The organism is Catalinimonas locisalis, assembly GCF_038039535.1.
GTDB lineage: Bacteria > Bacteroidota > Bacteroidia > Cytophagales > Cyclobacteriaceae > Catalinimonas.
Genome location: NZ_JBBPHP010000001.1, coordinates 700425 through 815767 on the forward strand (window position 1 = coordinate 700425; position 115343 = coordinate 815767).

The following is a 115343-nucleotide window of genomic DNA, read 5'->3' on the forward strand; positions in this document are numbered from 1 at the left end:
CAGGAGAGTAGCGCATAGAATTAAGCAAAGATTTTTTATCTTAGGCAGCTAAGAGCAATCCTGCTCATTTGTAAAACCAATACTTTACCTGACCTAAGCATGATGCACAAACTGCTGCTGACCTTATTTTTTACCTTTTTTACTTTTTCCTCTTTTGCCAACGATACTTTAAAGCTGGAAGGCCTGCAGTCCCCGGTAGAAGTCTACCGCGATCCCTGGGGTATCAACCATATCTATGCAGAAAATGAGCATGACCTCTTCTTTGCCCAGGGATACTGCGCCGCCCGCGATCGTCTCTTCCAGTTTGAGGTCTGGCGTAGACAAACCGAAGGCACAGTAGCCGAAATACTGGGCGAGCGAGAGCTTAAGCGTGACATAGGTACTCGTCTGTTTAAGTTCAGAGGCAATATGCGGCAGGAACTGAACCATTATCACCCGCGTGGTGAGGCGATTATCAAAGCTTTTGTAGAAGGGGTGAATGCCTATATCGGAGAGACCGAGAAGAACGCTGATCTGCTACCGATGGAGTTTGAACTGCTGGGCATCAAGCCCGGCTACTGGACACTGGAGAATGTAATCTCCCGCCATCAGGGCTTATTGGGCAATATCGGAGAAGAAATGGAAGTAGGCAGAGCAGTAGCCTTGCTGGGACCGGATAAAGTGAACCAACTGATGAACTTTCATCCCGGCACACCCGATCTGGCACTGGATACCGCCATCAATACGGAGCTGCTGTTTGATGATATACTTGAATTGTACAACGCTTATCGCAAGTCGGTACAGTTTCGCCCCGAGGATATTGTCAATGCCAAATGGAGAGCCGAGGCTGATATATCAGAGCAGATTATGGAAGAACGGCAACTGGCTTTGGCAGATCTGGAAGAAGAAAAAGCAAGCATTGGCAGCAACAATTGGGTAGTGACCGGCGAGCATACGCAAAGCGGCTTTCCCATGATGGCCAATGATCCGCATCGTACGCAGGCGGTGCCTTCATTACGTTACTGGGTACACCTCAATGCGCCCGGCTGGAACGTGATTGGAGGAGGTGAACCGGAGATTCCCGGCGTTTCCATTGGTCATAATGAGTATGGTGCCTGGGGCTTAACTGTATTTCGTACCGATGGTGAGGATTTATATGTGTACGATACCAACCCTGACGATCCTTCACAGTACCGCTACCAGGATCGCTGGGAAGATATGCGGGTGATACAGGAAAGTATTGCAGTAAAAGGACAGGAAGATGTAAGTGTGGACCTAAAATATACCCGTCATGGTCCGGTAGTGTATGAAGATACAGTAAACCATAAAGCCTATGCCATTCGCTGCGCCTGGCTGGAAGAGGGAGGCTCTCCTTACCTGGCCAGCCTGCGCATGGATCAGGCCAAAAGCTGGGAAGAGTTTAGAGAAGCCTGTAGTTATAGCCATATCCCCGGAGAAAACATGGTGTGGGCGGATAAAGCAGGCAATATCGGCTGGCAGGCGGTGGGTATCGCTCCCATTCGTCCGCACTGGAGTGGCCTGGTGCCCGTTCCCGGAGATGGACGTTATGAGTGGGATGGCTATCTGCCCATCAAAGCCAAGCCTCATGTGTATAATCCTGAAAGCGGCATCAAAGCGACTGCCAATGAGAAGCAGGTGCCCGATGGCTATCCCTATCGCAACGCCATGAGCTATAGCTGGTCCGACTCTTACCGTGCCGACCGTCTTGCGGAAGTGCTGCACACCGGCAAAAAACACAGTCTGATGGACATGGCGCAGTTGCAGACCGATTATCTGTCTGTTCCTGCCCGTAATCTGGTGCCTCTGCTCAAAGGTTTGGAGATCAGTGACCGGCAAACCGCCCAGGCCAGAGATCTTCTGCTAGAATGGGATTACAAACTGGAGGCAAACTCGGTGGCAGCTGCTATCTACGATCGCTGGGAAGATCAGCTTAAGGATAATATGCATGCTTTGATGGTTCCTGAAAAAGCACAGGAGATTATTATATCCCTTCCCATGACCAATGTGGTCAACTGGCTGGTCAGTCCGCTGCCCGAAATGGGTGATAATCCGGTCTGGAGAGACCCCGTAGCAGTGCGTGATCGCTTATTGGTAAGTAGTCTGGAAGAAGCAGTCAATGCATTAAGTGATCGTTTAGGCAATGATATGGACGACTGGCAGTACGGACAGGAAGATTATAAGCATATTTTACTTCGTCATCCGCTGAGTGCAGCAGTCAATGCACAGACCAGAGCTAAACTGGATGTAGGACCATATCCCCGGGGAGGTAACAGTTATACCGTAGGCAGTACCGGCGGCAATGACAACCAGTCATCTGGCGCTTCTTTCCGTCTCATAGTAGATACCGGCGACTGGGACAGGGCTCTGGGTAGCAATACCCCTGGTCAGTCGGGTAATCCTGACAGTCCTTACTACCGCAATCTGTTTGAGCAGTGGGCACAGGATCGTTATTTCCCGGTATATTACAGTAAAGAGAAAGTAGAGCAGGCCGCGGAGGAGGTACTGAGGTTACAGCCCTGATGGCTATGTTCTTCTTAACCTTTACTGCTATAGGCTATAGATCATGAAGTGGAAAACTCTGGACCAATTAACAAATATAAGCTTTACAGGTTTTTCTGGTGTAAGCAACTTACCTCATGCCAAATAAATCTACCAGAATCTCTACCAACAAGCTGAGCAAGTTCTATTTAGGAGTGATCTCGAGTGTGGCTTTCTATCCCACCATGATTGCTTTGGGGCTGCTCATGCTATCCATAGTCGCTCTTTACATTGACGAACGTACGCCGAGCACTATATTTGGCAATGAAATACCCATAAAGAATGTTCTTGCGCCAGATAGTGTAAGGTCATTGCTGGGAGCTATCGGTGGAGGAATGATCTCCCTGATGGTATTTAGCTTTTCTATGGTGATGGTAATTCTGAACCAGGCAGCGTCCAACTATTCGCCTCGTTTGCTGCCTAACATGATAGAAAGAAAACATCATCAGGTGGTACTGGGCTTTTACCTGGGGACTATTGCTTACACTTTTGTAGTACTTTCCAGCATTCAGTCCAGAATGTATACTTTCGGGGTACCAACTTTATCAGTAGCCATCAATGCGCTGCTCTGCCTGGTTTGCCTTGGTTTGTTCATCTCTTTCATCAATAATATTTCTCAGATCATACAAATAGGCAATATCATCGGTAGCTTGCACACGAGTACACTTAAAGGTATAACCCATGAAATCAACGAAGAAGTGTACATTCCTCCTCATCAATTGCCTGACGTGAAGGGCTGGCATCTTACCATCAGTCCGATTTCAGGCTACCTAGACAGCATTGACCATGCATCCCTTCTTAAATTAGCCTCTAAACTGGGCGTTATGTTGAAAATATGTGTCCCCTTAGGGCGGTTTGTCAACCAGGGCGATCCGATATTGCTGAGCAGTAGCCCTATTCATGAAAAGGAACGTGCCCAGGTATTTCGCAAAATGGTATTCAGGCATCAGGAAAATGTGAGTCAGAATTACATTTATGGATTTAAGCAGCTTACTGAAGTGGCGGTCAAAGCATTGAGCCCGGGTATCAACGATCCTGGGACGGCCATACAGGCACTGGATCGGCTGACGGACTTATTTGTAGTGAGAATGAGCGTATCAGGACTTAAAATTAAAACGGATAAGCAGGGAAATCTTCGTGTAATTTATGAGCCGGTATATTTTCAGGATCTGTTATACTTCAGTATTGGTACAATCATCAACTACGCGGACAATGACCTACCGGTAAACCACAAACTGATCCAAGTGCTGGGTGCGATTGCGCGTAATGACGATGAGAGGCAGCACACTGACATTATTTTATCTATGCTGGACGATCTGGTGACTCATTTTATGGGTAAGTTTACCACTACTTCAGACAGGTATTCACTAAGCCTACAAACGCAACAAATCATTAAGCAGTATCCTAAGCATCCAACAACTTTGTTGATACAAAACAGAATAGCCGAAGTAATACCATTGGTGATAGCGAAGTAAGTGTGTTCTCTTTTCTACAGTCTAAAGACAACAGGCATTTGTAAGCTACAAATCTGGAAAGAGTGCTAGCCTGAGTTCAGAATTTATGATTTGGGAAGGTGTGCTAAATGGTTTCAGCAACAAAGCTTTTATTTTTCCTTCCAGCCTTATATCTTTTATAGAAATCAATATCCACTAAAACAAACCGAACATGAAATCTATTTTTTTCCATTTTGTAGTTATTTTTTCTGTGTTCCTCTTTGCCTGCGGAGGCAGCAGCGAACAAGAAACTAGTCAGGACACGGCCAGTGCCGATACTACAGCACAAATGTCTACTGTCTCTCTTGAGCAGGCATGGGCTACTGATACCGTTATGATGACGCCTGAATCTGTCATTTACGATGAAGCCAATGATGCTATCTACGTGGCCAATATTGGTACGGTGAATGCCGAAGGATCTGATGGTGATGGTTTTATTTCTAAGATGAGTCCCAGCGGGGAGGTTACCGAACTAAATTGGGTGACGGGACTAAACGATCCCAAAGGTATGGGCATACATGATGGTATGCTCTATGTAGCTGATATCCGCGAAATAGCTGTAATCAACCTGGAAACCGGCGAGATTACTGAAACCCACTCCGTTGAAGGCGCAGGATTTTTAAATGATATCACAGTAGATGAAAACGGAGGCGTATATGTGACCGATTCAAATACTGATAAGATACATATGTTGGCAGATGGTCAGGTGAGTGTCTGGATGAGCGACTCAACCTTACAGCGTCCGAATGGATTATATGCTGAAAACAATCAGATACTTTTAGCATCCGCTAACGGAGGTTTCCTTGCACCTATCAGCAAGGACAATAAAGAAATCGGAGAACATTGGGTAGATAATATTCCCTCTGCTGATGGTATCATTAAGACCAGTGATGGAAACTATATTGTATCTACCTGGTCGGGAGAAGTACATTATGTAAATTCAGAGAATAATGAATCTTACAAGCTCCTGGACACCAAAGCCCAGGAAATCAACTCGGCAGACATCGGCTATATTCCTGAGCAGGAACTAGTCCTTGTGCCCACCTTCTTTGACAATCGGGTAGTGGCTTATAAGATCAATAAGGGAAACTCTTAATTTTAGCAAATGCTTAGGTTTTTAGTGATCATAATAATAGCCGGGATGTGCATTCCCGGCTATTCTCAGGAAAGTGAAAAGATCTTCGGTAGTTATCTTTATGAAGATGATAAGATTACACTAACGCTCAGTCCTCCCAATAACTACACCTTCTTTGCGATGGAATACTCCCGCCGTACCCGATCGGTGAGCAGTAAGGAAATTTCACGAGGCACTTTTGAAGTAAAGGATGACCAGCTCGTATTGGAAGAGTTTCCTACACGCAACAAAATGACTTTAAGTATAGACTCTGAACTGAAGCTGGAAGCAATGGATGTGAAAGAAATCAATAAAGGAGAAATGCTCTACGCCCGGAGAATGAGCTACGAAAATGGCAACCCTCGTATGGAGGGAGAGTGGAAAAGAGGTAAAAAGCATGGCACCTGGGTATATTATGATGAAGAAGGAAATGTAGTGAAGACAGAAAGATACCGCCGGGGAAAGCTGCTGGATTAAGCGGATACCGGAATCCGAAAACCGGAGGCAGGTTTTTTGGTTTCCAGTCTACAGCCTCCGGGTTCCATATTTTACCATGTAAGTTTAAATGTAGATAAGCCCATAATATTGCTTGTTTAAAAACTTGTGAATGAGTAGGTTGCGGGAGTTTCAAACCACAAGTTTAAGCGTCATGCGTTGGCTTTTTGTAGTGCTGGGTTTTGTCTTCCTGGGAGAAGATGTATATGCACAGCTCAATACCCCCAAATATAGTAACGAATTTCTGGCTATAGGTGCCGGAGCCCGTGCCCTGGGCATGGCTGCGACCCAAACGGCTGTAGCCAATGATGTTACTGCCGGTTTCTGGAATCCTGCCAGCCTTACAGATTTGTCCCATCAGTATGAAGTTTCTCTTATGCATGCGGAGTATTTTGCAGGCATCGCCAATTACGATTACGGAAGCTTTGCCACTCCCCTGGATTCATTAAGCGCCTTAGCAATCTCTGTAGTGCGCTTTGCAGTGGATGACATTCCCGACACACGTTTCTTATACGATGCCAACGGCCGCATCAATTATGATAATATCCGCTTTTTCTCGGCTGCCGATTATGCTTTTCTGTTTTCCTATGCCCGCCAGATTCCTAGAGTAAAAGGTTTAAGTATAGGGGCAAATTTTAAAGTGATTCATCGCAATGTAGGAAGCTTTGCCAATGCTTGGGGTTTTGGGCTGGATGCTGCTGCTACTTACCGGATGAATGCCTGGCGCTTTGGCCTGATGCTGCATGACATCAGCGGAACTTTCAATGCCTGGACGCATAATTCAGAATTGGTGACTGATGTGTATACCCAAACCGGCAATGTAATCCCTGCCAATACGCTGGAAGTGACTTTGCCTAAAGCCTCACTGGGAATAGCCAGGAACTGGCGGTTTTTGGATAGCAAATTTGGACTTTTAGCCGCGGCAGACCTGCATTTTACTTTTGATGGTCAGAGAAATGTTTTGCTCAAATCTGAGTTTACTTCCATTGATCCTTCAGTAGGTTTGGAGCTTGATTATAAAAACCTGGCTTTCGTCCGTTTCGGAGCGGGTAATGTACAGCAGATCAAAGATTTTGATGGCAGTACGTATCGTACTTTTCAGCCTGACTTTGGTGCTGGTTTTAAAGCAGGTAGCATTAGTGTAGATTATGCCCTAACCGATATAGGTGACCGTTCAGAGTCGCTTTATTCTCACGTTTTTTCTCTCAAATTCAGTATTGATCGCAAGCAGGAGGATGAATAGAACTTTCAATTTTGTCAAAGGTACTTTTGTGCGAGCGCTGTTTTGCTTAGGATTGATGATCAGCTTGCCTACTTTGTTGCATGGGCAGCGTTTCGGCAATGAATGGATTAATAATACACAGTCGTATTATAAAATTTCAGTAGCAGAAGATGGCATTTATCAAGTTAATTATCAGGATCTAGTAGATGCAGGCTTTCCGGTAAACAATGTAGATCCGCGGAGGATGCAGCTTTTCTTCCGGGGACAGGAGCAGGCCATATTCATTCAGGGACAGCAGGATGCCAGCTTTGACCCTGTTGATTTTATGATATTTTATGGTCAGCGTAATGATGGTACGCAAGACAGAGAATTATACGTACCTAATGAAGCCCAGCCTAATCCCTATCGCAATCTGTATTCGGACTCCACGGCCTACTTTCTAACCTGGTCACTTGCTGCTGTCAACGGGAAGCGGATGAACAGCTTTGCAGAAAACAACATCAGTGGTATACCTACAGAAGCATATCATTGGGAGGAAAAATTGTCATTTTATACGGGTGAGTATTCAATGGGTAGGCAATACCCTATTGGCTCACTTTCGGGAGTAATTGCTCATTTGAGCACTTTTGATTATGGCGAAGGCTGGACCAGCTCCCGGATTGCAAGAGGGCAAAGTAGAGACTTTACTATAGAAGCATCAGCCCAGTATACTGCTGGACCAGTACCTCAACTGGAAATTCTTCTGACAGGAAGAAATAATCGCCAGCATGATGTGACAGTACAGGTAGGTAGTACAGCGGCCTCCTTACGTACGCTAAGCACGGTAAATTTTGATTACTATGATCATACATTAGTAACAGAAAATTTACAGTGGAGTGATCTTGCGGGTGGTAATCTGGTGGTGAGAGTAGCTGTAAACGGTGTGAATGGAGAAGCAGATAATATTTCGGTTTCTTATATCAGGCTGAGATACCCTCAGCAAACTACAGCGGAAAGCCTGCCTGCTAAAGATCTGGAATTGATTGCAAATCCATCGGGTAAAAGTTATGTGGAGATTGCCAATGCTCTTGCTTCCCCTTATTTACTTGATATCACCGACGAAAATAATGTGCTGAGAATTGGTTTTAATCAGATTGGAGAAAATACTACGGCAGTTATTCCCAACACTCAAATAGCTCGGCGCTTACTGATTGGCAGTACACAAAATATCCCTTCTATTCAGAAAGTGAATTTTCAAAACATTAGTACCGCTGCCAATTATCTGATGATCTCGCATGAATTGTTGCGCCAGCCTGCTGGCAATTACAGCGATCCGGTACGTGCTTATCAGGAGTATCGTGCTTCGGCCGAAGGCGGGGGCTTTAACACTTTACTGATTGATATTAAGCAGGTGTATAATCAGTTTGGCTACGGTGAAGTAACTCCTTTAGCAATACGTCGGCTGGCAGATTTTATGTTGAGCAACGGTAATCCTGAATATTTACTACTTATCGGAAAAGGGCTGACTGTTAATTACAACTATCACAGGAAAGACCCAACAACTACAACTTTGCGTGACCTGATACCTACCGGAGGCATGCCAGGTTCAGATGAAGTACTTACTGTCGGTTTGGCAGGCAGTGATGGTTACAACGCTGCTATTCCAACCGGACGCATCAATGCGCAGAGTGCCACGGATGTAGCGGCTTATCTGGACAAAGTGAAAGAAAGCGAAAGCAGAGGACTATCTGCAGATTATCAGGAGGCAAATAGCCGAGAAGCATTGTGGAAAAAACATCTGGTGCACCTGAGTGGAGGAGTAAGTCTGGCCGAACTCACCTTATTCTCTCGTTATGTAGATGATTTTCAAACTGTAGCCGAAGGAGATTATCTCGGCGGTCAAGTCTCTGTACAGTCCAAGAAATCAAATAATGCTACCGAGTTGATTAACATAGCGGATGAAGTAAATAAAGGTCTGTCAATGATCACTTTTTTTGGCCACTCAGCCACCACCAGAACTGATATTGAAATTGGCTATGTCTCTAATGATGAACTTGGATACAACAATAAGGGGAAGTATCCTGCGATATTGATTAATGGCTGTAATGCGGGAAATATATTCAGTGATGCGCTTACTTTTGGAGAAGACTGGATTAATACGCCAGACAGAGGTGCCTTACATGTGATCGCACACAGTGCCGAAGGGATTTCCAGTGTACTCAAACGCTATTCTGATGCTATCTATAATACAGGCTTTGCGGATTCCACCTACATAGGAAGCTCCATGGGAAAAATCAAAAAAGAGGCGAGTCGGCGTTTTATGGAGGCATTAGGAGAGAGCATCTGGGAAGTTCATATAGCACAGGTGCGGCAGGCAGTAATGCAGGGTGACCCTGCGGTGAGTTTGTTCGGAAGAGAACAGCCTGATCTGGAAGTAAACGATAACAGTATATCCATAGAACCTTTGCAGGATGGTCCGGTAACCGTTTTTTCTGACTCCTTTGCAGTGAATCTGGTAGTGCGAAATTTTGGCAGAACCACTCAGGATTCTATCTCAGTATCTGTAAACCGTACTTTAAGCAATGGTAATATAATTTCCTACGGACCTGTAAGCTATCCTCCTGTGCTTTATCAGGATACACTGCATTTTGTTATCAACTCAGAAGATTCTACAGTTGCTGCCAGTGATGAAGTAGGTAATAATCGCTTTGAAGTAATTATTGATAGCCAGGATTCTATCCCCGAACTGAATGAAGGAAATAACCGGGCTAGTTTTGAATATTTCGTTCCTCTGGGAGGAACCGTTCATCTCACTCCCCATGATTACTCAATAATAACACAAGATACGGTAAGATTACAAATACAGGCAGGAGACTATCAGAGAGCTTTAAGAGAAAATGATGTGCGGCAATACTTGATTGAGGTAGACACATCATATGCTTTTAATAGTAGTATAAAACAGCAGTTCACCCTTTCTGCAAAGGGTTTGGCCGTGCAGCAATTTGTACTGCCTATAAAAAAAGATAGTACCGTTTACTATTGGCGTAGCAAGTATGCCGAAGCCAGAGAAGGAGAAATAGACCAGTGGACACAAAGTTCATTTACCTATATCGCAGAAAGCTTAGGGCAATGGGGGCAACTGAGCTTTGAGCAACTCAATGAAAATAAAGTTACCAATCTTGAAAGCAGCAATAAGATGTGGGAATTCCCTGATACTGAGTTGGAAATAGAAGTTTCAACTTTTGGGTCTGCTTACAACAGTTCTGCGAATGAACAGATTTATGTAAATGGCAACCCTTTTATTCTTCCTGATGCAGGCTATACTTGTAAAGATAATTCTATAAATATAGTGGTGTTTGATAGATATACCCTCAGTACCTACCTGCCTCTTAATCCAAATATTCCTGACCTTAATAATGGTAATACTTGTGGAAGAAGACCCCAAATGATTAATACTTTCACCAATGCACAAGTTGTAAATGGAGCTTTAGATAACCTGATCAATGCAGTTGATGATGGTGACCCGCTTGTATTATTCAATATTGGTACCCTAAACTTTGCCTCATGGCCAGCAGGTACACTCGCCAGACTAGAAGAGATCGGAATCTCCTCATCAGATATTACTTCTATGCAGAGTGGTGAGCCTTTTGTTTTTATCGGAAGGAAAAATACAGCAGCAGGTAGTGCAACAGTAATGAAAGCAGATACTGAAAGTGAGACGCCAGTTACAGAGCAGCTAATTACTTTGTCTGAAACTATCAATGGAAAACTAAGCAGCGGTAGTGTATTAAGTAAAAGAATAGGTCCGTCAAGTAAGTGGAATAGTTTGCGCTTGAAGATAAGTAATATTGAAGCTTCTGATGTGGTGAATTTAACCGTGATAGGCGAGACTGCCGAAGGCGTACAAAATACATTGATCAGTAATGCCGACTTTTCAGAGCAGATTGATTTATCCTCTATTAATGCTAGTCAGTATCCTTTCTTAAGATTACAGATAAACTTTGAAGACGTGATCAATCAGACGCCTGCCCAACTGGATTATTGGCTGATTGATAATGAAGGAGTACCCGAAGGAGTGCTGCTTTCTGCAAATAATTTTACCGAAAAGGTAAACAAGCAAGAAGGTGAGACACATACCATACCTTTTCAGTTCTATAATTTATCTGATAATAACTTTTCCGATTCATTACAAGTAGCTTACAGTTTATTCAATCAGGATAGCAGGCAGATATTGAGAGATACCTTAAAAATAGAGGCAGTAAACCCAGGAGATACCGTGAGCTTTGAGGTGCCAGTGAATACTTTGAATAATGTGGGAACCAGCAATCTTTCAGTAAATGTCAATCCACAGATTCAGTCAGAACAGTCATATAATAATAATGTACTGAGCATTCCTTCTTATATCGAAGTAACGGGCGATGAGCTGAATCCAATTATCGACGTGGCTTTTGATGGCTCCTATATTCTGGATGGTGATATCGTATCACCCAATCCTATGATCACCATAGAAATACGTGATGAGAATGCTTACCTACAGAAACAGGATACTACCGGGATAGATATTTTCTTAGGCAAAAACGAGGCTCCAGAAGCAACTGCCAGCGTCAGCAATGCGCGTACGACAGACACCCACATGAAGCGTATTCCGTTAAGCAGTGAAGAAGTAAGCTGGTCGCCAGCTGAGGGGGAGGAGCCTTTTAAGGTGAGTTTTCAACCCAGACAGCTGAAAGACGGATTATATACCCTTCGGGTACAGGCTGAGGATGCCAGCGGGAATACTTCAGGAACACAGCCCTACGAAATAAACTTTGAAATCATCAATGAATCTACCATCACTAATTTTTACCCTTATCCTAATCCTTTCTCTACCAGTACTCGCTTTGTATTTACGCTAACTGGTCAGGAAATACCCGATCAGGTCAAGGTGCAGATTATGACAGTGAGCGGAAAAGTAGTACGGGAGATTACGCAGGATGAGCTAGGGCCCATACGCATAGGTAATAATATTACAGATTATGCCTGGGATGGCAGGGACGAGTTTGGCGATGAGCTGGCCAATGGTGTTTATCTGTACAGGGTTATCGTAAGAAGCAATGGAAAAGCCATAGACCTAAGAGAAACTGCCGGGGATAAGGGCTTTAAAAATGGCTTTGGTAAAATGTATATTCTTAGGTAAGACAAGTCTATTGCATAGAAATGGCAGGGGCTTCAGCACTCTGGGAAACTTCAACATTTTCCAGGTCTATCCTAGATAGTTCTTCCACCTTTCCCTCTTCAAAAAGTGTTTCGTAGTCCTCAAGGTTAAACTCTTCCACCGTGCTTTCATAATTGATATAGTCTGCAAAGCGAATTCCTTCAATTTCCCTGACATTATAGGCTTCGCGGAAGCGGGTGCCGCCTTCATTTACATGAAAGGAATAAGCCAGGTAGTCCATCGTCTTGTCTTCCTGATGAATCCAGTAGATGTAAACGTCCTCGTGGTCAGTGCCTCCTCCCTCCTGGTCAAAAGTAACCCGGATTTCATCATAAGGCTCACTTTTAATCATTGTTTCTCCCAGAAGCTTTTTGTTAACGGCAGGGTCGTTCAGGAAATATGGTAAAAGGGCAAAGTACACTACTGAGTTCAATGAGTTTTTGAAAGCGATACTATCTTTAGCCGAAAGGTTTATTTTTTCTCCGTTTACTTCTCTGGTAAATCTCTGGTTGTTTAATACATCATGAACGCTGCCGATAGAGTCTTCAAAGAAACTTTCATATTGGTATTTCCCCTGATGCATGTCTACTTCAAAGTGCCTTTTTCTGAAGTCAAAGCTGATATGCGTATTTTCTAACTGATCTCCTCCATGCACGTCTATCGCCTGATCTATAATACCTTGCGCCTCATTCTGTCGGGTACTATCATCCTGAGTATTTTCCTGCTGAGTTTGGCAGGCATAAGAAAACAGAGAAAGTATAAAGAAGGCATAGACACTTTTTTTCATAAGATAAGCCATTAAGCATAGTGAGTTCTTAATTGCTTACGAAAATGAGGCAAGGGAGTTTGTCTATTGCGCCTTTAAGCCAGATTAGGAATATTGAGAGTAAAAGTAGTGCCTACCCTGGTTTTGGATTCTACAGAAATACTTCCTTTCAGTACACTGATTGTTTCTTTTACAATATAAAGCCCTATTCCGGAGCCATGCTTTTCGTTACTGGCCTTAAAGAACATGTCAAAAATCTTGGTCTGATGCTCAGGGGCGATACCAATGCCATTATCCTCAACTACTATGGTGGCGGCTTCAGGGCTTACGCTCACCTTTACGTGGATATAAGGTTGATCCACACTGGAACTTCTGTAGCGAATAGCATTTCCAATCAGGTTACTAAGGATAACAGAGAGACGACGGTAATCAGAGACAAAGGGTAGTGGAATATCGAAAGAGGAACTGAAATTAATAATATCCAAGCCCTCCATATAATTAAGGTTACTGATCGTCTCATCTACTAATTTTTCAAAATCAATAGCGTCGTGGGCCACTTCCATCCTGGAGTTGCGCGAATAATTGATAATATCCTGGATAAAACGGTCAAGGCGATTGATGCTGGTCTCCATCAGCTTAATGTAGATATCTTTTTCCTCAGGAGTATTCTCAAGCAAGGCAATGTTGATAAGGCCCAGTACAGAGGCAAGTGGGGCCCTAAGGTCATGAGAGGAACTATAAACAAAGCGGTCAAGTTCGGCGTTAGTCTTTTTCAGTTCTTCGTTTTGCTTTTCCAGCTGCTGCTCGTATTGTATTCTATGTGTAATGTCCTGAGCGGTGCCTACAGTTTGGATCACATTACCATGATCATCCCTTTTGAAAGGTTTGTCACGACTGGATAGCCATACCCAATGCCCGTCTTTATGCTGTACCCTGTATTCTGTTTCTACTACTTCCTCATCACTAACTTGCTTGATTTTTTCCTGGAAATTGTAGGCTACTTTCTGAAAGTCTTCAGGGTGTAGCTTTGTAAAAAGCTTTTCTGCTCCGTTCAATACATCTTCTACCTCATAGCCAAGCATATCCTTGATGTGATTGCTAAAATAAATGTAGTCACCTTTAGAAAAGTCAAACACATACAAGAGCTCTGGAGAAGTGTCAGCAATACTTTCTATGAAACGTTTACTTTCTATGATTTCTGTAGCGTAATTTTTCTCTTTGGTGATGTCTGTCGCGATAGCTACTATTACAGATTTTCCCATATAGTCTGAAGTATGCAGCTGGAGTCTCACAGGGTAGGTGGTGCCATCTTTTCTGTAATGAGAGGCCTCCAGAGTTATTTCCTGAATGTCTTGTGATACTAAAGGAGCAATAAGTTGGGGAAAAGACTTTTTAGAAAATTTCGGAGTGATGTCAATAGGGGTGTATTTTAATAACATATCCTTGGAATAACCAAGGTGAGCAATGGCAGCTTGATTGACGTATAAATATTGGAAGGTGTGAGCATCAAAAATGTAAAACTCATTAATAGAGTGATCCAGTATTTTACCTAAAGCTTCTTGTTGCTGTTCGGTCATAATTCATCAGAGGGTCTAAATAATATTTTTTCGCTTTAGCGTACTTTCAGAAGGTAAATAATAGCTAATGAAAATTAATCTTAGGATTTGTAAATATCCGCATTAAATATTGATTTAAAGGTATTTATTAAAACTTTATCTTAAATATTAAGTACCAAAGTCTTTATTTATTGCTGAAAATGGCTGTGATTTATGCTTGCATATGTTTTTATGCAATGAAATGTAGGTTGGAGCAGGCTGATTTTATAGGCTATATTTTGCTGACGTACTTAAAAATAAGCTAACGAAATTGCTACCCTATTAGTTGTCAGGCTATTCTCCTTGGATATTGTATATCTATATGCTTATCAAAAGGTTATTCTGATAAAAGTCAAACATATAAGCTTAAACTTAGTATTACATTAGTGCCTCAGTAACCTAGATTTTAATACTTTACTCCCCTATGTTTGCAATTACTATTTCACAAAAAAAACGCAAATACTCCTCAGTCCTTTGCATTGGTACAATTAGGTGGTAATATTGTGCCCTTACCTATGAGTAGCATTATTCAGGAAATTCGTTCGCCCATTGAGAGTGAAATGGGTATTTTTGAAAATAAGTTTCGTGATTTTATGAAGAGCAAGGTTTTGCTGCTTGATAAGATCATGGGCTTTATTGTCAGGCGTAAAGGAAAGCAACTGCGTCCTATGTTTGTTTTTCTTTCTGCAGGGCTTACCGGGCAAATCAGCGAAGCTACTCATAGAGGCGCAGCTCTGATAGAGCTTTTGCATACCGCTACACTGGTACATGATGATGTGGTAGATGATTCTAACTATCGCCGCGGCTTTTTTTCCATCAATGCATTGTGGAAAAATAAGATAGCAGTACTGGTAGGAGACTATCTGCTTTCAAGAGGTTTGCTCTTATCCGTAGAGCATAAGGATTTTCACCTGCTGGAGATTGTATCTAATGCAGTAAGAGAAATGAGTGAAGGCGAACTTTTGCAAATTGAAAAAGCACGTAATCTGGATATTACAGAAGAAGTGTACTATGAAATTATTCGTCAGAAAACAGCTTCACTGATTAGCTCATGTTGTGGAGTAGGAGCAAGCTCTACCGGCTCGGACCCTGAAACTGTCCAAAAGATGCTGAACTTCGGAGAAAAGGTAGGGATTGCATTTCAGATCAAAGATGACCTTTTTGACTATGGCAGTGCTGAAATAGGTAAGCCGGTAGGCATAGATATCAAAGAGAAAAAGATGACCTTGCCCCTGATTTATGCCCTTCAAAAAGCCTCCTGGCTGGAGAAAAAAAGGATCATCTACATTATCAAAAACCAAAGTGAAAAGTCGCGCAAGGTACATGAGGTGATTGATTTTGTAAAAGCATCAGGTGGTATTGAATATGCTACCGAGGCAATGCATTCCTATCATCGTCAGGCACAGGAAATTCTTAGTACATTTCCTGACTCAGAGTACAAACAGTCATTGACCCGCTTGGTAGAATATACCATTGAGCGAAAAAAGTAAGTATTCTATATTTATTTTACTTTATCTTATCCAGTAAAAAATACGCTGCTCAAAATAGGGTCTTTATACCTATAAAAATACAGGAAAATAGGTATTGTTGAAGGATTAAATGCTTGATAAGTTTGGGCTGTGCTTACAAACGGCCCCATACAATCTCTAAAGAAATATATTTCGCACCTGCTTTTTATGGTGGGAGTATATCCCATAAGTACCTCTCGCTTTAGCCGTGGGAGGAAGTTAGCGCTACTTAAGCATAGGACAAGCAATGTGATGCGCCTTGCTATTTTTTTTGTGGCTGTGCTTGTCTTTGGAATATTGACCAGCTTCCCTAAATCACCCTATGAGCCTGGACCGCCACTTCTATCAAAATTACATGACAACTGGCAGGCTGAGCCCGAGCGCATGACTAAAGATTGTAAAAAGCTGCCCTATCTGAATGAGCTTAGCATCAATATCAGGCCACTTAGCGATGATAAAGTCATTATCTATGCCAAGCCTTCTTCGGAAATAATGCCATCTTCACTGGTACTGCAGCTGCAACAAGCCGAAAATTTAATGGAAGGTAGGGTCTTCCGGGCAGTCCGGCAATCGGATAGTGTGGATTTTAATATGATACTATCTGAACGGAGCAACAAATTGACCTTAGCTTTTGCACTGGAGGACGGCCCTACTACCGGGGAGTATGTGCTCTCTTTTCTCCGCCATGAAGATAAAAGCAGTGATTTATTCTCCTATTAACTACTCTTTCTGAAAGAAGTGTAAGCCTTTCCTCAACATTAGTGCTTATATTTGACATTTTTAAGGTTTTTAGGAGTGAACTCCTTTCTGGAAATTATGAGTTGAGTTTTTATGAGAAATACACACACAATCTTATTCGGAATTATAAGCTTACTGTTTGTAGGAAATATTCTACCGGTACAAGCGCAAAGCGGCTACTGGCAACAAGGCGTAGAATACACCATGGAAGTGGATATGGATGTAGAAACGCATCAGTTTACAGGTACTCAAAATCTGGTATACTATAATAACTCACCGGATACGCTCCATCAGGTGTTCTATCATTTATACTTTAACGCTTTCCAGCCCGGAAGTATGATGGATGTGCGCTCCCGCACTATTGAAGATCCTGACAGCAGGGTGAGAGACCGCATATTGTATCTGGGAGAGGATGAAATCGGCTATCAGCGTATAGAATCTCTTCAGCAGGATGGTGATGATGTGGAATATGAAATGGTAGGTACTATTCTGGAAGTTAAGCTTAATGAACCTATTATGCCCAATAGCGAGGCTACCTTTGACATGGTATTTGAAGGCCAGGTGCCACTACAGGTTCGTCGTACCGGACGGGATAATGAAGAAGGTATTGATTACTCTATGGCGCAGTGGTATCCCAAAATGGCTGAGTATGATTATGAAGGCTGGCACGCCAATCCTTACATCGGAAGAGAGTTTCATGGGGTATGGGGAAGCTATGACGTAAAGATTTCTATTGACTCCTCTTATGTGATGGCAGCTACCGGCTATCTACAGAATCCGCAGGAGATCGGTCATGGCTATCAGGAAGAAGGAAAACGTGTGAGACGTCCTAATAGTAACAAACTTACTTACCACTTTACTGCCGATAATGTACACGACTTTATGTGGGCGGCTGATCCGGACTACGTACATACCATTGCGCAAGTGCCTGATGGACCTACCGTACACTTCTTCTACCAGCAGGACTCACTTACCCAAAACTGGAATGTACTGCCTGAGTATACCGTGAAAGCATTTCAATACATGAATGAGCACTTTGGCAAATATCCTTATGATAAATACTCTGTGGTACAAGGAGGTGATGGAGGGATGGAATACCCTATGGCTACTTTGATTACCGGACATCGTTCATTGCGCAGCCTGGTGGGTGTAACCGTACATGAGATGATCCACAGCTGGTATCAGGGTGTACTGGGCACTAATGAGAGCCTTTACCCCTGGATGGACGAAGGTTTTACTTCCTATGCTTCCAGCCGTACTATGGCGAATATCTTTGGTGGTAATCCTGATGATCCTCAAGTACATGCCAACTCGTATGCGGGTTATTTTAATCTTGCAGAATCTGGCAGAGAAGAGCCCATGACTACTCATTCTGACCATTACAGCACCAACTTTGCTTACGGAAGAGCTGCTTACTCCAAAGGAGCGGTATTTCTTGCACAGTTGAGCTACATCATTGGTGATGAAGTCTTTGAAAGGGGAATGAAGCGTTATTTTGAGGAGTGGAAATTCAAACATCCCAATCCTACTAATCTGAAGAGAATCATGGAAAAAGAGTCCAGTATTGAACTGGATTGGTACTTTGAATACTTTGTCAATACTACGCATACCATTGACTATGGCGTAAAATCAGTGGAAGACAGAGGGGCAACCACCCATGTAACCTTGGAGAGAGTAGATAAGATGCCTATGCCTTTGGATGTGCTGGTAACTTATGAAGGTGGTGAGCAAGAGCTATTCTATATTCCACTCCGTATCATGCGGGGAGAAAAAGAAAATGACACTGACTATGAACGTACTGTGTTAAAAGACTGGCCCTGGGTATTTCCTACTTATTTACTGCAAATTCCTCGTCCTCTTGATGAAATCAGCCAGATACAGATAGACCCATCTTACAGAATGGCGGATATTGATCGGTCTAACAACACCTATCCGGACATGGGAAATACCCGCTTTGGGGAAGAAGCAGAATAAAACATTTTAGTTACACAAAACATTAATTGAAGGCTGTAGTATTGCAGCCTTTTTTTATCCATAAACCTTTGATTATGCCTGAGTTGCCCGAAGTAGCCATGTGTCAGAAATACTTTCATCATACTGCCTTGCATAAAAAAGTGATAGATGTAGAAGTAGAAGATGAAAGGGTAATCCTATTGTCTGTAGAAAAGTTGCAAGAAGCATTAAGAGGAAATACTTTTGAAAGTACTGATCGGAAAGGAAAGCACCTCTTCATTAAGCTAAGCAGTGACCAGTACCTCAACATGCATTTTGGCATGACAGGCCGTCTCAAGTATTTTAAAGATAAAGAAGATACGCCTCGTTTTACCAAGGTGCTTTTTTCTCTGGATGATGGCTTTTACCTGGCATTCGTTTGTCCTCGTATTTTAGGTAGGGTAGGGATTACTGAGGAGATTGAAGCTTACAGTAAAAAGAAAAAGTTAGGTGAAGATGCGCTGAAGATCAGCCAGGAAAGCTTTATGAAAAAGATAGTTGGAAAAAAAGGACTGATCAAACCTCTGCTGATGAATCAACGAACTGTAGCAGGGCTGGGAAACTGGATTGTAGATGATATGCTTTATCAGAGTGCTATCCATCCTGAAACGCCTGCCAATCAGCTAAGTGAGGAAGAAATCAAACTGTTGTATGAGAAAATGCAGTATATCATTAAAACAGCTATTGAGATGGAAGCCCGCTACGATGATTTTCCCGGGCACTTTCTGATTACGCATCGTGAAGAAGGGGCGAAAAGTAATTTGTACAAGGGTAAAATTGAGAGATTAGTAGTAGGAGGAAGAGGAACTTATATCTGTCGGGAAGGTCAGGTATTGAAGTAAAAAGTTTTTAAGGCTTAATTAGACTTATGTTAAATAAGTATTTTTCTCAACCAACAGTCTTACAGTAGGTTTATAAAGTAAATTAAGATGTTTAACTAAAATAAGAAAGCCATGAAGACGATTGAGAAACTAAACAATAAAGACGTAGCACATTGCCCAATTTGTGACGCAAATGCAGTAGAACCTTGCCACGAACCAAAAACAGATGACTGTCCTCGTGGAGAAGATAGAAAGGTAGAAAAATAACAATATTCAAAAATAACGAAAACATAAAGGACTTCTGAAAAGGAGTCCTTTTTTGCTTTGGGGAAAAATATTAGATTTAGAAGATAACCTAAACTACAAATCTTATGAAAACAACCACTCAACAAATGAAGCAAGCTGTATTCTTACTACTAACTCTAGCCTTTTTATCAGCATGTGCCTCTTCTCGGCAAGCGGCGAATAGCCCGGTAGGTACCTGGGATTATGTCGTGAAAAATACCCCTTACGGAGATGTAGAGGGACAAATGATCATTGAGCAGGATGGTGATGGCTATGTCGGTGAGATTCGCTCACAGCAAGGCAATATCAATTTGAATAACGTTCAAATCAACGAAGGGCAGCTTACTTCCACCTTTATGATGGATGGCAACAATCTGGCTCTGGAAGGCGCTTTTGAAAAAGACTCTTTTACCGGGAAGGTAGCTGCAGGAAGCTACGACTCATATCCCATCACCGCCAGCAGGGCTTCTACTGGAGGGAGGTAGATTATTGTATTGTTATTGTAAGAACGTGATTGATCACGTTCTTACTTACATACTTTACTGATTTTCGTAATGCTGCTGAGAAGAAGTTTGTACTTCTCCTACTTCTTCAGCGTCATGCTCCTCTCCAAAGAATTTGTTTTGCATGACTAAGATAATGGCTACGCCAACAAAAATAGAAGCATCGGCAATGTTAAAGATAGGCCAGAGAGCCATGTAGTCACCGCCCCAGATAGGTACCCACTCAGCTACGCGGCCTTCCCAGATATCTACATAAAACATATCAATGACCTGTCCATGAAACCAGGGTGTAGCAGCATCATAGGGAGCATTGTCCAAAAGTACACCATAGAATGCGCTATCTACCACATTACCAATAGCTCCTCCCAGAATCAACGCTACTGACCACAAAAGCCCCTGGTGTACTCCCTTTTTAGCCAGCATATACAGATAGTAGCCAATACCTACCATCGCCAGCAGGCGGAAGACAGTAAGGATTAGCTTGCCATACTCAGAGCCGATCTGCATACCGAAGGCCATACCAGGGTTGAGGGTATAATGAAGCTTAAACCAATCTCCAAAGACCGGAATCTGCCCTACAACACCCATGTCCATATTGAAATGCACCAGCAACTTGACCGCATGATCAAGCAGAATGATGCCTAAACTCAACAGATAATACTTATAATACTTCACTGTTTGCGTGGTTTTATGAAAAGGCAATAGTGCCTTTCCAGTGTTAAGCTTCTATTTTAATACGTACTTGCTGATCGTCCAAATCCAACAAACTAGCATCCGCTAACTGAGCAGCATCCTGCTGATCAACAATGTTCAGGCTCAGGGCCTGGGTTTCAGTACAAATGTAATCTTTATGCAGTTGGATAGCTTCACTCATCAAGCTACCGTCACCATTTCCAATACTGATTTTGATCTTATCCTGCACTTCCAGCCCCATATCTTTACGTAAATTCTGGATACGGTTTACCAGATCACGGGCCAGACCTTCTTTCCTTAACTCATCCGTTACCGTAATGTCTAGCGCTACTGTAATATTTCCTTCTCTGGCTACTGACCAGCCCGGAATATCCTCAGATGTGATCTCCACATCTTCCACAGTGAGGGCAATAGTCTGATCAGAAAGAGCCAACTCATAATGATTTTCTCTTTCCAGCTGATTGATTTCTTCCTGCCCCATCTTAGCTACCGCAGCACTGATCTCCTTCATCTTAGGACCATACTGTTTGCCCAGTTTGCGGAAATTTGGCTTAATTTTCTTGACCAACACACCTGAGGCATCATCAATATACTCTATGTCTTTCACATTTACCTCAGACAAGATCAATTTTTCCATAGAGCTTAGTCTGTCTTTAAACTCATTGCTCAGCACCGGAATCAATATTTTAGATAACGGCTGACGCACCTTGATCGTATGTTGCTTGCGCAATGAATGCACCAGTGAAGAAGTAGTCTGAGCCATCTGCATTCTGGCTTCCAGTTCAGTATCCACAAACTTTTCATCTACCTGAGGGAAATCCGTAAGGTGAATGGAGTCAACTGCTTCCTTACCAGTGATATTGTTTAAGTCTTTGAATAATCTTTCAGTATAAAAAGGCGCTACCGGCGAAGCCAACTTGGCAATGGTTACCAAGCAGGTATAAAGTGTCTGATAAGCCGCTTGCTTGTCTTTGCCATATTCTCCCTGCCAGAAACGCTTACGGTTAAGCCTTACATACCAGTTACTCAGGTCATCAATGGTAAAGTCCTGAATCATGCGGGTGGCACGAGTCGGTTCATACTCATTGTATGCAGCTTCTACCTGCTTCACCATGCTGTTGAGCTTAGAGAGTATCCAGCGATCACTTTCGGTTCTTTCGGCAAGCGGTACATCTTCCTCAGCATAGGTAAAACCATCCAGGTTAGCATACAATGCAAAGAAAGAGTAGGTGTTCTGCAAAGTCCCGAAGAAACGGCGTTGCACTTCTTTTACGCCTTCCAGATCAAAACGCAGGTTGTCCCAGGGGTTAGCATTGGCAATCATGTACCAGCGCGTAGCATCCGGCCCATAGGTTTTCAGTGTCATAAAAGGATCTATGGCATTGCCCAGGCGTTTAGACATTTTGTTGCCATTTTTATCCAGTACCAGCCCGGTAGAGACCACATTTTTAAAAGCCACGCTATCGTACAGCATCCCAGCGATAGCGTGTAGGGTAAAGAACCATCCACGTGTCTGGTCAACGCCTTCCGAGATAAAATCCGCAGGGTAGTTGGCGTCAAAGATTTCCTGATTTTCAAAAGGATAATGCCACTGCGCATAAGGCATGGCACCAGAGTCAAACCATACGTCTATCAGGTCAGCTTCGCGCTGCATCTTCTCACCTTTTTCACTTACCAGCACAATATGGTCTACGTAAGGACGGTGCAGATCTTCTTTAGCCAGGGCCTCATTGTTTTGATCTACCAGTTCCGTATCACTGGCAAAAGCAGCATTGGCTTTAGCCACCTCTTCTTTTAATTCAGCAACAGATCCTATACATTTTTCTTCGCTGCCATCCTCAGTACGCCAGATAGGTAATGGAGTTCCCCAGTAACGCGAACGGCTCAGGTTCCAATCTACCAGATTTTCCAGCCAGTTACCAAAACGTCCGGTACCAGTAGATTCCGGCTTCCAGTTGATCGTCTTATTCAGCGCTATTAGTTGGTCCTTAAGCTCAGTAGTTCTGATGAACCAGGAATCCAGCGGATAATATAATACGGGCTTATCTGTACGCCAGCAGTGAGGATAGGAGTGGACGTATTTCTCTACTTTAAAAGCTTTGTTCTCTTCCTTCAGCTTGATGGCGATCTTAACATCGGTAGATTTATAGTCAGGATCTTCCTCGTCCTCATCATCATAATTCTTCACCGGCATATCGGCAAAGTCGGTGATCTCTGCTACAAAACGCCCCTTTTTGTTGACGATAGGTACATCGTTACCGTTTTCGTCTTTCACCATTATTCCCGGTATACCATGCTGCTCCAGTGTACGGAAGTCATCCGCACCAAAAGTCTTGGCAAGGTGTACCAGTCCGGAACCATCTTCGGTAGTCACAAAATCTCCGGCAATTACGGTGAAAGCAGGATCAGGCAGGGAAACATAAGGCATCAACTGCTCATACTTAGTTCCTACCAGTTTTTTACCAGGGAAAGTATCTACAATTTCGTAAGGGATTAATTTATCCCCCGGCTTATAATCCTCTACTTGGAGATCTTCGGCTTTAGGGTTGAAATAAGTATCCATCCTGTCTTTGGCCAGTATCACATTCACCGGAAGAAAGGTATAGGGGTTGAATGTTTTTACTTTTACATACTCAATCTTTTCACCTACGGCAATACCAGAGTTGGCAGGAAGTGTCCAGGGTGTAGTAGTCCAGGCCAGCAGATAATCATTCTCTGTGCCTTTGATCTTAAACTGACCAGTAAGAGAAGTATCTTTTACATCACGGTAACAACCCGGCTGGTTAAGCTCATGCGAACTTAGCCCAGTACCAGCGGCAGGAGAGTAAGGTTGTATGGTGTAGCCTTTATACAATAAACCCTTGTCGTAAAACTTTTTGAGCAGATGCCAGAGGGTTTCCATGTAATCCTTTTCAAAAGTGATGTAAGGATTATCCAAATCTACCCAATAGCCCATTTTCTGCGTAAGGTCATCCCACTGCCCTTTGTATTTCATGACAGCATCACGGCAGCGCTGATTGTACTCTTCTACAGAAATCTTTTTACCTATATCATCTTTGGTGATACCCAGTTCTTTTTCTACCTGTAGCTCAACGGGCAGACCATGGGTATCCCATCCGCCTTTACGTTTTACCTGAAATCCCTGCAAAGTCTTGAAGCGGCAGAAAATATCTTTGATGGTACGGGCCATCACATGGTGGATACCGGGGGTGCCATTGGCTGAAGGCGGCCCTTCATAGAAAGTAAATGTAGGCTTACCTTCACGGCTATCTACGGATTGTTGAAAAACTTTCTGCTCCTGCCAGTAGGCAAGTATCTCTTCCGCTATCTGAGCGTAATCAGGATTCTTATATTCTGGATATTTCACGCGCTGTGCATTCACTGTGTTCCTTTCTTTTTCGAATAATGCCGCAAAGTTATGATTTGATTCCTTTTTTATGCAATGCGAATCGATATAACAAGCATTTTATCGAAAAGATTTACGGAAGACAAGGCTTATACGTTGGCTTGAAGGATAAAGAATAGGTGAAGATAATCTTTAAGGTTGAAGGTAAGGGTTAATCACCTTTTACTGCATGGTCACCAGAATGAATTTTCATTTCTAGTCAATTTTCTCTTCGGTTCTCATTGCTCACCTCTTCATTTTGCCCATTATCGTTAGGACGCTCAATTTTCTCCAGGTCAATCTCTTCGTCCTCATCCTCCTGATAAAATTCGTCATAGTGCTCAATGAGATGAAACATTTCCTGCTCATGTTTTTTTACCAGTCCTTTACCATTGTCAAAAGCCATTAATAGGGCAGGAAGTACGGTAAGGTTGGTAAACATGGCAATTAATAAAGTAAGCGATGTCAAGATTCCCAGATACATGGTGCCTCCGAAGCTGGAGCCAGCAAAAATGATAAAACCAAAGAAAAGAATAATGGAAGTATAAATCATACTGGTACCGGTCTCCCGCAGACTTTTGCTGATAGCAATAGGTACAAAAGCTTTGTGCAACTTAAGCTCCTGTCGGTATTTGGCCAGAAAGTGGATAGAATCATCTACTGAGATACCGAATACGATGCTGAAAATGATGGCTGTACTGGGCTTGAGTGGGATACCTACAAAACCCATAATACCTGCAGTAATAATGAGCGGGATAAGATTAGGGACTAATGAGATAAGTATCATGCGGAAACTGCCGAACAGCATAGCCATAATCAGGGCGATCAGGCAGAATGCCAGCAACAGGCTTACCAGCAGATTGTCAATCAGGAACTCATTCCCTTTGGTAAAAAGCAGACTGGCTCCGGTGATGTTAATTTCTGTATTTTCACCATCAAAAATCTCTTCTGCCTTGGGACGTATCTTCTCGTTGATCAATGTTTTGATCTCGTTAGAACCTATATCGGCAATCTTGAGAGAGATACGGATTTGCTGTCCGGTACTGTCGCTGAAATTGCTGAGCAGGTCCATCTGAGCCGCCTCATTATTTTCACCAGTCTCTTCATCAGAAATAAGGCCCTGGGCCTGTGAGTTTTGTAAGTAGCGGAAAACAAAAGCTTTATCCCGGTTGTCTGGCAAGGCATAAAAGGCAGGGCTGTTATTGTAAAATGCCTGTCGGGCTGCTTTGATAAAGCCAACTACTGAAATAGGCTCAGATATCGCCGGCTGCTCAACCAGGTATTGCTGAAAGTTGTCTACTTTTTGGAGAGTAGGAATTCGGGTAATAGCTCTCTTTTGTTGCGTGTCTATGACCACCTCCAGTGGCATAATACCCGTAAAGTTATCCTCAAAAAATGCCAGGTCACGTTTGAGTTTACTGTCATTGGGCACATCATCTACCAGAAAAGAGACTGCTTCTATCTTAAGCATGCCAAAGGCAAAAATAATGACCACCACGATTGCTCCTACCATCACCCTGTACTTGTGGCGGTGTACTAGTAAGTCTAAAAGCGTAAGTGCTCTGTCTATCATTCTGAAACGCAGGTGCTTCAGTTGACGAGAGCTAGGCGGAGGTAAATATGAAAATACAGCAGGAATAAGAATGATACTCACAATAAAAGTAGCCAAAATATTGAGCCCCGCTACCAGACCGAATTCCTCCAGAATAACAATATCTGTAAAAATAAGTACCAAGAATCCAATGGCGGTCGTCACGTTAGTAATCAGCGTTGCCAGACCAATTTTTTCTATGATATTCGTCAGGGCTTTGATCTTATCGCCGTGCCGGTTGTATTCCTGATGGTATTTGTTGAGCAAATAGACACTATTCGGTATTCCGATAACTACTATAATAGGCGGCAGGAGACCGGATAGTACTGTGATGTCATAGTCAAAAAGGGCCAGCGTACCCATAGACCAGACGACCATAATGCCAATGATGATCAGCGGAAAAATGACCGCATCCCAGGAGCGAAAGAAAAGTAAGAGTATACAGGCAGTTACCAATACCGAAAGAATTAGGAAAATCTGTAACTCAGACTGCACCTTGGCATTCATAATGGTACGTACAAAAGGAATACCTGCATAGTGAAGCTCAATGCCGGTAATTTCAGAGAAGCTTTCGCCTAATTGCTGAATGTCGGGGATGAGTTGCTGCCGCTTGTCTGAGTTGAGCGTACTTTTTTCTATGGCAATCAGCATAAAAGTGGCGCCATTTTCTTCATTTATAAGCTGGCCACTATAAAACTTCTGATCATTAGCCTGCTGCAGGAGTGTATCTAGGCCAGCTTGATCGTTAGGGATTTCTGCAAATACCGGTTCTAACTCAAACCGCTTACTTTCTGTATTTTTGACCAGCTTTTGCATGCTGGGGAGCGAGAGCACATATTTGATTCCCGGAAGCTTGGCTACTTCATCGGTAAAATATTTGTATTTCTGAAAGTTATCCAGTTGATAAAGGGCACTGTCTCTGAGGCCAATTGCCAATACATTAGCATCTTCTCCGAACTGTTCTTTGAACTGATCATAGTAGACCATATCGGGATCGGAAGAAGGAACGGCTTCAATATAATCATAACTCACTTTCAGTTCCTGGGCTTTATAGCCCATAAATGCAGTGATGATGGCCAGAATAATCATCAGCCAGAGGCGATATTTGATGATTGTATGGGCTAGTTTAATCCACATGAAAGAAATACTAAGCGGGTAAATCTATATTTTAGAAGAATGCTATAATCAAACAAGAAAAAAGTCTAATTGATTAAGAAAATCCAATAATTCTTATTTCTCTATAAATGAAATACGTAAAGCAAATGTTATTGATTTTCAAATAGTTCTGCTGATTTAAATAAATATATCTTTGCCTGAAAGCAGACTGAGGATAAATTCATCTCAATAAGCTACTATTTTTAGGGGGTCCTGGTTCAACAATGATACCAATATACTGTATAATCGCGGGATTTCGCGCTTGAAAGCTACTGGCCGCTCAAAGAAATTTTCTACAGCTACTGCAAAAAACTCTTTCTTATTTGTAGCTGCATAACTTCGCAAAAAGTTATGCTTATGTTCTCGTATCTGCTCGCTAATGATAGCCGCCTCCCCCAGAAACGCTTCCCAGGTTTCTTTGTGCAGAAAATCATATTCGTCATTTTCTATCAGGTTTTCCAATTCCAGCGCATGTGCCATTTCATGCAAGCCAAGGTTATAAGAATCATCTGGAATCCGGTAACCTTTCAGAAAACTCTTCCAGGAAAATACTATCGCCTGAGCTTTGGGATTAACCTCACCCTTATGCATCTTTTTGTTGACGGTAGAAAAATAATAATCCGGATAAATGATAATTCTTTTGAAGAATTGCAGGCATATATCCGGTAGTCCAAAGGTAAGCTGCACGGCTGATGCCGCGATCAGTACTTTCATCTCCGGCGTCACGATTTTAAACAGGCGGGGAACGAAAGTCTTACGAGCGATAAAAAGCTGCACTCTTTGAAGAAACTTCTGCTTATCCTGCTCTCTCAGGGCCTGATAATAAACAAAGTGCTGGTTGAGTATTTTGCGTATTTGATCTTCTGGGACCTGTGATATCGCGGCTCTGCGAAATTTTATGTACTGGTACAAAAGGTAAGCGCCCACCAAGATGAGCGCTATGACCATACCTATAAGAAAAGCATTGATATCTAAAGCTTCCGGCTGCTGATTATTCACAAAACTTAGGCTAACTGCTCAAAAATTCGTTTCATAGAAGTTGCTTCCAGCAATCTGTTTTTGAGTTCTGGAATAGCTATACGTTCCTGCTCAGTGCTGTCCCTATGACGGATGGTTACCGTATTGTCTTCCTTAGTCTGATGATCTACCGCAATGCAGAAAGGCGTTCCGATCAGGTCCTGACGGGTGTAGCGTTTACCAATGGCTGCACTTTCATCATAAGTCACCTTAAGGTCCATTTTCAGGTCTTCATAAATAGAAGTAGCGATCTCCGGCAGGCCATCTTTTTTCACCAGTGGTAGAATGGCTGCTTTTACGGGAGCCAGGGCCGGATGTATTTTCAGGTAAATTCTGGTTTTCTCATTGCCTTTGGCATCCACGCCGCTATCTTCCGTATACGCTTCGCACATCATCATCAGGAAAAGGCGATCGGCACCGATAGAAGTCTCTATGACATAAGGAATGTAGTTTTTGCCTACTTCCGGATCAAAGTATTGCATCTTTTTGCCCGACAATTCCTGATGGCTTTTCAGGTCAAAATCCGTGCGGGAGTGGATTCCTTCTACTTCTTTAAAACCGAAAGGGAAAAGATACTCTATATCTATAGCCGCATTGGCGTAGTGGGCCAGTTTCTCATGCTCATGTATGCGCAGCTTTTCGGGTTCCAATCCCAAAGCCTCATGCCATTTGATACGGATAGATTTCCAGTGATCAAACCACTGCATTTCTTCACCGGGGCGGACAAAAAATTGCATCTCCATCTGTTCGAACTCACGCATACGGAAGATAAACTGACGGGCCACAATCTCATTACGAAAAGCCTTACCAATCTGGGCGATGCCGAAAGGCACCTTCTGCCGGGCAGTCTTCTGTACATTCAGAAAGTTGACAAAGATACCCTGAGCAGTCTCAGGACGCAGGTAAATGGTATTAGAATCCTCAGCTACCGAGCCTACTTTGGTAGAAAACATCAGGTTAAACTGACGCACATCGGTCCAGTTGGCAGTATCTGAAATGGGGCAGCGAATATCATATTCCACAATCAGGTCATGCAGGCCTTTCAGGTCTTCGGCTTCCAGCAGGCTATTCATTTTCTTCAGCAGCAGATGAGCCGTTTTGATTTCTCCTTCCGCTTCCAGGCGTGCAGCATAGTCTTCTACCAGATTATCTGCCCGGTAACGCTTCTTGGAGTCCTTGTTATCAATCATCGGATCGTTGAAGCTGTCTACGTGACCAGAAGCTTTCCAGGTTTGAGGCTGCATAAAGATGGCGGCATCAAGGCCTACAATATTATCATTTAGACGAGTCATAGCCTGCCACCATGCCTGCTTAAGATTATTTTTCAGCTCTACGCCAAAAGGGCCGTAGTCGTATACAGCCTGTAATCCGTCGTAAATCTCACTGGAAGGATAAACAAATCCATATTCTTTCGCATGGGCGATCACTTTCTTCAGGGAGTTTTCCGGCTCCCGGCCCTGCGGTGCTACATTACTTTTGTCTGCGGTATCTTTTGCCATAAGCGCAAAGATAGGGCAGTATGCAGCGGAATTACAAGATTAAGAGGAAAGCTTTTTGCGAACGATTACTTATTCTGGGCGAAGTTTACTTTGGCAAAAATATCAGAAAGAGCAAGCTCAGCATCTAAGGTAGGTAGTTTGATGCTACTTTCTAAGCCTTGCGCCTCACTTAAAGTCCACAGTTGAGATGCGGAATTTTTGGTAAATATCTCTACTAATGGTTTGTCTTGCGAAACTAGTACATAGCATTGCAGGCTCTCATTAGTGCGGTAAGCTTGAAATTTATCACCCCGATCGTAGCCCTCAGTACTTTCCGAAAGAACCTCTATAATAAGATGAGGATTAGTAATCACATCCTGATGTTTATCCGTTGCTTTAGCCTCTCCTTTGATAACTACCACATCAGGGTAGAAGTAGCTTTCTTTTTTGGCATTGTAGACTTTTAGGTCATTGGAATGTACTGTAAAATCTTGATGCTGAATTAAATTTCCAATTAATCTGATCAAGTTACTACAAATAATAGTGTGGGGTATACTGGCTCCGGACATAGGTATAATAATTCCGTCTAAGTACTCATGCTTAGTTTCGCTTGTTCGCTCCGCAGCCAGATAGTCCGCGGCAGATACTTTCTCAACAATAGCTTCTGCTTCCATAATGACAAAAAATTAGCTGTTCCAACAATATACGAAAAAACGTGATCGCATGGTCAGAACAGCCTGGGTTGTTTTCTCCAATACTTAAGAGAGCTTATTCGTACTGCTCCTCGTAATATTTTTTGTAATCACCGGAAGTGATGTGCTGGAGCCATTTCTCATTGGCCAGGTACCAGTCTACTGTTTTTTCCAGCCCTTCCTCAAACTGTAGGGAAGGTTCCCAACCCAGTTCGTTCATCAGTTTGCTGGCGTCAATGGCATAGCGCAAATCATGACCGGCACGGTCTTTCACGAAAGTGATGAGCTTTTCTGATTCGCCTTCGGCTCTGCCCAGCTTTTTATCCATAATTTTGCAAAGCAGGCGAACAATGTCAATGTTTTTCCACTCATTGAATCCTCCTATATTATAAGTATCCCCTACTTTACCTTTGTGGAAGATGACGTCAATGGCGCGGGCATGGTCTTCAACATACAACCAGTCGCGTACATTCTCGCCTTTTCCATAAATTGGAAGTGGCTTTTTATTCTGAATATTGTTGATACAGAGGGGAATTAGCTTTTCTGGAAAGTGATAAGGGCCATAGTTGTTAGAACAGTTGCTCACAATGACCGGCATATTGTAAGTATTATGGTATGCTCTTACAAAGTGGTCAGAACTAGCCTTGGAGGCAGAATAAGGAGATTTAGGATCATAAGAAGTGTCTTCTACAAAGAAACCTCCATTGTCAAGTGATCCATATACTTCGTCAGTAGAAATATGATAGAAAAGATGCTTGTCCATATCATCCTTCCAGATATTTTTCGCAGCATTAAGCAGATTTACGGTTCCTACTACATTGGTAGTAATAAAAGCCATAGGGTCCTTGATGGAGCGATCTACGTGCGACTCTGCTGCCAGATGAATTACCGCGTCAAATTTAGTCTCTTCAAAAAAGTTGTTGATGAAATTAGCATCGCTTATGTCTCCACGGACGAATGTATAATTAGGCTTATCTTCTATATCCATCAGGTTTTCCAGGTTACCGGCATAAGTAAGTTTGTCAAGATTATAAATCCTGTATTCAGGATATTTATTTACAAATAGCCTAACAACGTGTGAGCCGATAAAACCCGCACCACCGGTAATGAGTATTTTTTTTGAGGTATTCATAATTTTTGCGATAATTGAGAAAGAGCAAATGTATCCTTTTTTCCTATTATTTCATATTTAAATACAATGCTTGCTCATATTGTGGGTTTTAGTAATAAGATTTTTCCGTTTTCTAGAGTATAAGTTCAGATTCATCTCTTGTACTTGGCACAATCATCGTGCAAATTGGTAATATTGCTGCTTATAATAAGTTGCGCTTCACATAAGTTTAAGAGGTAGAACTAACAATTAGTTTAATGAAAATTAAGACTCTTATATTTTTTATACTCATAACATTGGTATTCACTGCCTGCAGTTCTGATTACGTGCCCAAGCCCAAAGGCTATAACCGGATCAACCTGCCTCCTCATGCGTATGTTAGTTTAGCTGATACTTTACCTTATCAGTTTGAGTTTTCCAAATATGCCGAAGTGCATGAAGATACCAGCTATAATGCTGAACCTTACTGGCTCAATGTGTACTATCCTGAGCATCAGGCCAGCATACAGCTTACCTACAAAGATATTAATAACAGCGAAGAGAAACTGGAAACCCTTTTGGAAGACTCTTACCGTCTTACTGCCAATCATCAAATCAAAGCAGCGGCGATTGAAGAAAGAGTGCTGGGTACACCCAGCGGTAAGCGAGCGCTGGTAGCAGAGTTGAAAGGAGAAGTACCCAGTCAATTCCAATTTTATATTACCGACTCTATTGACCATTTTTTACGGGGAGCATTATATTTTCGTACCGCTACTAAAAACGATTCTCTTGCTCCAGTGATTGAGTATATCAAAGTAGACATGATTCATATGTTGAATACTTTACAATGGGAAGGAGAGCAGATTAGCGGATAGACGCATGGCTAATTATTTTGACACCAAAATAGAATTTCTCAAAGGCGTAGGAGAACGTATTGCCAAACTGCTCAGAGAAGAGTTGCAAGTCTCTACCTTCGGCGATCTTTTACAGCATTATCCCTTCCGGCATGAGGATCGTTCGCAATTTCATCAGATCAGTGAGGTGCATGAAAATATGCCCTACATCCAACTGATAGGAAAGATACAGCGTGTGGAAACAGTGGGTGCTGGCAGTAAAAAACGCTTGGTGGCCTATTTTAGTGATGGTACAGGTATTTTAGAGCTGGTATGGTTTCAGGGAGCCAAGTGGGTAGCTTCCAATTTAAAAACACAGACAGATTATGTAGTATTTGGCAAACCCAATCGTTTTGGCAGTAAATTCAGCATTGCTCACCCCGAGATGGAAGTTTATATTCCTGGTCAGCAGGAAGCCAAACCACTACAGCCGGTATATGCTACTACCGAAAAGCTTAAGCGTGGTCGCGTGGATAGTAAAGCCATTGCCAAACTGCAAAAGCGTCTGATAGAAAGCGCTTATGAACGCATTCCAGAAACACTTCCCCAATATCTCATTGAACAGTATCGCCTCATTTCCAAACGCGATGCAATGCGTCACATACATTTTCCCGAAGACATAGAATGGCTGGAGAAGGCCCGCTTCCGCCTGAAGTTTGAAGAGCTGTTTTATGTGCAGCTACGCATTCTCAAGCTAAAGCTTTCCAAAATGGAGAAGTCTCCCGGGCAGTTGTTGGGAGATACTCAACTGGTACATACCTTTTATGAAAAACACCTGCCTTTTGATCTTACTGATGCGCAAAAGAAGGTGATTCGTGAGATTTTTGGAGACTTACGTTCCGGCAAGCAGATGAACCGACTGCTTCAGGGAGATGTAGGGAGCGGTAAAACCATTGTAGCGTTTATTTGTATGCTCATAGCCATCGGTAGTGGGGCGCAGGTAGCCATGATGGCCCCTACGGAAATCCTCGCTGAGCAGCATTTTCGTGGATTAAAAGATTTTACCAGACAACTGGGCCTTCATATTGCTTTGCTTACCGGATCTTCCAAAACCAAAGAACGCCGCATCATTGACCGCATGCTTAGAGATGGTGACTTGCATATACTGGTAGGGACGCACGCTTTGCTGGAAGAGCATGTACAGTTTAAGAATCTGGGCTTGTCTATTGTGGATGAGCAGCACCGTTTTGGTGTAGCCCAGCGGGCCAAACTGTGGCAGAAGAATGAGCGTTTTGACCCCCACGTTTTGGTGATGACTGCTACGCCTATTCCCCGTACTCTAGCCATGACACTATATGGAGATCTGGATGTATCGGTGATTGATGAATTACCTGCCGGAAGAAAACCCATTAAAACGGTGCATCGTTATGAGAAAAACCGCCTGGCAGTATTCGGTTTTATTCGTGAGCAGGTAAACTTAGGCCGGCAAATTTATATTGTTTACCCACTCATTGAAGAGTCCGAGAAGCTAGATCTCAAACATCTGGAGGATGGCTACGAATCAGTGCGTCGTGCCTTTCCGGACCTTCCCATTAGTGTAGTGCATGGTCGTATGAAGCCTGCTGATAAAGACTTTGAGATGCAGCGTTTTGTAGAGGGCAAGACAAAAATCATGGTGGCAACTACCGTTATAGAAGTAGGCGTAAACGTGCCCAATGCCTCTGTGATGATTATCGAGAATGCGGAGCGCTTTGGCCTGGCCCAGCTGCATCAGCTGAGAGGTAGGGTAGGGCGCGGGGCAGAACAATCATACTGTATCTTAATGACAGAGTACAAACTCAGCAAGGAAAGTAAAGTTAGATTGAATACAATGGTACGTACCAATGATGGTTTTGAAGTCTCTGAAGTTGATTTGAAATTGCGTGGCCCGGGAGACATTGAGGGTACGCAACAGAGTGGTGTACTTGATCTGCTGGTTGCTGACATTACGAAAGATGGTAAAATCTTGCAGGAAGCTCGTGTGTCAGCCATGTCTATTCTGGATAAAGACCCTGAACTTATCTCCACCGAACATCAGCCTATCAAAAACCATATTTACTCTCTAAGGCAAGACTCAACAAACTGGAGTAAAATCAGTTAAGAATAAGGTTACTGAAATGACAGAATTATTTGTAAAGTTGATGTTAATTAAACATAATCTAACAAAAGCTTAATTTCAGTGGAAGCTCACTAACAAAAGACTTGTTTGATTAGGTTTTAAGTAAAAAGTGTGATTTTTTTTAAAATTTTTCAAAAAAATATTCACACGAAAGTATTTACGAATATCATAATGGAAAACTTATTTTGCTCCTCTTTTTAAAATATTATCAATAATTATTGCCGAGGGGCTTTTTAGCTTCAAAAAACTGCCTTTAATATCTCCTGTTTCATCCACAGAATCATCTGCCAGTGATGGAATTATCTTTTAAAAAGTGCTATTAATTAAGTATATTACTCGTTTCCAAAATAATATTTTGAGAGGCGCATAATTGTAATATATGCTACTGAAATAGAATATTATGAGTGTTTTAGAGAAATGTTTCTCCAGAATATGATCATAGTATTAAAATCACCAAAATAATATTTTGATTTTTGTTTACAAAGCAAAATAAAAAATAAATAGCAGAATTTACCACTAATCTTTGAGCTGAATGAAAGATTCTCGACAACAAACCCTATACTCTCCAGAGTTTGAACATGATGCATGTGGCATTGGCTTCGTGGCTAATCTTAAAGGAAAAAAGTCACATCAGATTGTTGAAGATGCCATTATCATGTTGCAGAACATGGAACACCGGGGAGCTTGTGGTTGTGAACCTGATACGGGTGACGGTGCAGGTATTCTGGTACAAAAACCTCATGAGTTTTTCCAGGAAGAGCTTAAACGTCAAAATGTTACCCTTCCGGGTTTTGATAACTACGGAGTGGCCATGATTTTCTTTCCCCTGGATGAAAACAAAAGGGCCGAATGCCACCGCTTATGGGAAGAAACTGCCGATCAACTCGGATTTGAGTTGATAGCTACCCGTAAAGTGCCTACTAATAACCATAGCCTGGGCCGTTCTGCAAAACTGGTTGAACACCACGTAGAGCAGGCTTTTCTCCGCCTGAAAGATCGTAGCGTCAAAGATCCTATGGTACTGGAGCGCCGCCTTTTTGTGCTCAAAAATTTTGTGTCCCATACTATACATAAGCAGGTAGAGGGTACAGAGGATAGATTCTACATTGCTTCTTGTTCTTATAATACTATAGTATATAAGGGCCAGCTTACTACCTTCCAGGTACGTCCTTATTATACTGACCTGCAAAAACCTAACTTCAAGACAGCACTTGCCTTAGTACACTCCAGGTTCTCTACCAATACCTTTCCTAAGTGGAAACTGGCTCAACCCTTCCGTTTCATTGCCCACAATGGTGAGATCAATACCATCCGCGGTAATGTGAACTGGATGCGCTCTAAAGAAGCATTGTTAAAGTCTACTCTATTTACGGATGAAGAGCTTGACCTGATTCTTCCAATCTGTGATGCCTCTTTCTCCGATTCCGCCAACCTGGATAATATTGTTGAGCTACTTTACCTGGGAGGACGTTCACTTCCCCACGTCATGATGATGCTGATTCCAGAAGCCTGGCAGGACAATGACCTGATGGAAGACCCCAAAAAGGCTTTCTACGAATACCATGCATCTATGATGGAGCCCTGGGATGGTCCGGCATCTATCTGCTTTACCGATGGTAAAATGGTAGGCGCTACATTGGATAGAAATGGTCTTCGTCCTTCTCGCTACTTACTTACCGAGGATGATAAGTTAGTAATGTCTTCTGAAGCAGGTGCCTTGCCTGTAAATGAGTCAAAAGTAATACTTAAAGGTCGTTTGCAGCCCGGTCGTATGTTTGTGGCTAACCTGGAAGAAGGTCGTATCATTAGTGATGAGGAAATCAAAGGAGAAATATGCTCACAGAAGCCTTATCGTGAATGGCTTAATGATCATAAATATTTCCTGGAAAATCTTCCTGAACCTCAGCATCTGAACGGACAGGATAAGAAGGCTTCAGACGAACTTCCTCTGCTTACCCGTCAAATGACTTTAGGGTATACTACTGAAGATCTCAAAGCAGTACTGGCTCCCATGGTAAGTGCGGGTAAGGAACCTATAGGTTCAATGGGTATTGATACTCCACTGGCGGTACTTTCCGACCATAGCCAGCATCTGGCGCATTACTTTAAGCAGTTATTTGCGCAAGTAAGTAATCCTCCGATTGATCCGATTCGTGAGCGTTTGGTCATGTCGCTGTTTACCAGTGTAGGAGGTATGAAAAACATACTGGATGAAACGCCTGAGCATGCACGCCAGATCAATATGCTTCAGCCGGTGCTCACCAACAGCGATCTGAAAAAGTTAAAATATATCCAGCTTCCCGGATTTAAGACACATACCATTGACGCTACTTTTAGTGCAAAAGGAGCAGCCGGTGAACTGGAAGCAGCGATTGATCGCATCAATGAGGAGGCAGAAAAAGCCGTGCGGGAGGGTGCCAACATTATTATTATCTCCGATCGTAATTTTGATCGTGAGAAAGCGCCTATTCCATCATTACTGGCTACCGGAGCTATTCACCATCATTTGATCCGAAATGGGCTTCGTTCAGAAGCTGGTTTGGTAGTTGAAGCAGGTGATATACGCGAGACACATCATGTGGCTACGCTAGTAGGTTATGGAGCGCATGCTGTGAATCCCTATCTGGCTTTTGAGACCTTAAGTGGCCTTAAAGCACAGAAACTCATTCACGGAGAGTATACCCCCGAGAAACTGCAGAAGCAGTTTATCAAAGCGGTGAACATGGGCTTGCTGAAGATTTTCTCAAAGATGGGTATATCTACCCTCCAATCTTATCAGGGGGCGCAGATTTTTGAAGCCCTGGGAGTGAGCAAGAAAGTAGTAGATAAGTGCTTTGCCGGTACTATGACCCGTATTGAAGGAGTGGATTTTGACGATATTGCTAAAGAAACTTTAGTACGTCATCGTATGGCCTTCCCTGAAGAGCCTCAGGAATCCCTCAAACTGGAAGTTGGAGGAGTATACCAGTGGAAACGTAGAGGTGAACGCCATATGTTTAATCCTCAAACCATTCACTTATTACAAAATTCAACTCGTAAAAACGATTATCAACAGTATAAGCAATATGCTAAACTTATAAATGACCAGGCAGAAAAAGCCAATACGTTAAGGGGACTGATGGAGTTCAAAAGCAATCGGAAATCTATTCCGATTGAAGAAGTAGAGTCTAAAGAAAGTATTTTTAAGCGTTTTGCTACAGGGGCGATGTCTTTTGGATCTATCTCACACGAAGCACATTCTACCCTGGCTATTGCTATGAACCGCATTGGTGGAAAAAGTAATAGTGGAGAAGGGGGAGAAGATGAAATCCGTTTTGAGCGTAAGCCTAATGGTGACTGGGAACGCTCAGCCATCAAACAGGTGGCTTCAGGCCGTTTTGGAGTGACCAGCCATTATCTGTCTAATGCAAATGAACTGCAGATTAAAATGGCACAGGGTGCCAAGCCCGGTGAAGGCGGTCAGCTTCCTGGTCACAAGGTGGACGATTGGATCGGTCGTGTTCGTCACTCTACTCCTGGTGTAGGTTTGATTTCACCGCCGCCTCACCACGACATTTATTCTATTGAGGATTTGGCACAGCTGATCTACGATCTGAAAAATACTAATCGCGAAGCACGCATTAACGTGAAGTTGGTAGCATCTTCTGGAGTAGGTACTATTGCGGCAGGTGTATCCAAAGCACATGCTGATGTGGTATTGATCTCTGGCCATGATGGGGGTACAGGAGCTTCTCCTATCAGCTCTATCCGTCACGCAGGACTTCCCTGGGAGCTTGGCCTTTCTGAAACTCATCAGACTCTGGTAAAGAATAATCTGCGTAGCCGTATCACCGTGCAGACTGATGGACAGATCAAAACCGGCCGTGATATCGCTGTAGCTATTTTACTGGGAGCAGAAGAGTTTGGAGTGTCAACTGCCGCGTTGGTCACCGAAGGCTGTATCATGATGCGTAAGTGCCATCTGAATACCTGCCCGGTTGGGGTAGCTACGCAAGACCCTGAGCTGAGAGCACTCTTCACAGGAAAGCCTGAACATGTGGTGAATCTCTTTACCTTCCTGGCAGAAGAACTTAGAGAGATTATGGCAGAGCTTGGTTTCCGTACGGTTAACGAAATGGTTGGCCAGGTAGATTGTCTGAAAGTGCGTGACAATATTGATCATTGGAAGCTGAAAAAACTGGACCTGAGTCGTATACTTGCTAAAGAAGAAGTGCCTGCTCATGTAGGTATTTACAAGCAGCAGGAGCAGGACCATGGTATAGAAGAAGTGCTGGATTGGGAGTTAGTCAAAGCTGCCCGACCAGCTTTGGAGAATGCAGAGCCTGTTCGTTCGCAATTTAAGCTGATCAATACCAATCGTACTGTAGGAGCATTATTGTCCAATGAGGTTTCCAAAAAATTTGGTAAGCCAGGACTTCCTGCCGGAACTATTAATTTCAAATTCAAAGGTTCGGCCGGACAGAGCTTTGCTGCTTTTACCGCTCCGGGAATTCGCTTTGAACTGGAAGGTGAGGCCAACGACTATTTTGGAAAAGGCCTCTCTGGGAGTGAGCTTGTCATTTATCCTCATAAAGAGTCTAAATACGTACCAGAAGATAATATGATCATTGGTAATGTGGCTTTCTACGGGGCTACTTCCGGTGATGCCTATATCAGAGGTATGGCCGGTGAGCGTTTCTGTGTAAGAAACTCCGGTGTTCGTGCTGTAGTAGAAGGAATTGGTGATCATGGCTGTGAGTATATGACCGGGGGAGTAGTAGTTGTGCTGGGCAAAACCGGGCGTAACTTTGCCGCGGGTATGAGTGGAGGAATGGCTTTTGTTTATGATCCTGAGGACAACTTTAATAAACACTGCAACAAAGAGCTGGTAGACCTGGAACAACTGGATGTGGAAGATCAAATCATGATCAAGGGTATGATTAGTCGTCACAAGCAGTACACCGGCAGTACAGTAGCGGCTGCGATCCTGGAGAATTGGGAAGAAAGCTTACAGCATTTTATTAAGGTAATGCCTACCGAATTCAAAGCTGTACTTAAACGCAAAAAAGAAGCACAGGAATTATCTGAGAACGAGGACATTAAACAGAAAGCAGCCTCTAAAGTCTAAACCTAAAAACTTAAGAAACATGGGAAAACCGACAGGTTTTAAAGAATATAATCGTGAATTACCTAAAACTCGTGATCCCAAAGAAAGGATCAACGACTATAATGAGCTTTATCTGGAGTTTAGTGACGAAAAATCACAGCAACAGGCAGCTCGCTGTATGGATTGTGGTATTCCTTTCTGCCATAATGGATGCCCTTTAGGTAATAATATACCTGAATTTAATGATGCTGCCTACCAAGGCAACTGGAAGCTGGCGATAGAGATTCTGCATTCTACCAACAATTTCCCCGAGTTTACCGGGCGGATTTGTCCAGCTCCCTGTGAGGCTTCTTGTGTATTGGGTATCAACAAGCCTCCGGTAGCCATTGAGCATATAGAGAAAACAATTGCTGAAAAGGCTTTTGAACTTGGCTATATCAAGCCTAATCCTCCTAAGGAAAGAACAGGTAAAAAAGTAGCTGTAGTAGGATCAGGACCTGCGGGACTAGGTGCTGCTGCACAGCTCAACAAGGCAGGCCATACAGTAACTGTTTTTGAGAAAGATAACAACCCCGGAGGTCTGCTGCGCTATGGTATTCCTGACTTCAAGCTGGAAAAATGGGTGATAGAACGCCGTACAGAAATTATGGAAGCTGAAGGTGTCACCTTCAAGACAGGTGTACATGTAGGCAAAGATGTTACAGCGCAGCAGCTTGATGATGAGTTTGATGCTATTGTCTTCTGTACGGGTGCCGGTATTCCACGTGATCTTCCCATCCCTGGCAGAGAGCTGAATGGTATTCACTTTGCCATGGAATTTCTGACGCAGCAAAATAAGCGAGTCTCTGGGGATGCCTATGGTGAAAACAATGAAATATTCGCTACGGATAAGAATGTAATTGTGATTGGTGGAGGAGATACCGGTTCTGACTGTGTAGGAACTTCCAACCGCCATAGAGCTAAGTCAGTAACGCAGATAGAATTGATGAGCAAGCCTCCCAATGAGCGTGGCGAGAATGACCCCTGGCCCCTCTGGCCCATGGTTCTACGTACTTCCTCTTCTCATGAAGAAGGCGTAAATAGAGATTGGGCAGTCTTGACCAAGGAATTTATAGGAGATGGAGACGGTAATCTTAAGGCTATCAAAGTGGTAAAGATTGAGTGGAAGGTAAACGAAGAGGGAAGAACTTACTTTGAGGAAATCCCGGGTACAGAAGAAGATCTTCCTTGTGAACTGGCTTTGCTGGCAATTGGGTTCTTACATACCGATCCTACCGGAGCTATTGAACAATTATCTCTGGAGCGTGATCCGAGAGGTAATATTCTGGCTGAAGAAGGAAAATATCAGACCAGTAACCCTAAAGTATTTGCAGCCGGAGATGCTCGCCGCGGCCAATCATTGGTGGTGTGGGCGATTTCAGAAGGCCGTGAGGCAGCGCGCGAAGTAGACAAGTATCTGATGGGGCATACAGAGCTTGAATCAAAAGATGATTCTTTCCTCAATGTAGCCAGCTTTGGTTAAGTTTTACTTACACAAAGAATAAACATAAAGCTTTTCCTCTTCAGGAAAAGCTTTTTTTGTGCAAAAAACCAAAAACTCTCAGCAAAAAATGTTTAGGCAAGCGGGAAAAAACGCCACTTGCTAACAAATCTTACCGTTAGGAGTTCTGCATACAGTATAAATTCAGTCGTTGTTTATTCAACTTTTATCCCAACATATACTGTATGGCAGTGCAGAAAGAGCAGAGTACGTATGATTATATTATTGCCGGATGCGGAGGAGCCGGATTGAGTTTAGCTTATTATCTCAGTCAGAGCAAAATACTTAACCATAAAAGAGTGCTCCTGCTTGATGCTGAAGAAAAAAACAGTAATGACAGAAGCTGGTGCTTTTGGGCTAAAGATTCTCCTATCAAAGCCTTTGTACCCCAAAGAAAGTGGAAGTACCTTCAGTTGAGCGAGGGAAATGGCGTACGGAAGCATAGTATTGCCCCTTTTCATTATTATTATACTGCAGGAAAAGACTTTTACAGAGAGATAAAGTCAATACTCAAACAGCATCAAAATTTTAGCTTTGAGCAGGTTTCAGTTAAAAAGATAGAAAATTGCGAGAAGGGGGTAAGGGTAGTTACCAATGAAAAAACCTATGAAGGTCACTGGGCTTTCAGTAGTTTACCTGCAAGTATCCCGGATACATCACTGGTAACCAAACAAAGGTTTAGAGGATGGTTTATAAGGACTTCAGCAGCTGAGTTTGAACAGAAAGCAGTACGACTCATGGATTTCAGGACCACCCAAAAAAATGGGGCAGCTTTTTTCTATCTGCTTCCATTTACTGCGCATGAGGCATTGGTAGAGTATACAGTAATCTCCAATCAGGCACTGGCAGTAGCAGATTATGAGCAGGAGCTGAAAAGGTATATAGATCAGGAACTACAGATCAAAAACTTTGAGATCACACAGACTGAACAGGGAGTTATCCCTATGACGAACTATCATTTTCCGAGACAGCGTGGAGAACATATTATGTATATTGGTACTAGAGGAGGTATGACCAAGGCTACCACTGGCTTTACTTTTAAAAATATGCTAAACGATGCCCGGCACATTGTCAGGAACCTTGAAAGCAAAGGGCATCCCTTTTATGAAAAAAGGGTTCCAACCCGCTTTCGGTTTTATGACACTCTGCTTTTGCAGATACTAAAATTTTATCCTAAGGAAGGGAAATATATTTTTGAAAATCTCTTTGAGAAAAACAGTACTGCCAAAATATTACGCTTTCTGGATGAAAAAACCAGCTTATGGGAGGAGGCTACTATGTTTATGAAGCTACCCTGGAAACCCTTTCTCCGTGCGCTATGGCAGTATTATATAGCGCCATCACGTAGGGATAAAATGAGCTGGAAGCATATCAAAGCACCCTATTATGCAACTGAGCAGTCCCAAAAAGCTCAATAGCTTTCTCCTGAGCAGCACGCTTATTAGTTTAGTCATTTTGTACTTTGTGCAAGAAATTCCATTTGTATGGCAGTTAAGTATTTTTGTACTACTTATGCTTGCCACTGGTATTCCGCATGGGGCAGTAGATCATATTGTTTTTCAGCATGTTGAAGAGCGGTCAGGAAAGGTAAAAATAAGTTATATCCGCTTTTTTCTCTTTTATCTGGGCATTATCGCAGGCTATGCATTGCTTTGGATTTTACTGCCCCAATTTTGCCTCCTTGTTTTTCTGCTCATGTCTTTTTACCACTTCGGACAGTCACAACTTTATTATATCAGGTGGGAGGAAAAAAGCATATTCAAAATACTGCTTTATGTAAGCTGGGGCTGTTTAATCATCGGAGAGATCATTTTTTTTAATTACGAAGCCAGTGCTAAAGTATTGGAAGGAATAGTAGTATTGCCCGAAATGATTAATCCCTCTGAGATAAAATTTATTATTCTCGTACTTGGCCTGCTTACACTTGGCATACTAACCGTTGCCAGGCTACAGCACCGTCTGAGTAGTGTGCAGTTAGCATTTGAAATATGCAGTATTATTCTGTTGACAGCTCTTTTTCATCTGGCTCCTCTCTTGATTGCATTTGCAATCTATTTTGGGTTATGGCACTCTCTCAAAGCCATACAGGCCGAGCTCATACATTTTGGGCAGCAATGCAGTATGGCTTGGTTTTATCGTAAGGCATGGCCCTTTTCGGCACTAAGTTTTGTTGGCATAGGCTTACTTTTCCTGATAGCTGGCCAGTTGGAGGCATACATTTCATATTACATGCTTTTTTTTATTGCCATATCAGTGCTTACTATGCCTCATATGTATTACATGCAAAAACTCTATCAAAACCCGGATAAGCAGGAGCAGTAGGCCTTATTAGAGTTTAGCCTGTACTTGATATGTGAAAGCGTCTAAATAATATAAACCAATAAATGTGAGAATAAGAAGGTATAAAATTGGCCAGAATAAATTACTTTGATCCAATAAAATGATTGTGAATGCTACAGCTTAATTTGCCATTATACCTATTGCTATTATCGCTTCATACGAGTGTTGCTCTGGCTCAGATCACTCCCATCAAAATCCATGAAGGCATACGTGATCTGGGGCCTTGTGAGCCTTCTATCGCCATCAATCCTAACAATACCGACCAGATTGTGGCGGGAAGTGTGCTGGACAATGTTTATTATTCGGAAGATGGAGGCCTGACCTGGCAGATACAATCTCTAAACTCGCCTTACGGAGTTTGGGGAGACCCCTGTATTATCGCTGATTACGATAATAACTTTCATTACTTTCACCTTTCAAATCCTGGGGGCAAAGGCTGGCGTACTGCCGATCTGCTGGACCGTATTGTAGCACAGAAGTCTACTGATGGAGGTAAGACCTGGACCGGAGGAACGAGTATCGGTTATCATGATAAGCGGCACGATCAGGATAAAGAATGGGCTACAGTAAATCCGCAAAATAATTATCTTTATGTCAGTTGGACAGAGTTTGACAAATACGAAAGCACACGCCCGAAGGACAGTACCTATATTTTGTTTTCCAAATCTACCGACAAGGGAGAAAGCTGGAGCGAGGCTATCCGTATCAATCAGAAAGCAGGCAACTGCCTGGATGATGATCTGACAGTAGAAGGAGCCGTGCCTGCGGTAGGCCCTAAAGGTGAGATTTATATAGCCTGGGCGTTCAACGATACCATTTTTTTTGATCGCTCTGAAGATGATGGACAAAGTTGGTTAGCTCAAGACAAAGTGGTTGCTAGTCAGCCCGGAGGGTGGACATTTGAAGTGCCAGGGCTTGAACGTTGTAATGGCTTACCTGTCACCGCCTGCGATCTTAGCCAGGGAGAGCATCGGGGCACTGTTTATGTCAATTGGGTAGATTTGAGAAACGGAGAAGAAGATGCAGACGTCTGGATTGCCAAATCTACCGATGGAGGAGAGCATTGGTCAGAGCCAATCAGGGTGAATGACGATGAAGCAGGTCATCATCAGTTTTTTACCTGGATGACAGTAGACCCCGTAAGTGGCTACGTATATGTCGTTTTTTATGACAGGCGAAATACCGAAGGCAACGATACAGATGTGTACCTGGCCTGCTCCAAAGATGGTGGCGAGACTTTTACCAATATCAAACTTACAGAAAATCCCTTTTTGCTGGAAGAGAAGGCATTCTTTGGAGACTATACTAATATTGCGGCTTACGATGGTATCATTTACCCAATATGGACTCAGATAGACGGCAAGAAACTAAGCGTCTGGACAGTAAGAATCAGGGAGGACGAATTAAAATAAAGACTTCTTATGGAGTAATGAGTTTTACTTCTGGAAAATAGGTGCGATATCTGGCAGTGTCTCTTGTAATAATGCTATGATGCGCCATTTGAGCGTGAGCTCCTATGTAGAAATCAGGCATGGGGTGAATCTTATTCCCTTTGTTTTTTCGGGAAGACAAAAAAACTTTGCCAGTCAAAAAAAGAGCCTGGTATGGAATCTCTTCCCATGATAAAAACATAACCTTTATCACCTCATCCAGATCAGCTTGTTGGGCATAACCTATTGAAATCTCAGTGTATATTATCGGATTGATAAGTAATTCACCTTCCAGGCTGTGCTGATCCAGAAGACTTTGTGAGGTGTCCGCCCATTGAGGATCATCTGTAAGTATATCTAATAAAATACAAGAGTCTATCAAGTATGCCATGTTAATGATCTCCCCGGGTCATATGCATAATTTCTTCAGTACTTAAACCTGTATTGGCAGAACCTCTAACCTGGCTAAAGCGACTTTCTTTCATCTCTTTAAGTTGTAATACAACTTCTCCCCGTTCATTCTCAATGAACTCAACCTTACTTCCGGGCCGAATTCCCAGCTTCTCCCGGATTTTTCTTGGAATCGTCACCTGCCCCTTAACTGTCACCTGCATAAAAAGTAATACTTGATTTATGCTAAAGTATTACTTTTTCGTAGCTTGCGCAACTAATGATTTTTCAGCACTTATGAGAAGAACTATACTACACTACTTTACTTTAATCTTATCTTTGGTCATAGTACATGTAAATGTATTCGCCCAAATTCCTACGCCCGCTGAGTTTCTTGGCTATGAACTGGGAGAGCGCTTTACACCTCACCATCGGGTGATTGATTATTTTGAGTTGATCGCCGAAGAAGTGCCTAATATTTCATTGACCCAGTACGGAGAAACTAATGAATACCGGCCTTTAGTGGTTGCTTTTATCAGTTCTCAGGAGAATTTTGATCGTCTGGAAGATATCCGTAAGGCCAATCTCGCCAGAGCAGGTTTGCTGGAAGATGCAGAAAGTGGCTTTGAGGATATTGCCCTTGTATGGCTGAGCTACAATGTACACGGAAATGAGTCAGTCTCTACCGAAGCCTCTATGCAGGTGCTTTATGATCTGGCTAATAAAAATAACACTCAGTCTCAGGAATGGTTGGAAAATACAGTAGTAATGATTGACCCCTGCATTAATCCTGATGGAAGAGAGCGCTACGTAAGCTGGTACCTACAGAAAGTAGGTTCTCCCAACAATCCTTCTCCCGATGCCTGGGAGCACAATGAACCATGGCCGGGTGGTCGTGCCAACCATTATCTGTTTGACCTGAACCGCGACTGGGCATGGCTCACCCAAAAAGAAAGCCGAGAGCGATTAGATATTTACAACCAGTGGCTGCCTCACGTGCATACCGACTTTCATGAGCAGGGTGTCAACAGTCCTTATTATTTTGCGCCAGCAGCTGAGCCTTTTCATGCACTGATTACAGACTGGCAAAGAGATTTTCAGACGCAGATTGGAGAAAATAACGCGCGCTACTTTGACGAGGAAGGCTGGCTTTACTTTACCAAAGAGCGATTTGACCTGTTGTATCCCAGCTATGGAGATACTTATCCTACCTATAATGGCGCTATCGGGATGACTTATGAGCAGGGTGGATCCGGTAGAGCAGGATTAGCAGTGCTTACCGAAGAAGGTGATACGCTGACCCTCACCGATAGAATTGCGCACCATGTTACCACCAGTCTTTCTACCATTGAAATAAGTGCCAATAATGCCTCTAAGGTGGTAGAAGAGTTTGATAGCTTTTTTGAGCAAGCTGTGAACAACCCTCCCGGAACATACAAATCATTTGTTATCAAAAAATCGGATAATGAAGACAAGTGGGAGAAACTGCAAAATCTGTTGAATACCCATGAAATTGAGTATTTTATCAGTAATAATGGCCGTAACCTATCGGGATTCAACTACCAGAGTGGTGGTAGCGAAAGCTTCAGGCTGGAATCAGGAGATATGATTTTATCCGTTTATCAGCCCAAATCCGTCTTATTACAGGTTTTGTTTGAACCTGAAGCGGAACTGTCAGATTCTATTACCTACGACATTACTGCCTGGTCTATTCCTTATGCTTATGATTTGCAGGCTTATGCCCTTACCTCCAGAGTGAGTGAGGGAGAGGCTCCTGAGCAAAGTGAATTTGAGCCAATAGCCGTTCAGGAAAATGCTTATGCTTATGTAGCGCCTTGGAAAAGCGTAGAAGATGTAAAATTCCTTTCCAAAGTGATTCAGGCCGGAGTGAGGGCGCGCTATGCTGGCTATGCATTTACGGTAAACGGACAAAGCTTTCCGGCGGGCGCCATCATCATGACCAGGGCCAATAATGAAGATATGGGTGAGGATTTTGATGAAGCAGTGGTAGAGATTGCCAATGAATTGCAGCAAAATGTAGTAGGCATATCTACCGGTTTTGTAAGCAGCGGTTATGATCTGGGTTCGGGAGAAGTCCACTACATTGACCCTCCCAAAGTTCTGCTGCTTGGTGGAGAAGGAACTTCTTCGCTGGCTTTTGGAGAGGCCTGGTACTTCTTTGAACAGGATATTGAATATCCGGTGACCGTAGTGGATACCAAAGACATCGGTGACATTGACCTGACCGACTATAATACCTTAATCCTGCCCAATGGGAGCTATAATGATATCTTAAGTAAGTTTGCCTTGGAGGAATGGATTAGTCAGGGTGGAAAAGTAATCGCATTGGAGGGGGCACTTTCCTATTTTGAAGGCACCGAAGGCTATGGTTTGTCAGAATATGCTAGTGAGCAGGATAGACAACGCATAGAAAGTCAGGAAGTAGCTATATCTGAAAGTAACAGGTTGGCTTCTTATGCCCAAAGAGAGCGTCGCGATATTAGCAGCTATATTTCAGGAGGTATTTTCAAATTACAATTGGACAATACGCATCCACTGGCTTTGGGTTATCCTGATTATTATTATACCCTTAAGCGTGGCAATGAGCGCTACGGTTATCTGGAAAATGGCTGGAACGTAGGAGTAATCCGGGATCAGGATGCGCTGGTGAGTGGTTTTGCCGGCAAAAATATTCTACAAAAGCTACCGGAATCCTTGGTGTTTGGTGTAGAAAACAAAGGCGCTGGAGAACTGGTATATATGGTTGATAACCCTCTCTTTCGGGCTTTCTGGTATAATGGCAAACTAATGTTTGGCAATGCCCTCTTTTTAGTAGGACAGAATTAGACATTCTGCATTGAAAACAGTCTTGCGTTATATTCAATAAGTTTTCTTCCAAAAGAGGAAATGAAATAGTGGTAAAATTATGACAAACAAAAAGCTTTTACCACTATGAAACATATTTTCAGTATCAGTTTGTTGATCTTCTGCTGTCTTTTGATAGCTTGTGAAGAGGATGTGGAAGAAGGATTGAGCGCCCCTCAATTAGAGGCCAGAGGTGTTCAGGCAGATCGTTTTACTTTTGCAATTACGATAGAAGAAGATGGTGTAAATGGTCGCTTTTATTATCTGGTGCAGACCACTGACAAAGCTAAGCCCAGTGCTCAAGAAATTAAAGGAAGTCAGTATGCCACCAGCTTTGATCTGAACGGAGCTGATTTCAGAACAGCAAGTATGAGTAGCCTTTCCTCAAAAACTAATTACACTGTCTATGCTACCGTAGCCCTTGGAGATCGGCTTAGCCAGGTAGCGAGTTTGCAGGTAACTACGCAATAGTTTATCAGCTAAAATATTATTCAAGGAGTACAGCAAACTTCCTGCTCATAAGGAGAGTTCATTGCTGTACTCTTTTTTATTACTTGCCAGATAAGAAATATCTCAGCTTACTTGCTGTAAACAGGTGATACTGAAAGATTTCAAAGCAAAGCATAATTGTCAAACCCTCATAATTTGCTCTTTCAGCGAGTAAGCAATGGCCAGTACATCTTTTTTCGACTCCTCGTCAATATTGTGCTTATCCAGCGTTTTCATGATATCGTCTGTCGCTGCCATATATTCAGCTTCACTGATATTCATGCCTCGGTGGGTAGTTTCCATATCCCGGCCGGTGTATGCTTCTTCTCCACCACTTCCGGCACAGAAAAATTCTACCAGATGTCCTTTGATCTTCTTCAGGTTTTCAGGGTCTTCTTTATAAGGTAAAAAACGAACCTGAATGAGCGGGTTTTGCATATGTGCTTCTACAATATCATCAATCAATGCGGTAATCCCTTTCCTACCGCCTAATCTTTCATAAAGGCTTACTTGTGTTGTCGTTTCCATAATACTTAGATTTTTGGTTCAACATGTTCATTCTGCTGTGATACCAAAAGTATCAGGAAACGTATCCTTAGTTTGACACATTCCATTCAAAAAATAGTAATCCTGATTCAGCACAGTGTATAAAAAGTGCTAAGCGATAGCATGAGCATAGTCTGAGGGTAAAATATCAAAGCGTTTCTGAAAGCACTTGGAAAAGTAGGAGAGACTATTGAAACCAGTATCGTAAGCGATTTCTGAAATATTTCCACTTTGCTGCTCTATCAACTGAAGCGCTCTCTTCAGGCGGTATTCTTTAATTAAGTCATTAGGGGAATAACCGCTAATTGCGGTAGTTTTTCTGTACAATTGCGGCTTACTGATGCCCATATGTTTGCTAAATGCTTCTACATCAAAATCAGCAGTACAGGCACTGCTTTCCATAAGGTCCATCGTCTGATTCAGAAAATTTTCATCCGAAGGACTGAGGGGAGATAATGTCTTTTCTTCGGTCTGGATGTTTAATTTTTGGGCGTTGTACAACTCACTGACTAGTGAAGCAACTGCAACCTGTCCTGTATGGAGAGTAAAACATAAACGTTTAGCCAACTTTACGGTATCGCCAAAAAATCCATCGCTTCCGGATGTTGAGACTGGAACTCCCGCACTAAGTCCTATACGGGTATAAATTTTATGTTTAGTATTGGTGGCATTATGCTCTTTAAAACACTGCTGAATGGCCAGCGCACACAAAACTGACTGGGTAACTGAAGCGAAGGAAGCTATAAAACAGTTTTCATTGTGTTCTACCTTGAGCCCATTGTGTTTGCTTAATTCACTTTCCAGCGTTTCTTTTATAGTATTCAAAGCACCAACAGCTTCCTGATTACCGGTTTTTTTTTGAATCTGAATGACTTCATCCAGACCAATCACCATGATACTTCTGAAGGCCGGATCATTGATGATCAGGTTCGTGGCATTTTGTTCTTCGGGGTCCTCAATCCTGCCCAGGAAAGCTTCTACCACTTTGGGTTCAACCTCTATGATTTGATTAGGGATGAGGCCATGTGCATGGTCATGTAGCTTCTGGACAGAAGCTTCGCCTGGTGCTTCTATGAGACAAAAAGCCATACCCCTTTCTTCGTCAAACCAATAGGTCAACGCCCGGCAGTCGTAATTGCTTTGTATTTTCAAATCTTCCTGATGTGCTTCGGCAACATCTCTGGCGGTAACTCCTGGCACATCATGACGGTCCATGAAAATAGGCATGAGAAAGAATTTTTTGGTGCCACTGTTTATATTAAAATAAAGAATTTATTACCCTAAATCAAGGTGTCTGGCTTTCGTTTCCGAACCTCTGACTGTATGAGTCATGAGTTGCAGCAACTCATTTTCACAAACACATTCTTATCAATGAAGAAAATAAGGACCGTGTTTTTATTTCCAACCTAGTTGAGCTGGCCCAATGATGGAAACAGTTTATCTGTATACCTTAAATGTACATGCTCCAGCTAGCACAGAACATGTAGTTAGGGTAAAGTTTTTCCTTGTTTAAAGTCTAACGATTTCGTCCTTTAAAGAATAAACAATTGCGAGCATGTCTTTTTTCGACTCCTCGTCAATATTGTGCTTATCCAGTGTTTTCATGATATCGTCTGTAGCTGCCATATATTCAGCTTCGCTGACATTCATACCTTTATGCGTAGTAATCATATCTCGGCCAGTGTATTGCTCATTTCCGCCGCTTCCGGCACAGACAAAATCTACAAGGTGACCTTTAATTTTCTCCAGGTTTTCCGGATCATCCTTAAGTGGTAAATACCGGGCCTGAATCTGAGGATTACGCATATGGGCATCTACAATATCATCTGCCAGGGCGGTAATACCCTCTCTTCCGCCTAATCTTTCGTACAAGCTTTTTTGTGTTGTGCTTTCCATACTAATTTTAGTTTTTGTGAAACATATTTACTAATCTGTTACCTCAAATGTAGTAGGAAACAAAAGCTTGCTTTGACTCATTCTATTCAAAGAATTGTAATTCTGATTCAAATAAATGGTAAATGACTTATACTGTCAGCAATCCTCCTAAAACAGTAGAAGGAACAAAGTGTTATATTTTCTAATTCAGCTTAATGACTTTTAATACAACAGGCTAGATTAATAGCACTATAGTTAAGCACCTATACATTTTTCAATGCAACCTAACATGAAAGAAATCTCTCTTGAGGTCAATGGGCAGAAATACAGCCTGCAAATAGATGACCCTGCTACTCCTTTACTGTATGTGCTGCGTAACCAATTGGCACTTAATGGGCCAAAGTACGGCTGCGGACTTGAACAGTGTGGTTCCTGTATGGTATTGGTTGAGGGTAAGGCAATGCCTACCTGCCGTATGCCTGTCTCAGCGGCAGCGAACAAGAAAATTACTACCCTTGAAGGACTGATTGACGAAAAGGACAATCTGCATCCGGTACAGCAGGCTTTTGTGGAGCAGCAGGCCGCTCAATGTGGATATTGCCTGAATGGTATGGTCATCTCAGCTGTTGCCCTGCTGGAAGAGAACAATAATCCAGATGATACGGCCATTCGTGAGGGTATGGAGCGGGTGCTGTGCCGATGCAGTATCCAACCCAGAGTGATGCGAGCTATCCGTTCTGCCGCCCAAAACATGAATCCCTAAAATGAGCCTGTCTATGAAAACGTCTATCTCAGAAAAGAAACAGACTTCCAAATCACGTAGAAATTTTCTTAAGGCTACTGGCTGCCTTACCATTGCATTTCCGATGTGGACAAGCTGTGGGTTAGCTGCTGGAGAAGAAGGCCCTTTGCTGAATAATGATTTACCTCGTAGCATCTCCCAAAATCCTCATATTAATGCCTGGCTGCAAGTACTTGAAGATGGTACAATCCAGGTATATACCGGAAAAATAGAACTAGGGCAGGGCATACGCACCGCTATAGGACAAGTAGCTGCTGAAGAATTGAACACTAAGCCTGAGCTGATAAAAGTACATCTGGTAGAAACAGGCGTGACGCCTGATGAAGGCTATACCGCGGGTAGTGGGTCTATCGTTAACAGTGCCATGTCGGTGCGTTATGCCGCGGCTGCTGCCCGTGCAAAATTACTGGAGATAGCAGCCCGGGAAATGGGAGTAGGTGCTGAAACATTAGAAGTAGAAGACGGAAAAATACTCCATAATGGCAAGCCTAGAATGAGCTTTGCCGAATTGCTGAAAGGTAAACAACTGGAAGACGAGGTAAAGGCTTCGGTGGCATTAAAACCTAAGAAAGAACATAAGTGGGTAGGCACGGCCTTTCCCCGTCAGGGTATCAGCCGGATGGTAAGAGGAGAAGAAGTTTACGTACAGGACTTACGTTTTCCTGGTATGGTACACGCCCGTAGTATCCGACCTAAAGCATATCAGGCGACTTTAGAAAGTTTTGACGAAGAAGGGTTGAGGAAAGAGGTCAAAGGATTACTCAAAGTGGTGGTTAATGGCAGCTTTCTGGGGGTAATCACCGAAGATGAATATCAGGCGGTTAAGGCTCAGGAATTTTTGCAAAGAAATTCACAATGGTCAGAAGCTCCGGCATTACCTGCCGACCAACCTCTGGATGAATATTTGAAGAGTCTGTCCGCCAGAAAAGAAAGTGTTGAAAACAAAGGAAATTTTGATTCCAGTGGTAAGGCTATAAAAGCCAGCTATTTTAAACCCTATATCATGCATGCCTCTATTGGGCCTTCTTGCGCAGTGGCTTTGTATGATCAGGGAGAGTTGTATATCTGGTCACATAGTCAGGGTGTATACCCTTTGCGGGGCTCTCTGGTAGAAGTAGTAGGATTATCTGCGGAAAAAATCCATATCAAAGGAGTGCCGGGTTCGGGATGTTATGGACATAATGGCGCAGACGATGCCGCAGCAGATGCTGCCCTGATGGCCATGGCTTATCCCGGTAAACATATCAGATTGCAATGGTCCAGAGAGGATGAACATGGCTGGGAGCCTTACGGTACAGCTATGATCATAGAGCCTTCAGCAAGGCTGGATCCGTCAGGAAGAATAAAGCAGTGGCAATGTGAGCTTTGGTCAGATTCGCATAGTACGCGTCCGGGTGGCGATCCGGGAAATCTGATGACTGCACATTATCTGAAGAAGCCTTTCCCTCGTACTTCTTATGGCTACAGCGGTGGTGGATATCGTAATTCACAACCTTACTATAGCATTCCTAATCTGAAGATAGACGCAAACTTCTTTGAGGGGCCCTTGCGAGTGTCTTCGCTTAGAGGCTTGGGAGCTTATGCCAATATTTTTGCCATAGAATCTTTTATGGATGAGCTGGCGGAAGAGGCAGGTAAAGATCCGTTGGAGTTTCGCCTGATGCACTCAGAAGATGAAAGAGCTATAGCCGTGATGAAAAAGCTGGGGGAGATGATCAAAGATCAGGAAGTAAATCAAAATGAAGGCATTGGCTACGCATTTTCACGCTACAAAAATTCCGCTTCTTACTGTGCCGTAGCAGCCAAAGTAAAAGTGGACAAAAGCAATGGAAAGGTGCAGGTACAACATATGTGGGGTGTAATAGATGCCGGAGAAGTCATTAATCTGGATGGCTTGAAAAACCAGACCGAAGGAGGTATGGTACAATCAGCCAGTTGGGCATTGAAAGAAAAAGTCAAATTTGACCAGCAGCATGTAAATAGCCTTAATTGGGGCACATATCCCATATTTCATTTTAGCGATGTGCCTTTGGTGGAAGTAGCAGTCATTGACCAACCCTATGAAGAACCCCTGGGGGCGGGAGAAGCTGCGCAGGGACCGTCTACCGCAGCCATTGCCAATGCCGTTTACAAAGCCTGTGGCAAGCGGGTACGCCACTTACCAATTAGCCCTGAGAAGGTGAGGGGGTAAGTCTTTTAAGTAATAAAAAAAGAATAAAGCCTGCTGATTCGCAGGCTTTATATTTATTTACCAATATTCAGATCCTTTTTCATATTACCGATGTAGTTGGATAAGGCATCTTCCCAGCTTTCATCAGCATCCCATGGATTACCCAAATACACATCCCCGGTATAAATATGCTTGATATAATATTTGTAAACCGGAGCTTTGGCCGGGATATGGCGCATTTTGATATTACCACCATTTTGTTGAAGTGTTACATAATCTGTCTCGGACGGATCAACTTCATACCCCAGCATTTCCTTAACATTCTCACCTGTAGTATGCATACGCAGCAGTATAAACTGATAGCCATCCTGACGGATTTTGTCTTCGTCAGTGGTAGGGTCTACCAATGCATACTCATAAGGATAATCATTCATAATCTCCTTAAGAGTCAAATTATTACGCTTTACGTTTTTGTTATTCTTCTCAATTTCTTTTTCCAGGTTTTTATTGGCATTGCCTCCCGGACGATTGGCAGGTATGGTAGCTTCTTCAAACTGAGGCACAGCCAACTTATCCAGTTTTAAGTCCTGAGCAAAACCTTGGGCTCTTCTTCCCTTGATGATATTACCTGCTCCGGTAAAGAATTCAGGCTGGTCAGCAATCAAATGGTTTTGTGAGGCCATTCCACTTTTGCGTATGTCCCTGTCAAACTGCTTGAATAGCTTTTCCGTATCTTTGGCTACTTCTTTGTAAGCTGCCTGTCCGTGAGAGATAAACGAGCTCTCTTCGTTAAAATCCGTAATCAGTATAGCAAAGCGTTCAGCATCTTTGCCGGCAATTTTGAGCTGTACCTGGCTTAAGAGGATAATATTTTCAATCTGTCGGCTTTTGAGTTCTTCTGCCAGTTTAATGGAAGCGTCCTTACCGGCCTCAACATCGCCCAGGTTATAATAAGCTACCGCATCAATACCCACACTTTTGAAAACCTGATGCCCTTCCCTGGCCAGTGCCTGCCAGTCGCCACGGAGCGAAGTGCCAGACTTTACCGGGACATCCACAAAAACCACAGATTTGGTATGCAGCAGGTTATCAGGCAAATTGTTGTTATAATCCAAAAAACGCAATCCTGCCGGAAACACCATATCTTCTTCCTGCGCCATCAGGGGCAGAAGCGTGATACAGCAAAGAATGAAAGATAAGTATGCTCTTTTCATAAGCTCAGTATTTATTTATCAGAACGCTAAGTAAAGGGCATTTAGTGAATAAAAATTCCTTTTTTGTCTGGAGCTTAAGCAGATGTAACAAAAAATGCGGAATGATGAAAATAAAAAAGCCACAAACTTAATGCTTGCGGCTTATGGGTATAATTGGACAAAACTATCGGTTAGGAGGACCTTCGCCTCTTCTTCTCTCACCGAATTTCTGTAAAATCATACGGTGAAAATCGGCTTCCGCTTTGAATAACTGCAAAACCTGCGTAGGCGTCAGCACATCCTGATACTGCTGGACTGCGTCTTTTTCTAAGGCAAGCTGATCCTCCTTCAGCGCAAAGTACTGGTCCAACTTAGCCTGTGCTTCATCCTCTGTCAGTTCGCTGGTATTCATGTTCCTGCGCATCTCAAATTCTTTTCTTCTCAGTTCACGCTCTTTTTCACTGAGCTGATTATAGATCGGCCAGAATTTCTGTGCGGTTTCAGGAGTGAGAGATAAACGTTCAGTAATATGTGCGATCTTCGCACTTTCCAGTTTTTCTCTTCCTCCGGGGCCAGGCCCTTGCGCCTGTGCACTGCTGCTCATCCAGCATGTGAGCAGCATCACTGCCATTAGTGGCTTAAAAATACTCTTCAATGTATTCCACTTCATATGCATAATCTTCAAGAGGTATGTTATAATTGTCTAATTCGTTCAAAAGTAATTCCTGCTGTTCTTCTTCTGTGAGCGTAAGCTCCAAAGTACTGACTTCTGCATTCATCTGGAGGTAATCTATGATTTCATCTTCAGAGATTGAGGCCAACAATTGTTCTACATTTTGCTCAGCAGCTATGGTCTCAGTAGGCTGGTCTGTTAGCTGGAAGAAGAATATGCCTCCTGTCAGAAGGAGCAGAACCGAGGCTGCTGCGGCATAAGTCCATTGCGGAAGAGTAAAGCTTTTTTTCTCCTGCTTTTCCTGCTGTATTCTTTCCTGAATGCGCCCGGGCAAAGCTTCAAAATAGCCATCCGGGGTTTCAAAAATGTTTTTCTTCAACTCGTCAGGTGATTTCATTTTATTCTGTCAGTTGCATTTTTAGGTCTTCTTCTATTTTCTTAACCGCATGATGGTAGCTGGCTTTGAGGCTACCTACGCTGGTACCGGTAATTTCCGCCATCTCCTCGTATTTGAGTTCCTCAAAATACTTGAGGTTAAAAACCAGGCGTTGCTTATCAGGAAGTTTAAGTAAAGCTTTCTGTAATTTCTTCTGCACCTCGTCTCCACTCATATGCGGGGAAGTCTCCAGCTTACTGGTTAGCTCCGTATTTGTATCATTCATAGAAATCCAGAATCTCTTTTTCTTCTTCTTTTCCAGAAAGCGTAAGCTTTCGTTGGTAGCAATGCGATAAATCCAGGTAAAAAGCTGTGAACTACCTGCAAAACCTCCCAGGTTTTTCCAGACTTTGATAAAAACCTCCTGTACTACATCATCGGCATCCTCATGGTCAATCACCATCTTGCGCACCAGAAAATATACCCGCTGCTGGTACTTCTTCACCACCTGGTTGAAGGCCTGCTCGCGTTGCATCGCTGTCCCCTTGCTAAACTGCTCTAGCAATTGGGCATCTTCTAATGTTACTGTTGCTCTCTCCAATACTTGCAATGCTTTCTTAGTTACGTTCTGCCCTTTGGATACGGCAGAGCGCAGAAGGTTTAATCCTGTTGAATAAATTTATCAATAATTTGAGCTAAAGCAGAAAACCACTGTCCATAGCAGAACAATCAATGTCCAGTTATGGACAATATTATACACAATATTTTTGTGCAAAGTATTGATAATCAGATTTTTGAATATATGGTATATAAATTGGCTGATCTTGATAATATATTTTCTCTAAACCTATGCTTAAAAATTATCTCATCGTAGCCATACGCAACCTGAAGCGCAACCGGGTGTATGCCGCAGTGAACATTCTGGGGTTAGCACTAGGCCTTACTACTGCTTTGATTATCTTTTTGCTCATCCGCTATGAGCTGAGCTTTGAAAACATGCATTCCCAGGCTGACCGTATCTACCGAATAGTGCAGACGCGGGGAGAAAGAAAAAATGCCGCATCTCCATACCCTGCCCCGACAGCAGTACGTATGGATTATGCTTCGCAACTGGAAAAAATTTCTGGTCTTCATTTTGATCAGGAAGTCTTTGTCAGGGTAGAGGATGAAAAATTTATTGAGGATGCGATCATCTTTGCTGACAGCAGCTTTCTGGATATTTTTGATTATGGCTATGGTGAAAATTTTGTTATTGCTGGAGATGTAGAACGGAGTATGCATGAGCCGGGCTTTGCTGTACTTTCTGAAAGCCTTGCCCAAAAATATTTTAAAGGAGAGAACCCCTTAGGTAAGCGCTTGAGCTTACGCAACAGAATAGATGTAGAAGTAGGAGCCGTAGTACAAGACCCTCCTGCCAATACGCATTTGCATTTTGATATGCTGGTTTCTCTGGAATCGCTGACAGCTGAATACATAGATTCACCGCTGGATAGCTGGAATTTTGTTTCTTCCGGCTATACCTATGTGCTCCTGCCCGAGGGAGCATCTCCTGAGTCAGTGGACTTTACAGAACTGGTAAAAAAATATTACAACGAAGAAAGCTGGAGCAACGTCAGTTTTCAACTACAGCCGCTTCATAACATTCACTTTGATGACATGTATTCAAGAGGAGGGCTGGCTTCTACCCCGATCAGCAAAAGCTATCTTTGGATAGTAGGAGCGGTAGGCGTTTTTATTATGCTGATTGCCTGCATCAACTTTGTCAATTTATCTACCGCCATCAGTTTACGCAAAAGTAAAGAAGTAGGAATACGTAAAGCATTGGGAGCCTTGAGAGTCAACCTGATTAGACAGTTTTCCGGCGAGGCTTTTGTAGTAACGCTTATCTCCTTTGCGATTGCTTTCATCGCCATTATGCAGCTACTTCCCATGCTAAATAATTATCTACAAAAGGATATCCATCTGGATATCACCACTGACTTTAGTTTCTGGATTTATGCTTTACTCTTAATTCTGCTAGTAGCCATCTTGAGTGGTCTGTACCCTGCTTTTGTAGTCTCAGGTTTTCAGCCGATAAAAGCTTTGAGGAATACCATGAACTCTCACAGCCAATCTTCTATATGGTTGCGAAGAGGCCTGGTAGTTTTTCAGTTTTTGATTGCGCAGGTACTGATCATCGCTACCCTGATCGTAGCCAATCAGATGGATTATATCCGCTCCAAAGCGATGGGATTTGAGCAGGAGGCTATCATCAATGTGCCTATACCAGAAACTGATTCAGTCAGGCTGGATGCGTTTCGTACTCGCTTACTTGATCAGGCAGGCATAGAAGCCCTAAGTCTTTGTCTGGGTGCGCCCAATACAGAAAATATGATCCTTACGCCTTATGACAAAACAGAAAGAGGATTAGGCAATGAGTCGGGCATTGCCAATATCAAACCGGTTGACCATCAGTATATGGATGTGTTTGGCATACAGCTTCTGGCAGGCCGATGGTTTGAGGATTATGATTTAAAATCTCCGGAAAATCGTTTTATCGTTAACGAACGCTTTACAAAGGAGTTGGGCTACACTTCAGTAGATGAAGCCTTGGGAGAGTCTGTCATATTAGGTTTTGGCGGACGTGAGGGAGAAATTATAGGCGTGGTAGCAGACTTTCATGAGAGTTCTTTACACAATGAAATGATGCCTGTATGCTTTGTGACTTATGCGCCGCTTTTTTATAATGCGGGTGTCAAGCTCAATGCCGAAAATTATACTGCCGGAATAGAGAAAGTGGAAGAAGCATGGTTAAGCCTTTATCCCAACGATTTGTTTCAGTACGAATTTATGGATGCACAACTTGCCAGCCTTTATGAAGAAGATATGCGCACCTATACCTTATTCCGAATCTTTTCTGCGGTAGCGATATTCATTGGCTGTCTTGGGTTATTCGGTTTAATTTCCTTCCTGGTGGAGCAGAAGCGAAAAGAAGTAAGTGTGCGCAAAATATTAGGCGCTTCTATTACCCAGATTGTATTCCTCTTTTCCAAAGAATTTACGCAACTGGTAACGGTCGCTTTTATTATGGCAGTGCCTCTTGCCTGGTATTTGTCAGAAAGCTGGCTGGAGAATTTTGCCTACCAAACTGAAATTGGCCTGGGCGTCTTTGTCATTGGAGGTTTAGCCGCGCTATTTGTCGCTTTTGCCTCAGTGGCCTGGCAATCTATTAGTGCGGCCAGAGAAAATCCGGCGAATAGTCTGAGAAGTGAGTAAACTTTAAAGTAGCCGTAGAAACTCCGAGAGCTTTTGGGTCACCGGAGTTTTTGTTTTTAGCGAAAGCTAAATTCGTCTTTATGCTTCCAGGGACCATTTTGATAGGCCCATAAACTTAATCCGGTTGCATAGGCAGTGAGTGGCTCAAAGCTATCAGATAATTTTTCATACAGCATTTTGGCTTTATCAGGGTCAACTTTGTTTTGCCCAGTAATATGGGGCCACAGCTTCTGGCTGTCCTGAGGTGTAAGCCACTTTTGCCACTGCCGGGCAAGTTCCTTATGCATTTTCATGAGCGCGTCACTTTCCAGTTGGTGGGCCACTCCGCGCCCAATCATTTTTACTTTTGTTACCTCCAGCGGAAAAATGGATGTGGTCGTACTGACTTCTCGCAGCTGCTTTTTGATATTTCGTATTTCCTCACCCGGAAGATGATGAAAAAGCGTGAGGTGGGCATCCAGGTAATTTCGTTCTGGGGGAAAATATCGCTTTCGTAGTTGATTAAAGAAAATCTGCGAATCTTCATCCAGTCTTAAGCTCAGAATAAGAGGGGCGTAATTATGCTGCTCATTAGAAGTGCTCATAAAGACGGTCGTTTCGTACGGTATGTAGACCTGTAAGTACGAATATTTGTTTTGGCAATGCATGCTTAAGCCATAAAGTAAGTAATTTTCATATGAAACTTTATTCATATGTTTATCGTCTAAGCAAGTGCAAATAATCGGAAGAAAAACAATGGCACTGCAAAAATATTTTGAAATCTTTGTCAATGGCTTTACTGGCTACTGGAAGTACCTGATACACGAAATCACACATCCCGCCTGGAACAACTACTTTTGGTGGTTGATCGGTGTTTCTCTTTTCTTTTTTGCTTTGGAAATCATCATTCCCTGGCGCAAGAAGCAGCCTGTTTTTCGCAAAGACTTCTGGCAGGATGCCTTTTATATGTTTTTCAATTTCTTTTTGTTTTCGCTGATCGGTTACAATGCGGTGTCCGATGTATTTGTGCAGTTGTTCAACGATTTTCTGGCACTTTTTGGCGTAACCAACCTGATAGCTCTGGAAATCAACTCATGGCCGGTATGGGGACAACTTCTCACATTGTTCATCCTACGCGATTTCATCCATTTCAATGTACACCGTCTCCTGCATACGGTACCCTGGCTATGGGAGGTGCATAAAGTGCATCACTCTGTGCAGCAGATGGGCTTTGCAGCGCACCTGCGCTATCACTTCATGGAAACTGTGGTTTACCGTTTTCTGGAGTACCTGCCACTGGCCATGATTGGCTTTGGTATTACCGACTTTTTTGTAGTTCACATTTTTGCACTGGCTATCGGGCACCTCAACCACAGTAATATCAATTTTGACTTTGGCCCGCTGAAGTATATTCTTAATAATCCTAAAATGCATATCTGGCATCATGCGAAGGAACTGCCGGAAAGCCATAAGCATGGCGTTAACTTTGGTATTACATTAAGTATCTGGGATTATATTTTTCGTACGGACTATATTCCTCACGATGGGCGGGATATTCCTCTGGGTTTTGAAGGTATAGAAGAGTTTCCCGATGATTTTATAGAGCAGCAGATGGGACCTTTTCGGAAACATCATAAACAAACCTTACAGCAGAATACCAAAAAGCCAAAACTTGCTAAGTAACTGGAAGCGAAATACTTTTAGAAAAAGAAGATTAGCCCTTAGCCTCTCCCTGGGTATATTATACAACTTGAATAGAGAAATAAGTAAACTGTATTTTGTCTTTCTTTCAAACTAAAATCATCAAAAAGCGGACTTTTAATCTTCCTGATTATTGCTATTACAGATGCTTTTCAAAATAGAAATCATGTAAGATTTTAAGCATACATTTTAAATTTTTAAAGAGAAGGCATGGTATTTGATCTTTTATAAGAAAGGTCGTAATAAACTGAGAATAATGCTGATTATCAGTCGTTTGAAAGTATAGACCAATGTGTTTGGGGCTGTAAGAATGTGAGAAGAGTGATATGATTTTTTCTTAAATAAAAGAAATATTTCGTGTAATAATGCTACTCTTCATTACCCCAAATTGTAGTCTTCTTCTAACGCACGGACTGCTACATGTAGCTTATAATCAATACTTCCTTTACGCAGACCGTCTACTGCTATTAAGCTTTGAAGGTCCTGATTGATAACCCAAAAGATGAATGCCATGAAAACAATATCCCAAAATAGATCACTTTTTCTGATTTTCTGTATCGCAATATCCTTTACGGCATTTCAGAGTGCGAAAGCCCAACCGGGAGTCCATGTTGCTTTTGAAACCTTTTATCATGAGCTGGCACCCTATGGTAACTGGGTAAATGACAGAGACTTCGGACAGGTTTGGATACCTGATGTACCTCGCGGATTTCATCCCTATATGACAGAAGGTTACTGGGTAATGACCGATTATGGTAATACCTGGGTTTCTAATTATAGCTGGGGATGGGCTCCTTTTCACTACGGAAGATGGCGCTATGATAATTATTACGGATGGATGTGGGTTCCCGGAAACGAATGGGGACCTGCCTGGGTAGCCTGGCGTAACGGAGGCGGATACTATGGCTGGGCTCCCTTAGGACCAGGGGTAAACATTAATATATCGGTCAACATAGGAAGGTATATTCCTAATTCGTACTGGACATTTGTAAAGTATGGCCATTTTTCTCGCCGTAATGTGTACCGCTATTGTGCTCCCAGACGGCATGTAACCAATATTATTAACCATACTACCATTATCAACAACACCTATGTGGATAATGGCAGACATACATATTATACCGGGCCGAGAGTACGCGATATTGAACGTGCTACCCATAAGCAGGTGCGCGTACACAATATCAGACAAGTAGACCGAGCAGGTAGAACAGAGGTTCGTAACGGCGCGGTCAGTGTATACCGTCCTTCGGGAAGAAGCAACAGGGTAGATTATGATGCTAACCAGCGGTCTACAAGGGCGACAGAGTCCCGTACGAGTCGTTCAAATGCATCAACTTATCGCAATAATACTACTACGAGGAGTAGAGATTCATATGCTGGTAGCAGACAAAGTATAGATAACAGGAATAGCAGAAGCACAAGAAGCTATCCTTCTGCTACGCCAAATTCACGTAGCACTATAGATAATAATCGTGCGAATAGGAGCTATGAGTCTCAGAGAGAAAATAGCACCTACAGAAGCAATACTGGTAGTAGATCAACTACAAATACGCAACTACAGCGACAGAGCAGTAGATCTCAAAGCTATGGTGCAAGGGAAAATACAAGCAGCAGAAGCCGCGGTAGCAGTATACAAAGGTCATCATCTCATACTAAGTCCTCCGGACAAAGTACCAAGTCCAGTAGAGGAAGCAGTACTTATCAGCGAGGCAGCAGATCTTCCTCATCTTCGGCAGTAAGATCAAGTTCACCCCGAAGTTCTGAGTCAAGGAGCACAGAGAGGAGTTCCTCAAGCCGATCCGGTAGAAGTAGTAGAAGTGGGAATAATTAGTTATTCCTGAATTGAAGGAACGAATTATAAAGTAAGTGAATTTCTAAGGCCTTCTCTTAGTTGGGAAGGTCTTTATTTTTGTAAACTAGGAACCAAAATATTTCATATGAGAGAAAAATATAATAGTGAGTGAGATAGTCTTTGTTGCTTTATCTCTCCCACCTGAAAATCATATAAATCTTATCCGGAATTCTGTAAATCATCTTTGCCTTGCTTTATGTTATTTTGTTGTATAAAAAAGCAATACTATGGCAACGAATCATATCATAATAGATCAGGAACCAGCCACTAGACCAAAAGAAGCTAATGGCTTAGTTCGTAAAACTTATCCCGTCACCGGTATGAGTTGTGCCGCCTGTGCGGTAAGTGTGGAATCTACGCTCAAAACCACTGAGGGTGTAAAGGATGCAGGGGTCAACTTTGCTACCCAGTCTGCCTGGGTAGAGGCAGAGCCTGAAGTAAGTGCCGAGTCCTTGCAACAGGCAGTGCGTTCAGTAGGCTATGACCTGATCATTGATACCGAAAACGCTCAGGAAAAGCAGGCCGAATCTCAGCAGCAGGAGTATCAGGCACTGAAAAAGCGTACCCTTTATGCTGCACTGCTAACACTGCCGGTCTTCATCATCGGTATGTTCTTTATGGATATGTCTTATGGCAACTGGATCATGATGCTGTTGACCGCACCGGTGCTTTTCTGGTTTGGACGTAATTTCTTTGTCAATGCCTGGAAGCAGGCCCGACATCTAAAGGCCAATATGGATACACTGGTGGCATTGAGTACCGGAATCGCGTTTCTCTTTAGTGCATTTACTACCTTCTATCCTGAGTTCTGGTTTAGTCGTGGGCTGCCAGCACATACCTACTTTGAGGCAGCAGCAGTCATCATCACCCTGATTTCTTTGGGCAAACTGCTGGAAGAAAGAGCCAAAGCCAATACTTCTTCTGCCATTAAAAAACTAATCGGACTTCAACCCAAAACTGTACATGCCATTGTTGAAGGCGTAGAGCAGGAAATTCCGGTAGCCCAGGTGCAGCCGGGCTATCTGATCCTGGTACGACCGGGAGAGAAAATACCAGTGGATGGGGTAGTGCAGTCTGGTTCTTCTTATGTGGACGAAAGCATGATCAGCGGCGAACCTATTCCGGTACAGAAACAAAAAGGAGATCAGGTATTTGCCGGTACAGTCAACCAGCAGGGAAGCTTCCGCTTTGAGACGCATAAAGTAGGCGGAGAGACAGTTCTCGGACAAATCATCAAAATGGTGCAGGAAGCTCAGGGCAGTAAAGCCCCCGTGCAGAAGTTAGTAGATAAAATCGCCGGTATCTTTGTGCCCGTAGTCATCGGAATTTCTATCCTTACTTTTATAGCCTGGATGCTCTTTGGTGGAGAAAATGCTTTCACCCATGCCTTGCTGACTTCCATTACAGTGCTGGTCATTGCCTGTCCCTGTGCACTGGGTCTGGCTACGCCGACGGCTATCATGGTAGGCGTAGGCAAAGGTGCAGAAAACAATATTTTGATCAAGGATGCGGAGAGCCTGGAACTGGGACATAAAGTAAATGCTATCATTCTGGATAAGACCGGAACCATTACCGAGGGAAAGCCTGCGGTTAGCGGTATACAATGGAGTTCTGAGGTAAAAGATGAGCAGAAAGCAGGCTATAAAAACATACTATATACCCTAGAAAAACAGTCGGAACACCCACTAGCCGAGGCGGTAGTCAATGCGCTGGCAGAAGAAGAGAACACAGTTACTCGCCGTGAAGCTGCTGAACTGGAAGGATTTGAAAGCCTGACCGGCAGGGGAGTAAAAGCCCAGACTGCAGAGCAAAGCTATTATGTGGGGAATCTGCAACTGATCCTTGAACAGAAGATTACTTTGCCCAACAAGCTAGAAGAACAGGCAAGAGCTTGGCAGCAGAAAGCGAATACTGTCGTCTATTTTGCAGATCAGGATCAGGTGCTGGCCGTGATCGCCATCGCGGATAAGATCAAAGCGACTTCCCGACAGGCTATCCAAAGTTTACAGCAGCAGGGGGTAGAGGTATATATGCTCACCGGCGACAATCAGCAGACCGCCGAAGCAGTAGCCAGAGAAGTTGGCCTGCAACATTTCAAAGCAGAAGTGCTGCCCTCTGACAAATCCGATTTTGTAAAAGAATTACAGCAAAAGGGAAAAATTGTAGCGATGGTGGGCGATGGTATCAACGACTCTCAGGCACTGGCCCAGGCAGATGTAAGCATTGCGATGGGCAAAGGTTCTGACATTGCGATGGACGTAGCCAAGATGACGCTCATCACATCTGACCTTACTGCCATCCCCAAAGCGCTGAATTTGTCCGGTAAAACGGTGAAGACCATCAAACAGAATCTGTTTTGGGCATTTATTTACAATGTCATCGGGATTCCGATTGCGGCAGGTGTGCTTTTTCCGTTCTTCGGTTTTCTGCTGGACCCGATGATTGCCGGTGCGGCCATGGCCCTAAGCTCAGTGTCTGTAGTCACCAACAGCCTCAGGCTGAGAAGTACAAAGTTATAGTTCCACTATTCATTCAACAGACTGATAATTCAATCATTCATCATAGGCTAACCTCTCAGAGTTCCTTTTAGGTAACTCTGAGGGGGGGCAAGTTTACTGATTGATTAATCAACTTATCATTATTCACTAATCATAGGTCATTAAATTATGAAAACCATACAATTCAAAACCAATATCAAATGCAATGGCTGTATAGCCGCCGTGAAACCTCATCTGAACGAAGCAGTGGGAGAAGAGCACTGGAAAGTAGACCTGGAATCACCCGACCGGATTCTGACCGTAGAGGCCGAGAGTGAGCAGCAGGTAAAAGAAGCCGTGCAGAAAGCCGGTTATCAGGCGGAGAAAGTAGAATGAGATTCGCCTAGCCGTTAGGCTAAGTTTGAAGATAAAAAAAAGTTACGGGCGGTTTTACATTGCCCGTGCTTTTTTTGTTTTCAGAAGATATACGAATAACTTTTTCTTATTCTTCTGCAACATCATGAGGGCTGTGATTGTCTAATGCGGTCAAACAACATTAACCCAACCCACAGATGATCAGTAGCTATCTTAAAATTGCGCTGCGGAGCATGATGAAGCATCGTGTTTTTTCCTTCATCAATGTTTTTGGCCTGGCCATCAGCTTATCCGCCTGTCTGCTAATCCTGTCTATCATTGTCGTGCAGTACCATTATGATGAATTTCATCAGGATGCGGAGCGTATCTATCGCCTGACCAGTATTCACCATAAGCAGGGAGAGCCTCCGCGTACTTTTGCCACCGCACCTGCCGCCTTAGCAGAATATGTGAAATCGCATTATCCTGAAATAGAGCAGACGGTTCTGCTCAAAAAAGGATTGAACGGAGATTTTACCGCTCATGATAAAACGATTCCTGCCAGCGGTTTGTATGCCAGTGAAGACTTTCTGCAAACTTTCACTTTTCCTCTGCTTAGCGGTAATCCCAAAACTGCCCTGAAAGAACCTTTTTCTTTGGTAATCACCGAAGAAGTGGCGCATAAATTTTTTGGTCAGCAGGACCCTCTGGGTCAGATATTAAGTCTGGAAGGTGTGGGAGAATTTACCATCACCGGACTGATGGCTAATCCTCCCCAGAACACGCATATCAAATTTGAGATGCTGGCTTCTCACAGCACATTGGGTGCATTGGAAAGGCAGGGAAAGTCAACCGCCAGCATGGACAGTTGGCAGGCCCTTTATGACCATTATTTATACATCAAACTCAGGGAAGGAGCTGATATACAGCATCTAGCAAGTAGCTTCCCTCAGATTTCTGCTGAGCATTATCGGGATATTGATCCTGTACGGGCTGACTTTGGCTATCAGCTGCTTACCGACATTACGCCCGGCGGCCATGTAAATAATCAGCTTGCCCCAACCATGCCCGCTATGATGATCTATTTTCTGGCGGGCCTGGTACTTGTTGTAATGCTATCTGCCTGTTTTAACTATACCAATCTATCCGTAGCCCGGGCACTGAGCAGGGCAAAGGAAGTAGGCGTACGCAAAGTAGTAGGAGCAAAACGTTCGCAGCTGTTTATGCAGTTTGTAAGCGAAGCGGTGGTGGTGGCCTTTCTGGCATTGGTGGCTGCCATACTGCTGCTGCAAGTACTAGAACCAGCCTTTTATAGTATTTTGGATGAGGAAGGAAGATCGGTCATCTCCTTTGCTTCTGATTATAGCATCTATATTTATTTTGTTGCATTTACACTGCTGGTAGGTTTGCTGGCGGGTGTGTTCCCGGCTTTGTTGCTTTCGCGCTTCAATCCGGTGCAGGTACTGAAAAATCTGTCAGGTATAAAAGTGATGAAGGGTATGAGTTGGAGAAAAGCGCTGATCACTACCCAGTTTGCCCTTTCCTTCATCTTTCTGCTCTCCAGTCTGATCATTTACCAGCAGTTTCAGTATTCCGTCAACAAGGATTTGGGTTTTACAAGTGAAAATATCCTGCAGGTAGATTTGCAGGGCACTTCTTACGAACAGTGCCGGCAGCTGGTAAGCCAGCACAAAGATGTGCAAAGCGTTTCGGCCACTTCCTATGTACTGGGTTCAGGTTTTGTGCATGCCGATTATTTCAAGAAATCTGCTGATGATTCGTTGCTGGTCAGCTATGTCTCCGCTTCCCCTTCTTTTGTGGAGAACATGGAACTGGAAGTCATTGCCGGGAATAATTTTCCGGAACAGTTAAATCCTGAACATGAGGAGTTTGTGGTGTTAAATGAATACGCTGTCAATGCGCTCGGTTATGCTTCTCCTACCGAAGCTATAGGCGAGCTGTTGACCATTGGAAATCAGGAGGTGAGAATAATGGGTGTGGTAAAAGATTTTCACTATCTGCCGGTGATGGAACGCATAGAAAGTTTTGCCCTCCGTTATCGTCCGCAGGAGTTTGCTCATATGCAGATCAAGCTAAGCAGTACTAATATCCAGGCTACGCTGACAGAACTGGAAGAACTGTGGGAGCAGCTAGACGAGGTGCATCCTTTTGAGGCAAAGTTTTTTGATGATCAGTTGGAAGAAGCACTGGCAGGGCTGAGCATTCTGATGAAAGTAATCGGCTATGTGGCCTTTCTTTCCATCAGCATTGCCTGTCTGGGATTTTTAGGTATTGCCATTTACACCGCAGAAATCAAAATGAAGGAGATCAGCATCCGGAAAGTGCTGGGAGCAGAGCTGTATCAGTTGAGTTTTTACTTCATGAAAAGCTTTCTGCTCTTGCTGCTCATTGCCATCCTCACTGGCCTTCCGGCAGCTTATTTTCTGAATAGTCTCTGGCTGAACAACCTGGCCTATCGCACAGAGATTGGTGTGGGAAGTCTGCTTTTGGGAAGCGCTGGCTTATTAGTACTGGGAATGGTGATTGTGGGAAGTCAGGCACTGAAATTAGCTTTGACCAATCCCTTACACGCACTGAAAGAGGAATAAAATGTTTTGAAAAGGGCTTAGTAAGTTACTAGGCCCTTATTCTTTTTTGTGCAACTCACGCTGCACTTCTTTCAGTGAATCCTGAAAATGACTGACAGATTTTCTTAAGTTCTGATAAAATTTAGGAAGAGAGCGGGGGCCAAAGAAAATGTAAATCACAAATACAATGATGAATATTTCCCAACCGCTGATGTTCTCAAGCATCAAAAAAGCCAGTGTCATATCGTTAAATTAAAAATTACAAATTTAAAATTTATCTGCTGCTGACCATTAGACGCTGGAGGGGATCAAAAGTAACGTCTCTTCCGAAAAAAAAAGTGATATGGTGTTAAAGTTTTATAGTTTAATTGCTCCGATCAATTAACCATTGTACTCTAGTACTACTGGCTAAGGACTATAACACTACTCTGTAGCGGCAAAAACTATAACACCATAACACAAAGAACTATAACACTATTACTTTTCTCCGGCTTCTCTTACTGCTTCTACTTCTTCAAAAGTGACTACTTCTCCTTCATTGCCCCAGCTGTTGCGTACATAATTGAGCACGTGAGCAATCTCTTCATTGGTGAGGCCCAGCGGAGTCATAATGTTATTGTAAGTCTTTCCATTGACTACAATCTCACCTTCCAGGCCGTGCATCACTGTGCGAATAGAGCGCTCTTTGTCAGCCATAAGGTAATCTGACTCGGCCAAAGGAGGAAAAGCTCCGGGTACGCCCTGTCCTTCACTCATATGGCAGCTCACACAGTAGCTGGAGTATATTTCCTGACCCAGTTTTATACTTTCTTCCAAATTTGGATCAGCTTGTTCCGAAACTACTTCACGTTGATTAAATGAAAAAAGAACAGTAGAACAAAATACTGCAACGCTAAGTAACAAGGATGATTGATACATGTCTCAACAAAAAGTTTTTGTGTTAAAATGATTATTTGAATGGGTTTCTGCTTACTTCTTCAACTGGTAAACAAAAGGAAAGCAGTTTTAACAGACTTCCTCAAAATAACTTAAAATCAAGCTTACAAGTTATATAAAATTTTGGTAAACAGAACTTTAATTCAGAGCATGTTTTTAATGAATAGGGTGTTCAACTTCGTACAGGCATGTCCGTTAATGTACAATTATAATGTATGTACATGTAAATAACAGGCTGTTGAGCTGGTTTTGCTGAGTGGCACGTTTTTTTTAGAGTTAGGTTTAAAAGTCCGGAATTCTCCATTAGCTGATATATTATGCTTAAGAACTATTTTATTACTGCCTTCAGGAATCTGACTCGTCAGAGAGGCTTTTCTTTGATCAATATTGCCGGACTCACCCTGGGTATCGGTGGGGCTTTAGTCATTTTCCTGATCGTTCGTTTTGAACTTAGCTTTGATGATTTTCATACCAAATCAGATCGTATTTATCGGGTACTGTCAGGCTCTCCCAAAGATCCTATGCTGAGTGATGCCGGAACGCCTCATGGTCTCAGAGAAGTGTTAAAGAATGAGTTTTCTGAGATAGAAAAGGTAGCGGTAGCTTATAAGCTCAATCCTCAGAAGACACAGATTGAAATTCGTGAAGAGCTGAGCCGAGAGAATAATATCGCCTATGTCACTCCATCTTTTTATGAGATGTTTGATTATGAATGGATAGCCGGAAGTCCTCAAAAGTCACTATCTGAGCCGGGGCAGGTCGTAATAGATGAAACGCTGGCGCAGAAATATTTTCGTGGAGATGCGTTGGGAAAACATATCCGCCTCAACAATGCGCAGGATCTGGTAGTGAGTGGAATTCTTAAGGCTATGCCTAAAAATACTGATTATCCTATTAGTATGGCTATCTCTCATGCTACTTTTGAGCAAAGTGAAGACTATCAGGCAGAATATGAAGGTAGCAGAAATTCCTATTATCAGACCTTTGTCTTGCTACAGCCGGGAGCATCTGCGGAAGGTATCAATGCTCGCTTTCCAGCTATGGTTGCAAAATATATAGACGAGGATTTTGCGAATAATTATCTGACGCATGAGCTTCAGCTCCTGGAGGAAGCTCACTTTAGCGCACAGATAGATAACTTTTCGGAGCGCACCGTCTCCAAAGAATCTATCAGGAGCTTAGGCTTAGTGGGTATTTTCTTGTTGATCACAGCTTGTATCAACTTTATCAATCTGACTACTGCTCAGGCAGTAAAGCGCTCTAAAGAAGTAGGGGTACGCAAAGTGCTGGGCAGCTCGCGCCAGCAGCTGATTGGTCAGTTTATGGGAGAGACCGCCCTGTTGACATTTGCAGCCATCCTGATTTCCTATTTACTGGCAGCGAATTTACTGCCACTACTTGGCTCTTTTCTTAATCTTCCTCTGGATTTCTCGCTAATGAATGGGTGGGTTACCCTGCTGTTTTTGCTGGGGATAGGCGTCGTAGTAAGTATTTTGGCTGGTTTCTATCCTTCGCTTGTGCTCTCTGCCTTTCAGCCTATTACCAGCCTAAAAAATACTTTTACTTCCCGCAGTTCAAAAGGTCTATTACTGCGCAAAGGACTTATCGTCTTCCAGTTTGCACTTTCGCAAGTGCTTATCATTTGTACTGTGGTGGTGCTGAGTCAGATGCATTATTTCAGCAGTAAATCACTAGGTTTTGACCAGGAAGCCGTCCTTACGGTTGATTTACCGAAAAGCGATCATGATCGGGTAGCAACTTTGCGTAATGAGATGTCTCAGCTGAGCAGCATCAGAGATGTTAGTTTTTCGTTAAACACACCCGCAGCTACCATGAATAAGTACTGGACTTATTTTATGCATCAGGCATCTTCTGAGGAGCAAAAAATGTCCGAGATTAAGTTTATTGATGATAACTTTCTGAAATTTTATGATATTCCACTCATCTCCGGACGTAATCTGCGCGAACAGGGTGACTCTACTGATTTAGTGGTGAATGAGGCATTTCTGAAAGAGATTGGGATCACTGAGTCTGAGAAGGCTTTAGGAGAGCGCATCAGTTTTTATGGTACTGAAGGTACAGTAGTGGGTGTAGTGAAAGATTTTCATTCCATGTCACTGAAGGAAGAGATTCCTCCCCTCATGATGCTGAGAGCACCAAGTTTTTTCCAAAAAGCTTCTTTTAAAGTAGAGATGAGCAAGGCGCAGGAGGCAATTGCAGCAGTAGAGCAGCAATGGCAGGCCACCTTTCCTGATTATTACTTCAGCTATGAGTTTTTAGATGATGACCTGGCTACAATGTATGAGCAGGAGCGCAAAACTTCTAAGCTCTTGTCCATATTTGCTGGCATAGCCATTTTTATCGGCTGCCTGGGACTCTACGGACTGATCAGTTTTATGGCGGTTCAGAAAGAAAAAGAAGTAGGTATCCGCAAAGTATTGGGCGGTAGCATACAGCATATTGTATATCTTTTCACCAAAGATTTTGTGTTGCTTCTAGGTATTGCTTTCTTAATCGCGGCACCACTAGCTTATTATTTTATGCAGCAATGGTTGGCAGATTTCACTTATAGTATTGATATCTCCTGGTGGATGTTTGTGATCGCGGCACTTGCAGGGCTACTCATAGCGCTGCTGACTGTAAGTTTCAAATCGGTAAAAGCTGCGCTTGCTAATCCGGCAGAATCGTTAAGAAGTGAATAAATATTAATGAAAATATATGAGTAGAGAAAGGGCTATGTTCCTCTTTCTATTTTCTCTTTGGTTTTTTTGTAGTCTTCCGGAGTATCTACGTCAAATCTTCCGGAAGGAAAATCTACACTTGCCACCTGAGCCTTATGTTGTTGAATAAGCTTACGAGCTCCGATAGAACCTTCTAGTTGACTAAGAAAAGGAAAATAAGAGTGATGAAAGTAAGCCGGAACGCCCAACGTGTCCTGATAAGTTGATGCGACAATAGGTTTTTGGGTATGTAAATGGGTTTGTAGTAATTTATTCAGCAAAATAGTATTGACATATGGCTGATCTGATAACATAAGGATGGCTCCCTGGCTGTAGTCGTATTCTTTTTGAACTTCCTGTATACCTTTCTGAATAGAAGTGCCCATACCCTGCTGCCAATCCGGATTGTGCACTATTTTTATTTCAAGCGCTGGCAGTGCTTCTTTTATTTGCTCAGCAAAAGCCCCCAAAACTACGATGACTGGTCCTAAATCTGAATCTATTGCTTCTTCCACAGCGTGTCGCAGCAGGCTTTTGCCATTAATTTGTAATAACTGCTTGGGCTGACCCATGCGGGAAGATTCTCCGGCAGCCAGTATTACTATAGCATGCTTTTCAGATGCGCTCATGGATGAAGCCTTTCTTTTCTTTGAGTAGTCCTCCTTTTCTATGCTGATGCACCGCCTGTATCTCTGAAATAATGGATAATGCTATCTCGTCGGGTGTTTCTGCACCAATGTCTAATCCTACCGGGCTGTGAATTCGTTTTTGATCTTTCTCGCTAAGTATGATACCTTGTTGCTCCAGCTCATTCAGCATTTTTATGTAGCGTTTTTTGGGTCCCAAAATGCCAATATACTGAACGTTGGTAGCCAACAATTGAGGCAATACCGCTATATCGTACTCATAGTTGTGCGACATCAGCACGGTATAGGTATAAGGCGTGATGGATAATTGGTCTACCACATTTTCACGTGGGGCATGCAGTACCTGGCAGGCACCGGGAAAGCGTTTACTGCCGGTATGCGCTATACAATCATCGGTAACACTGACCTGCCAGCCTAGTGTATTGCCAAGTTTCACGACTGGAGCAGCATCATACCCTCCTCCAAAGATGATCAGCTCTATGCTGGGGTGCAATATTTCAATGCTCACTTCCACGCGACCTTTCTCTACAGGATATACTTTGCTCAGAGCCTGTCCTTTTTCCAGTACCGGCAAGATATCCTGACGGAGCTGCTCTTTAAGCAATGGGATAGTAATATTGCTCAACTCTTTTCCCTGGCTGTCAATAATCAGTCTTTGTCCAATGCCTTCCTGCATAGATTCTTCCACATTAAAAACTGTGGCAATAGCAGCTCTTTTACGATCATGGAGAAAGGTTTTAAACACCTGCATCAGATCCATTTGCTCGTGCAGATAATCCATAGGTTCAATGAGTACATCTATAATACCGTTGCAGCCCAGCCCTACTCCCAGACGACTGGCATTTTCATCGGTCATGGTATCGTAAGTAACTACGCTGGGTTTATTTTGCAGAATAGCCTGGCGGGCCTTCCTTAGCGCATCTCCTTCCAGACACCCTCCGCTAATAGCTCCTGTCCAGCGGCCATCGTCTGTCATCAGCATACGGGCTCCGGCTCTCCGGTAAGAAGATCCCTGTACTTTTACCACTGTTGCCAATGCTGCCTTCTGTTGGGTATCGGCAATCTGTTCATATGCTTCCACTATTCTGCTGAGTTCTTTCATAGAGCCATCAATCAGTTGGTGCTTTTAACTAATTTACTTTCTTTCACCCTTAAAAACTATCTAAATAGTACAGGGCTTCCTATATTTCGCAAAGGAAATAAGCAATATACATAATAACAATGTCACAACACAGCGCTGCATTGCCCTCCCAAAAAGATAAATTTACTTTGTCCCCCAATGTTACCTATCTTAACTGTGCTTACATGAGTCCGCTGATGAAGAGTGTGGAAGAGGCAGGCATCAAGGGAATGAGACTCAAACAGTCTCCTGAACAAGTTGGTCATCATGAGTTTTTTGGAGAAGTGGAAGAGCTGAGAAAGGAGTATGCCCAGCTTATTCATTGCTCTGAGCCCTCCCGCATAGTAGTCAATCCCTCTGTATCTTATGGCATGGCAGTAGTAGCCCGAAATCTGCGTATTGAAAAAGGAGAGAATATTGTGGTAACAGGAGAGCAGTTTCCCAGCAATGTGTATGCATGGCAAAAGCTGAGTCAACAACGGCAGGTAAACCTTAAAAGGGTGGATGCACCCCAAGTGCGCGAAAACAGGGGGAAGCTTTGGAATGAAAGCATTCTGGAAGCCATAAATGCTAACACTCGCCTGGTGGCCATTGCCCATGTACATTGGTCGGACGGAACACGCTTTGACCTCAAGGCGATCCGAGAACGGACAAAAGAAGTAGGAGCATTATTGGTAGTAGATGGTACACAGTCGGTAGGAGCTTTACCTTTTGATGTAAGTGAAATACAGCCTGATGCGCTGATATGCGCAGGCTACAAATGGCTGATGGGACCATATTCCATTGCTTTGGCCTACTTCGGTCCGTATTTTGATGAAGGAGAGCCGCTGGAAGAGGGCTGGATTAGCCGTTATGGAAGTGAAGATTTTACCAATCTGGTAAATTATCAGGACCGTTATCAGCCGGGGGCATTACGGTATGAAGTGGGAGAGCGTAGTAATTTCATTCTGGTACCGATGATGTTGCAGGCGCTCAAAGAACTTAATGCATGGGGCATCCAAAACATACAGAACTACTGTCAAAATCTGAATGAAACTATTATCACTTCCCTGCTGGAAAATGATTTTCAGATAGAAGATCCAACATTTAGAGGGCATCATTTGTTTGGTGTAAGACTACCAAAAAGGGTAGCCATGAAAAAGCTTCAGGAGTATTTACAGCGCAAACAGGTGCTGGTATCCGTTAGAGGCAATTCGGTGAGAATTGCGCCTCATCTGTATAATGAAGCTGAGGATATGCAGAAATTATTAGCTTGTTTTCAGGCAGTGATATAAAAAAGAACCCCGGACGCGACCAAACGTCCGGGGTCAACTATCAACCTTAAACAAACGCTAAGAAAAATCCTTGCGCTATTGTATAAATCACAATAACTGTGCCTGATCAAAATAAATTCTCATATTGGAATATTTATTTGAATGGCAAAACAGTCATTTTCTTACGTATTGCAAATGTGTAACGATGAGGCGGATAAGTTGTTGTATTGAAGAATGGAATGTATCGTATTTTAGTTTGTTGAGTGGGATTGTGTTTATATGGAAAATTACCTACCCTTATTTCCTTTGAACCTGGTGGCTTTTCCGGGGGAAAACATTAACCTTCATATTTTTGAAGAAAGGTACAAGCAGTTGATAAACGAATGTTTGGAAAACGACCATCCTTTTGGTATTCCGGCTTATATTGATAAAAAGGTGGAGTTTGGTACGGAGATGTATGTGAAGAAGGTAGTCAAAAGATATGAAGACGGTCGACTGGATATTACAACTAAGGCTACCAGAATTTTTAAAGTGATGTCATTTGTCAATCCCGTAGGCGGAAAACTCTATGCCGGAGGTGAGGTGATCTATCTGGATAATGTACAAGATGGTGATGCTGATTTACGTGCTGAGCTCGTAGAGCTTATCAAGGATTTATACAATTTGATGAATGTTGTCAAAAAAGTGGAAGTAGATGAGGATATTGCTACCTTTGAAATTGGCCACAAAATCGGGCTGTCACAGGAGCAGGAATACCTGCTGTTACAGATTGAGCACGAGAAAGACCGCCAGGCTATGATCATACAGCATCTGAAAAAAACGATTCCTGTGTTACGAGAAGTAGAGCGTACCAAGGAACGTATCCGAATGAATGGTCACTTTAAGCACTTTGACTCACTGGACCTTTAATACTTAGGATTATCCATGATTATTCAAGATACTCAGCTTTCAGCCTTTAGTATAATACTTCTTTTTATTGTAGGCAGTAGCATATTTGTCGCAATAGCTTTGTTGACGGCAAGAATGATTCGTCCCGATCGCCCTAACGAAGAAAAACTTACTACTTATGAGTGTGGTGAAGATCCCAGCGGATCAGCATGGGGGCAGTTCAATTCTCGTTTTTATATTATTGCACTTATTTTCCTTCTCTTTGATGTAGAGATTGTTTTTTTGTTTCCCTGGGCCACAATATTTGGACAGAAAGAGCTCATAGACGGAACGCAGGGATTATGGGGTTGGTTTTCGTTGATAGAGATGTCAATTTTTATTGGAATTTTAGCTATGGGTTTGGCTTATGCATGGGCAAAAGGTTTCCTGGACTGGATAAAACCTAAAGTGAGCAAACCAACTTATACTTCACATATTCCTAAAGAATTATACGATAAGGTTTCAGAAAAATATTAAAACGAGCAAGGCATTTCGCCAATTTTCAATCTTCAATTTTTAATTAACGATATGGGAGGTCTGCTGGATCAACAGTTTGGTAAAGGAGGAGTAATTGTTACTCGTGTTGATGACATCGTCAACTGGGCGCGTCTGTCTTCGCTCTGGCCTATGGGTTTCGGACTTGCCTGTTGTGCTATTGAGATGATGTCTACTTATGCTTCCGGTTATGACCTGGATCGTTTTGGTGTAATTCCTCGTCCTTCACCCCGCCAGTCTGATGTGATGATCGTTTCCGGTACGGTTACCTTTAAAATGGCAGATCGTGTACGACGTCTCTATGAGCAAATGTCAGAGCCTCGTTATGTAATTTCTATGGGATCCTGCTCCAATTGTGGGGGGCCTTACTGGCAGCATGGCTATCATGTGGTAAAAGGTGTAGACCGTATTATTCCGGTGGATGTTTATGTGCCGGGTTGTCCCCCGAGACCCGAAGCATTAATTGGAGGTATTCTTAAATTGCAGGAAAAAATTCGTCATGAGTCCCTGATGGCTCCCACGGCTTTAGAAAAGCTGATGGAAAAGAAGAAAGAAAAAGCTAGCCCCGAACCACAAAAAGCATGAGTCTGGAAGAAATTCAAAGTATTTTGACCACCAAATTTGGTGAAGACATCATTTTAGCTACCGACACAGAGGCTTCACCTCCTATGCTCAATATTCAGGCTGCCAAGATTGCAGAAGTTTGCATGGAGTTGCATACCAATGAAAAAACCTACTTTGATTATCTGGCTTGCCTGACCGGTTTAGACAATGGTTCTGAGCAAGGTACAATGGAAGTGATTTATCACCTGTATTCTATCCCTTACAATTTTCAATTGGCTTTGCAGGTAGTCATTCCAAGGCCTGTTGAGGAGGAAACGCTGTCTGAAATACCTACTGTAAGCCATATCTGGCGTACTGCCGACTGGCATGAGCGTGAGGCTTTTGATCTGGTGGGTATCCAATTTAGCGGTCATCCCGATCAGCGCCGCATTTTGTTACCGAACGACTGGGAAGGCCATCCTCTTCGCAAAGACTATCAAGAGCAGGAATATTATCACGGGATTAAGGTAATCTACTAACAATGGCCAATCCAATACAATATCAGTTTGACGAGCAGCATCTGAGGCGTTCAGAACCCAACAAATTTAAGCCTGAAGACCTGAAGGCGGAGGAGATGATTGTAAATGTAGGCCCTCAACATCCCTCTACACACGGTGTATTACGTTTAGAGGTAATTACCAGTGGAGAAGTGATCGTAGATGTGGTACCTCATTTAGGATATTTGCATCGCTGTTTTGAAAAACATGCCGAAAATTTACCTTACAATCAAACACTCCCATTTGTAGACCGGATGGATTATCTGGCTTCTATGAACTCCGAGCACGCTTTTGTGATGGGCGTAGAGCGCATGTTGGGTATAGCAGACCAGATTCCTCCTCGTGTAGAATACATACGCGTACTGGTAGCTGAACTGAACAGACTGGCATCTCATTTTGTAGCGGTAGGTACTTATGCCATGGATATTGGAGCCTACACTCCTTTTCTCTGGTTGATGCGTGACCGAGAGCATATCATGCGGCTTTTAGAATGGACATGCGGGGCACGTATGCTGTACAACTACATCTGGATAGGGGGACTTTTCTACGATTTGCCAGTAGGATTTGAAGCGCGCTGTGCTTCCTTTGTTAAGTACCTAAAGCCTAAACTAGGCGAATTGGAGAAGCTGGTGATGGAGAATAAGATCTTTGTGGAGCGCACCGCCAATGTAGGAGTGCTTCCTTTAGACCTTGCCATCAACTATGGGATTTCGGGTCCTATGCTCCGGGGGTCAGGCTTGAAGTTAGACTTGCGGAAAGTAGACGGGTATTCTATTTATCCTGCATTAGACTTTGATATTCCGGTAGGGGAAGGGCTTATGGGTAGCGTGGGAGACTGTTGGGACCGTACGCATGTACGAGTCAGAGAGTGTTATGAGTCGCTAAAAATTATTGAGCAGTGCCTGGAAAAGCTGACTGGTGATCTGGCTCGCACTCGTGAGTTTGACCCGCGTGCATTAGTGCCCAAGAAGATTCGCCCTAAAAAGCAGGATTTCTATATCCGCGCTGAGAATCCAAGAGGCGAACTAGGATTTTATTTTAGAGCTGACGGAAAAAGTGATGTTCCTTTTCGCTGCAAGGCTCGTAGCAGTTGTTTTGTAAACCTTTCAGTCATAGGTGAATTGTCTAAAGGCTGCATGCTTGCTGACCTGATTGCTATACTAGGTTCTATTGATATCGTCTTAGGCGAAGTTGATAGGTAGCTTAGAAAATCTTTTGTTGGATATTTTCTTATCAATTTCTAATTGCAATTAGTCGGTAATTAATTTTCCATAGTTTTCATCATGTAACTTAGGATCTGGTAAGTATACCCAAACCTCAGTGCCCATCTGGGGAGTACTTTTGATTCCTATCTGACCTCCCAGTTTTTCTACATGAGTTTTTACAATGAACATTCCCAGGCCGGAACCCTCAGTATGATTGTGTCCTCTGTAAAACATGTCAAAAGCACGTTTCTGAAGATCTTTATCCATGCCTAAGCCATTATCTTTTACTTTTATCTTGACCCCATCCTTATATCTGCGTACCGATACTTTTGTCACAGCATCAGTAATGTTAGGTCTGCGATACTTTATACTATTTTCTATCAGGTTTTGCATTATGGATTGGAAAATCTTTTCTTCTGTATGGAAAATAAAATTTTCAGAAGCAGTAAGGTGAATCAGCACTTCTTCCTTACCAGGAAAAGATTGCAAATCACGAATAATATCATCCAGTTTTTCTCTGATCGGAATCGGCTTGTGCTCAATAGCATCTTTCTTAGACAAGCCAAGTTCCAGCAAACCCAATAGTTTTTCTTCTAATCTTTGCGCGCTCTTCTTGATAAGCTGCATGTAGTTTTGGGTAGCCTCGGGATTATCAGCCTCTAATTCCATCAGTTGAAATAGGCCATTCATAGAAGCTAAAGGACCTTTTAAATCGTGAGATATACGATAAATTAGGGTTTCTAACTCGGCATTTTTCTTCTTAAGTTCCTCAGTGGCTCTTACAAGCTGCCTGTCATCTTTTGCAATCATAATAAAGTTAGTAGTTTCTTCCTCCGAAAGAGTAGAAAATGATACGGATACTGGCAATTGTTTTTTCCCGCGTACACTAAAGCAGGTGCGACGATTATAAACTTGCTTTTCCTCGAGTACTTCCTGTAGTAAAACTTCCAGAAATTCTATCTGACTTTTGGGAAATAACTCTACGATATGGAAACCAATGAGTTCTTCTTGTTTGTAATTCAGTAGCTGCGCTGCTTTTTCATTAAGATAGGTGACCATGAAATTATGGTCAAAAGAGATGACCATATCTGATATACTTTTACCTATGCATTCGTAAGGGTTGAAAGAAGTAGCCTGGAGTTCATTATTGATTTGTAAGTCTTCAGCAATTTTATCGTAAATAGTATCCATATGTTGGTTGATTTAAGTCAGAATTTTAAATCCATGTACCAAAGCTACAAAAAAAAATTAAAATGTAATTTTTTGATCATAAAATATAACTATTTTAATATTATTCTGACCTGAAAATTGCACTATTAACAGCGTAGTGTTAATGATTGGTAATAAAAGTTACATTTAGAAGATAGCTTGAAAAAGCGTTAAACAGTCTGGGAAGGATGAAATGCATAGTCTGCCTACATAAATTATCACATTATTGCTCAAATATTACATAATGTATTTTTATAAGATTTTTTGAAACTATACTAAGAGTTATTAAAGAGATTTGAATGATAAAATGGTATTAAATAATATTTTTATACTAAAATATCGGTCATTAAACACTTTTATCACGTTGTACCATCCTTAGATTCTCAGTAAATAGCTTGTGTACATGGGTGTAATGTATGTAGGTAAAATCAAAAAATCTCTGACTGACTCAGGGAAGAAAATAAATTTGAGAATTCAGTAAAAGCTAACTATGTCTTACTTACCTATAGTAAAACGGTAAAACTCTTCTCTCCACCATTTCACACTTACAGATTTAAGTGTTAAGGTATTAATATTTAGATAATGCTTAAAAAAAATAGCATTAATTTAATAAAAAGTGGTTTCCAAAGTGAATAAAAGAAGTGTATTATTTAGGGATTTTGTCATCCTATCAGCACATATATATTTATATCAAACTCATATCATGCTTTTTGTAAAGCGTTGAAAGCTTTCCGCTTTTAATTTTTCTGAGTAATACTAGTATTTTTATAAGAAAAAGATGTGAAAGCAGGATTCTACTCATTAGTCAGGCTCGTTCTTCTGATCCTAATCTCATGGGGGTGTGATGGTGAAAAAAAAGAATTCATTCAGCCTTCACCACGATTAGAAGAGCCTCAAAGCATAACTCCCAATAGTTTTACAATACAATGGATGCCTTTTCCATCGGTAGATTTTTATCTGTTAGATGTTGCATTGGATGCGGATTTTGAAGATAAGCTCAGTGATGAATATCCACTTGAAATAAAGGAAACCTCTTATGAAGTCAGTAATCTTAACCCTTCTACAGTTTATTATTATCGGGTTGGAGCGCGGACCTTATCAGGTTCTGTCATTGACTATTCCGATACGCAAGAAATATCTACTACAGCTTTGCCAAGTCCGATAGCGGTAGATCCTGTAAATATAGGAATTAACCATATTACAGCGGCCTGGTCAAAGGTAGACGCAGCAGAGGGTTACTTGTTAGAGGTATCTTCGCAAATTGAATTTGAGACTATTAACCATACCTACCAAAGTAACAGCAATCAGGATACTGTCCTGACAATTACTGATTTGGAGGAAAAACAGGGATATTTCTACCGGGTGAAGTCTAAAAGAGGAGACTTTTACTCCTTGCCATCTAACATCAAATATGCTACTACTACTCAACTAGGCAAGCCCGTTATCACTGGCACCCTTGACATTCAGCATTCTTCTGTAAGTCTGTACTGGGAAAGTATTCCTCAGGCAGATAATTATGAAGTTGAGGTGAGTACAGACCCCTTATTTGATGAGCGCAATGCTCCTACCCATACTGTGGAGGGTATACTGAGCACTCAAACTAAAGTAGAGAGCCTAAATGGTAATACACTTTACTATTTTCGGTTGAGAGCAAAGCAGGATACGCTTTATTCGGCCTACTCCTCTACCCTTAAAGTTAAAACTAAAGGTCTTGATACTCCTCAAGTACTTGAACCTTCCAACATAGGAGCAAGCAAGTTTTCTGCGAACTGGCTCTCAGTTCCGGAGGCTGAAAATTACGAACTGGATCTGGCTACTGACATAGATTTTAAAAGTACTCTTCCCCAGTATAATGCGCTGAGTGTTAACGATCTTACTTACACATTTACAGACTTACAAGCAGGTACTGATTATTTTTTGCGCATAAGAGCGCAGGGCTTTAGTACATATTCTGATTATTCGGAAATATTTATGATCAGCACCTATCCTCTGAAGGCACCTTTGAACTTAGAGGTTACTACACAGCTACTAAATTCTTTTACTCTCTCCTGGAGCGAAGCAGAGGGAGCAGAAAGCTATCTTATAAGTGTAGCTAAGGATAGTAGCTTTAACAGTTTTGTTACAGGCTACAATCAAAAAGAAGTGATAGGTAATAGCTGGGAAGTTGAGGGGATTGATCCCTTACAAGAATATTATGTAAGTGTAAGCAGTAAGAATGGCACAGTGCTATCAGCAGAGCAAGCGGAGATAAGGGTAGTAGCTTCTGTTTCTCCCAGTTGTTTATTGAGTAAAAGAAGCTGGGACGATGGTTGGGTTGAAAGTTATACCTATAATGCCGGTCAGCTTGTAAGCATCAGTGGAGACAGCGCTAATATAGCCCGCTTTAATTGGGAATTGATCTATCAGAATGGGCAATTGATTAAAGCTAATAAATATGAGGATGAGGCGCTAAACCTTTTAGTACTCAGTGAAGTGTGGACGTTCGCTTATCAGGATAGCCAGTGGGTATCCCTTCTCAGGCAGGATGAAAGCAATAATACCCTGGAGTATACAACATTATCATATGATACCGAGGGCAAAGTAATTCAGGTAAGTAGATATGCCGACCAAACTAAAGCAGTACTAAATACCCAGGAAAACTATTCATACTTAGGAGAAAATATTGTTGAAGCCAGAAATGCAGCCAATCAGCTTGTAAAAAGCTGGAAATACGCCGACTACTTTAACCCTAACTATCAGTTTTCTCCTCAGGTTCATGCGCTTTTATATGATCCTACCGGTTCCTCTATTCCAGGTAATGTATCCAGTTCAGTCACAAGCTTTTATCAGCAATTTGTAGTGGATACCTGGGAAAAACAAGCTTATATCTATGAGACTAATCAGGTGGGTATGCCCATAAAATTATTTTCAGGAAGTGACTTCCCTACCCAAACCTATATTTTCCAGTCATGCGGATTCTAAAACTATCATACCATAGCATATACATCGGATTGTGCTGTATGATGGTGATCTTCAGCAGTACTCTAACCAAAGGACAATCAGAGGTAGATAGTACAACGATGTATCAACTGCAGATTAGCAAGGACTTACCTCTGGAGAAAGTACTTCGTGAGCAGGAATCTATGGTATATGTAGCAAACCGAAGATTGGATAGCCTGAAAAGCATCGCCCTTAATGTTAGTGTATTAACAAAAGAAAGCATCAGGCAGTCAGGGGTTAATAATATTCCTGAGGCTTTACAATTATTGCCTGAGTTTGTGGTGAAACCTAAAACCAACGGACTATATGATGTGGAATATAGGGGAATAGTCAGTAATTATAGTGGTAATTCTAATGAGACTGTACTTCTGCTTATTAATGCTGTTCCCTTCAATGATGGGTTAACCGGTGAGGTTTGGTGGGAAGCGATCCCCTTTAGTGTTGAAGATATTGAGAGAATTGAACTGATCCGATCTCCCCATGGAAGTTGGTTTGGTTACGGAGGTGCGGTAGGTATTATCAACATAGTTACAGTGAAAAGTAAAAATACTTTAGGCACACATTTACAAGCTAATCTGCAAGTAGGGCAGTTTCAGTCATACCGTTATCATGGTAGTTTAAATATAGGGATTAATGATAAGTTAGCCGTAAGGGTAGGAGGTTACTATCAGGCAAGTCAGAGGTTTCAGGATAGATACTATATCAGCTCGGTAGATCGCTTTGTCAGAAGTGATTCTTTGTTGTTTTTTCAGCCTGAGGCTTCACAGACTCATTTGTATACAGAGCTTGCTTTGCAGTCCAGCGCATTTCATCTCAGCTCAGCTTATAATTGGAATGAAGATAAATCTGTTAGTGTAGATTTAGGCGTTCAAAATACACAGTCCCAAAGTATTTTTTTGCCTGCGGAAGAAATTTTCATGACCAATAGGGAAGAAAAGCGCCGCTGGTTAAATGTTCATTTTTCTACTCCTCGGTGGAGTTCACATATTTTTCATCAGTCAGGAGACAGAAATTATGCTACTGGCTATGCGGGCTGGCAATATCAAAATGCCAGGACAGGTGTGAGACTAGAGCACCGTAAATCATTGGGAAAGTATTCATTGCTGGCAGGTACAGAATGGATTAAAGACCAATTTACCCCTCTGAATGGCAATATTAACAGATTATCTCTAATGGAAAATACCATTCCAGTAGCTGACGAGTGGTCTCAGCTTTTGGGGTCATTGTATTTACAGCAGACAGCTGCCTTAGCCAAAAACCGACTTCATCTATCATCCAGTCAAAGGGTTTACCAGAACTTACAAAATGTAGAGTATCCACTGGGTTTTCACTTTGCTGCCAAATGGTTTTTGAAAAAGAATACTGCTTTACAGGCCAGTGCTTCACAGGTAATGCAAACTACACAGCAGTTATACAGGGATACAACAAATGTGATGGAGTATGCAGCATATAAATTTTTAAGCTATGCATTTGGAGTTCAGCAATATTGGACCAATAGAGGGAGTATAGGGGTTTCGGCTTTTTATCAAAAGGCTTCAGAACTTCAAAATCTGAATCACATGCCGGCTTTGGGAAGTACACTTGAGGCTAAGTATCAGATCAATCGCTGGTCATTACTGGGGCAGGTTACAAGACTTATAGAAGAAGGGCAGACACCTTCATTTTTTCCCCTTTGGGTAGGTTCGCTGAGTGGAAACTTTACCACTTTTTTTGATCGCCTCAATATAAATACAGGCATTTACTACTACAGTGAGCATTACATAGAGCAAGATATTGACTATCAGGTACCTACCCAGTGGTTTATCAATACCAAATTTACCTACAAAATATGGGATCAGTACTCTGTGTATTTGAATGTTAGAAATCTGGCTAACCGACAGGATACGGGTGTTCCATTTGCAGACCAGAATAACAGGTTAATCACGATAGGGCTGAATATGGCACTTTAACATGGAAAAGCTGAGCATAGGAAATTCACATGAGCATAGTAAGGTCAAGCGTGTTTTTTACAACATGTTCATGACTTCGTTATTGCTATTGTGGTTTTTGTGTCCCAGCATAGGCCAAGGCCAGATGCTTAGCCAAGAAACTGCTGATAATCGGCAGCTTACTACTCTTCAGGATTCATCGTATCAGCAAAGCTTTACCAAGTCAGAAGAAATCGGACATCAATATTTATCCCAGGCTCAAAAATTTAGTCAGCAAGGGCAGTTTCAGGAGGCCCTCTCATATGCTTTGCAGGCGCTCTCTAAGTTTGAAATAAGCAATAATTATTCAGCTAAGGCAAGTACCTATCGCTTACTTTCTGATATATATATGCATGAAAAGGTTTATGAGCAAGCCTTGTTCTACGACCGACAATTGGAAAAGCTTCTGATCAGCGATTCAGGTAAAAAACAGCAACTTGCAGTACTCAGATATAGTATGTGTAAGCGCTATGTAGAAATAGAAAATTATGAACAGGCTAAACATTATGGGCAAACTGCAAGGGAAGACTTTCAAAAAACGCAGTCTATAGAACAGTTGAGAGAAGTGAATAAGACACTTCTTTTTATTGCCCAACAAGAGGAAAAATATGAAGATGCACTGGTTTATGGTCAATGGCTGCGGGAAGAGTATGCAAAAAATAAAAACTATCCTCAGGAAATCAGCGCCTTAAACAATCTGGGTTTCATCTACCAAAGACTAGGAGAAAAAAGGAAAGCAATAGAAAGTTTCAGGCAGGCTGTTGCGTTGAGCGAACAACATAGTGATAAACCTTCAGTCATCCTGCTCATTAATATTGGTTTAGCCTATAGTAATCTGGAAAATGATAAGCAGGCACTTCAGTACTATGAGCAGGCACTTCAGATTGAAAAAGATAATGATCACAGAGCCGGGGAAGCCGATATCAATAATTATATCGCTTCTCATTATTACCTCAGCGGTAGGCAGAGCAATGCCCTCAAGACTGCATTAGCTGCCAGCCAGCTTGCTTTGGAAGAGAGAGCCTGGCCCATTCTCCTGGATAGCTATCGTCTCCTGAAAATGATCTACCGTAAAGAGAAGCGTGAAGATAAAGCCAGAGAATATGAAGAGAAGTTTAATGAAATTGAAAGTTATATCGCTCAACAAACTAAAAATGAGTTAGACGAGCAGGAGCAGAATTATCAGGCAGCGCTGGCGAGAGAAGAAGAAATTAAGGCTTACTGGGGTGAAAAGGAGGAAAATGCATTGATGCAGGAAAGAAGAGAGACCCGGCTAAAATTACAGACACAGGAACTGTCGCTCCTGAAAAAAGAAAAGGAATTACAAAGCCTTGCACTGTCCAAACAGATACTTGAAAGTAATAATGCTAAGCAGGCATTGGATATAGCCAACCAAAAACTCAAAGCCGAACAACAGGAAAGACAACTGGAAGAGCTGGCACGTGAAAAAGAATTACAATCGCTTAGAATTCATAGGCAGAAATTAGAGCAGGAGAAGCAGAAGCAGACTATTGAGCTATTAGAAACTGACCGCCAGCTGAAAGAGGAACGCCTGTTACAAGAGGCTAATCTGCGTAAATATGGATACGGGATTTTGTGCTTATGCCTACTGATTATAGGAGTAATTGCATTTAGCTTTACCCAAAAAAGCAAGGACAACAAGAGGCTTAAGCAACAAAAAGAAGAAATACTGGATAAGAATGAGCTTCTGCATCGTAATGAAGAGGAGTTGAAACAGCACATGTTTTATCTGGAACAAACTCAGGAAATGCTTGCTGAGCAAAAAGAGCAGTTGATGTTGGTACATAATCGTGTGCAGGAGAGTATTGAGTACGCCAAGCAGATCCAGGACTCCATCTTACCTAATGATGAGTATATCAAAGAACTATTTCCTGAGAGCTATCTCATCTTCATGCCTAAAGATATTGTGTCAGGAGACTTCTATTGGGTTTCTCAGCAGGAAGAGTACCAGATTATCATTGTTGCAGATTGTACTGGCCATGGGGTTCCCGGAGCACTGATTACATTGATTGGACATAGTTTACTCACAGAAGCTATTCAGGTCCATCAAATGAGCAATCCTAGTGCAATTCTCACATTTTTACATCAAAAATTACTTGAACGTTTATGCTATCATGAATCTTCTCGCCTACACGGCATGGACATTGGAATTTGTATTATACAAAAGAGTGGTAGTGAATATAATGTATGTTACGCAGGAGCTAAAAACACCCTATGGGTGATTAAAGGCAGCGAAGTGAGTAAAGTAAAAGGCAACAGGATTTCATTAGGAAGTTCTAGACAAGATGCTTCATTTGATATGCATCAGTTAAGATTAAGTAGAAATGACAAAATTTATTTGACATCTGATGGTCTTGTAGATCAGCCTAACGAGGAAAGGAAAAGGTTCGGGTCAGCCCAGTTGGCCAGTTGTTTCAGGGCATGGCATCACCTGCCTATGGAAGCTCAGAAGAAATACCTTCTGGCAGCTTTTGATGATCATCAACAAGGCGCAGAACAGAGAGATGATATAAGTCTAATAGGGGTAAGTTTTCAATAAAAAAAGAAAAAATGCATACACTCCCATACGAAGATCTTTTTATCAGGCAACATCCTGATAGTCTGATCTCTTACAAAGGTCCTATTACACCGGAGGTAATTGCTAAAATTGTGGAGCAGTTAAGGAATAAGTTACCTGCCCCTGAAGTACTCACCAATCGTATATCAGCCATTTCTATAGAGTTGGCGCAAAACATGCAACACTATTCGCTGGAATTGATCAACTATGGTGAGAAAATGGAAAGAGTAGGGTGGTTTCAGGTACTTGATGAGCAAAGTGAACTTGAAATTAACTGCGGTAATGTGCTCAGCAAAGAAGTGGTAGAGCCCCTGATTCAGCATTTTCAAACCATCAGCCAGTTGGATAAAGAAGGGTTAAGGTGCCTAAAAAGGCAAAGAAGAAGAATGAGACTGGCTGAGGAAGACAAGGGTGCAGGTATAGGACTTATACAGATTACCATATTGGCCGGCAACCCACCTGAAGTAGAGGTTATTGATATCAATAAAGAATTATCTTGTATCATATTCAAAATAAACATAAAGAAATAATATGGAAGTTAGCGGTCTGAAATCCCTTAGTATCAAGGGAGAAAAAGGCACATTTTACGTGCCGGATGTATACTTTGATGTAGAAAGTGGACATTGCCTGATAGAAGGAGAGTCATATCTGGAGAATACCTGGACCTTTTTTGGTGATCTGCTGAACTGGCTGAAGGCATTTGCAGAAACCAAAAGACCTATCGTATTTGATTTTAAACTTTCGTACTTCAATACCAGCTCTTCAAAAGGAATATTGCAGTTGTTAGAGTTTTTACAAGCCTATGAAGAAGAAGGAGGAGAGGTAACGGTGAACTGGTTTTATCCTGAGCATGATGAAGACCTTAGAGAAGAGGCTGAAGATTTTATGATAGACACAAATCTGAATATTAATCTGCTCTCTTTTTGAGTAGCTGAATTTTCAGATAGAAATTCAAACTTTATAAAAGTCAACACTTTGTAAATATTTACCAGAATGCAAAGTCAAAAAAATACGGTATTTGTTGTAGATGATGATGATACATTCACGGCTACTATAGCAGCTTTTCTGACTAGAAAAGGCTACGATGTACGTGAATTCTATACAGTGGAAGATTGTATGGCGCAGCTTAAGGAAGAAAAGCCATCCTTAATCATTACAGATTATAACTTTTCTACTGAGGATGACAAAAGTGCTAATGGTTTTCAGTTTTACACATGGGTAAAAGAGGAACACAGCGAAATTCCTTTTATCGTATTTAGCGGACAAGATGATGGAGGGCTCGTGCTTAAAATGGTAAGAGAGGGCATCAGGCACTATATTATCAAAGACAAAAACATGTTTGCTGAGCTAGATGAAAGCTTATCTGAGGTTTTTGAAAACTAAATTTCACGTACGAGCAAAGTCCACTCAGTATTTTCTAGTATTTGCGTAGCCTGCTTGGTAGACAGGTCTTTAGGAAGCAGATAAGGTTGAATTTCTCCTTTATCTGCCTCCTTTCTTTCATGCGCTAAAACTTGTTCTTCCAGTACATTATAAATAAAAGGACTATTGAGCTTTATAGTAGACAAAGTATCTAATTTAGTATTCATCATAAAGATGCTTTCTTCTCCCAGAAGGTAAAAGTTACCACTTTCATTCCAAAAGCTATTGACGTTGCCTACCGTGAAAGGCTGGTCTGCAATGAGTTTGCCTTCCTGGTATAGACGAAAGCCCTGCTCTTCAATATTTTTAAAATACACCTGCAACACATATTCCTGATATATACTGGAAAAACCATTGGCAGGTGCCATGGTCTCTTCTTCCAGAGTTTGATCTGAAAAGTTATAACGAATTTGTTTTACCTGCTCGTCTTCTTTGTAGCTAAGCTTTATTTGCCCATCTTTTGCTTCAAGGGCATGTTCTCTTACATCAATGTTTACTTTTCTGAGCGTGTCAATATTTTTATTACCCAGGTGGTAGGATAAGAGCGTACCGGATTTCTGGTCTACATAAACGATAGCACTCTTACCATCCACATACTTCCAGATAGGCTCATATATCTCCCCAAAGTCAATCAATTGGGTCCACTCCTCAAGAGATGCATCATACTCATAAAGCCTGCACCACTCATATTCTTCTTTCATGAGGCTACCTTTGTAGAAAGCAAAATAGTATTTGCTTAGGTCATCTCTTGCCTGAAAACCATAGTGCGTTTCCGGGTTTTTAGCTTTATTTTGGCATAGTACTCCTTCTCTTTGGCTCAATGCGATCGTATCCTCAGATAATATTTTCCGTAAGTCAGAATCGGTGGTCTTCACCCTCAGTGTCTTATATTTTTCGTCAGCAGTGACAATAAGGATGTTTCCAAAGTCAGTCTGGGTAATAGTATCATGAGAGTTGGCAGAAGCTTCCTCTTGCTGATTTGGGGTGTTACAGGCTGCTAATACCAGGCAGAGCAGTACAATGAGTCGGAGGGAAAAAAATTGCATAAGTATGTTGTTCAGTTGAAAAAATACAATAACTGCTTACTTGATTAACAGCTGTAATTTGAATGAGTTTGTTTAGCCCTTAGATAAAGAAAATATCTTCATCGGGTAGCTATTTTTGACACATCTCATTAAAATTGCAATGCCCAAAAAACAAATCCCTCTTAGCTATGCAGCAGTATCATGATTTGATGAAGCATATTCTGGACAATGGTGTCAGGAAAGAAGACCGTACCGGAACGGGTACAGTAAGTATTTTTGGCTACCAAATGCGGTTCAACCTGCAAGAAGGTTTTCCTCTGGTGACTACCAAAAAGCTGCATCTGCGCTCTATTATCCACGAGCTGTTATGGTTTTTGCAGGGAGATACCAATATTCGCTATCTGAAAGAAAATAAAGTGCGAATCTGGGATGAGTGGGCTGACGAAAATGGCAATCTTGGGCCGGTATACGGCTATCAGTGGCGTAGTTGGCCTACACCTGATGGAAGACATATTGATCAGATCAGCCAGGTAGTCAATCAGATCAAGCATACGCCTGATTCTCGGCGGATTATAGTTTCGGCATGGAATGTCGCCAATATTGAGAACATGGCGCTGCCGCCTTGTCATACACTTTTTCAGTTTTATGTAGCCGAAGGTAAACTCTCCTGTCAGCTCTATCAACGTAGTGCTGATGTCTTCCTCGGAGTACCTTTCAATATTGCTTCCTATGCCCTGCTAACCATGATGATGGCTCAGGCCTGTGGGTTGGAGGCGGGAGACTTTGTGCATACTTTTGGCGATGCACACCTATACAGTAACCACCTGGAACAAGCTCAGCTACAGCTTAGCCGTGAACTTCGCCCCTTACCTGTAATGAAAATCAATCCTGAGGTAAAAGACATATTTTCCTTTAAATATGAAGATTTTACCTTGGAGAATTACAATCCACATCCCCATATCAAAGCCGAAGTGGCGGTATAGAGGGATTTTGGTAAGTATAAATCAGCTTATAGGCTTATACTTTATGCGTATGGCTTATCTCATTTAGGTGATCTTATTTATATTCTGCATTTCTTACACTTCTGATATATCTATCTGAAAGGCGGTATCTTTTTGCTTTCAGGGCTTCATGTTTGATACAGTTTAACCAGGATAGCGTCACTGCTTCCCAATCACAAAGTTTAACTGTATATCCGAAGGATCATGAAGAAGATGTATGTATTTGCGGTGTTTATTTTGGTGTCTTTTAGTGCGATGACAATGCCTGATTATGGGTTGTGGTGCGACGGCAAGGTGTTATTGGAGAATGGTAAAACGTTTGAAGGAGACATCAGCTACGATCTTAAGTTTGAAGTAGTAAGAATCAAGACCAATGGTATGACGCAGGCTTTTACGGCAGAGAGCCTTGCTTACTTTGAGTTGTTTGATCCCATTAAGCAGATTCGTCGTAAATATGTATCCGTTGATACTCCCGTATACCCCGGCTACCAGAGAAAAGCTTTTTTTGAAGTCATCTCTCACGGTGAGCTTGCGATGCTTAGAAGAAGCGAATATGTGCGTCGTCCGCGAATTACTGAAGACATGCGTGCACCCCATATCTATCTGAATACGGTATGTAAGCATACGTACTTCATGCACGAAGAAAGTACAGGCTTGACCCCTATCAATGATTTTGAAAAAGAAATTTTGCCTCGGATGACTAGATATGAAGATGAAGTGGTGAGGTATATCAAGCGCTGTAAGCTCAAGTTAAATAAAGTACATGAGCAGCTAAGGGTAGTAAACCTTTACAATATGCTATATGCCAATGAAAACAAACTGGCAGCCAGCAGCAGTCCTAAGAAAGATAGAGAAGTGACTTATAATTTTCGCTAGACCGAGAAGCCTTCATCTTTGACAGGGCTATGCCAGATTTGATAATTTTCGGGAAAAAGCGAAGTAACATCGGTTTGCTGCTCAAAAATACCGTAGACTGTAGCTCCACTACCACTCATACTGGCGTAGCTGGCTCCTGCCTGGTATAATTGATCTTTGATCTGGGCGATAGCCGGATATTTTGAAAAAATACTCTGCTCAAAATCATTTTGAATAAGCCCTTTCCATTCCGAAAGAGGCTTTTTTTCTATGATCTCCTTGAGATCGTTTTCCGGCTCCTGAGGACTGATGCCTGCATAAGCCTCGGCAGTAGCTACATGGATAGGAGGAGTAATCAGCACAAAAAATTGTTGTGAAATGGAGAGAGAAACCTCATCAAATTCATTACCTGTACCATAAGCCATTACTGCCTTATTTTTGATAAAGAACGGACAGTCGCTTCCCAATTTGGCCGCATACTCTTCCAGCAGAAAATCATCCAGAAAAAGGTCAAACATCTGATTCAGACATTTCAAGGAGAATGAGGCATCAGCGGAACCACCTCCCAAACCTGCGCCAATTGGAATTACTTTGTGCAGGTGAATTTTTACCGGAGGAAGGTTGAAATCTTTTTGCAGTAGTTGGTATGCCTTGCTACAAAGATTGTCTTTTTCGTCTCCCGGAATGGCTAAACCGCTGCTGCTAAAACCAAACTTATCACTTTTTATGATTTCCAATACATCCGTATAAGGCAAGGGTACAAAGCAGGAAGCAATGTCGTGGAACCCATCCGGACGTTTGCGGAGAATGTTCAGCCCCAGATTGATTTTAGCATTAGGAAAGACCACCATGTTTTGATGAGAGATAAAGAATGAATAATGATTATTGAAATGACGAATAATGATAAACAGTGTAACACCCCATTTATCACTATTCATCAATCATTTGTCATTATTTAGAAAGGTCAGCAATTAATTCTTCAGTGATGCCTGAGGAGGAGAAGCCGCCATCATGCATCAGGTTTTGCATAGTCACCATGCGAGTAAAGTCAGAGAACATTGCGATGATATAGTTTGCGCAGTCTTCAGCACTGGCATTGCCCAGCGGAGACATTTTATTGGCATAATCAAAGAATACATCAAAGCCTGTAATTCCTGTGCCAGCAGTAGTTTTGGTAGGTGACTGGGAAATAGTATTTACCCTCACCTTCTTTGATTTGGCAAAGCGATAACCATAACTGCGCGCAATAGATTCCAGCATCGCCTTGGCCTGTGCCATGTCGCTATAGTCCGGGAAAGTACGCTGAGAAGCAATATAGGTCAGTGCCAGTATGGATCCCCACTCATTCATGATCTCCATTTTTTCAGCAGTCTGCATGACCTTATGAAATGATAGTGCTGAGATATCCAGTGTCTTCTGAAACCAGTCATAGTTCAGATCGCCATAGTCACGGCCTTTGCGTACGTTAGGGCTCATGCCTATAGAGTGCAGCACAAAATCCAGATTACCTCCCAGCGTGTTTACTGATTCCTGATACAGTTTTTCAAGATCTTCTACCGCAGTAGCATCAGCGGGGATTACTTTAGCTTCGCACTGCTCAGCCAGTTCATTAATTTTACCCATACGTAAAGCAATAGGGGCATTAGTCAAAGTAAAAGATGCCCCCTCTTCATGTGCCTTCAGTGCTACTTTCCAGGCAATTGAATTCTCGTCAAGAGCACCGAAAATAATGCCCCTTTTTCCAGCTAATAAGTTATAAGCCATATCGGTTGATTGTTGTGAAAATTAATTTTGTGCTTGTTTGCTTGGGGCAAAGGTAAGAACAATTTACGAATTTGCTTAAGTCCTGTTTTTAGGCATTTCTATTGGTGAAATAAGGGCCTTACTGTTGAGCTGGTGAGGAATGAAGAGGCAAATTGTAGAAGGCTTGTGTGATGAGATATACATTAAGCCTTTGCAAGGCACGCAATAAGCCTTTGCACGACATGCAATAAGCTATTGCATGGCATACAATAAGTTGTTGCACGCCTCACAACAAGCTATTGTAAGGCGTACAAATGGCTATTGCATGGCCTGCATATTCTTAGACAGTATTTTATTCATCTGAAAGACCTTAAGACTATCCTGGTTGCGGGCGAAAAACAAATGCCAGCTATCTTCAATCGGTATTTTAACAATGCTGCGTACGTCACCTCTAAGTTTGATACCTGTTTTTGCCGGATCAACAGTTTCAAATGAGTTTCCATCCTGATTGGCAAGTACAAGTCCGTAATTAGCGTCATAGCGCCCGGTGCTTACGCGGACCAAAGATTGATTACCTCCAAGGATCAAGTCAGGATACTTATCGTCATTTACTGCCAAAGAGGTAATGGCGTAAATAGGAGAGAATTGCGCTTCAGCAGGTAATGGTACGATCTTGAAGCTGCCCTCTTCGTTTTGCAAATAAACGGATTCCAGCATATGAGCATACAAGGTATCTGCGCCATTAAGCTGTTCCTGAGGGAAGAAATCCTTTGGGGCAGTCTGGGAAAAAGTCTTGTAGTCATAAAACTTCTTCTTCAGAGAAATGATTTGGCCAAGCAACTCATCTTTGCTGTAAGCAAACACTTCCTCCCCCTGTAGATAGTGGGTAAAGATAGGGTCAATAGAGCCATTACCGTCAAAATCTTTATAGACAAGGCGGGCAGGTTGCGCTGCTTTGACATGGTAAAGATTATTCTTGCCAAAATTACCTGCGATAAAGTCAGTGTCTCCATCCTGATCAAAATCTCCTGCGTAGAGGGTATTCCACCACCCGGAGGTTTTTGCCAGTGAAGGAAGTTCTGCCGCCTGAAGGGTTTTCCCTCCTTCATTATAAAATACGCTGATTGGCATCCATTCTCCTACGACTATCAGGTCTTTGAAGCCATCAGCATTCAGGTCATCAAAGTGCGCGGCCGTGATCATGCCTTTTTCTGAGAGGGCCGGACTAAAAGTATCTGTGATGTTGGTAAATTTTCCCAAACCATCATTTTCCAGCAGATAACTTTGTGGAGCTAAGGGGTATCGGCCCGGAACCAATCTCCCGCCTACAAACAGATCCAGGTCTCCGTCGTTCTCCAGGTCAGCTACGGCAATGCTACCACCACTGCTCAGCATCTCTGGCAAAGCACCTTCGGCACGACTGAAGTTTCCGCGTCCATCATTAAGATATAAGCGGTCTTGGAGGGAGGCATCCCGTTCGGCAAAGTCACTACCACCACTGACGACGTACAGGTCCAGATCACCATCCTGATCCGCGTCAAAAAATAAGGCATCACTGTCCTCAGATTTGGCATCATCTGCTAATGCTGAGCTTTCAATTTTGGAAAAAGTGCCATCAGACAATTGACGGTAAAGTTGTCCGGCCTGTCCTTTTGCCCCGCCCAGGTAGAGGTCTTCACGGCCATCGCCATCCACATCGCCTTTGGCAATTTTAGGGCCCAGGTTAGAAATACCATAAGGCAGCATCTTATCCCTTTTGAAATCAAAAAAGGTGTTCTCCTGATGGGTGAAATTAATGTTGAGTTTATCGTTTTTTGCCTGAAATAATGTGCTCTGATTTGTTGCTGAATGATTTTCCTGGGCCGCTTTTGCTTGGGAGTAATCAAGCTGGAGGGATTGATCGGCTTTTATTTCAGGTAAAATTTGCTGTTTGCCATCGGGCCAGATGATCTTAAGACTATCCAAGGCCCTGTTTTCACCTAAACCAAAAATCAATTCATAACTTACCGAAGATTGAAAACCTCTTACCGGGATCATCTCCTGGTATTGTGTTCTTCCATCGTCATAAGTATACACTTTGCTCCCTACTCCAAACGGATTCTTAGCCTGCCCCTTGAGACGAACTTTCAGGTAGTGATGGTTCAGAAGGCTTTCACTATTGTTTCTGTATGCAAATACATCTTCGTTGACATTATTGATAATCAGGTCCAGATCACCATCATTGTCCAGGTCAGCATAGATAGCTCCATTGGATTGTGTTTGCTCATCCAGTCCCCATGCAGTAGCCTGATTCTTAAAGCTCAAGCCTCCCTGATTCTGATAGATGTAGTTTTGCGCGTCTATGGAAGGCATATTTTCTACCAGACCCATAATTTCCACATCCATATTTTCACGCTGGCTTTTTACCTGCTCATTGACCACATAGTTCATAAAATCCATATCCAGGTAATTGCGGGCGTAGCCATTGCTTATGAATAGGTCTTTCCAGCCATCCAGGTCGTAATCGGCAATAAGTGCGGCCCAACTCCAGTCGGTGCTGGAGATACCGGCCAGTTGTCCCACTTCGCTGAATGAATTATTTCCATTATTCAACTGAAGCATATTGCGCATTGTCTGATAATGAAAACCACTATTGATCAGCCGCAAATATTTGTCATAATTTTCAGGTCCCAGCGACATTTTCAGTCGCTCGTTTCCTTCGGGAAGCATATCCAGGGAAACAATGTCGGGAAGGGCATCATTATTCAGGTCAGCAGCATCACTACCCATAGAAAATAAGGAAACGTGATTCATATAATTTCTCAGGGACTCAGTAAAACTCCCATCCTGCTGATTGATGTAGAGATAGTCTTCTTCGTTGTAATCATTGCTCACATAGATATCAAACCAGCCATCCTGATTGACATCGGTAATGCTCACTCCCAGACCAAAGCCCAAAACATTTTGGATGATGCCGGCCTCCTGGCTCACGTCTATGAACTTGTTATTGTCATTTCTGTATAATTTATCTCCCAGCATAGAGTTTGTTCTGCTTTTCAACTGCCCTGTTACATTACTGAATCCTGCATATTCCTGCGTAGAATGGTTAAGCACATAGGCATCCAGGTCTCCATCCCGGTCATAATCAAAGAAGCTGGTTTGTGTGGTATAGCCAGGGTCAGCTAGTCCATAGGCTTCTCCCATTTCTCTGAAGGTGATTTGCTGACTATCGGTAGCTCCATTGTTGATAAAGAGCAGGTTTTTCCGTTTACTGGGGTCAGCAGCTGCCGAACGGCACACGTAAATGTCGAGCCACCCATCTCCATTGACATCAGCCATGCTGACTCCGGTATTCCAAAGGCCGGCGGCAGCTACTCCTGCTTCTTCAGTAATGTCTTCAAACTCCCAGTTGCCTTTATTGAGATAAAGCTTGCTGGCGACCAGGTTACCACTGAGATAAATATCGGGAAGGCCATCGTTGTTAATATCTCCTACGGCTACACCACCTCCATTGTAGAAATAACCATACTTCATGACATTAAACTCCTCGGTTTCTCTCAGTACATTCCTGAAATGAATGCCGGTATCGTCAGCAGGCATTTTGGTGAATAATGTTTGTGCTTCTTCAGTATCATCACAGGCTGAGAGTAAGCCTAAGCCTGAAATTCCGATCAAGAAATAGGTCAGTAGTTTGTTCATAACAAGGATAAAGATAAAAAAAAGTGCCAGGGACACTGGCACTTTTTGAGAGAAAGTCAGTATAAATTAGGGCTTAGCATCCCACCAGAGTTTAGTAGTTCCGTTATCAGGACCACCAAGTAAATTATCTACTGCTGCATTAACAGCCTCAGCATTGGTAGTAAACTCGCCATCTACAAAAGGCACTCTTCTGGGCACAGTAGTCACCGGAATGGCCGGGTCATCAGTATTCAGACGATCGTAGAAGGTGGGGTAACCTGTTCTTCTTTTTTCTGCCCAGGCCTCCTGAGAGTTGGGATAAAGAGAAATCCACTTCTGTGTGATGATTTGTTCCAACTGTTCCTCTACACTGCCTCCGGCATTGTAGGCAACAGGTACTTCAGAAGGTGCAGGATCAGTTCCATTGTAAGAATCAGGTGTATTGGGGCTGCTTACATAAGGATTACCAGCCAGATTATTTCCGTCTAAGCCATATTCTTCATGAGAAGTAACGATACCATCCTCATAAAAGCTTTGAGCAGTTCCTCCACCCATATTCCATCCTTCTAATGCGCCTTCAGCTCTCAGGAAGTAAGACTCAGCAGCGTTCATCACCACATAGTTCGGGCCGGGTGCTCCAGCTTCAGTATATGCCGGAGCCATATCAGAAGCTATTGTATTAAAGCTGGTACCCTGTTTGGCCACCTGAGACTGTCCGTTTCTCATACCTTCGTAGGGGAATGAAATACCGGCAGGATCATCAGTAGGATCTGGCTCAGCGGCAGGAGCAGCATAATACTGTATCCGCGGATCTTCATATCCTTTGAGGATACTTTCCATATCGGCACTCATACGAAACTCTCCCCATTGAGTAATAGTATTGTAAGGGTTTCTGAAATCAGCGTCTGTCTCTATGATGGCATTGTCCTCATTGTTCTCAATGAACTTATCAACTGATACTGCCTTTTCTGCTTCGGTTCTGCTTAGCTCTGGATCTACATATTTAACCCTCATGGCCAGACGAAGGCGCAGTGTGTTCGCAAATTTAAGCCACTGATTCACATTGCCTCCGTAAACCAAATCATTAGCTCCTAAGAAAGAAGTTTCATCTGCATTGCTTTGCAAAACCGGAATCGCCTCATCCAGGGTAGTAAAGAAATCCGCGTAGATATCTTCCTGTGCATCATAGGGTACTGATCTTTCTCGGTTTCCAAACTCTGAGTAAGGTATAGGCCCCCAATAGTCAGTCATTCTATGGTAAGACCACACCCGCCATACTTTCATCATGGCGTTTTCCAGTTCAAAGCCATTTTCAGCGGCAAAATCCTCTGCATATTTGATCTGAGGAGCGGCACTGGAATAGAAATAATTAAACGCTCCATTGAGCCAGCCACCTACCAGGATAAACTTATCAGAGTTGAAGTTGGGGGCTGTAGTGGCAAAGTAGCCTCCATAAATATCCGAAAATAGTGACTGAGTAAGCTGGAATGGCCCCCTTGCAGGGTCTCCTAAGAAAGTAGGGGTATACATTGCTGCCTTTACTACTGCTCCGTACTCGCTTTGAGTAAGGTTATCTACCGTCAGATTTTTAGGATCCGTATTCAATTCCGTAAAATCATCGGTACAGCTATTGACCAAAAAAAGAATGGACAAAGCTGCTATATATAATATACTACGATTCATCTTCATCATGTTTTTTGCTATTAAAAACCAAGTTTTAATGATACACCAAAGCTCCTGGTTGTAGGAGGAGCAAAAGAGCTTAAGCCTTCTGCATTGTTGGTTACAGACTGAACGGCTTCCGGGTCAAAATATTCCGTTTTGTTACTGAAGAAGAACAGATTTCTTCCCACAACAGATAAACTTGCGCTACGGAAGGGCAGGCTGGATAGCGTGCTCTCCGGTACGTTATAGCTAAATGCAAGCTCTCTCAGGCGAATGTTAGAGGCATCTCTGATAAAAGCTTCCCCTACCGGTGTATTTCTACCCCCTAATCTGTTCCATAAGTCTTCCGCACTGACTTGAATATTATTTGGTGTCTCTGTAGGCGCTCCGGTTTCATCTACCAATACAGCTGTTTCTCCTGCAAAGATGTTTTCTCCAAATACTAAGCTTCCGTCTCTTCCCTGAGCAGTATAATCAAGTAATCCGCTACCTGCCATGATGGCTTCAGTAAATACGGTCACCTGTCCACCCTGACGCATGTCAACCAAAGCTCTTAAAGAGAAGTTTTTGTATTTGAAAGTATTGTTAAGTCCCAACAGAAAATCGGGGTTAAAATTAGCCACCGGTACAGTTTTACCAGCGGTGACCACTGGTAAACCTTGTGAGTCAATCAGCACATTTCCATCATCATCTCTTGCAAATCCACGTGAGTACTGGTTTCCGAAAGGTTCGCCTGCTTCAATTCTGTATTCGTTCAAGAAACCGCTACCCTGAATCAATACATCAACATCATCAGAAATTTCAACTACTTCACTGACATTTCTGGCAAAGTTAGCATTCAAATCCCATGAGAAATTAGGTGTAGTTACCGGAGTGATTCCTAATACAATTTCTAAACCTTCGTTTTGAATATCGGCACCATTGAGAAACACACTGCTTACACCTGATGCTACTGGCACATTGGTGGCAAATAGCTGATCAAAAGTATTAGACTTATAGTAAGTGAAGTCAAACCTTAGATTATCATCCAGGAATCGGGCATCAAAGCCTGCTTCCCAAGTGGTAGTTCTCTCCGGCTTCAAATCAGCAAGGGGTAAAGTAGGGCTTAGAGAAATAGTACCTGCTCTTACATTGGCCTGTCTGGAAAGACGGTAAGGATCAGTATCGTTACCTACTTCAGCCCATGAGCCTCTTAATTTCAGGAAACTGAAAGCAGTAGGAAGGTCTACCAAATCACTTACTACCGCAGTTAGTCCTACAGAAGGGTAGCTGTAAGAACGGTTCGCTTCAGGTAGCGTAGAGCTCCAGTCGTTTCTGAAAGAACCGCTCAAGAAAATAGCATTATAAAAGCCAATTTCTCCAAAAGCATAGACCGACTGCTGCTCTTTTTCAGCATAATTTTCGTTAGGACGAGGATTTAAGGTATTACCCAGTGCGAATAGGTTTTCTACACTGAAGTTGTCTCCCGCGCCTCCTACACTCTCAGCCTTGGCTATTCTCAGGTTAGCACCAGCGTTAAGCCCTAATGAGATATTCTCTGTCAGGTCTTTTTGATAGCTTAATAGTACGTCTGAGTTCCACTCCAGCCCATAGCTAAAGGTTTTGGAGTATGATCCTCCGTCTGCGGTAATGTAAGTGTCTACATAGCGTAAGAATTCCTCATAAGTACTACTGCGGTCAATACCAGATCTGCCCAGTAAAGATAAATCATCAGTGATTTGATACTTCAAAGAGACTAAGCCCAGTACCCTTTCATCTATCTGAGGGCGTTTTACATTATTTACTGTCCAGTAAGGGTTTCCCGCTTCGTTGGATCTTGCCACATAGAAATGCTGTCTCAATTGCCCCGCCTCATTGAAGAACTGATAGTGCTCCAAGTCCCGTGTGCGTATGTTTCTGGGAAGAATATATGCGTAGCGCAAAGGGTTATCAAAAGTTTCTCCGCTTAACAATACATCAGAGAAATTACTACGGATATAAGTCACTTTGGTGTCAAGAGTCAGCTTTTCGTGCAGCTTAGTGTTATTTCTCAGGCTCAGATAATGTCTCTGCAGGTTATTTTGCGGAATAATACCTTTACCGTCAGTATAGGTATAGTTGACATGCGTATTGGAGTTTTCATTTTTAATATTTACTCCTACACTGGCAGCAATGGTATGTCCGGTCTGGAAGAAATCTCTGACATTATCCGGTTGACCTTGAAGCGCATAAGTACCTCCTACAGAAGCAAGGTAATCAGGGTCGTTGGACCAATGGTCTACAATCTGTCCGGTTATTCTAGGCCCCCACGAAGTATAAGCCGCGGGAGAATATATACCCGCTGAGCCTTGTGCGTACTCATTCTGGTATTTAGTCAGTAGTATGGGGGTATTAGCCTGGTAGTTAAATCCCAGGTTGGCAGTAACTCCATCAGGGGCATCTTCACCAGATTTGGTGGTTACGATAATTGCACCATTATTAGCACGGCTTCCGTAAAGTGCAGCCGCATTACCACCTTTCAGCACAGATATACTGGCAATATTGTCAGGTGAAATATCGGCAATACTACCCCCTATCGGGATACCATCAACCACATAAAGGGGCTGGCTACCATTGGGCTGTAGTGAGCGGTTACCTCGTAGTACAACTTTGGTAGGAGCTCCTACACCAGCACCAGTAGTAGTGATGGCTACACCGGCTACTTTCCCACTTAAACCTTCGGTTATGTTCAAAGGTCTTGTTTCTTCAATTCCCTCGCTTGCGACCTCCTGCGTACTATAGGTTAGTGTACGCTTCTCCTTGGTAATACCGAGGGCAGTAACCACTACCTCGCCAAGTTGCTGTAAATCGGGCATAAGCACTACATCAATGGTAGATCTGCCGTTTACTTCCTCAGTAACAGATTCAAAACCTACCGAGGTAAATACAAGTGTGGGATTATCTCCTGAAACGTTGATGGAATAATTACCTTCAACATCGGTGACGGTTCCGGTACTTGTTCCTTGTACGAGTACGTTCACACCAGGTAAAGCAGAGTCATCATCTCCTGATATCACTTTACCTCTTATAGTGCGTGTTTGCGCCTGTGCATCAAATACTGATAGCAGCAGTAAAAAACAAATAAAAAAAAGTAAGGATTTTCTCATAGTAAAATTTAGTTAATCATGTGAAAGTTTCCTGATTCTTAGTGGAGTCAGAAGGTGTTAAGTTTGGTTAATAGGGGGTTCATGAAAATTTTGTTTTGGTTATTAATGAATGAAAAGCAATTTATTTTGATAAATATCAGAATATCCTGCATAAGATTACAGCGAAAAGAATCATTATTGACAACTTTTTAAACTTCTCCGAAAAAGGGTCAATAAATTGCAAAACTTCGTTTTTGAATAGCAAAACCTATAACAAAATTGAAATAAATGTATCGGTTACGTTACCATTAATCATCAAATGAAAATGCTCCTGACATCTGTATTCCGGAGTATTGGAATACTATTAAGTCAGAAATACCAAGCACCTCCGATTTGCATTCTTGCATAATCTGCAAAGGCAAAGCAGACAAAATTATTACTTATGTATCTTCTTCCTTTTACAGGTCTAGTCAAAATATTTTTAACCAGCTAAATGAATACTCAATAGTGCATTCTAAAGACTAGTATAGCTATAAATATAAGAAAAAAAACACGCTTCACTAACATCCAATGGCTTTAATTTCCTTTCTGTATTCAAGGCTTAGCTAGTCCTATCTATGGGTAGAATAACTTCCCATATTCTTCCTCCGGTTTCTATAATGTATACATGATTGTCAATCATCAAGGCATCCGTGGGTCCTCTGAAACCATCTGCAATTCTGTAGCAGTGCACTATATAGTTATCAAGATCGGCCTTATACTCAAGTTCCATATGGATCAGATCGCCGCCCAAAAGAGAGAGTCTACGCATTAGACTGGATTGTGCACCAAATGAATAGCCCAGCACAAAACCATCACCTTTGAAGGGTTCCGACAGCAGGCTGTCCTGATCAAAAAACAATCCTAGGGGAGAGCGATGGCCGGTAAATGTGCCTACTGCTTCTCCGGTATCATCTCCATCCATGACTTCACCCGTCTCTACATCACGGTAAAAATTTGCATCAGGGCCATAGTTTAATACTGGTAGGGTAAACTCAAGGTCTATCGGTTTTTTAGGAAAATCAGGGTCAGTTTTAAAGTAGTTATGATTATAGGCATAAGCAGCCGGATTAATAAATGGATCTTTCTCCGGATCAGGCTCCCAGTCTGCATACTGCTGAGGGTTATCGGTATTCCCCATTCTCCAGGGGAAACCGTAATGATATCCTTCCCTGAGCCAGAACATATCTTCGGGATGGTCATAATCAGAAGAGTTGGATACTGCGAATAAATGACCAGCAGGAGAGAATTCCAGGTCATAGGCATTCCTTACACCATCGGCAAAGAGATATCCTTTTTCTGCCAGAAAAGTAGAGTCATCTTTGAGTACAATGTCCTTCCCATCTATAGGTAACCTGAAGACGCAGGCAGTCAGAAAAGACTCCCTCAGTCCGGGGTAACGTCCATCATTGTCCTGCACTTCTCCATGGTCTGTACGTGCTCCACTATTCACATAAATGTATTCTTCATTTGGATCAATGGCGATGCCGTTGAACTCATGACTGTACAATGTTTTGGGTTTGCCGTATAGCTCAGTAATGGCTAATGTATCCCAAACATACTTTCCTTCAGCACTGAGTTCGCCTCGCATCACAATACCTTTAGTAGCAGTGTTGTCATTGTAAAATTTATTGCCTACCAGAAAAATGCTGCTATCCCGGAAGTGCATGCCCTGAAGAGACTCTACCCCATGATCCTCCACTGAGTAAACTTTTTCATCGTAAAGAGAGTCCTGATTCCTGTATATCCTGTAGATATCTCCTCTCATGGTATTATAAAAAAAGTCACCCGTAACAGGGTCAAGGCAGAGGCGGATTGCGCCTCTTTCTATCTCCATAAAAGGGTTTACACCCACATTTTCTACCAGTGCCCTGACTTCTCTTTCGTCGGCAGGCTTTTCCTGAACTTTAGCAGTAGATTCTGACTGTTTGCAAGCTGGAATAAGCGCAAGACAGCATAATATTACCAATGATAATTGGCTATTCATCTAAAAGATAAGTAAGCATACGAAGAAAGGTTAGCGGTTCCTTTACTCAACTATCCAGTATGGACGGGAAATTCCGTTGAGGTCATAGACAACATCTCCTGCCCTGATTGTAAGCTCACATTGTAGTTTTTGTGTGCCATCCATTCTGTATCCTCCTGAGTCAATAAAGCCAAATTCTCCTTCAAGCAGGCTAAATACTGCGATGTCGGCAACTGCTCCCTCACTCAGGTGGCCGAGTTCCTCCCGATGGATTACCTGGGCGGGTTTCCAGGTAGAGGCTTCTATCACTTCTTCCAGCGTCATACCCATATTAAGAAATTTGGACATGATATTAAGCTGATCTTTCATCCCGGCATTCATGCTTCCTGTGTGTAAGTCAGTGCTGATCGTATTAGGACGAAAGCCTTCTTTCATGGCAGGAATCGCCTGGCGGAAAAGGAAACTCCCTCCCCCATGTCCTACATCAAAGATGATCCCTTTCTTCTGAGCTTCATATACATAAGGTCTTACATGCCCTCTCTCATCCACTATGGGAATTCTGCCCGGTACATGCGCAAAAGCATGGGTGAAAATATCTCCGGGGCGCAGCTTTTCCATAAACAAAGTCTCAAGCGAAAGGGGAGGAATATGACCGCCAAAATCTATCATCACGGGTACGTTGGCCATTTCACCGGCAATTACTGCCTGCTCTACGGGCTTCCATTCGGGGCCTGCGTAGTGGGCTACTTTTACGCCTACGATCTCAGGATAGCGCTGCGCCATCATCCCGGTCATTTTGCCATCCATATCGTTGAGGTTTTGCTCATACGGTCCACCTTTCATTCCGGAGCCTACAATGTTGAGGAAAGAAAGTACCCTTGTTTTGGATTGGTCTATGGTCTGCTCCTTAAAAGTATTGAAGTTTTTCCAGCCTGCTCCTCCCACATCTACCACAGTAGTTACCCCTGCTCTGAATGTAAAACCATCAGGAGGAAGTGCTGTAAAGCTGTTGCTAAGGTAAGCATCCGGCTCAGTGCCGTGAAAATTATGGGAATGAATGTCAATGAGGCCGGGCGTGACGTATAGGCCGCTGACATCTACTACTTTTTCTGCTTCATCTTCGGAAATATTTTTTGCCACGCGTACAATGCTGTCTCCGCTGATGGCAATGTCCATCACTTCGTCAATATTATTTTTAGGGTCTATTACGTGTCCTCCTTTGAGGAGCAGGCTATAGTTTTGTGCCCAGGCCTGACTAACGAGGCAGAGCAAAAGGAAAAGTAAAGGAAGTTTTATTCTCATGGTTCAGGTTTTATGCACTAGAAATATAAAAGACAGGTGATGAAAAGTAGGACCTGCCTGGTCAATATGTTATGAAGTTGCTGCATCTGCCAGCGCCTGTTGCAGACGTGAAGCTACGATTCTTTCCTGTCCGGGACGCATCATCCAGGTAGTGATGCTAATGGAGTCTTCTCCACCACCGGCTACCTCAATAGAGGGGTGGCCGCTACGAAGTACTTCTTTAAGTTCGTTGCCGGAAATCTTTACTTTTTTGGTGTCCCAGGAGACGCCCAGCGTAGGCACGTGATTAGCAATCGGTGGTACATGGATATCAGTAGTTACACCTTCCACAGATTTTGCTGCATCAGCAATATGAGCCACCTGATCTTCCCATAGCTTCCACTCTTTGTCACGATCGCTATTGAGGAAAGCCTCTAAGGCAGCCCACATACCCAATATCTCTTCTTTGTTGATTTTCATTCCTCTGCCGACAGTATCTCCTCTAGGAGGAGCGCTGAGTCGGGCAGCGGCGATCAGGTCTTTCTTACCCAGTAGCAGTCCTGCACTTTGAGGTCCTCTTAGGCCTTTGCCCCCAGAAAAACAAACCAGGTCGTAGCCCATTTGAGTGTATTTCCAGAGGTTTTCTACGGGAGGTACATCGGCCGCACAGTCATTCATGCAGGGGATATTGTTTTTCTTTCCTACTTCCAGCCATTCTTCTACGCTGATCTCTCCATTGGGTTCAAAGGCGTTGATGTAGAGCATCATGGCAGTGTTTTTATTAATGGCTTTCTCCAGGTCTTTGCGACTTTCTACTTCTACCACTTTTACCCCGCAGTTACGCACAGCATGGGCATAGCCAATATTATGCGCCTTTTGGATGATAACTTCAGTTTTCATTCCGGTACCTTCCAGGTGAGGGATTTGCGCAGCTTTTTTCGGGTCCATTCCGGTAAGTACGCCTGCCATCCCGAAGGTCATGGCAGAAAAAGCACCGGAGGTGACCGTAGCAGCTTCACATTTCAACATTTGTGCGATTCTTTCCCCTACTTTGTCCTGTAGCTCATCCAGCATCACGTAGTGCTGGGAAGCATAGTTATAGGCATCCTTCATTTCTTCACGTAGCAGGGAGCCAGTCATGGCAGTATAGGTACCCGCAGCATTGATGAAAGTACGTACTCCCAATTCGGCGAAGTAGTCGCGGTAAAGAGGAGCGGCTGAAGATGCCATGGCTGAGGTAAATGGGGCACTACCCCCAATGAGTCCTCCCACAAATGGCAGGGCAGAGAGGCGTTTGATTAATTGTCTTCGGTCTAGCATAAGATTAGGTGTTAGGTTTAGGAGATTAGGGCAGGGGGTTTGAATGTTTGTAAACTCCAAAACCCTAGCCCTAAAATCAGTCTATACGGAAGCGATACAGTCAATTTCTACCAGTGAATCTCCGGGTACGCCACCGTAAGTAGCGACAGTAGTACGAACAGGAGGGTTGTTACCAAAACGCCCGCGGTACACTTCATTCATAGCAGTATAATCGTTAAGGTCAGCAAGGTAGACATTTACTTTTACCACCTTATCCATAGAGGAACCTGCTTTTTTAAGCTCTTTTTCCAACTCGTTGAGCACGTGATCTGTATGCGCTTTGATATCTCCCTCAAAATGAGCTCCCTTTCCGGCTACGAATACAAACCCTCCATGCTTGACAGATCCTGAAAATAGCGGTACTTCCTGACCAGGCTCAGTGTGAGGACTGAAGGTTTCTTTTTCAGCAGTAGCGGATTCGCTTTTTGCCTGTGCGGCTACACCTAAGCCTGCCACTCCGGCCAGTGAAGCCATCATTTTCTTTAGAATAGATCTACGTTGTGATTTCATACTGTTAAAATTTAGCATTGGTTATATTAAAAAAATCATTTATGTCTGTTTGATACCGTTTTGAATACCTCATCAATTTATACTGCTGTTTCCAGCACCTCTTTGATGCGTCTGGCTACAATAGGTACATGCTCCGGCTGAAGGGTCACCACCGCAATACGAAGCCCATCATCTCCGGCTGAGGTCTCAATCCTGGGTTCTCCCGCTCTTAAAGCTTCTACCACTTCATCAGGCTTGATTTTCACCTTATCCTGATCCCACTTAATATTGAGGCCGGGAAATACGTTGGCCCGTCCCTGAGGAATATAGGTCTCACCGGTTACACCAGCTACAGTCTCTACTTTTTCAGCAATATGTTTTACACGGCCCAGCCACTCCTGCCACTCTTTTTCATGGTCTTTTTCTATATAATGCTTCAAGGCCACATACATACCAAAGATCTCTTCTTTATTCACCTTCATGGAGCGTCCGATCGGGCTCTCATGGGGTGAAAAATTGAGCTTGGCTGCTTCAATCAGGTCTTTGCGTCCATATAGTAGGCCGGCACTTTGGGGACCGCGAATCATCTTTCCTCCTGAGAAAGTAACCATATCAAAGCCTATTTTCTGGTACTTAAACAGGTTCTCAAGCGGAGGTACATCGGCTGCCGCATCTATGAAAGAAGGTATGTTATTGCGTTTGGAGATGGCCACAAATTCTTCATGGCTAATGCTATCTTCAATGCCGTACCAGTCAACCGCACCATTGAAGAAGAGAGACATGACAGTACGTTCATTAATGGCTTCTTCCATTTCCTTCGCATTCTCTACTTCTACCATCTTTACTCCTGCGCTGCGTACTGCCTGATCAAACACATAGCGGTGTTTTTTTTGAATGATTACCTCAGGCTGAGGGCCAGGAAGGTTAGGAATCTGTCTGATTTTCTCCATATCCATACCGGTAATGGCTGCTGCTGTACCAATGGTGAGCGCGCAGGCAGCCCCTGAAGTGACCATAGCGGCTTCCACTTCCAGCATCTCAGCAATTTTTTCTCCTACTTTGTCTTCCACTTCATGCATATTGGCAAAGTCATGCGCGGTAGCATTGATAGCAGCTAAGACTTCTGGCTCCATCAATGAGCCGGATAAAAAAGTCATGGTTCCCCGGGCATTGATCAAGGGGCGTATGCCCAGTTCTTTGAATAAATCTTGTTTTGCGGAAATTGCTGCCGGTGTAGCGGAAGATGATTGGATAGGTATACCACTTCCCACTATACCTCCTATTAAAGGAAGGCTGGCTAAGCGTTTGAGGAGATTTCTTCTATTAAGCATGATTCGTTTTTATGGGTAGTGTAGATTAATTTTCTCAATATTAAATTATTCTGCAAGTTTCTGAGGATTTGCTGTGCTTTATTCCTTCTGTAAAGTTTCCCTTACGGCACTTACTTCTTCGGCACTTATCTCACTGGCATTATTTCCAAAGTTTTGTCGTACATAAGTCAGCACCCGGGCTACGTCTTCATCACTCAAAAAGCTGTGCTGAGGCATCAGGCTATTGTAAGGCTTTCCTTTCACTTCTATAGGACCTTCCAGACCATTCAGAATTACTTCAATCAGCTCACTTTTATCACCCAGCACCCACTTAGTACCTACCAGGGTAGGAAAACGCTGAGAATCGCCCTGTCCGTTGCGCTGATGGCAGGTAGCACAATAGGTATTGAATATCTTGGCTCCCTCTACCGCTACTCCTCTGTCCAGATTATCTTCCGCTTCATCAGGCGTTCTGATATGGGATAGCGTTTTTCTTGCTTCCATGCTGGCTAGTTGTACTTCACCAAAGTCATTTTTGTCGCCTTTGTACATCACCCGCCATATTTTTCCTTTTTCAGTTTCTCCAATATACAAAGATCCATCGGGACCCATGGCGATGCCCATAGGGCGGTAGACTGCATCACTTACATTAACGATAGGGTCAACTCCGGCAAATCCATCGGCAAAAATTTCAAAGTCGCCGGTAGGAGCCCCATTTTCAAAAGGGATGAAGGCAATGATGTAACCGGATTGTGGGTAAGGCGCTCGGTTAGTAGAGCCATGAAAAGCCACGAAAGCACCCTGCTTATAACGTTCAGGAAACTGCTCGCCGGTATAGAAAAACAAATCATTAGGTGCCCAGTGGCCAGGAAAACCCATAATGGGGTCATCACAGTCGCTGCAACGGCCTACCATATTACCATCACCACCATATTCGGGAGCCAGTACTTTTTTCTCTTGCATCTGATCATAATAGCAGTAAGGCCAGCCGAAGTCAGCCCCTTCGGTCACTTTTAAAAATTCTTCGGAAGGTAGCAGTGCACTTTGCCAGGGAGTAAATTTCTGAGGCCATAAGCGAAGTAAGTCATCCCGACCATGCATCACCACATACAGATTATTGTCCATAGGATTCCATTCCATCGCCACTACGCTTCTCATACCGGTGGCAAATTTTTCTCCGTCTTTCTGCGTAAGCCCGGTTTTGCTGGCATCAAAGCGCCATACGCCTCCGTGGTCTTCCAGTTGGGGGCATGGGTCCATCCCAGGCACATTGGGAGTGCGTTTTGGGTCCTGGCAGGCATTGGAAGGAGCGCCAAAAGGCACATACATATAGCCTTCATTATCAAAAGCTACCGGCTTGGTGATATGCTCATGCATACCGTGCTCATGATCGTCAGTTAGTACAATTTCCATTTCGCTGGTAGGTACCAGGTCATCGCTGGTAAGGGCATAGCGATAGACCATCAGCTCAGTACTGAAATAGAGATAGTTATTATGTATTCTCATCGAGGTGCCGTAGCCTCTTTCCCGCTGTGTTTCGCCAAAGGCTTGAATGATATCTGCCTTCCCATCCTGGTTGGTATCTCGTAAAGCTGTAATGGAAAATTTGCCATCAGAAAATCTGTTTTTGACAAAAACATCACCATTATCGCGTACTGCCAGATGGCGCGCACGACCCGGTAAGCTGTCTACTACAACAACAGCCTCAAAACCATCAGGTAGATAAAGTCCGCCATTATCAGGATCAGCGGGAGGTAAGTTGATGTTTTGCTGACATTGGGTAAAACTGGCAAACACTAAGAGAATAATAAGAATATCAAGACGCAGACCAAAGCTCAGGGGTTTCATAATATATCTAAAGAACAATTCTATAGTTAAGGTATAAATTCAATAACCAATAGCTGACAGATGAGATAAAGAGATTTTGAATGTCATTATTTCAGGCTTTCAACGCAAAACAAAATAGCCTTTACTACCAGCATAAGCAGCAAATACAAAATGTGCATACTGCACAATATAATAAGAAATTTAAGATAATGGCGCTTACATAATCATGTAAAAAAGGATGTTATTGCTGAATAATTGGGTATATGTAATGCAAATAGTGAATCATATAAAATTTAATATATATAGTTAGTCTTTTTATGAATTAATATACTGTAAACATAAACAACGATAAAATATAAGGCAATTAATTCGTCTTATCAGCAAGAGATAATTCTAAAGTTTTTTATGCGCTCAAGGGTATTAATTGTATTTATTTAATGTTCGTTGAATAGGAAAGAATTAGTTCAACTTCTAAGTTTCACTACTTTTGTTGCAAAAAGTGAACAAAAGACACCATAATGATATATTTGACTCATCAAGAATTAATAAGAACTGTAAAATATTTTTGATGCATTCGTGATTTTTCACAAATATTATTCGCTTAATACAGTAATAGTTTATCAATTTGACAAGTTTGCTACTAGAAACGTACAAGCCCAATCATTTATAGGATAATAAGGTGGGTAAGCTTAATCGTGTACGTTAACATATTGTATAAAATTGAATTATTCGTATATTTTGAAAATACCATAATTGCTAAAACCTTATCTTTTGTCAAAAATAGTTTTAGTGAAAAAAATTAAGGTTGTATACCTGTTTCTCCTCTAGGCAGTGGGAAACATAATTTTGCCGATTTTCATAATTTTGCCCTATCTTCAGCGCTGCTTCTAAGTTGACGATTTATGGAAATTAGACTTAATCAAATTACGGAACTTATAGATGGGCTGGACCATGTGGAAGGCGTAGCGGTGCATCCGGATGGACATATCTGGGCGGGAGGAGAAGCAGGGCAGATTTATAAGGTTGCCCCTGATGGCAGTCAAGTAGAAGAAGTAGCCAATACCGGAGGTTTTGTATTAGGAATTGCCTTTAACCCTACCGCTGAGTGGCTGGCAGTCTGTGATAATAAGCAGCATTGTGTCTGGAAATATGAGTTGAATAATGGCAAGCTAAGTAAGTTTGCCGAAGGAGCAGAAAATCACCGGTTCAACATTCCTAACTATCCGGTTTTTGACACCAAGGGAAATCTTTATGTAAGTGAGAGTGGGGCGTTTCGGCAAAAGATTGGTAAGGTTCTTAAGTTTGGTGCGGATGGTAAACATGAAGTCTGGCATGCAGGGCCTTTTAATTTTGCTAATGGCCTGGCCCTTTCCCCTGATGAACAGATGCTATATGTAGCCTGTACCTGGCTGCCAGGAGTAGAGCGTATTCCTATTCTCCGGGATGGTTCTGCAGGTGAGCGCTCAGTTTTTGTGACTTTACCCCATACCTGTCCTGATGGTTTGGCTTTTGATGCTGAAGGAAATTTGTATGTATCCTGCTATGCGCCGAATCGCATCTATCGGGTATCTCCTCAGCAGGAAGTTCAACTGTTGATAGATGATTGGGAGGGGCATACGCTTTCTAATCCCACCAATATCGCCTTTGGAGGTCCTGATTTTGATCAGTTGTATACCTCCAATCTGGGCAGATATCATATCAATCAGATTGATTTCGGTGTAAAAGGTGCGCCATTAGTTTGTCATCAATATTTAAAACAACAATCATAAATCTATGGAACATCAAGGCAGAACAGCCATCGTGACTGGCGGTAGTAAAGGAATAGGTGCTGCCAGTGTGGAAGTTTTTGTAAGAGAAGGTGCCAACGTTATCATTTTGGATGTGGATGAGGCCCAGGGCAATGCGTTAGAAGCAAAATCAGGAGGTAAAGCAATTTTTATCAAGTGCGATGTTTCTAAAGAGCAGGAAGTCAAAGAGGCGATAGACAAAGGAGTAGAAAAATTTGGGCAAATCAACTATCTGGTTAGCAATGCAGGGATACAGCGCTACTCTACCGTGACAGAAACCAGTGAAGAGGAATGGGACCTGGTCATGAATGTTAACTTAAAGAGTGCTTTTCTTTGTGCAAAACATGCTATTCCGCATATGCAAAAGCTGGGAAAAGGGGTTGTGGTCAATGTATCCAGCGTACAGGCGATGATCAGTCAGGGTAACGTTTGCCCTTATGTAACTTCCAAGACAGCCATGATAGGCCTTACCCGCAGTATAGCAGTAGATTACGGTCCTCAGGTGCGCTGTGTAGCAGTTTGTCCCGGTTCTGTAGATACACCTATGCTACGTTGGGGTTTTGAACAATCACCTGACCCGGAGATTCCTTACCAGGAATGTGTAGATATGCACCTGACCAAACGCATTGCTCAACCCATAGAAGTCGGAGAGTTTATCGCTTATCTGTGCAGTGACAAAGCTGCTTTTATGACCGGACAGGCTTACCGAATTGATGGTGGCTTGGGCGTAATGATACCGGGAAGCAAAAGGTAGATGCTATTACTGAAGTGCTGGGTTTTGTCTTATTTTCTATACCCTTACGATCTCTAAAGCCTGTTAGTGATGGAATAGTACTAATCCTTAATAAGTATTAATATTGCAAATATTAGTGGTTTTTGATGTAAAGGATGTTAGTAAAATACTCTTATTATGAAATAATTCGCAAAAGAGGAAACTTTGTGCCTGGTGATTCTCGTTTAACACACTGATTCAAAACACAAAGTTATGGATACTAAAAGAAGATTTGAAATTGCTATTAAAGTAACGTTGGTATGTGCGGCATGGGCTGCATACTGCGTGGTATGATATTTATTTTTATAGAACTATACTGGAAGCGCTCCTCAAGGAGCGCTTTTCTTATTTTAGCGCCACCATAAATGATCTGTAACAGCTGTTATATTTTCTTAATATAGCCTGCTAAGTGAGTTAAGCAAACACCCTAAATGGTACCTGCCCCATGCTTTATCAGCCTATATATTACAGGTCATAGCATATGGGCTTTCTTTCTATTTTTATTGATAGCACCTTCTTAATTTTAATGACATATTTAATTTGTATAGGTATAAGCAATTAGCTCAAACTGCTCACTATTCATGTCATTTGGTAGATACCACATCTTGCTCAGTATTATCTGTATTGTATTATCGTGTTTTTCCAGTTTTGCCCAAAAAGATACGCACTCACTTCTCAGCCAGTGGAATAGTCAAAAACTAAAGCCTGATTTTACTCCTGATACCAGCCATGTGTTGCTGCTACAGCAGATCATGGAAAAATATATGTATGATAATCCTGATAGTGCCATAAGCCTGGGAGAAGAGGCATTGGAGTTATCAAAACAGCAGCAGTACAAAAAGGGAGAGATGCGGACGCTTTATATATTAGGTAAGGCATATTATATCAAAGGCGCTTATAATCTTGCTCTGGAGCATAATATGAGGGCTTTAGAACTGAGTAAGGACTTGAAAGATCAGGCTGGCTATGTGAGAGGACTGAATACAATTGGTCTGGTTTATATCGGGCAGCATAATTACAGTACAGCACTTAAGGAGCTTTTTAATGCGGCGGAACTCAATATTGCTCTAAAGGACAGTTCTCAGCTTATCAAAAATTATTTCAATATAGGGCTTTGCTATGACGAGCTCTCAAACTACGACAGTGCGATTTTTTATGTTGAAAAAGTAATTCTGATAGCGAAAAAAATCAGGGATTACCGCATGATTGTCATGAGTCATAACAGGCTGGGAGAGGTTTGTTTCCATATGAAGAAGTACACGGAAGCCCTGGCTTATTACCAGAGGGTTTTGCAAGATACTTCTTACAGTAGTAAGTGGGAAAGTAGTTTTGCCTACGCTGGGCTGGGTCAGACTTATTATGCACTGGGAAAGTATCAACAATGTGTGGAGCATGCCTTAAAGGGCTATGAATTAGCTCGCGACATGAATGCCAAATGGGATATGGAAAGAGCGCTTCGGATACTTTCGGATGGCTATGCTGCTCTGGAAAATTTTGATCAGGCATACCATTACCATAAACTCTACAAAGCCTACAGCGATAGTCTGTACAGTGAGGCCAAAGAAAGGGAAATAAACTTTTTACACTTGCAGCAGAAAGAAGCAGAGAACCAGCAGCTTGCCCACGAAAACAGACTACAGCATCAGGAAAATCGCTTGAGCAAACTCATTATCGTCATTATTAGCTTAGTGACTTTATTCTTTGTTATTGCGGCCTCACTGATTTACCGAAGTAATTGGCAAAAGAAGAAGTTGAACAAACTGCTGATAGAAAGAAATGCCAATATCGCTTCCCAAAAAGAAAGAATAGCAGAGCAAAATGAGGAGCTAAGTGCTTTGAATACTACTAAAGATCAATTATTCTCGGTGATCAGCCATGATCTGAAAAGTCCTTTTGCCTCAATTATGGGTACTTTTGAGCTGATAGGAGAAGGCTTACTTGACTTAGAGGAACAGAAAATGATACTCAAAGAACTTCATCGGAAAGTAGCTACTGTTTCTGAAATGCTCAACAACCTCTTATACTGGGCCAATAGCCAGCAAAAAGGGATTAGTGCAGTTTTTTTGAAAGTAAACTTGCCAGGAGTAGTAGATAGTATTCTTGCAGTGTCAACTATTCTGGCTCAAGAGAAGAAGGTGAGTATTGAGCATACCTCAGTTCGTTCCAAATTTATCTATGCCGATCCAGACCATGTGAAGATTGTCTTGCAAAACATTATCGGGAATGCTATCAAATTTACTCCGGAAGGCAATGATATCCATATCTTCTATTCTGAAAACGAGACCTATTTTGCAGTACATGTAAAAGATAGCGGGGTAGGCATACCTGCTGATAAACTGGACAAGATATTTGTAGAAACCGGCCAAAGTATTTCCAGCAGAGGAACCAATCGGGAAAAAGGTACCGGCATAGGACTGATGCTGGTGAAACAGTTTGTACAGGGTAATGAAGGAAAACTGGAGGTCAGCAGTAAAACCGGAGAAGGTTCTGAATTCAGCGTGTATTTTAAGAAATATGTCGGGCAGGAAGTGATGGGAGAATTGGAAGCATACTCAAACGATCGGTAAGTAGCACATTCATATTTTTCTC

The 115343-nt window shown here is 42.6% G+C and carries 85 protein-coding genes (2 of these 85 cut by a window edge); 47 read left to right on the forward strand and 38 right to left on the reverse strand.

The window, feature by feature from the left end:
• From WJR50_RS02925 to porU2, 7 genes are all read left to right on the forward strand, one after another.
• A protein-coding gene (locus WJR50_RS02925) for a glycerophosphodiester phosphodiesterase family protein (protein ID WP_341291719.1) crosses the window boundary here: on the forward strand, positions 1-11 show its 3' portion. 841 nt of this gene lie to the left of the window's left edge; the window shows 11 of its 852 coding nt (coding positions 842-852); its start codon lies off the left edge, out of view; its stop codon occupies positions 9-11.
• An 88-nt stretch (positions 12-99) separates the two neighbouring features.
• Positions 100-2520 (forward strand): penicillin acylase family protein, encoded by a 2421-nt coding sequence (locus tag WJR50_RS02930; protein ID WP_341291720.1) that lies wholly within the window; start codon positions 100-102, stop codon positions 2518-2520.
• Positions 2521-2636: 116 nt separating this feature from the next.
• Positions 2637-4013, forward strand: coding sequence for a DUF2254 domain-containing protein (locus WJR50_RS02935; RefSeq protein WP_341291721.1), 1377 nt, complete (start codon positions 2637-2639; stop codon positions 4011-4013).
• A 190-nt stretch (positions 4014-4203) separates the two neighbouring features.
• The gene (locus WJR50_RS02940; RefSeq protein ID WP_341291722.1) at positions 4204-5127 is read left to right on the forward strand and encodes an SMP-30/gluconolactonase/LRE family protein; all 924 of its coding nucleotides are present in this window, start codon (positions 4204-4206) and stop codon (positions 5125-5127) included.
• A gap of 9 nt (positions 5128-5136) precedes the next feature.
• Complete coding sequence (locus WJR50_RS02945) at positions 5137-5622, forward strand: toxin-antitoxin system YwqK family antitoxin (RefSeq protein ID WP_341291723.1); 486 nt, start codon at positions 5137-5139, stop codon at positions 5620-5622.
• A 172-nt stretch (positions 5623-5794) separates the two neighbouring features.
• The gene (locus tag WJR50_RS02950) at positions 5795-6883 is read left to right on the forward strand and encodes a putative type IX sorting system protein PorV2 (protein ID WP_341291724.1); all 1089 of its coding nucleotides are present in this window, start codon (positions 5795-5797) and stop codon (positions 6881-6883) included.
• On the forward strand, positions 6876-12017 hold the full coding sequence (porU2, locus tag WJR50_RS02955) for a putative type IX secretion system sortase PorU2 (RefSeq protein WP_341291725.1): 5142 nt from the start codon (positions 6876-6878) through the stop codon (positions 12015-12017). The genes WJR50_RS02950 and porU2 overlap by 8 nt, the downstream gene beginning before the upstream one ends.
• Before the next feature lie 7 nt (positions 12018-12024).
• On the opposite strand, the gene WJR50_RS02960 is transcribed toward porU2, so the two are convergent.
• Complete coding sequence (locus tag WJR50_RS02960) at positions 12025-12822, reverse strand: DUF6503 family protein (protein ID WP_341291726.1); 798 nt, start codon at positions 12820-12822, stop codon at positions 12025-12027.
• Between the two features lie 74 nt (positions 12823-12896).
• Complete coding sequence (locus tag WJR50_RS02965; protein ID WP_341291727.1) at positions 12897-14378, reverse strand: PAS domain-containing sensor histidine kinase; 1482 nt, start codon at positions 14376-14378, stop codon at positions 12897-12899.
• A 533-nt stretch (positions 14379-14911) separates the two neighbouring features.
• Between WJR50_RS02965 and WJR50_RS02970 the strand changes: the two genes are divergently transcribed.
• The 5 genes from WJR50_RS02970 (at position 14912) to WJR50_RS02990 (ending at position 20225) form a co-directional block, all read left to right on the forward strand.
• The gene (locus WJR50_RS02970) at positions 14912-15886 is read left to right on the forward strand and encodes a polyprenyl synthetase family protein (protein WP_341291728.1); all 975 of its coding nucleotides are present in this window, start codon (positions 14912-14914) and stop codon (positions 15884-15886) included.
• Positions 15887-16015: 129 nt separating this feature from the next.
• The gene (locus WJR50_RS02975) at positions 16016-16624 is read left to right on the forward strand and encodes a hypothetical protein (protein ID WP_341291729.1); all 609 of its coding nucleotides are present in this window, start codon (positions 16016-16018) and stop codon (positions 16622-16624) included.
• A 111-nt stretch (positions 16625-16735) separates the two neighbouring features.
• Complete coding sequence (locus WJR50_RS02980; RefSeq protein ID WP_341291730.1) at positions 16736-18616, forward strand: M1 family metallopeptidase; 1881 nt, start codon at positions 16736-16738, stop codon at positions 18614-18616.
• Positions 18617-18690: 74 nt separating this feature from the next.
• Positions 18691-19476, forward strand: coding sequence for a DNA-formamidopyrimidine glycosylase family protein (locus WJR50_RS02985; protein WP_341291731.1), 786 nt, complete (start codon positions 18691-18693; stop codon positions 19474-19476).
• A 350-nt stretch (positions 19477-19826) separates the two neighbouring features.
• Positions 19827-20225: a hypothetical protein gene (locus tag WJR50_RS02990; RefSeq protein WP_341291732.1), complete on the forward strand. Its 399-nt coding sequence runs from the start codon at positions 19827-19829 to the stop codon at positions 20223-20225.
• Between the two features lie 54 nt (positions 20226-20279).
• On the opposite strand, the gene WJR50_RS02995 is transcribed toward WJR50_RS02990, so the two are convergent.
• The 7 genes from WJR50_RS02995 to rfbB form a co-directional block, all read right to left on the reverse strand.
• Positions 20280-20918 (reverse strand): lipoprotein signal peptidase, encoded by a 639-nt coding sequence (locus WJR50_RS02995; protein ID WP_341291733.1) that lies wholly within the window; start codon positions 20916-20918, stop codon positions 20280-20282.
• Positions 20919-20961: 43 nt separating this feature from the next.
• Positions 20962-24303 carry an isoleucine--tRNA ligase gene (gene ileS / locus WJR50_RS03000; RefSeq protein WP_341291734.1) on the reverse strand — a complete coding sequence of 1114 codons (3342 nt, stop codon included), beginning with the start codon at positions 24301-24303 and terminating at the stop codon, positions 20962-20964.
• A gap of 238 nt (positions 24304-24541) precedes the next feature.
• Positions 24542-27049: an efflux RND transporter permease subunit gene (locus WJR50_RS03005; protein WP_341291735.1), complete on the reverse strand. Its 2508-nt coding sequence runs from the start codon at positions 27047-27049 to the stop codon at positions 24542-24544.
• Positions 27050-27253: 204 nt separating this feature from the next.
• The gene (locus WJR50_RS03010) at positions 27254-28066 is read right to left on the reverse strand and encodes a zinc-dependent peptidase (protein ID WP_341291736.1); all 813 of its coding nucleotides are present in this window, start codon (positions 28064-28066) and stop codon (positions 27254-27256) included.
• Between the two features lie 5 nt (positions 28067-28071).
• Positions 28072-29583 carry a glycine--tRNA ligase gene (locus WJR50_RS03015; RefSeq protein WP_341291737.1) on the reverse strand — a complete coding sequence of 504 codons (1512 nt, stop codon included), beginning with the start codon at positions 29581-29583 and terminating at the stop codon, positions 28072-28074.
• Positions 29584-29648: 65 nt separating this feature from the next.
• On the reverse strand, positions 29649-30236 hold the full coding sequence (locus WJR50_RS03020) for a Uma2 family endonuclease (protein ID WP_341291738.1): 588 nt from the start codon (positions 30234-30236) through the stop codon (positions 29649-29651).
• Between the two features lie 94 nt (positions 30237-30330).
• Positions 30331-31386 (reverse strand): dTDP-glucose 4,6-dehydratase, encoded by a 1056-nt coding sequence (gene rfbB, locus WJR50_RS03025; protein ID WP_341291739.1) that lies wholly within the window; start codon positions 31384-31386, stop codon positions 30331-30333.
• Between the two features lie 236 nt (positions 31387-31622).
• Between rfbB and gldD the strand changes: the two genes are divergently transcribed.
• The 7 genes from gldD to WJR50_RS03060 all read left to right on the forward strand — a co-directional run bounded on the left by gldD (position 31623) and on the right by WJR50_RS03060 (position 44713).
• The gene (gene gldD, locus WJR50_RS03030) at positions 31623-32219 is read left to right on the forward strand and encodes a gliding motility lipoprotein GldD (RefSeq protein WP_341291740.1); all 597 of its coding nucleotides are present in this window, start codon (positions 31623-31625) and stop codon (positions 32217-32219) included.
• 4 nt (positions 32220-32223) lie between these two features.
• The gene (gene recG / locus WJR50_RS03035; RefSeq protein WP_341291741.1) at positions 32224-34317 is read left to right on the forward strand and encodes an ATP-dependent DNA helicase RecG; all 2094 of its coding nucleotides are present in this window, start codon (positions 32224-32226) and stop codon (positions 34315-34317) included.
• A gap of 550 nt (positions 34318-34867) precedes the next feature.
• The gene (gene gltB, locus WJR50_RS03040; RefSeq protein ID WP_341291742.1) at positions 34868-39442 is read left to right on the forward strand and encodes a glutamate synthase large subunit; all 4575 of its coding nucleotides are present in this window, start codon (positions 34868-34870) and stop codon (positions 39440-39442) included.
• Positions 39443-39461: 19 nt separating this feature from the next.
• A complete protein-coding gene (locus tag WJR50_RS03045; RefSeq protein WP_341291743.1) occupies positions 39462-40943 on the forward strand; it encodes a glutamate synthase subunit beta in 1482 nt (493 codons plus the stop codon).
• 203 nt (positions 40944-41146) lie between these two features.
• Positions 41147-42379, forward strand: a complete 1233-nt coding sequence (locus WJR50_RS03050; RefSeq protein WP_341291744.1) for a lycopene cyclase family protein — start codon at positions 41147-41149, stop codon at positions 42377-42379.
• Positions 42348-43283 (forward strand): Brp/Blh family beta-carotene 15,15'-dioxygenase, encoded by a 936-nt coding sequence (locus tag WJR50_RS03055; protein ID WP_341291745.1) that lies wholly within the window; start codon positions 42348-42350, stop codon positions 43281-43283. The genes WJR50_RS03050 and WJR50_RS03055 overlap by 32 nt, the downstream gene beginning before the upstream one ends.
• A gap of 128 nt (positions 43284-43411) precedes the next feature.
• Positions 43412-44713 (forward strand): sialidase family protein, encoded by a 1302-nt coding sequence (locus WJR50_RS03060; RefSeq protein ID WP_341291746.1) that lies wholly within the window; start codon positions 43412-43414, stop codon positions 44711-44713.
• A 7-nt stretch (positions 44714-44720) separates the two neighbouring features.
• Here WJR50_RS03060 and WJR50_RS03065 read toward each other — a convergent pair whose 3' ends face one another.
• On the reverse strand, positions 44721-45122 hold the full coding sequence (locus tag WJR50_RS03065) for a type II toxin-antitoxin system VapC family toxin (RefSeq protein ID WP_341291747.1): 402 nt from the start codon (positions 45120-45122) through the stop codon (positions 44721-44723).
• 1 nt (position 45123) lies between these two features.
• Entirely contained in the window at positions 45124-45345 is a 222-nt protein-coding gene (locus tag WJR50_RS03070) for an AbrB/MazE/SpoVT family DNA-binding domain-containing protein (protein WP_341291748.1), read from the reverse strand.
• A gap of 73 nt (positions 45346-45418) precedes the next feature.
• On the opposite strand from WJR50_RS03070, the gene WJR50_RS03075 reads away from it, so the two are divergent.
• Both WJR50_RS03075 and WJR50_RS03080 read left to right on the forward strand, forming a co-directional pair.
• The gene (locus WJR50_RS03075; RefSeq protein WP_341291749.1) at positions 45419-47968 is read left to right on the forward strand and encodes a M14 family metallopeptidase; all 2550 of its coding nucleotides are present in this window, start codon (positions 45419-45421) and stop codon (positions 47966-47968) included.
• Between the two features lie 105 nt (positions 47969-48073).
• Entirely contained in the window at positions 48074-48457 is a 384-nt protein-coding gene (locus WJR50_RS03080) for a hypothetical protein (protein WP_341291750.1), read from the forward strand.
• Positions 48458-48616: 159 nt separating this feature from the next.
• Here WJR50_RS03080 and WJR50_RS03085 read toward each other — a convergent pair whose 3' ends face one another.
• The 3 genes from WJR50_RS03085 to WJR50_RS03095 all read right to left on the reverse strand — a co-directional run bounded on the left by WJR50_RS03085 (position 48617) and on the right by WJR50_RS03095 (position 50917).
• Complete coding sequence (locus tag WJR50_RS03085; protein ID WP_341291751.1) at positions 48617-49003, reverse strand: group I truncated hemoglobin; 387 nt, start codon at positions 49001-49003, stop codon at positions 48617-48619.
• Positions 49004-49132: 129 nt separating this feature from the next.
• Positions 49133-50248 carry a nickel-binding protein gene (locus WJR50_RS03090; RefSeq protein ID WP_341291752.1) on the reverse strand — a complete coding sequence of 372 codons (1116 nt, stop codon included), beginning with the start codon at positions 50246-50248 and terminating at the stop codon, positions 49133-49135.
• A 282-nt stretch (positions 50249-50530) separates the two neighbouring features.
• Positions 50531-50917 (reverse strand): group I truncated hemoglobin, encoded by a 387-nt coding sequence (locus WJR50_RS03095; protein WP_341291753.1) that lies wholly within the window; start codon positions 50915-50917, stop codon positions 50531-50533.
• Positions 50918-51185: 268 nt separating this feature from the next.
• Here WJR50_RS03095 and WJR50_RS03100 point away from each other — a divergent pair, with 268 nt between their 5' ends.
• Entirely contained in the window at positions 51186-51659 is a 474-nt protein-coding gene (locus tag WJR50_RS03100; protein ID WP_341291754.1) for a (2Fe-2S)-binding protein, read from the forward strand.
• 13 nt (positions 51660-51672) lie between these two features.
• Positions 51673-53889 (forward strand): xanthine dehydrogenase family protein molybdopterin-binding subunit, encoded by a 2217-nt coding sequence (locus WJR50_RS03105; protein ID WP_341291755.1) that lies wholly within the window; start codon positions 51673-51675, stop codon positions 53887-53889.
• A gap of 53 nt (positions 53890-53942) precedes the next feature.
• Here WJR50_RS03105 and WJR50_RS03110 read toward each other — a convergent pair whose 3' ends face one another.
• The 4 genes from WJR50_RS03110 to WJR50_RS03125 form a co-directional block, all read right to left on the reverse strand.
• Positions 53943-55082, reverse strand: a complete 1140-nt coding sequence (locus WJR50_RS03110; protein ID WP_341291756.1) for a hypothetical protein — start codon at positions 55080-55082, stop codon at positions 53943-53945.
• Between the two features lie 163 nt (positions 55083-55245).
• Complete coding sequence (locus tag WJR50_RS03115) at positions 55246-55731, reverse strand: Spy/CpxP family protein refolding chaperone (RefSeq protein ID WP_341291757.1); 486 nt, start codon at positions 55729-55731, stop codon at positions 55246-55248.
• Positions 55700-56131, reverse strand: a complete 432-nt coding sequence (locus WJR50_RS03120) for a hypothetical protein (protein ID WP_341291758.1) — start codon at positions 56129-56131, stop codon at positions 55700-55702. The genes WJR50_RS03115 and WJR50_RS03120 overlap by 32 nt, the downstream gene beginning before the upstream one ends.
• A gap of 1 nt (position 56132) precedes the next feature.
• Positions 56133-56645: an RNA polymerase sigma factor gene (locus WJR50_RS03125; RefSeq protein WP_341291844.1), complete on the reverse strand. Its 513-nt coding sequence runs from the start codon at positions 56643-56645 to the stop codon at positions 56133-56135.
• A gap of 314 nt (positions 56646-56959) precedes the next feature.
• Between WJR50_RS03125 and WJR50_RS03130 the strand changes: the two genes are divergently transcribed.
• Complete coding sequence (locus WJR50_RS03130) at positions 56960-59365, forward strand: ABC transporter permease (protein ID WP_341291759.1); 2406 nt, start codon at positions 56960-56962, stop codon at positions 59363-59365.
• A 56-nt stretch (positions 59366-59421) separates the two neighbouring features.
• Here the strand turns inward: WJR50_RS03130 and WJR50_RS03135 are convergent, their stop codons facing one another.
• Complete coding sequence (locus tag WJR50_RS03135; protein WP_341291760.1) at positions 59422-59949, reverse strand: 2'-5' RNA ligase family protein; 528 nt, start codon at positions 59947-59949, stop codon at positions 59422-59424.
• A gap of 157 nt (positions 59950-60106) precedes the next feature.
• Between WJR50_RS03135 and WJR50_RS03140 the strand changes: the two genes are divergently transcribed.
• The gene (locus tag WJR50_RS03140) at positions 60107-61027 is read left to right on the forward strand and encodes a sterol desaturase family protein (protein ID WP_341291845.1); all 921 of its coding nucleotides are present in this window, start codon (positions 60107-60109) and stop codon (positions 61025-61027) included.
• Positions 61028-61423: 396 nt separating this feature from the next.
• Here the strand turns inward: WJR50_RS03140 and WJR50_RS03145 are convergent, their stop codons facing one another.
• On the reverse strand, positions 61424-61558 hold the full coding sequence (locus tag WJR50_RS03145) for a hypothetical protein (RefSeq protein WP_341291761.1): 135 nt from the start codon (positions 61556-61558) through the stop codon (positions 61424-61426).
• Here WJR50_RS03145 and WJR50_RS03150 point away from each other — a divergent pair.
• The 4 genes from WJR50_RS03150 (at position 61557) to WJR50_RS03165 (ending at position 68337) form a co-directional block, all read left to right on the forward strand.
• On the forward strand, positions 61557-62876 hold the full coding sequence (locus WJR50_RS03150) for a DUF6600 domain-containing protein (RefSeq protein WP_341291762.1): 1320 nt from the start codon (positions 61557-61559) through the stop codon (positions 62874-62876). The genes WJR50_RS03145 and WJR50_RS03150 overlap by 2 nt on opposite strands.
• Positions 62877-63124: 248 nt before the next feature.
• A complete protein-coding gene (locus WJR50_RS03155; protein WP_341291763.1) occupies positions 63125-65416 on the forward strand; it encodes a heavy metal translocating P-type ATPase in 2292 nt (763 codons plus the stop codon).
• A gap of 147 nt (positions 65417-65563) precedes the next feature.
• Complete coding sequence (locus WJR50_RS03160; protein ID WP_341291764.1) at positions 65564-65770, forward strand: heavy-metal-associated domain-containing protein; 207 nt, start codon at positions 65564-65566, stop codon at positions 65768-65770.
• Positions 65771-65946: 176 nt separating this feature from the next.
• Positions 65947-68337: an ABC transporter permease gene (locus tag WJR50_RS03165; protein WP_341291765.1), complete on the forward strand. Its 2391-nt coding sequence runs from the start codon at positions 65947-65949 to the stop codon at positions 68335-68337.
• A gap of 36 nt (positions 68338-68373) precedes the next feature.
• Here WJR50_RS03165 and WJR50_RS03170 read toward each other — a convergent pair whose 3' ends face one another.
• Positions 68374-68559 (reverse strand): twin-arginine translocase TatA/TatE family subunit, encoded by a 186-nt coding sequence (locus tag WJR50_RS03170; protein WP_341291766.1) that lies wholly within the window; start codon positions 68557-68559, stop codon positions 68374-68376.
• A 234-nt stretch (positions 68560-68793) separates the two neighbouring features.
• Complete coding sequence (locus WJR50_RS03175; protein WP_341291767.1) at positions 68794-69132, reverse strand: c-type cytochrome; 339 nt, start codon at positions 69130-69132, stop codon at positions 68794-68796.
• A 437-nt stretch (positions 69133-69569) separates the two neighbouring features.
• Here WJR50_RS03175 and WJR50_RS03180 point away from each other — a divergent pair, with 437 nt between their 5' ends.
• Positions 69570-71954 carry an ABC transporter permease gene (locus tag WJR50_RS03180; RefSeq protein ID WP_341291768.1) on the forward strand — a complete coding sequence of 795 codons (2385 nt, stop codon included), beginning with the start codon at positions 69570-69572 and terminating at the stop codon, positions 71952-71954.
• A gap of 32 nt (positions 71955-71986) precedes the next feature.
• Here the strand turns inward: WJR50_RS03180 and WJR50_RS03185 are convergent, their stop codons facing one another.
• Positions 71987-72601, reverse strand: coding sequence for a nucleotidyltransferase family protein (locus WJR50_RS03185; RefSeq protein ID WP_341291769.1), 615 nt, complete (start codon positions 72599-72601; stop codon positions 71987-71989).
• Positions 72588-73721, reverse strand: a complete 1134-nt coding sequence (locus WJR50_RS03190; protein WP_341291770.1) for an XdhC family protein — start codon at positions 73719-73721, stop codon at positions 72588-72590. The genes WJR50_RS03185 and WJR50_RS03190 overlap by 14 nt, the downstream gene beginning before the upstream one ends.
• Before the next feature lie 119 nt (positions 73722-73840).
• On the opposite strand from WJR50_RS03190, the gene WJR50_RS03195 reads away from it, so the two are divergent.
• From WJR50_RS03195 to WJR50_RS03220, 6 genes are all read left to right on the forward strand, one after another.
• Entirely contained in the window at positions 73841-75013 is a 1173-nt protein-coding gene (locus WJR50_RS03195; RefSeq protein WP_341291771.1) for an aminotransferase class V-fold PLP-dependent enzyme, read from the forward strand.
• A gap of 258 nt (positions 75014-75271) precedes the next feature.
• Positions 75272-75901, forward strand: a complete 630-nt coding sequence (locus WJR50_RS03200; protein WP_341291772.1) for an LON peptidase substrate-binding domain-containing protein — start codon at positions 75272-75274, stop codon at positions 75899-75901.
• A gap of 21 nt (positions 75902-75922) precedes the next feature.
• Positions 75923-76396, forward strand: coding sequence for an NADH-quinone oxidoreductase subunit A (locus tag WJR50_RS03205; protein ID WP_341291846.1), 474 nt, complete (start codon positions 75923-75925; stop codon positions 76394-76396).
• Positions 76397-76447: 51 nt separating this feature from the next.
• The gene (gene nuoB / locus WJR50_RS03210) at positions 76448-76999 is read left to right on the forward strand and encodes an NADH-quinone oxidoreductase subunit NuoB (protein WP_341291773.1); all 552 of its coding nucleotides are present in this window, start codon (positions 76448-76450) and stop codon (positions 76997-76999) included.
• Positions 76996-77496, forward strand: coding sequence for an NADH-quinone oxidoreductase subunit C (locus WJR50_RS03215; protein ID WP_341291774.1), 501 nt, complete (start codon positions 76996-76998; stop codon positions 77494-77496). Before nuoB ends, WJR50_RS03215 begins: the two co-directional genes overlap by 4 nt.
• Before the next feature lie 2 nt (positions 77497-77498).
• On the forward strand, positions 77499-78716 hold the full coding sequence (locus WJR50_RS03220; RefSeq protein WP_341291775.1) for an NADH-quinone oxidoreductase subunit D: 1218 nt from the start codon (positions 77499-77501) through the stop codon (positions 78714-78716).
• 48 nt (positions 78717-78764) lie between these two features.
• Here WJR50_RS03220 and WJR50_RS03225 read toward each other — a convergent pair whose 3' ends face one another.
• The gene (locus tag WJR50_RS03225) at positions 78765-79910 is read right to left on the reverse strand and encodes a PAS domain-containing sensor histidine kinase (RefSeq protein WP_341291776.1); all 1146 of its coding nucleotides are present in this window, start codon (positions 79908-79910) and stop codon (positions 78765-78767) included.
• A gap of 798 nt (positions 79911-80708) precedes the next feature.
• Here WJR50_RS03225 and WJR50_RS03230 point away from each other — a divergent pair.
• From WJR50_RS03230 to WJR50_RS03255, 6 genes are all read left to right on the forward strand, one after another.
• Positions 80709-82889: a fibronectin type III domain-containing protein gene (locus WJR50_RS03230; RefSeq protein WP_341291777.1), complete on the forward strand. Its 2181-nt coding sequence runs from the start codon at positions 80709-80711 to the stop codon at positions 82887-82889.
• The gene (locus tag WJR50_RS03235; RefSeq protein WP_341291778.1) at positions 82877-84856 is read left to right on the forward strand and encodes a TonB-dependent receptor; all 1980 of its coding nucleotides are present in this window, start codon (positions 82877-82879) and stop codon (positions 84854-84856) included. Before WJR50_RS03230 ends, WJR50_RS03235 begins: the two co-directional genes overlap by 13 nt.
• A 124-nt stretch (positions 84857-84980) precedes the next feature.
• The gene (locus tag WJR50_RS03240) at positions 84981-87434 is read left to right on the forward strand and encodes a SpoIIE family protein phosphatase (RefSeq protein WP_341291779.1); all 2454 of its coding nucleotides are present in this window, start codon (positions 84981-84983) and stop codon (positions 87432-87434) included.
• An 11-nt stretch (positions 87435-87445) separates the two neighbouring features.
• Positions 87446-87982: a SiaB family protein kinase gene (locus tag WJR50_RS03245; protein WP_341291780.1), complete on the forward strand. Its 537-nt coding sequence runs from the start codon at positions 87446-87448 to the stop codon at positions 87980-87982.
• 1 nt (position 87983) lies between these two features.
• The gene (locus tag WJR50_RS03250; protein WP_341291781.1) at positions 87984-88379 is read left to right on the forward strand and encodes a DUF1987 domain-containing protein; all 396 of its coding nucleotides are present in this window, start codon (positions 87984-87986) and stop codon (positions 88377-88379) included.
• Between the two features lie 66 nt (positions 88380-88445).
• A complete protein-coding gene (locus tag WJR50_RS03255) occupies positions 88446-88835 on the forward strand; it encodes a response regulator (RefSeq protein WP_341291782.1) in 390 nt (129 codons plus the stop codon).
• Here the strand turns inward: WJR50_RS03255 and WJR50_RS03260 are convergent.
• Complete coding sequence (locus WJR50_RS03260; RefSeq protein WP_341291783.1) at positions 88832-89920, reverse strand: hypothetical protein; 1089 nt, start codon at positions 89918-89920, stop codon at positions 88832-88834. The two genes, WJR50_RS03255 and WJR50_RS03260, sit on opposite strands and share 4 nt — an antisense overlap.
• A 167-nt stretch (positions 89921-90087) precedes the next feature.
• On the opposite strand from WJR50_RS03260, the gene WJR50_RS03265 reads away from it, so the two are divergent.
• Complete coding sequence (locus tag WJR50_RS03265; RefSeq protein ID WP_341291784.1) at positions 90088-90882, forward strand: thymidylate synthase; 795 nt, start codon at positions 90088-90090, stop codon at positions 90880-90882.
• A gap of 222 nt (positions 90883-91104) precedes the next feature.
• Positions 91105-91776 carry a hypothetical protein gene (locus tag WJR50_RS03270; protein ID WP_341291785.1) on the forward strand — a complete coding sequence of 224 codons (672 nt, stop codon included), beginning with the start codon at positions 91105-91107 and terminating at the stop codon, positions 91774-91776.
• Here the strand turns inward: WJR50_RS03270 and ispE are convergent.
• The 11 genes from ispE to WJR50_RS03325 all read right to left on the reverse strand — a co-directional run bounded on the left by ispE (position 91773) and on the right by WJR50_RS03325 (position 110216).
• Positions 91773-92693: a 4-(cytidine 5'-diphospho)-2-C-methyl-D-erythritol kinase gene (gene ispE / locus WJR50_RS03275; protein ID WP_341291786.1), complete on the reverse strand. Its 921-nt coding sequence runs from the start codon at positions 92691-92693 to the stop codon at positions 91773-91775. The two genes, WJR50_RS03270 and ispE, sit on opposite strands and share 4 nt — an antisense overlap.
• Before the next feature lie 13 nt (positions 92694-92706).
• On the reverse strand, positions 92707-93519 hold the full coding sequence (locus tag WJR50_RS03280; protein WP_341291787.1) for an enoyl-ACP reductase FabI: 813 nt from the start codon (positions 93517-93519) through the stop codon (positions 92707-92709).
• Positions 93520-93816: 297 nt separating this feature from the next.
• Entirely contained in the window at positions 93817-97176 is a 3360-nt protein-coding gene (locus tag WJR50_RS03285) for a VCBS repeat-containing protein (RefSeq protein ID WP_341291788.1), read from the reverse strand.
• Between the two features lie 66 nt (positions 97177-97242).
• Positions 97243-98838 carry a SusD/RagB family nutrient-binding outer membrane lipoprotein gene (locus WJR50_RS03290; RefSeq protein WP_341291789.1) on the reverse strand — a complete coding sequence of 532 codons (1596 nt, stop codon included), beginning with the start codon at positions 98836-98838 and terminating at the stop codon, positions 97243-97245.
• A gap of 20 nt (positions 98839-98858) precedes the next feature.
• Positions 98859-101945, reverse strand: a complete 3087-nt coding sequence (locus WJR50_RS03295) for a SusC/RagA family TonB-linked outer membrane protein (RefSeq protein WP_341291790.1) — start codon at positions 101943-101945, stop codon at positions 98859-98861.
• A 580-nt stretch (positions 101946-102525) separates the two neighbouring features.
• Complete coding sequence (locus tag WJR50_RS03300; RefSeq protein ID WP_341291791.1) at positions 102526-103950, reverse strand: PQQ-dependent sugar dehydrogenase family protein; 1425 nt, start codon at positions 103948-103950, stop codon at positions 102526-102528.
• A gap of 42 nt (positions 103951-103992) precedes the next feature.
• A complete protein-coding gene (locus tag WJR50_RS03305) occupies positions 103993-105231 on the reverse strand; it encodes an amidohydrolase/deacetylase family metallohydrolase (RefSeq protein ID WP_341291792.1) in 1239 nt (412 codons plus the stop codon).
• 69 nt (positions 105232-105300) lie between these two features.
• Positions 105301-106530 carry a selenocysteine synthase gene (locus WJR50_RS03310; protein WP_341291793.1) on the reverse strand — a complete coding sequence of 410 codons (1230 nt, stop codon included), beginning with the start codon at positions 106528-106530 and terminating at the stop codon, positions 105301-105303.
• Between the two features lie 81 nt (positions 106531-106611).
• A complete protein-coding gene (locus tag WJR50_RS03315) occupies positions 106612-107079 on the reverse strand; it encodes a RidA family protein (RefSeq protein ID WP_341291794.1) in 468 nt (155 codons plus the stop codon).
• 77 nt (positions 107080-107156) lie between these two features.
• On the reverse strand, positions 107157-108389 hold the full coding sequence (locus WJR50_RS03320; protein WP_341291795.1) for an aminotransferase class V-fold PLP-dependent enzyme: 1233 nt from the start codon (positions 108387-108389) through the stop codon (positions 107157-107159).
• A 78-nt stretch (positions 108390-108467) separates the two neighbouring features.
• Positions 108468-110216 carry a PQQ-dependent sugar dehydrogenase gene (locus WJR50_RS03325; protein ID WP_341291796.1) on the reverse strand — a complete coding sequence of 583 codons (1749 nt, stop codon included), beginning with the start codon at positions 110214-110216 and terminating at the stop codon, positions 108468-108470.
• An 881-nt stretch (positions 110217-111097) separates the two neighbouring features.
• On the opposite strand from WJR50_RS03325, the gene WJR50_RS03330 reads away from it, so the two are divergent.
• The 3 genes from WJR50_RS03330 to WJR50_RS03340 all read left to right on the forward strand — a co-directional run bounded on the left by WJR50_RS03330 (position 111098) and on the right by WJR50_RS03340 (position 115321).
• Positions 111098-111964, forward strand: coding sequence for an SMP-30/gluconolactonase/LRE family protein (locus tag WJR50_RS03330; protein ID WP_341291797.1), 867 nt, complete (start codon positions 111098-111100; stop codon positions 111962-111964).
• A 4-nt stretch (positions 111965-111968) separates the two neighbouring features.
• Positions 111969-112736 (forward strand): SDR family NAD(P)-dependent oxidoreductase, encoded by a 768-nt coding sequence (locus WJR50_RS03335; protein ID WP_341291798.1) that lies wholly within the window; start codon positions 111969-111971, stop codon positions 112734-112736.
• Positions 112737-113335: 599 nt separating this feature from the next.
• Positions 113336-115321 (forward strand): tetratricopeptide repeat-containing sensor histidine kinase, encoded by a 1986-nt coding sequence (locus tag WJR50_RS03340; protein WP_341291799.1) that lies wholly within the window; start codon positions 113336-113338, stop codon positions 115319-115321.
• A gap of 21 nt (positions 115322-115342) precedes the next feature.
• Here the strand turns inward: WJR50_RS03340 and WJR50_RS03345 are convergent, their stop codons facing one another.
• Position 115343: a 1-nt sliver of a VCBS repeat-containing protein gene (locus WJR50_RS03345; RefSeq protein WP_341291800.1), read on the reverse strand. Its footprint extends 1166 nt past the window's final position; only 1 of the gene's 1167 nt is visible here; the start codon falls outside the window, past its right edge; the stop codon is cut by the window's right edge — 1 of its three bases falls inside, at position 115343.

Bases quoted from the DNA above. Each gene is read 5' to 3' on its own strand.
- WJR50_RS02930 (WP_341291720.1), top strand. From the start codon at position 100: ATGATGCACAAACTGCTGCTGACCTTATTTTTTACCTTTTTTACTTTT.
- WJR50_RS02935 (WP_341291721.1), top strand. From the start codon at position 2,637: ATGCCAAATAAATCTACCAGAATCTCTACCAACAAGCTGAGCAAGTTC.
- WJR50_RS02940 (WP_341291722.1), top strand. From the start codon at position 4,204: ATGAAATCTATTTTTTTCCATTTTGTAGTTATTTTTTCTGTGTTCCTC.
- WJR50_RS02945 (WP_341291723.1), top strand. From the start codon at position 5,137: ATGCTTAGGTTTTTAGTGATCATAATAATAGCCGGGATGTGCATTCCC.
- WJR50_RS02950 (WP_341291724.1), top strand. From the start codon at position 5,795: ATGCGTTGGCTTTTTGTAGTGCTGGGTTTTGTCTTCCTGGGAGAAGAT.
- porU2 (WP_341291725.1), top strand. From the start codon at position 6,876: ATGAATAGAACTTTCAATTTTGTCAAAGGTACTTTTGTGCGAGCGCTG.
- WJR50_RS02960 (WP_341291726.1), bottom strand. From the start codon at position 12,822: ATGAAAAAAAGTGTCTATGCCTTCTTTATACTTTCTCTGTTTTCTTAT.
- WJR50_RS02965 (WP_341291727.1), bottom strand. From the start codon at position 14,378: ATGACCGAACAGCAACAAGAAGCTTTAGGTAAAATACTGGATCACTCT.
- WJR50_RS02970 (WP_341291728.1), top strand. From the start codon at position 14,912: ATGAGTAGCATTATTCAGGAAATTCGTTCGCCCATTGAGAGTGAAATG.
- WJR50_RS02980 (WP_341291730.1), top strand. From the start codon at position 16,736: ATGAGAAATACACACACAATCTTATTCGGAATTATAAGCTTACTGTTT.
- WJR50_RS02985 (WP_341291731.1), top strand. From the start codon at position 18,691: ATGCCTGAGTTGCCCGAAGTAGCCATGTGTCAGAAATACTTTCATCAT.
- WJR50_RS02990 (WP_341291732.1), top strand. From the start codon at position 19,827: ATGAAAACAACCACTCAACAAATGAAGCAAGCTGTATTCTTACTACTA.
- WJR50_RS03005 (WP_341291735.1), bottom strand. From the start codon at position 27,049: ATGTGGATTAAACTAGCCCATACAATCATCAAATATCGCCTCTGGCTG.
- WJR50_RS03015 (WP_341291737.1), bottom strand. From the start codon at position 29,583: ATGGCAAAAGATACCGCAGACAAAAGTAATGTAGCACCGCAGGGCCGG.
- WJR50_RS03020 (WP_341291738.1), bottom strand. From the start codon at position 30,236: ATGGAAGCAGAAGCTATTGTTGAGAAAGTATCTGCCGCGGACTATCTG.
- rfbB (WP_341291739.1), bottom strand. From the start codon at position 31,386: ATGAATACCTCAAAAAAAATACTCATTACCGGTGGTGCGGGTTTTATC.
- gldD (WP_341291740.1), top strand. From the start codon at position 31,623: ATGAAAATTAAGACTCTTATATTTTTTATACTCATAACATTGGTATTC.
- recG (WP_341291741.1), top strand. From the start codon at position 32,224: ATGGCTAATTATTTTGACACCAAAATAGAATTTCTCAAAGGCGTAGGA.
- gltB (WP_341291742.1), top strand. From the start codon at position 34,868: ATGAAAGATTCTCGACAACAAACCCTATACTCTCCAGAGTTTGAACAT.
- WJR50_RS03045 (WP_341291743.1), top strand. From the start codon at position 39,462: ATGGGAAAACCGACAGGTTTTAAAGAATATAATCGTGAATTACCTAAA.
- WJR50_RS03050 (WP_341291744.1), top strand. From the start codon at position 41,147: ATGGCAGTGCAGAAAGAGCAGAGTACGTATGATTATATTATTGCCGGA.
- WJR50_RS03055 (WP_341291745.1), top strand. From the start codon at position 42,348: ATGCAACTGAGCAGTCCCAAAAAGCTCAATAGCTTTCTCCTGAGCAGC.
- WJR50_RS03060 (WP_341291746.1), top strand. From the start codon at position 43,412: ATGCTACAGCTTAATTTGCCATTATACCTATTGCTATTATCGCTTCAT.
- WJR50_RS03065 (WP_341291747.1), bottom strand. From the start codon at position 45,122: ATGGCATACTTGATAGACTCTTGTATTTTATTAGATATACTTACAGAT.
- WJR50_RS03070 (WP_341291748.1), bottom strand. From the start codon at position 45,345: ATGCAGGTGACAGTTAAGGGGCAGGTGACGATTCCAAGAAAAATCCGG.
- WJR50_RS03075 (WP_341291749.1), top strand. From the start codon at position 45,419: ATGAGAAGAACTATACTACACTACTTTACTTTAATCTTATCTTTGGTC.
- WJR50_RS03080 (WP_341291750.1), top strand. From the start codon at position 48,074: ATGAAACATATTTTCAGTATCAGTTTGTTGATCTTCTGCTGTCTTTTG.
- WJR50_RS03085 (WP_341291751.1), bottom strand. From the start codon at position 49,003: ATGGAAACGACAACACAAGTAAGCCTTTATGAAAGATTAGGCGGTAGG.
- WJR50_RS03090 (WP_341291752.1), bottom strand. From the start codon at position 50,248: ATGCCTATTTTCATGGACCGTCATGATGTGCCAGGAGTTACCGCCAGA.
- WJR50_RS03095 (WP_341291753.1), bottom strand. From the start codon at position 50,917: ATGGAAAGCACAACACAAAAAAGCTTGTACGAAAGATTAGGCGGAAGA.
- WJR50_RS03100 (WP_341291754.1), top strand. From the start codon at position 51,186: ATGAAAGAAATCTCTCTTGAGGTCAATGGGCAGAAATACAGCCTGCAA.
- WJR50_RS03105 (WP_341291755.1), top strand. From the start codon at position 51,673: ATGAAAACGTCTATCTCAGAAAAGAAACAGACTTCCAAATCACGTAGA.
- WJR50_RS03110 (WP_341291756.1), bottom strand. From the start codon at position 55,082: ATGAAAAGAGCATACTTATCTTTCATTCTTTGCTGTATCACGCTTCTG.
- WJR50_RS03115 (WP_341291757.1), bottom strand. From the start codon at position 55,731: ATGAAGTGGAATACATTGAAGAGTATTTTTAAGCCACTAATGGCAGTG.
- WJR50_RS03120 (WP_341291758.1), bottom strand. From the start codon at position 56,131: ATGAAATCACCTGACGAGTTGAAGAAAAACATTTTTGAAACCCCGGAT.
- WJR50_RS03125 (WP_341291844.1), bottom strand. From the start codon at position 56,645: ATGCAACGCGAGCAGGCCTTCAACCAGGTGGTGAAGAAGTACCAGCAG.
- WJR50_RS03130 (WP_341291759.1), top strand. From the start codon at position 56,960: ATGCTTAAAAATTATCTCATCGTAGCCATACGCAACCTGAAGCGCAAC.
- WJR50_RS03135 (WP_341291760.1), bottom strand. From the start codon at position 59,949: ATGAGCACTTCTAATGAGCAGCATAATTACGCCCCTCTTATTCTGAGC.
- WJR50_RS03150 (WP_341291762.1), top strand. From the start codon at position 61,557: ATGAAAACAATATCCCAAAATAGATCACTTTTTCTGATTTTCTGTATC.
- WJR50_RS03145 (WP_341291761.1), bottom strand. From the start codon at position 61,558: ATGGCATTCATCTTTTGGGTTATCAATCAGGACCTTCAAAGCTTAATA.
- WJR50_RS03155 (WP_341291763.1), top strand. From the start codon at position 63,125: ATGGCAACGAATCATATCATAATAGATCAGGAACCAGCCACTAGACCA.
- WJR50_RS03160 (WP_341291764.1), top strand. From the start codon at position 65,564: ATGAAAACCATACAATTCAAAACCAATATCAAATGCAATGGCTGTATA.
- WJR50_RS03165 (WP_341291765.1), top strand. From the start codon at position 65,947: ATGATCAGTAGCTATCTTAAAATTGCGCTGCGGAGCATGATGAAGCAT.
- WJR50_RS03170 (WP_341291766.1), bottom strand. From the start codon at position 68,559: ATGACACTGGCTTTTTTGATGCTTGAGAACATCAGCGGTTGGGAAATA.
- WJR50_RS03180 (WP_341291768.1), top strand. From the start codon at position 69,570: ATGCTTAAGAACTATTTTATTACTGCCTTCAGGAATCTGACTCGTCAG.
- WJR50_RS03185 (WP_341291769.1), bottom strand. From the start codon at position 72,601: ATGAGCGCATCTGAAAAGCATGCTATAGTAATACTGGCTGCCGGAGAA.
- WJR50_RS03190 (WP_341291770.1), bottom strand. From the start codon at position 73,721: ATGAAAGAACTCAGCAGAATAGTGGAAGCATATGAACAGATTGCCGAT.
- WJR50_RS03195 (WP_341291771.1), top strand. From the start codon at position 73,841: ATGTCACAACACAGCGCTGCATTGCCCTCCCAAAAAGATAAATTTACT.
- WJR50_RS03200 (WP_341291772.1), top strand. From the start codon at position 75,272: ATGGAAAATTACCTACCCTTATTTCCTTTGAACCTGGTGGCTTTTCCG.
- nuoB (WP_341291773.1), top strand. From the start codon at position 76,448: ATGGGAGGTCTGCTGGATCAACAGTTTGGTAAAGGAGGAGTAATTGTT.
- WJR50_RS03215 (WP_341291774.1), top strand. From the start codon at position 76,996: ATGAGTCTGGAAGAAATTCAAAGTATTTTGACCACCAAATTTGGTGAA.
- WJR50_RS03220 (WP_341291775.1), top strand. From the start codon at position 77,499: ATGGCCAATCCAATACAATATCAGTTTGACGAGCAGCATCTGAGGCGT.
- WJR50_RS03225 (WP_341291776.1), bottom strand. From the start codon at position 79,910: ATGGATACTATTTACGATAAAATTGCTGAAGACTTACAAATCAATAAT.
- WJR50_RS03235 (WP_341291778.1), top strand. From the start codon at position 82,877: ATGCGGATTCTAAAACTATCATACCATAGCATATACATCGGATTGTGC.
- WJR50_RS03240 (WP_341291779.1), top strand. From the start codon at position 84,981: ATGCTTAGCCAAGAAACTGCTGATAATCGGCAGCTTACTACTCTTCAG.
- WJR50_RS03245 (WP_341291780.1), top strand. From the start codon at position 87,446: ATGCATACACTCCCATACGAAGATCTTTTTATCAGGCAACATCCTGAT.
- WJR50_RS03250 (WP_341291781.1), top strand. From the start codon at position 87,984: ATGGAAGTTAGCGGTCTGAAATCCCTTAGTATCAAGGGAGAAAAAGGC.
- WJR50_RS03255 (WP_341291782.1), top strand. From the start codon at position 88,446: ATGCAAAGTCAAAAAAATACGGTATTTGTTGTAGATGATGATGATACA.
- WJR50_RS03260 (WP_341291783.1), bottom strand. From the start codon at position 89,920: ATGCAATTTTTTTCCCTCCGACTCATTGTACTGCTCTGCCTGGTATTA.
- WJR50_RS03265 (WP_341291784.1), top strand. From the start codon at position 90,088: ATGCAGCAGTATCATGATTTGATGAAGCATATTCTGGACAATGGTGTC.
- WJR50_RS03270 (WP_341291785.1), top strand. From the start codon at position 91,105: ATGAAGAAGATGTATGTATTTGCGGTGTTTATTTTGGTGTCTTTTAGT.
- ispE (WP_341291786.1), bottom strand. From the start codon at position 92,693: ATGAATAGTGATAAATGGGGTGTTACACTGTTTATCATTATTCGTCAT.
- WJR50_RS03280 (WP_341291787.1), bottom strand. From the start codon at position 93,519: ATGGCTTATAACTTATTAGCTGGAAAAAGGGGCATTATTTTCGGTGCT.
- WJR50_RS03285 (WP_341291788.1), bottom strand. From the start codon at position 97,176: ATGAACAAACTACTGACCTATTTCTTGATCGGAATTTCAGGCTTAGGC.
- WJR50_RS03290 (WP_341291789.1), bottom strand. From the start codon at position 98,838: ATGAATCGTAGTATATTATATATAGCAGCTTTGTCCATTCTTTTTTTG.
- WJR50_RS03295 (WP_341291790.1), bottom strand. From the start codon at position 101,945: ATGAGAAAATCCTTACTTTTTTTTATTTGTTTTTTACTGCTGCTATCA.
- WJR50_RS03300 (WP_341291791.1), bottom strand. From the start codon at position 103,950: ATGAATAGCCAATTATCATTGGTAATATTATGCTGTCTTGCGCTTATT.
- WJR50_RS03305 (WP_341291792.1), bottom strand. From the start codon at position 105,231: ATGAGAATAAAACTTCCTTTACTTTTCCTTTTGCTCTGCCTCGTTAGT.
- WJR50_RS03310 (WP_341291793.1), bottom strand. From the start codon at position 106,530: ATGCTAGACCGAAGACAATTAATCAAACGCCTCTCTGCCCTGCCATTT.
- WJR50_RS03315 (WP_341291794.1), bottom strand. From the start codon at position 107,079: ATGAAATCACAACGTAGATCTATTCTAAAGAAAATGATGGCTTCACTG.
- WJR50_RS03320 (WP_341291795.1), bottom strand. From the start codon at position 108,389: ATGCTTAATAGAAGAAATCTCCTCAAACGCTTAGCCAGCCTTCCTTTA.
- WJR50_RS03325 (WP_341291796.1), bottom strand. From the start codon at position 110,216: ATGAAACCCCTGAGCTTTGGTCTGCGTCTTGATATTCTTATTATTCTC.
- WJR50_RS03330 (WP_341291797.1), top strand. From the start codon at position 111,098: ATGGAAATTAGACTTAATCAAATTACGGAACTTATAGATGGGCTGGAC.
- WJR50_RS03335 (WP_341291798.1), top strand. From the start codon at position 111,969: ATGGAACATCAAGGCAGAACAGCCATCGTGACTGGCGGTAGTAAAGGA.
- WJR50_RS03340 (WP_341291799.1), top strand. From the start codon at position 113,336: ATGTCATTTGGTAGATACCACATCTTGCTCAGTATTATCTGTATTGTA.